General features: G+C 38.1%; 88 protein-coding genes, 1 tRNA gene and 2 pseudogenes (1 of these 91 cut by a window edge). 31 read left to right on the top strand and 60 right to left on the bottom strand.

The genetic code is table 11. The features are described 5' to 3' along the window. Window positions 1-4,180: the 5' portion of an Ig-like domain-containing protein gene (locus tag L0B53_RS11850; RefSeq protein ID WP_235059802.1), read on the bottom strand. Its footprint begins 38 nt before the window's first position; 4,180 of the gene's 4,218 nt are visible here — the first part of the coding sequence; it begins with the start codon at window positions 4,178-4,180; its stop codon lies beyond the left edge, outside the window. A gap of 441 nt (window positions 4,181-4,621) precedes the next feature. On the opposite strand from L0B53_RS11850, the gene L0B53_RS11845 reads away from it, so the two are divergent. Next, entirely contained in the window at window positions 4,622-4,951 is a 330-nt protein-coding gene (locus L0B53_RS11845; protein ID WP_235059797.1) for a hypothetical protein, read from the top strand. Between the two features lie 287 nt (window positions 4,952-5,238). On the opposite strand, the gene L0B53_RS11840 is transcribed toward L0B53_RS11845, so the two are convergent. Further along, window positions 5,239-5,910 carry a type 1 glutamine amidotransferase domain-containing protein gene (locus tag L0B53_RS11840; RefSeq protein ID WP_235059796.1) on the bottom strand — a complete coding sequence of 224 codons (672 nt, stop codon included), beginning with the start codon at window positions 5,908-5,910 and terminating at the stop codon, window positions 5,239-5,241. Window positions 5,911-6,026: 116 nt separating this feature from the next. On the opposite strand from L0B53_RS11840, the gene L0B53_RS11835 reads away from it, so the two are divergent. Then, complete coding sequence (locus L0B53_RS11835; protein ID WP_235059795.1) at window positions 6,027-6,911, top strand: LysR family transcriptional regulator; 885 nt, start codon at window positions 6,027-6,029, stop codon at window positions 6,909-6,911. A 408-nt stretch (window positions 6,912-7,319) separates the two neighbouring features. Here the strand turns inward: L0B53_RS11835 and L0B53_RS11830 are convergent. Next, window positions 7,320-7,410 (bottom strand) — tRNA-Ser (locus L0B53_RS11830). Window positions 7,411-7,816: 406 nt separating this feature from the next. Between L0B53_RS11830 and L0B53_RS11825 the strand changes: the two genes are divergently transcribed. Then, entirely contained in the window at window positions 7,817-8,656 is an 840-nt protein-coding gene (locus L0B53_RS11825; RefSeq protein WP_235059794.1) for an SPOR domain-containing protein, read from the top strand. A gap of 7 nt (window positions 8,657-8,663) precedes the next feature. Here L0B53_RS11825 and L0B53_RS11820 read toward each other — a convergent pair whose 3' ends face one another. After that, window positions 8,664-9,311 (bottom strand): LysE family translocator, encoded by a 648-nt coding sequence (locus L0B53_RS11820; protein ID WP_409202806.1) that lies wholly within the window; start codon window positions 9,309-9,311, stop codon window positions 8,664-8,666. Between the two features lie 218 nt (window positions 9,312-9,529). On the opposite strand from L0B53_RS11820, the gene L0B53_RS11815 reads away from it, so the two are divergent. Continuing rightward, the gene (locus L0B53_RS11815; protein ID WP_235059793.1) at window positions 9,530-10,831 is read left to right on the top strand and encodes a diguanylate cyclase domain-containing protein; all 1,302 of its coding nucleotides are present in this window, start codon (window positions 9,530-9,532) and stop codon (window positions 10,829-10,831) included. Window positions 10,832-11,079: 248 nt separating this feature from the next. Here the strand turns inward: L0B53_RS11815 and L0B53_RS11810 are convergent, their stop codons facing one another. From L0B53_RS11810 to L0B53_RS11785, 6 genes are all read right to left on the bottom strand, one after another. Beyond that, a complete protein-coding gene (locus tag L0B53_RS11810) occupies window positions 11,080-12,336 on the bottom strand; it encodes an EAL domain-containing protein (protein WP_235059791.1) in 1,257 nt (418 codons plus the stop codon). A 134-nt stretch (window positions 12,337-12,470) separates the two neighbouring features. Continuing rightward, window positions 12,471-13,157 (bottom strand): exonuclease domain-containing protein, encoded by a 687-nt coding sequence (locus tag L0B53_RS11805; RefSeq protein WP_235059790.1) that lies wholly within the window; start codon window positions 13,155-13,157, stop codon window positions 12,471-12,473. Between the two features lie 37 nt (window positions 13,158-13,194). Beyond that, on the bottom strand, window positions 13,195-15,063 hold the full coding sequence (locus L0B53_RS11800) for a DUF294 nucleotidyltransferase-like domain-containing protein (protein ID WP_235059789.1): 1,869 nt from the start codon (window positions 15,061-15,063) through the stop codon (window positions 13,195-13,197). 78 nt (window positions 15,064-15,141) lie between these two features. After that, a complete protein-coding gene (locus L0B53_RS11795; protein WP_235059788.1) occupies window positions 15,142-15,447 on the bottom strand; it encodes a DUF202 domain-containing protein in 306 nt (101 codons plus the stop codon). Further along, window positions 15,434-15,805, bottom strand: coding sequence for a YidH family protein (locus L0B53_RS11790; protein WP_235059787.1), 372 nt, complete (start codon window positions 15,803-15,805; stop codon window positions 15,434-15,436). The genes L0B53_RS11795 and L0B53_RS11790 overlap by 14 nt, the downstream gene beginning before the upstream one ends. Before the next feature lie 67 nt (window positions 15,806-15,872). Further along, window positions 15,873-17,456 carry a sulfatase-like hydrolase/transferase gene (locus L0B53_RS11785; RefSeq protein ID WP_235059786.1) on the bottom strand — a complete coding sequence of 528 codons (1,584 nt, stop codon included), beginning with the start codon at window positions 17,454-17,456 and terminating at the stop codon, window positions 15,873-15,875. A 177-nt stretch (window positions 17,457-17,633) separates the two neighbouring features. Between L0B53_RS11785 and L0B53_RS11780 the strand changes: the two genes are divergently transcribed. Further along, complete coding sequence (locus L0B53_RS11780) at window positions 17,634-18,386, top strand: AraC family transcriptional regulator (RefSeq protein WP_235059783.1); 753 nt, start codon at window positions 17,634-17,636, stop codon at window positions 18,384-18,386. 102 nt (window positions 18,387-18,488) lie between these two features. Here L0B53_RS11780 and L0B53_RS11775 read toward each other — a convergent pair whose 3' ends face one another. From L0B53_RS11775 to L0B53_RS11750, 6 genes are all read right to left on the bottom strand, one after another. Beyond that, complete coding sequence (locus L0B53_RS11775; protein ID WP_409202805.1) at window positions 18,489-19,061, bottom strand: DJ-1/PfpI family protein; 573 nt, start codon at window positions 19,059-19,061, stop codon at window positions 18,489-18,491. A 9-nt stretch (window positions 19,062-19,070) separates the two neighbouring features. Beyond that, window positions 19,071-19,706, bottom strand: a complete 636-nt coding sequence (locus L0B53_RS11770) for a bifunctional 4-hydroxy-2-oxoglutarate aldolase/2-dehydro-3-deoxy-phosphogluconate aldolase (protein WP_235059782.1) — start codon at window positions 19,704-19,706, stop codon at window positions 19,071-19,073. 56 nt (window positions 19,707-19,762) lie between these two features. Continuing rightward, entirely contained in the window at window positions 19,763-20,716 is a 954-nt protein-coding gene (locus L0B53_RS11765) for a sugar kinase (protein WP_235059781.1), read from the bottom strand. A 52-nt stretch (window positions 20,717-20,768) separates the two neighbouring features. Continuing rightward, entirely contained in the window at window positions 20,769-21,521 is a 753-nt protein-coding gene (kduD, locus tag L0B53_RS11760; protein ID WP_235059780.1) for a 2-dehydro-3-deoxy-D-gluconate 5-dehydrogenase KduD, read from the bottom strand. An 11-nt stretch (window positions 21,522-21,532) separates the two neighbouring features. Next, a complete protein-coding gene (gene kduI / locus L0B53_RS11755; RefSeq protein WP_235059779.1) occupies window positions 21,533-22,366 on the bottom strand; it encodes a 5-dehydro-4-deoxy-D-glucuronate isomerase in 834 nt (277 codons plus the stop codon). 109 nt (window positions 22,367-22,475) lie between these two features. Next, window positions 22,476-23,639 carry a glycoside hydrolase family 88 protein gene (locus L0B53_RS11750; RefSeq protein ID WP_235059778.1) on the bottom strand — a complete coding sequence of 388 codons (1,164 nt, stop codon included), beginning with the start codon at window positions 23,637-23,639 and terminating at the stop codon, window positions 22,476-22,478. A gap of 308 nt (window positions 23,640-23,947) precedes the next feature. Here L0B53_RS11750 and L0B53_RS11745 point away from each other — a divergent pair, with 308 nt between their 5' ends. Then, window positions 23,948-25,108, top strand: coding sequence for an anaerobic sulfatase maturase (locus L0B53_RS11745; protein ID WP_235059777.1), 1,161 nt, complete (start codon window positions 23,948-23,950; stop codon window positions 25,106-25,108). Window positions 25,109-25,239: 131 nt separating this feature from the next. Here L0B53_RS11745 and L0B53_RS11740 read toward each other — a convergent pair whose 3' ends face one another. The 3 genes from L0B53_RS11740 to L0B53_RS11730 all read right to left on the bottom strand — a co-directional run bounded on the left by L0B53_RS11740 (window position 25,240) and on the right by L0B53_RS11730 (window position 28,387). Further along, complete coding sequence (locus tag L0B53_RS11740; RefSeq protein WP_235059776.1) at window positions 25,240-25,878, bottom strand: RpiB/LacA/LacB family sugar-phosphate isomerase; 639 nt, start codon at window positions 25,876-25,878, stop codon at window positions 25,240-25,242. Window positions 25,879-25,889: 11 nt separating this feature from the next. Further along, the gene (locus L0B53_RS11735; protein ID WP_235059775.1) at window positions 25,890-26,471 is read right to left on the bottom strand and encodes a YgjV family protein; all 582 of its coding nucleotides are present in this window, start codon (window positions 26,469-26,471) and stop codon (window positions 25,890-25,892) included. Between the two features lie 155 nt (window positions 26,472-26,626). Further along, window positions 26,627-28,387 carry a sodium:solute symporter family transporter gene (locus tag L0B53_RS11730; RefSeq protein ID WP_235059774.1) on the bottom strand — a complete coding sequence of 587 codons (1,761 nt, stop codon included), beginning with the start codon at window positions 28,385-28,387 and terminating at the stop codon, window positions 26,627-26,629. A 320-nt stretch (window positions 28,388-28,707) separates the two neighbouring features. Here L0B53_RS11730 and L0B53_RS11725 point away from each other — a divergent pair, with 320 nt between their 5' ends. After that, window positions 28,708-29,994 (top strand): carbohydrate porin, encoded by a 1,287-nt coding sequence (locus L0B53_RS11725; protein WP_235059773.1) that lies wholly within the window; start codon window positions 28,708-28,710, stop codon window positions 29,992-29,994. 315 nt (window positions 29,995-30,309) lie between these two features. After that, a pseudogene (locus L0B53_RS11720) lies at window positions 30,310-32,063 on the top strand (DUF4955 domain-containing protein). 91 nt (window positions 32,064-32,154) lie between these two features. Here L0B53_RS11720 and L0B53_RS11710 read toward each other — a convergent pair. Next, window positions 32,155-32,700 carry a lipocalin family protein gene (locus L0B53_RS11710; protein ID WP_235059771.1) on the bottom strand — a complete coding sequence of 182 codons (546 nt, stop codon included), beginning with the start codon at window positions 32,698-32,700 and terminating at the stop codon, window positions 32,155-32,157. A gap of 407 nt (window positions 32,701-33,107) precedes the next feature. On the opposite strand from L0B53_RS11710, the gene L0B53_RS11705 reads away from it, so the two are divergent. Then, window positions 33,108-34,394: an OFA family MFS transporter gene (locus L0B53_RS11705; RefSeq protein ID WP_235059770.1), complete on the top strand. Its 1,287-nt coding sequence runs from the start codon at window positions 33,108-33,110 to the stop codon at window positions 34,392-34,394. Window positions 34,395-34,626: 232 nt separating this feature from the next. Here the strand turns inward: L0B53_RS11705 and hrpA are convergent, their stop codons facing one another. After that, entirely contained in the window at window positions 34,627-38,526 is a 3,900-nt protein-coding gene (gene hrpA / locus L0B53_RS11700; RefSeq protein ID WP_260115546.1) for an ATP-dependent RNA helicase HrpA, read from the bottom strand. Window positions 38,527-38,968: 442 nt separating this feature from the next. Here hrpA and L0B53_RS11695 point away from each other — a divergent pair, with 442 nt between their 5' ends. Next, entirely contained in the window at window positions 38,969-39,433 is a 465-nt protein-coding gene (locus L0B53_RS11695) for a TerB family tellurite resistance protein (protein WP_235059769.1), read from the top strand. 91 nt (window positions 39,434-39,524) lie between these two features. Here L0B53_RS11695 and L0B53_RS11690 read toward each other — a convergent pair whose 3' ends face one another. Beyond that, window positions 39,525-41,249: a mechanosensitive ion channel family protein gene (locus tag L0B53_RS11690; RefSeq protein ID WP_235059768.1), complete on the bottom strand. Its 1,725-nt coding sequence runs from the start codon at window positions 41,247-41,249 to the stop codon at window positions 39,525-39,527. A gap of 459 nt (window positions 41,250-41,708) precedes the next feature. Between L0B53_RS11690 and yjjG the strand changes: the two genes are divergently transcribed. Next, window positions 41,709-42,386 (top strand): pyrimidine 5'-nucleotidase, encoded by a 678-nt coding sequence (gene yjjG / locus L0B53_RS11685; protein WP_235059767.1) that lies wholly within the window; start codon window positions 41,709-41,711, stop codon window positions 42,384-42,386. Window positions 42,387-43,185: 799 nt separating this feature from the next. On the opposite strand, the gene L0B53_RS11680 is transcribed toward yjjG, so the two are convergent. From L0B53_RS11680 to L0B53_RS11630, 12 genes are all read right to left on the bottom strand, one after another. Continuing rightward, window positions 43,186-44,415, bottom strand: a complete 1,230-nt coding sequence (locus tag L0B53_RS11680; protein WP_235059766.1) for an MFS transporter — start codon at window positions 44,413-44,415, stop codon at window positions 43,186-43,188. 309 nt (window positions 44,416-44,724) lie between these two features. Continuing rightward, on the bottom strand, window positions 44,725-46,083 hold the full coding sequence (locus L0B53_RS11675; protein ID WP_235059765.1) for an NCS2 family permease: 1,359 nt from the start codon (window positions 46,081-46,083) through the stop codon (window positions 44,725-44,727). A gap of 178 nt (window positions 46,084-46,261) precedes the next feature. Then, entirely contained in the window at window positions 46,262-47,578 is a 1,317-nt protein-coding gene (guaD, locus tag L0B53_RS11670; protein WP_235059764.1) for a guanine deaminase, read from the bottom strand. A 308-nt stretch (window positions 47,579-47,886) separates the two neighbouring features. After that, complete coding sequence (locus L0B53_RS11665; RefSeq protein WP_235059763.1) at window positions 47,887-50,763, bottom strand: molybdopterin-dependent oxidoreductase Mo/Fe-S-binding subunit; 2,877 nt, start codon at window positions 50,761-50,763, stop codon at window positions 47,887-47,889. After that, entirely contained in the window at window positions 50,763-51,407 is a 645-nt protein-coding gene (gene ygfM, locus L0B53_RS11660) for a molybdopterin-dependent oxidoreductase FAD-binding subunit (RefSeq protein WP_235059762.1), read from the bottom strand. Before ygfM ends, L0B53_RS11665 begins: the two co-directional genes overlap by 1 nt. Next, window positions 51,407-51,541: a hypothetical protein gene (locus tag L0B53_RS19405; protein WP_260115545.1), complete on the bottom strand. Its 135-nt coding sequence runs from the start codon at window positions 51,539-51,541 to the stop codon at window positions 51,407-51,409. The genes ygfM and L0B53_RS19405 overlap by 1 nt, the downstream gene beginning before the upstream one ends. Window positions 51,542-51,967: 426 nt before the next feature. Continuing rightward, window positions 51,968-53,350, bottom strand: a complete 1,383-nt coding sequence (locus tag L0B53_RS11655; RefSeq protein WP_235059761.1) for an 8-oxoguanine deaminase — start codon at window positions 53,348-53,350, stop codon at window positions 51,968-51,970. A gap of 87 nt (window positions 53,351-53,437) precedes the next feature. Further along, the gene (locus L0B53_RS11650) at window positions 53,438-54,820 is read right to left on the bottom strand and encodes a nucleobase:cation symporter-2 family protein (RefSeq protein WP_235059760.1); all 1,383 of its coding nucleotides are present in this window, start codon (window positions 54,818-54,820) and stop codon (window positions 53,438-53,440) included. A gap of 396 nt (window positions 54,821-55,216) precedes the next feature. After that, the gene (locus L0B53_RS11645) at window positions 55,217-56,590 is read right to left on the bottom strand and encodes a nucleobase:cation symporter-2 family protein (RefSeq protein ID WP_235059759.1); all 1,374 of its coding nucleotides are present in this window, start codon (window positions 56,588-56,590) and stop codon (window positions 55,217-55,219) included. 106 nt (window positions 56,591-56,696) lie between these two features. Then, window positions 56,697-57,155, bottom strand: coding sequence for a (2Fe-2S)-binding protein (locus tag L0B53_RS11640; protein ID WP_235059758.1), 459 nt, complete (start codon window positions 57,153-57,155; stop codon window positions 56,697-56,699). Between the two features lie 13 nt (window positions 57,156-57,168). Continuing rightward, window positions 57,169-60,393 (bottom strand): molybdopterin cofactor-binding domain-containing protein, encoded by a 3,225-nt coding sequence (locus tag L0B53_RS11635; RefSeq protein ID WP_235059757.1) that lies wholly within the window; start codon window positions 60,391-60,393, stop codon window positions 57,169-57,171. Between the two features lie 329 nt (window positions 60,394-60,722). Further along, window positions 60,723-61,394 (bottom strand): outer membrane beta-barrel protein, encoded by a 672-nt coding sequence (locus L0B53_RS11630; RefSeq protein WP_235059756.1) that lies wholly within the window; start codon window positions 61,392-61,394, stop codon window positions 60,723-60,725. 270 nt (window positions 61,395-61,664) lie between these two features. Between L0B53_RS11630 and L0B53_RS11625 the strand changes: the two genes are divergently transcribed. After that, the gene (locus L0B53_RS11625; protein ID WP_235059755.1) at window positions 61,665-62,252 is read left to right on the top strand and encodes a DUF1439 domain-containing protein; all 588 of its coding nucleotides are present in this window, start codon (window positions 61,665-61,667) and stop codon (window positions 62,250-62,252) included. A gap of 712 nt (window positions 62,253-62,964) precedes the next feature. Here the strand turns inward: L0B53_RS11625 and L0B53_RS11620 are convergent. The 4 genes from L0B53_RS11620 to L0B53_RS11605 form a co-directional block, all read right to left on the bottom strand. Then, entirely contained in the window at window positions 62,965-66,090 is a 3,126-nt protein-coding gene (locus L0B53_RS11620; protein ID WP_235059754.1) for an FAD-binding and (Fe-S)-binding domain-containing protein, read from the bottom strand. A gap of 35 nt (window positions 66,091-66,125) precedes the next feature. Next, window positions 66,126-67,760: an NUDIX hydrolase gene (locus L0B53_RS11615; protein WP_235059753.1), complete on the bottom strand. Its 1,635-nt coding sequence runs from the start codon at window positions 67,758-67,760 to the stop codon at window positions 66,126-66,128. Window positions 67,761-67,780: 20 nt separating this feature from the next. Next, complete coding sequence (gene mog / locus L0B53_RS11610) at window positions 67,781-68,314, bottom strand: molybdopterin adenylyltransferase (protein ID WP_235059752.1); 534 nt, start codon at window positions 68,312-68,314, stop codon at window positions 67,781-67,783. A 129-nt stretch (window positions 68,315-68,443) separates the two neighbouring features. Beyond that, window positions 68,444-69,175 (bottom strand): MaoC family dehydratase, encoded by a 732-nt coding sequence (locus L0B53_RS11605; protein WP_235059751.1) that lies wholly within the window; start codon window positions 69,173-69,175, stop codon window positions 68,444-68,446. Window positions 69,176-69,493: 318 nt separating this feature from the next. On the opposite strand from L0B53_RS11605, the gene asnS reads away from it, so the two are divergent. Then, window positions 69,494-70,894: an asparagine--tRNA ligase gene (gene asnS, locus L0B53_RS11600; RefSeq protein ID WP_235059750.1), complete on the top strand. Its 1,401-nt coding sequence runs from the start codon at window positions 69,494-69,496 to the stop codon at window positions 70,892-70,894. A 116-nt stretch (window positions 70,895-71,010) separates the two neighbouring features. Here the strand turns inward: asnS and L0B53_RS11595 are convergent, their stop codons facing one another. Further along, window positions 71,011-71,652 carry a thiopurine S-methyltransferase gene (locus L0B53_RS11595; protein WP_235059749.1) on the bottom strand — a complete coding sequence of 214 codons (642 nt, stop codon included), beginning with the start codon at window positions 71,650-71,652 and terminating at the stop codon, window positions 71,011-71,013. Window positions 71,653-71,839: 187 nt separating this feature from the next. Here L0B53_RS11595 and L0B53_RS11590 point away from each other — a divergent pair, with 187 nt between their 5' ends. The 3 genes from L0B53_RS11590 (at window position 71,840) to L0B53_RS11580 (ending at window position 76,607) form a co-directional block, all read left to right on the top strand. Then, the gene (locus tag L0B53_RS11590) at window positions 71,840-72,208 is read left to right on the top strand and encodes a hypothetical protein (protein WP_235059748.1); all 369 of its coding nucleotides are present in this window, start codon (window positions 71,840-71,842) and stop codon (window positions 72,206-72,208) included. Between the two features lie 404 nt (window positions 72,209-72,612). Beyond that, window positions 72,613-74,013, top strand: a complete 1,401-nt coding sequence (locus tag L0B53_RS11585; protein WP_235059747.1) for a basic amino acid/polyamine antiporter — start codon at window positions 72,613-72,615, stop codon at window positions 74,011-74,013. A 281-nt stretch (window positions 74,014-74,294) separates the two neighbouring features. Further along, window positions 74,295-76,607 carry a YgiQ family radical SAM protein gene (locus L0B53_RS11580; protein WP_235059746.1) on the top strand — a complete coding sequence of 771 codons (2,313 nt, stop codon included), beginning with the start codon at window positions 74,295-74,297 and terminating at the stop codon, window positions 76,605-76,607. Window positions 76,608-76,774: 167 nt separating this feature from the next. On the opposite strand, the gene L0B53_RS11575 is transcribed toward L0B53_RS11580, so the two are convergent. The 6 genes and pseudogenes from L0B53_RS11575 to L0B53_RS11550 all read right to left on the bottom strand — a co-directional run bounded on the left by L0B53_RS11575 (window position 76,775) and on the right by L0B53_RS11550 (window position 82,249). Continuing rightward, complete coding sequence (locus L0B53_RS11575; RefSeq protein WP_235059745.1) at window positions 76,775-76,933, bottom strand: hypothetical protein; 159 nt, start codon at window positions 76,931-76,933, stop codon at window positions 76,775-76,777. A gap of 163 nt (window positions 76,934-77,096) precedes the next feature. Next, complete coding sequence (gene udp / locus L0B53_RS11570) at window positions 77,097-77,864, bottom strand: uridine phosphorylase (RefSeq protein WP_235059744.1); 768 nt, start codon at window positions 77,862-77,864, stop codon at window positions 77,097-77,099. A gap of 198 nt (window positions 77,865-78,062) precedes the next feature. Next, a complete protein-coding gene (locus L0B53_RS11565; protein ID WP_235062240.1) occupies window positions 78,063-78,488 on the bottom strand; it encodes a lipocalin family protein in 426 nt (141 codons plus the stop codon). A 21-nt stretch (window positions 78,489-78,509) separates the two neighbouring features. Further along, window positions 78,510-78,943: pseudogene (locus L0B53_RS11560) on the bottom strand (lipocalin-like domain-containing protein); the annotation flags it as partial. A gap of 197 nt (window positions 78,944-79,140) precedes the next feature. Continuing rightward, window positions 79,141-81,594: an ABC transporter permease gene (locus tag L0B53_RS11555; RefSeq protein ID WP_235062174.1), complete on the bottom strand. Its 2,454-nt coding sequence runs from the start codon at window positions 81,592-81,594 to the stop codon at window positions 79,141-79,143. Beyond that, window positions 81,575-82,249: an ABC transporter ATP-binding protein gene (locus tag L0B53_RS11550; protein ID WP_235062173.1), complete on the bottom strand. Its 675-nt coding sequence runs from the start codon at window positions 82,247-82,249 to the stop codon at window positions 81,575-81,577. The genes L0B53_RS11555 and L0B53_RS11550 overlap by 20 nt, the downstream gene beginning before the upstream one ends. A gap of 259 nt (window positions 82,250-82,508) precedes the next feature. On the opposite strand from L0B53_RS11550, the gene L0B53_RS11545 reads away from it, so the two are divergent. Beyond that, entirely contained in the window at window positions 82,509-83,951 is a 1,443-nt protein-coding gene (locus tag L0B53_RS11545; RefSeq protein WP_235062172.1) for a DUF2867 domain-containing protein, read from the top strand. 89 nt (window positions 83,952-84,040) lie between these two features. On the opposite strand, the gene L0B53_RS11540 is transcribed toward L0B53_RS11545, so the two are convergent. Beyond that, window positions 84,041-85,255, bottom strand: coding sequence for a Bcr/CflA family multidrug efflux MFS transporter (locus tag L0B53_RS11540; protein ID WP_235062171.1), 1,215 nt, complete (start codon window positions 85,253-85,255; stop codon window positions 84,041-84,043). A gap of 195 nt (window positions 85,256-85,450) precedes the next feature. Next, window positions 85,451-86,140, bottom strand: coding sequence for a 16S rRNA pseudouridine(516) synthase RsuA (rsuA, locus tag L0B53_RS11535; RefSeq protein ID WP_235062170.1), 690 nt, complete (start codon window positions 86,138-86,140; stop codon window positions 85,451-85,453). Window positions 86,141-86,315: 175 nt separating this feature from the next. Here rsuA and L0B53_RS11530 point away from each other — a divergent pair, with 175 nt between their 5' ends. The 3 genes from L0B53_RS11530 (at window position 86,316) to rplY (ending at window position 89,050) form a co-directional block, all read left to right on the top strand. After that, entirely contained in the window at window positions 86,316-88,055 is a 1,740-nt protein-coding gene (locus L0B53_RS11530; RefSeq protein WP_235062169.1) for a DEAD/DEAH box helicase, read from the top strand. A gap of 175 nt (window positions 88,056-88,230) precedes the next feature. Then, window positions 88,231-88,530 carry an HdeA/HdeB family chaperone gene (locus L0B53_RS11525; protein WP_235062168.1) on the top strand — a complete coding sequence of 100 codons (300 nt, stop codon included), beginning with the start codon at window positions 88,231-88,233 and terminating at the stop codon, window positions 88,528-88,530. Between the two features lie 241 nt (window positions 88,531-88,771). Then, a complete protein-coding gene (gene rplY / locus L0B53_RS11520) occupies window positions 88,772-89,050 on the top strand; it encodes a 50S ribosomal protein L25 (protein WP_235062239.1) in 279 nt (92 codons plus the stop codon). 142 nt (window positions 89,051-89,192) lie between these two features. On the opposite strand, the gene L0B53_RS11515 is transcribed toward rplY, so the two are convergent. Beyond that, window positions 89,193-89,384 carry a DUF1289 domain-containing protein gene (locus L0B53_RS11515; RefSeq protein ID WP_235062167.1) on the bottom strand — a complete coding sequence of 64 codons (192 nt, stop codon included), beginning with the start codon at window positions 89,382-89,384 and terminating at the stop codon, window positions 89,193-89,195. A 288-nt stretch (window positions 89,385-89,672) separates the two neighbouring features. On the opposite strand from L0B53_RS11515, the gene L0B53_RS11510 reads away from it, so the two are divergent. The 5 genes from L0B53_RS11510 (at window position 89,673) to L0B53_RS11490 (ending at window position 96,261) form a co-directional block, all read left to right on the top strand. Then, window positions 89,673-90,647 (top strand): TAXI family TRAP transporter solute-binding subunit, encoded by a 975-nt coding sequence (locus L0B53_RS11510; RefSeq protein ID WP_409202837.1) that lies wholly within the window; start codon window positions 89,673-89,675, stop codon window positions 90,645-90,647. 165 nt (window positions 90,648-90,812) lie between these two features. After that, window positions 90,813-92,294 (top strand): carboxypeptidase M32, encoded by a 1,482-nt coding sequence (locus L0B53_RS11505; RefSeq protein ID WP_235062166.1) that lies wholly within the window; start codon window positions 90,813-90,815, stop codon window positions 92,292-92,294. 183 nt (window positions 92,295-92,477) lie between these two features. Next, complete coding sequence (locus L0B53_RS11500) at window positions 92,478-95,531, top strand: alkaline phosphatase family protein (RefSeq protein ID WP_235062165.1); 3,054 nt, start codon at window positions 92,478-92,480, stop codon at window positions 95,529-95,531. A 213-nt stretch (window positions 95,532-95,744) separates the two neighbouring features. Beyond that, window positions 95,745-95,999, top strand: a complete 255-nt coding sequence (locus tag L0B53_RS11495; protein ID WP_235062164.1) for a type II toxin-antitoxin system Phd/YefM family antitoxin — start codon at window positions 95,745-95,747, stop codon at window positions 95,997-95,999. Beyond that, complete coding sequence (locus tag L0B53_RS11490; protein ID WP_235062163.1) at window positions 95,992-96,261, top strand: Txe/YoeB family addiction module toxin; 270 nt, start codon at window positions 95,992-95,994, stop codon at window positions 96,259-96,261. The genes L0B53_RS11495 and L0B53_RS11490 overlap by 8 nt, the downstream gene beginning before the upstream one ends. Window positions 96,262-96,334: 73 nt before the next feature. Here the strand turns inward: L0B53_RS11490 and L0B53_RS11485 are convergent, their stop codons facing one another. The 6 genes from L0B53_RS11485 to L0B53_RS11465 all read right to left on the bottom strand — a co-directional run bounded on the left by L0B53_RS11485 (window position 96,335) and on the right by L0B53_RS11465 (window position 101,894). After that, the gene (locus tag L0B53_RS11485; RefSeq protein ID WP_235062162.1) at window positions 96,335-96,604 is read right to left on the bottom strand and encodes a nitrogenase-stabilizing/protective protein NifW; all 270 of its coding nucleotides are present in this window, start codon (window positions 96,602-96,604) and stop codon (window positions 96,335-96,337) included. A gap of 1,060 nt (window positions 96,605-97,664) precedes the next feature. Beyond that, the gene (locus L0B53_RS11480) at window positions 97,665-98,294 is read right to left on the bottom strand and encodes a DNA-3-methyladenine glycosylase (protein ID WP_235062161.1); all 630 of its coding nucleotides are present in this window, start codon (window positions 98,292-98,294) and stop codon (window positions 97,665-97,667) included. A 290-nt stretch (window positions 98,295-98,584) separates the two neighbouring features. After that, window positions 98,585-99,631 (bottom strand): ACR3 family arsenite efflux transporter, encoded by a 1,047-nt coding sequence (gene arsB / locus L0B53_RS11475; protein ID WP_235062160.1) that lies wholly within the window; start codon window positions 99,629-99,631, stop codon window positions 98,585-98,587. A 143-nt stretch (window positions 99,632-99,774) separates the two neighbouring features. Continuing rightward, on the bottom strand, window positions 99,775-100,110 hold the full coding sequence (locus L0B53_RS11470; protein ID WP_235062159.1) for a helix-turn-helix transcriptional regulator: 336 nt from the start codon (window positions 100,108-100,110) through the stop codon (window positions 99,775-99,777). A gap of 82 nt (window positions 100,111-100,192) precedes the next feature. Then, window positions 100,193-100,321: a hypothetical protein gene (locus tag L0B53_RS19400; protein WP_260115581.1), complete on the bottom strand. Its 129-nt coding sequence runs from the start codon at window positions 100,319-100,321 to the stop codon at window positions 100,193-100,195. Between the two features lie 157 nt (window positions 100,322-100,478). Next, window positions 100,479-101,894: a nucleobase:cation symporter-2 family protein gene (locus tag L0B53_RS11465; protein ID WP_235062158.1), complete on the bottom strand. Its 1,416-nt coding sequence runs from the start codon at window positions 101,892-101,894 to the stop codon at window positions 100,479-100,481. A 586-nt stretch (window positions 101,895-102,480) separates the two neighbouring features. On the opposite strand from L0B53_RS11465, the gene L0B53_RS11460 reads away from it, so the two are divergent. From L0B53_RS11460 to L0B53_RS11450, 3 genes are all read left to right on the top strand, one after another. After that, window positions 102,481-103,587 (top strand): M20/M25/M40 family metallo-hydrolase, encoded by a 1,107-nt coding sequence (locus L0B53_RS11460; protein WP_235062157.1) that lies wholly within the window; start codon window positions 102,481-102,483, stop codon window positions 103,585-103,587. Window positions 103,588-103,966: 379 nt separating this feature from the next. Beyond that, window positions 103,967-104,713 carry an AAC(3) family N-acetyltransferase gene (locus tag L0B53_RS11455; RefSeq protein ID WP_235062156.1) on the top strand — a complete coding sequence of 249 codons (747 nt, stop codon included), beginning with the start codon at window positions 103,967-103,969 and terminating at the stop codon, window positions 104,711-104,713. Between the two features lie 110 nt (window positions 104,714-104,823). Continuing rightward, complete coding sequence (locus L0B53_RS11450) at window positions 104,824-106,458, top strand: peptide ABC transporter substrate-binding protein (protein WP_235062155.1); 1,635 nt, start codon at window positions 104,824-104,826, stop codon at window positions 106,456-106,458. Between the two features lie 165 nt (window positions 106,459-106,623). On the opposite strand, the gene tolC is transcribed toward L0B53_RS11450, so the two are convergent. Beyond that, window positions 106,624-107,928 carry an outer membrane channel protein TolC gene (gene tolC, locus L0B53_RS11445; protein ID WP_235062154.1) on the bottom strand — a complete coding sequence of 435 codons (1,305 nt, stop codon included), beginning with the start codon at window positions 107,926-107,928 and terminating at the stop codon, window positions 106,624-106,626. Between the two features lie 488 nt (window positions 107,929-108,416). On the opposite strand from tolC, the gene L0B53_RS11440 reads away from it, so the two are divergent. Continuing rightward, window positions 108,417-109,337 carry a M14 family metallocarboxypeptidase gene (locus L0B53_RS11440; protein ID WP_235062153.1) on the top strand — a complete coding sequence of 307 codons (921 nt, stop codon included), beginning with the start codon at window positions 108,417-108,419 and terminating at the stop codon, window positions 109,335-109,337. Window positions 109,338-109,420: 83 nt separating this feature from the next. Here the strand turns inward: L0B53_RS11440 and L0B53_RS11435 are convergent, their stop codons facing one another. The 3 genes from L0B53_RS11435 to L0B53_RS11425 all read right to left on the bottom strand — a co-directional run bounded on the left by L0B53_RS11435 (window position 109,421) and on the right by L0B53_RS11425 (window position 111,147). Continuing rightward, a complete protein-coding gene (locus L0B53_RS11435) occupies window positions 109,421-109,780 on the bottom strand; it encodes a glutaredoxin domain-containing protein (RefSeq protein ID WP_235062152.1) in 360 nt (119 codons plus the stop codon). Between the two features lie 86 nt (window positions 109,781-109,866). Next, the gene (locus L0B53_RS11430; protein ID WP_235062151.1) at window positions 109,867-110,421 is read right to left on the bottom strand and encodes a UbiX family flavin prenyltransferase; all 555 of its coding nucleotides are present in this window, start codon (window positions 110,419-110,421) and stop codon (window positions 109,867-109,869) included. Between the two features lie 102 nt (window positions 110,422-110,523). Further along, a complete protein-coding gene (locus tag L0B53_RS11425) occupies window positions 110,524-111,147 on the bottom strand; it encodes a MarC family protein (RefSeq protein WP_235062150.1) in 624 nt (207 codons plus the stop codon). A 903-nt stretch (window positions 111,148-112,050) separates the two neighbouring features. On the opposite strand from L0B53_RS11425, the gene L0B53_RS11420 reads away from it, so the two are divergent. Together L0B53_RS11420 and L0B53_RS11415 are read left to right on the top strand one after the other, a co-directional pair. Then, window positions 112,051-113,343, top strand: a complete 1,293-nt coding sequence (locus tag L0B53_RS11420) for an alpha/beta fold hydrolase (RefSeq protein WP_235062149.1) — start codon at window positions 112,051-112,053, stop codon at window positions 113,341-113,343. Between the two features lie 68 nt (window positions 113,344-113,411). Continuing rightward, complete coding sequence (locus L0B53_RS11415) at window positions 113,412-113,915, top strand: YgjV family protein (RefSeq protein ID WP_235062148.1); 504 nt, start codon at window positions 113,412-113,414, stop codon at window positions 113,913-113,915. Window positions 113,916-114,195: 280 nt separating this feature from the next. Here the strand turns inward: L0B53_RS11415 and L0B53_RS11410 are convergent, their stop codons facing one another. Then, window positions 114,196-114,726: a GNAT family N-acetyltransferase gene (locus L0B53_RS11410; protein ID WP_235062147.1), complete on the bottom strand. Its 531-nt coding sequence runs from the start codon at window positions 114,724-114,726 to the stop codon at window positions 114,196-114,198. A 192-nt stretch (window positions 114,727-114,918) separates the two neighbouring features. Beyond that, window positions 114,919-115,149, bottom strand: a complete 231-nt coding sequence (locus L0B53_RS11405) for a hypothetical protein (RefSeq protein WP_235062146.1) — start codon at window positions 115,147-115,149, stop codon at window positions 114,919-114,921. Window positions 115,150-115,343: the final 194 nt, after the last annotated feature.

Genomic DNA, 115,343 nt, shown 5'->3' with positions numbered 1-115,343 from the left:
ATTTTCCGGGCATTAAGTCACCAGTCATACGCCATTGAACTTTTCCTAAATACCCTTGTTGATTTTTCCCTCCAGATGGATCGGGTAATATAACAACACAAGGTAAAAACGCATTATCCCCACACGTGACAGGGCTTTCTAATTGGCTAAAGTCTGGCACGTAATCATAGACGTCAATATCACTCACTTTTTTACTGCTTTGGTTCGAAAAAACGATCTTATACTCTAAAATTTCTCCCGGTTCAGCGGCATTTACCGTGGTGTAATCCTCTCCTTTGGTGATATTTTTCACCCACTGCTTTAAGGTTAAACGTCCTGCGGATGGCCCTAAACGGACAATATCTTGGTTCTTATCGGCGTATTTCCTATCATGACCTGTACCAGGGTCAAAGAAACTATGTTCAGCTTTTAGATCATAGATATATTGGTCATTATCAATGCGGTCAAAACCTCCGGGGATAGTGACTTCAATAAGTAAACAGATCTTTTCTCCAGCTTCGGCATCAATAAAAGATGGGAAAGATATAGTAATATCACTATCATCCAATTGCTGGTTACAGGTTTGATCCTGATAAATTTTGGTTTCCCAATCAAGATTTATCTGTTCAATACTCATTATTGCAGCTGAATGAGTAAAAAACGTCAATTGATGAGAGAAATAGACCTTATCACCACTTTCTCCCTCTTTGGTTTGTGACTCGGTGAGAGTCGGCTCTTTAACTTGACCAAAGAAGTAGTGTCGCCCTTTACTTAAATCGGCTTGTTCAATCTTAGTTTGACTGTCTATCGCATCCCCTACTGTCGCGACCGTTGATGTTCCCTCTTTCTGCCAAGATTCACTGATCGCCAGCCAACTATTCGGTACTGCCACCGTGATGGTAACGTCACTGTCTAACCAACTAGGATCCAAGTTAAACGTAAAGCTGCCATCTCCTTTGGTGGTTGAAAATATCTCTTTACTGCCTTGCCTTAAAGTGACAATACGCCCCGCTAATCCAGTTTCGTTATCATTTTGTATGCCGTTATGAGCCAATTGATTATCATTAAATACCGTGCCTGTAATCTGTGCCTCTAACTTGATGACATCAACGGTCACTAAAGCAATTGCACAATAGTTAGTTAACGCCGCATTATTTTTAATTGCACAGACTTGATAGTAAAAAGTATCCTCGCCGGTATAACCTGCTGGTGGTTGATATTCGATATCAAATGATGCGTTAAGCTGAATCTCACCACTTTGCGCTGATGATACTGCGGTTGTCGCTGTTATTCCTGTAACAATAGTGGACTCTGAACCACCAATACCAACAATTCGTAATGAGTAACTGTCTGTCGAACTCGAGTGAGGAGTGGCTGAATCATTTATTATTAAGTCAGTGAGCGCTTTAAAAATAGAGCCATATTCAACGGTGAGTTGTTCTGGGGAAACCGTATTGGAACTGCCTGAATGGTGGTCATCTTGTGCGGTTACGGCAACCGGGATAATCACATTAACAGTGACTTTAGCTACGCCACAAATTTTATCAGAGATAGTACCATCGTCCTTAGCAGCACATACCTTGTAAAAGAAGCTATCTACGCCTTCGATATTGGCAGGGGTAAACTCAACACCCGCATCAGTTACTTTGACCCTTCCCCCATTCGCTGTCAACGCCATATTAATGGTGGCATCGGGATCATCAAAAGCGGTCGATTCTGTACCCACCCCGGTAATACGTAACATGGTAAAACCATCACTATAACTAGGAACCACACTATCGTTACCGTGTAGATTGGCAAATAGATTATTTATTGAACCATAATCGACAATTAAATCGGACGGAAAGGCAGTGTTATGACTGCCGTCATAATGATCAGCTTGCGGTATCACATCAAATGGGGCTTTGACATTAAGTTTGACTTTGGCGGTATGACAAAAGCTAGGATCATTGACAGCGCACACTTTATAGTAAAAGATATCTTCACCGATAAAGTCGTTTGCAGGTTTATAATCAACCTTTCCATTCATATAAAATCTTACCGTCCCTCCTTGTTGAGTTGAGATATATGATACAGTAGAAATACTTTGTAGGTTATCAAGTTGATCCCCGATTTCCGTCACTTTTAATAATGAGGTCGCACCACTATCGTCATCAGCGACTGCACTGTCATTAATAATTAAATGATTTGGATTTGGATTTGGATTTGAACTTAAATACCCTCCTTGAAGCGCAATATATTTAGAGTTATACGCAATATCAGGCAATGGACTGCTGGCAGGATCATCATATAAATCATCATTGGCGATGACATTATACGGGATAAAATCACTTACTGATTTCTCTGAAACGATAAAGGTAAATTGACCGATACCACAAGAGCCACTTTCAGGTATTTCTACTTGTGCATCATTCAAATAAACACATGCTTTATAATAAAGTACATAAGTGCCTGGTTTCTCATAACCTATAACTACAGCCGTTTTCTCCGAGTCCAAAGTGACGTAGATTTTAGCTGCAGACAAATTAATATCATCTTTATATTCCGTTTCAAAGGCGTCAGGTGCTAATATACTACTAATTCCATTTATCTTATATTCCCCATCATCAGAGGATAGTAATGCTCCCTCTTTATAAACTTGATCATTATCTAATAATGTACTGATTTCTTTCCGATTAAAGTAACCTCCCCCAAAACCAGGTTTAGCTACCATTGGAAGGATAAATGATATAGGGTCTATCGTATTATTACGCCCATCATAATGGTCATTTTGAATAATAGTTTCATAATCATTTTCAAGTACATCGATCGTAACACTAGCAACACCACAAAATGTTTCATTACTATTACATACTTTATAGTAAACAGAAACTCGCCGATCACCGGTGACTGCCGGTGCCGTATATTGAACTGTGCTGTCATCACTATCACCATCGGTGATCGTTATGGTTCCGCCCTCATTGCCTTCAAAATTGAAGTTTAATGTTGGCGAAAAAACCGTTTTATAATTCTCAGAAAAACCGACAATTTTTAAATCTGAATGACTGCCACCTTGTAGATGATCATTGGCTAATAATTTTGTTAGAGAAACAGTTGTTCCTTGAAGAACAGTAAGCTGACTCTCTTCTACCGTATCAAACTTGCCTTGAAAGTGATCTGCCCGAGCGGTAACAAATCCGGGTGGTCGATAATAACAAGCACCATCAGGTTTTAAACTATCATCAATGGCATGCTTTAACTTACCAACATTGGCGTTGTATTTCCCTTCGGCAAAGATGCCGGGGTTGGATGAAATAAAAATACAAGGACCACTGCCTGATTCTTGATGGGCGACCGAATCAGGGAGAAAGGTGTCGTAGCTATTCAACATCACAAAGGCGGTATCATTGCTACTTTCCCCGCTATAAAGTTGATAATTATTTGCAAGTGAACCCTGTAAATGATAACCATTTCGGACAGCTAACGATGAAGCATTGCGCGTGACCGAACCACCAAAGTTATCTGTGTAGGTGAACATTTTCGAAAATGAGGCTTGATAAGGGGAGCTGGTATTTAAATCAATGGTACTTGATGTGTTATAAATATTTGAATGTGTCAGTTTTCCACCATCAGGCAGCGCATCAGTGATACTACTCAAAAATGTATTTTTATAACTCGTCATTTCCGACGCACCAGAATAATCATCCACAAAAAAGAGAAAAGCTTGGGAGTCTTTCTTTTTTATTGCATCACTAATTTTTGATCGTTGTACAAAAGTGAGTTGATCTTTCACTTGTATACCATGAGATGAGATAACCACCAGTTTATTTCCGGTTAAATCATTATCATTAAGTGGGCTAAAGTCTGAATGTTTATTATCTGCTGCAGTCCCAATGCCATAACGAGGGGCTAAGGCACCAAATTCGGTGGCCATATTATCATTTTCAATTTGGATTTCAGAGCTTACCGGTGTTAATCCTGCCTTCGCATCTATCTCTGCTGAAACGATCACCTTATTTCCATTGTAACTTTTAATTTTTGCTTCTGTTGTGGTAGGAAAGCTAGAAAATAGCAACACAAATATTAATAGAAACTGATGTATTTGGTTTTTAATAATATTTAATAATCCACCGCTGTTGGCTGTTGGCTGTTGGCTGTTTTGTCTTTGACCCAAAAGAGGAGTCATTGATTTCTTAACCGTTCCGTATCGTATTGGGTTCATAATCTATTCCTTGATAGGAGGCTTTTCATAACCCCAACCACATACAGCTAACAATCAAATAGGGGTGATAAAAAACGCCATTAGGTACAAAAAACTATCAACCATGTTACTCAACCCATTGATGATAAAGTAGTCATAAAACAGTAATTTAATTTAATATAAGATTGAAGGATTAAAGGAAGGGGCTATCGTGCAATGTTAGATGAGAGACACTTTTCTTTAGTCTTTCAATTGTAAACAGTCACAACAGTTGTGAGCATATTGTCTATTTTTATGAAAGTGAGGATAATAATATACCCTTCTTACTTGAAGCTGTTAGGTTGTTGGCTACACTCGCTTACCGCCTACTCGCAACTCCAATTACTTTAGGTATCACTAACATGTGAAGCTAACTTTACTCTTCAATTCAATTTCAAATTAAATATCAAAGAAACTCAACAGATGAAAAAGACCGATAAAAAGAAAGAAAATGCATTGCGACAATGCTTAACCGGTGCTTGTGACAACTTACAAGAACAATCAGAAGGTTTTATCTGGCTGACACATTCAATCAACTACGATAATTATCCTCAATCCTTATGTGTCTATGGTACAAATGAACAAATGAATAGCATCGATTGTGGATTAGTCTATCAAGTCATTAACAAACACTTGTCTTCGATAGGGATTCAACTTAAAAACAGAGAGAAACATATTCACTTAGACTCTGAAGAAGCCTGTATTAAAGAACATGATGGGAAATGGAGTAAGCGTTTATCGCAGCATAATTGACATAAGCACTTTCATATATACCCTTCTTACTTGAAGTTGCTAGATTGTTGGCGATATTCATTCGTCCCAATCATATAGAAAACCTATACTCATGGGGCTTCATTCACTTGCCGCCGATTAGCAACGCCAATTACTTTGGGTATAGACAAAAAAGAGTTAGCTAGAGAAGTCTAGCTAACTCAAATTGAGACACGTCTGAGTATAAAAGTGCTACCGGTGAAGGTAATATGGAAGTTTTACCGGACTTATTTCTGAAGATGGTAAACGCTTTAAGTCCTAATTATCTCTTAAGATAATAACTCTACGATGGCTTTACCAACAGCATGAGCACTTGTTGGATTCTGTCCTGTGATAAGGCGGTCATCTACAATCACTAGCTCCTGCCAAGGTTGAACTTTTGAGTAACGAGCCGCCCCACGAGCCAATGACTCTTCGAGTAGGAAAGGAATGTCATTAATGGTACCAAAATCGATTTCTTCTTCACGTGTAAAACCTGTCACTGATTTAGACGCAAGCAACTTATTACCATTACTCAGTGTGATAGGTAAAAGAGCGGCGGGGCCATGGCATACCGCTGCCACAATACCACCATCCTCATAATGCTTGGCTGAGATTTTTGCGAATTCTTCGTTGTTTGCTAAGTCAGAAAGAAGACCGAAACCACCAGGATAGAAAATTGCATCATAACTATCGCCATTAATTTGTGATACTGGAATCGTATTATTAATGCGGTTTTGTAAATCATCATCCGCTAAGATTTTCGCATTTACGGCATCACCCTCAATATCAGTGCCATATAATGGTGCCTGACCACCTTTGATCGAAGCAATATCATAATTAAAGCCTGAAGCAAGCAACTCACTAAGAGCATGCGTGAGTTCTGGCGCATAAGTACCGTTTGCTTGGTCTGTTTCACCAAGTGTTGCATGGTTAGTCACAACGATAAGTATTCTCTTCATGGTGGTTCCTTAATGGCTTATGTGTATTTATTGAACACATTAATACTAGTTACTAACCAAACCAATTACAATATGCTAAATTGGCAAAACATTATTGCTATATAGCAAAGGTAGTCATGGATAGTTTTGAAGGCATCAACGAATTCGTTACCGTTGCTGAGAGCTTGGGGTTTTCAGCGGCAGCAAAACAATTAGGTTGCAGTACCAGTCACGTTAGTCGTCAAGTCACGAGGTTAGAAGAGCGATTAGGTATCGCTTTGTTAGCGCGTTCCACAAGAATGGTGAGCTTAACGGAACCTGGCCAAGCGTATTATCAACAATGCAAAGAGTTAGTTATTGGGCTCCAGCAAGCCAATGAGCAGCTTACGACGCAACAAATGCAATTAAGTGGCACGTTACGAGTCAGCATGGCAGGCACATTTTCTGAGAACCAAGTAGCACCAGCTTTGATGGAATTCGCCAAACAACATCCCAATCTCACAGTAGATATTAACTTCAACACCAATATGGTGAATTTTATCGAAGATGGTTTTGATTTTGCCATTCGTTATGGAAAATTAAGTGACTCAGGATTGATTGCGAGAAAGCTAGTAAACCGTCCAATGGCCGCGGTTGCTAGTCAACACTACATTGATAAGCACGGTCTTCCAACTCACCCTGAAGAATTGAAGAATCACAGTTGTATTATAGCCAATAAAGATGTGTGGTTGTTTGAAAAGGATGGCAAGCCTTTAAATAGTGAGAAAATACAAGGTAGATGGAAAAGTAATAATGCCAATACCGTTTTACGAGCTTGTATAGAGGGATTAGGTATCGCATATCTACCAAAGAGCAGCTTTAACGATGCCATTTCGTCAGGGCGTGTAGTGCCAATACTTGAACCTTATTGGGGAAGTGGTAACGGCAGTTGGATTGTATATCAAAACCAACATTTCTTACCATTAAGAGCAAGGCTTGCTATTGATTTTCTGCTTGATCACTTTGCAACATGGTCTGAATAAAACGTCTAATAACACCCAACAGTTAAACATTAACTATCACTAAAATCATTGGCGTTACTAGTCGGTGTCAAACGAGTAAGGCCAATAACCTAGCAGTTTCAAGCATGAAGGGGCTAAATAATCATTAAGTAACCGTATCTGACATCAATGTAACTGTCATAGTAAAATAGCTTGGGACACAGCAAGGTTTTGACGAATAGCTAGGGTGCGATATCGAGTTTGTAGACTGACTTTAGTATCAAAGGGAAAACCGAGAAGCACCAGTTGGCGCGGGGTACAAATGCGTGTGTAGTAGATATGGTTGGGATGTTTATACAGATACATTGACTCACCTCATTGGAAAATAGAGGGTGTCATGCTTAAAAACGAAAAAAGCCCTTGAATTATCAAGGGCTTTTTTACTGTATGTGGCGGAGAGATAGGGATTTGAACCCTAGAAGGGCTACAAACCCTTGCCGGTTTTCAAGACCGGTGCTTTCGACCACTCAGCCATCTCTCCGCGGAACAGGGCGAATAATACGGATTGATCTTAACGCTGTAAACCTTTTTTTATTACTTTTGTTCAACTGATTACTTTGAAAACAAATTGTATAACGGAGCAACAGTCTTTGCCTAAATTTTAATAGATTTCACCAAAGTCATTGATTTTCTAATTGATAGAAAAATGAAAGCGCATGACGCCTCACTCGTTTGCCACCTATTAGCAACTCTAATTACTTTGAGTATATATAGGTTAACGATATGATTAGAGCGAATCTAGCCATGACTTTAATAAACCGACGACAGTCACTTCAAGTAAGACGGAAATAACCTCCTTCAAATGACTATTGATACGATTGTGATTAGCTGAAAAAGAACTAAAAATATTGTAAAATTATGTAAACCGTCGTCATTTGATAAACAGTATGAAAAAAACCAGTACAACTTTGACTCGTTTCTTGTCTGTTATTTTTCTCACGCCTTTACTGCTTGTATTTACTTTGCCAGTAAGCGCCCATAATAACGAACAAGAGCAATTAATCATTGCGCCACTATCTTCTCTCTCTGATCATTGCCAATTACTCTTAACTGATTCAAAAAGTGATGTAGATACTACTTGGAAAATAATTAATTCAAAATGTGATATTGGTGAAGGGCTATGGTCAAGAGAACCTAAAAATCGTGAGCATCTTTTCTGGTTACAATGTGGATTTAGTGCCACACCTCCAGCAAGTCAAAAACAGCAAAAACTAGCCACTCATTTTATGAATAACGTCTACCTTCACCAAGGAGAAAAAGGTTACCGCTGCCTGATTGGTCCATTTAAGAACATTGACCAAGCAATAGATGCTAAAGATCGATTAATTAAACAACTTCATTTAAAAAGCTTCATTCGTGAAATCCCGATTGTGTCAGCTAAACGTGAAGCAAGCATCACTCAACCTACTCTACATTACCTATTTCACATTGATGAGGTTCGTTATTATCAAGTAGGGATAGATCAATTAAATTTAATGCCACTAAACTGGCAGCAAGCCAATAAGATTTGTCGACAATATCGATTTTACTTACCCTCAATTGGCCTATTGAAAAAGATAAATTCCAAATCTCATTTAAAACAACAAAACATCGTTAAAGATAAACGGGCGTTTTGGAGCCGGAAATTTGCTGAAAATAATCAATTTCAAGTCGTTAATCTCTCTAATAATCGGATTTCATCAGTTAATGGTCACCAATTGCACCCTGTTATCTGTAGTGACCAATAGTTTTCAATTATTTAGTAAACGCCAATTGAATACCTAATAAGACCATAACAATCCCTGTCACAGCTTCAAGCATTGCATTTGCTTTTGGTTTAGATAGCCAAACTTTTGCTTTTTCTACTGAGAAAGCGATCGCAGTTTGCCACACCATTGCAATCGCAAAATGACAACCCGCTAGAAACAGAGATTGATTTAAAGCTGAACCTTCAGGGGAAATAAATTGAGGCAAAAAAGCTAAATAAAAGACCGCGGTTTTCGGGTTTAATACATTTGATAAAAAACCTTCTCGCAATGAACGGCTAATAATAACTGGTTGATGATGGAGAGTGACTGGCTGATGCTCTGGTTGAATAGCAGGGAGAGACTTCCTTTGCTTTAATGCCGATTTAACACTATTAAACCCTAACCATATGAGATAGAGTGCACCGATAAATTTCAAGCCTTGGAATAGGATCGCTGAATTCAATAAAATAACAGATATCCCTACCGCAGACAGAGTTGCATGGATAAAAAGCCCAGAACAGATGCCTAAACTAGTAAAAAAACCATCTTTCGTACCACCTCGATGACTATTTCTAATTACTAGCATGGTATCAAGACCAGGAGTCATGGTTAAAAGCGTGATTGCAACTAAAAATGTTAAAAAATCCATACCCATTCAATTTATCCCTTATCATTCAAAATAATGTAGACAATACACTCAAAAATAGAGCTATCTGCATTATATAAAAGTATTATCGATTTGATTTCATCTCACAATCAAATAACATTATCGCAAATTGGTAACAAATACCATGACAAGATTTTATAAAAAAATCGCTAGTTCTATCTTATAATTACAATATATAAAATAAGACATGCAAAGGATGCATAAAAATGTCATTGAAATTTAGGATCACGCTTCTTCTTTCGACCCTGTTTGCTTTTTCGTTTTTCAATATTGGTTTTATCTATTTTCTTGAAACAAAAAGCGATCAAAAAGCAAGCTGGGTTGGCCACACTTACCAAGTTCTTACTACATCAGATAAACTACTGACTTCTCTTCTTAATTTAGAAACCGGTCAACGGGGGTATTTGCTCACCAAAGAAAAGCATTATTTAAAGCCGTATTATAAAGCCGATGAAAAAACTCTCGCTTATGTAAAACAACTAACATTATTGACAAAAGATAACCCAGCTCAGCAAGAGTTAGCATTATCATTAAAAATCGTTGTCGAGAAGAAGTTGATTGATCTACAAAATACGCTAGAGTCAAATATTGATAATCCGCAAGATAATAAAATATCAATTACACAGAATGGCCTTTACTACATGGATGAGATTAGAGGGATCCTCAATAACTTTAATCAAAATGAAAACCAACTATTAAATCTACGGTTATCAGAATACCGAGAATCTAGAGCCTTATTATTTACCATTATTGCTATCGAACTGATTATTATGCTTGGTTTAGCAATCTTTACCTTTGTTCTGATCCATAAAAGTTTATTTAGCCCACTAGAAAAGCTGGTGAGTGCCACCGATCGTTTAGTTAAAGGTCAGAAACAGAGTATTTCTGATTATCTACCAAAAGATGAGATGGGGTACTTAATGTCTCATTTCTATAAGATGAGCCAGGTGGTGATGGAGAAGCAAATTTCATTAACTCAACAGGTTCATACTGATGAACTCACGGGTATTGCAAACCGCGTCGCCCTCTATCCCGATATCAATGATGAGATTAGACGTACTCATCAAAATAACTATCAATCCGCTCTCTGTTTTATCGATCTTAATGATTTTAAAAAGACAAATGATACTTATGGTCACAGTTGTGGGGATTTTATCCTGCAAGAAACCGCAGCTCGATTAAACAACAGTTTACGAGAAAATGATACGATTTACCGTATCGGTGGCGATGAATTTGTACTACTAATCAGAGATATACATGGCAGTGACGACCTAGATATTATCGTAGAACGTCTAACTCGGACTTTCAAATCATCGGTTAGCTACAAAGGTCAAAAGATCTATATTCGTTGTAGTTTAGGTTTTTGCATAATTCCAAATGATACGCAAGACAGTGACATTGCGATTAAATATGCCGATATTGCTATGTATAAAGCGAAACAACAAAAAAATACAGATCAATCAATCTCTTATCGCTATTTTTCAACAGAAATGCTCGATAAAAGTTAATGCTCTTTTACTCGTTTTATTAAAAAAACCGTCATGATGGGAAACTAAAAACTCAGCCAACTATCTCTCATTTATATAGCCAAAGTAATTGGAGTTGCTAGTCGGCGGCAAGTGAATGAAGCCCCATGAGTATAGGTTTCTATCGGATTGGGGCGAATGAATATAGCCAACAACTTAGCAACTTCAAGTAAAAAGAGGATAGATATCTTTACTCATTGATAGATAAGGACTCGCTGAATTAATTACATTTATGCTTTATTCTGTATGAATGTTTGAATAAACGCATTCATTTCCATCGGTTTTGAGGAATAATAACCTTGCCAATAAGTTGTTCCACTTTGTTTTACAATGTTTAGATCCACATCATCTTCAACACCTTCGGTGATCACTTCAGCACCGATTAATTGACAAAGTTCGACCAGATTCATATAAATTTTACAACCAGTCACTGACTCACGAGCAAGTCGCAATAGACTCATATCGATCTTGATATAACCGAGATTAAAATGCAGTAATTGCTTAATCGTGGTATCTCCTGCACCAAAATCATCTAAAGAAACAATAAATCCTGCTTGATTAAGACGCTCAATCGCTTGAAATACTTCGTTAAAGTGATTGGTATTGTTATTTTCAGTCACTTCAATCGTCACATTACTTTTAGTCAGATTTGCTGCATTTAACCAACGAGTCAACTTATCAAGAAAGTCATATCTACACATTTGATAAGGCGAAATATTAATCGAGAAATTCACCTCTAACTGACTTGATAACTTACATGCTTTTTTGAATGCCCCACACTGTAAAACAATTTCAGACATCACATCATCCAGCAATGTCTCAGACTCAATTAAAGGAATAATATCTAATGGTGATACCGAACCAAACTTAGGTGAGTTCCAGCGAAAGAGCGCTTCCACCTTCATAGGAAAACGCGGTGAATCGATATCATTAATACGTTGAAATGCAGCCGTGATTTCTCCATTTTTCAAGGCATTTGGAAGTGCTTGAATTAAACTATATCGATAATGATAAAGTTGATTATCCTTTTCGTTTTCATACTGATAGTGAGATCCTGATTTTAACGCTGAACTCAATGCTGTTTGCGCCTTTTTTATCATTTCTTCACTATGATTTGAGTCAGTTGAAAATGAAACACCAGCCGAGAGGTGAATAAAAATATCACGATTAGCAGATACTATCGGAGAAGAAAAAACATCCATCAATCGTCGAAGAACAAACAGCACTTCATTTTTATCTTCGACTCTTAAAAGCAGAGCAAACTGGCGATGCCCAACATAAGACAATAAAGTATCTCGACGAATACATGAAGTAATTAATCGCTCAACATTGACCAACATATTCTGACAATAATTTGATTGTGTTGGATTTTCTAAAGATTGAGCAGATAAAAAAATAACAGCAAATTGGCCACCTAATTGGCCTCGTCTAACATATTCAAATTCACTACTCACAGCTTTATCAAAATAAATTACTTCTGTACGCATAAGCCACTTTTTTATATAAAATTTATTAATGGTAATTTAAGTATAAAGAGAAATTTAAATTATTTTGTAATAATTGCCAAACTGTAGACAATTTTAAGATGAAATTGATTGGATAAAGCATTAATGACCGAAGATTAATCCAACGGCATTGAAAGTGTGAGCAGATCGAGTAAGGTCTCCGTTTTTCTTAATGCTTGTGCTCGTTTAACTTGGCAAATAAATAGCTCAGCCGTCGAAACTGCGTCGATTAATGCATGATGATTACTATAACTCGGTAAGTCATAACGCTCTCTAACCATGGAGAGCCTTAGGTCTGTGGGATCTTTAGAGCCAATTAATTGCAAAAACGATTTTTCAAATAACAGAGTATCCACCCATATAATTGGCAAAGCAGAATCAAACCCTAACTGTTTAAAATAAGACTCTAAAAACTGCTTTTCAATCACCGAGCCATGAACGATAGCCACTCGCCCATTTAGCATATCCATCAGCCCTGAAACGGCTTGATCGATATTGACTCCCACCTGAGCCACCTCGGGAGTGATATGATTCACTACTGCCGAATGTGCATTGATGGTTGAGGTTTTATTAATGTAGAAATGACCTGAGTCATCCAGTTTTACCCGATTATTGATGACTCGACACCAACCAATACTCAAAATTTCACTATTATTTGACGAAAGTCCTGATGTTTCAAAATCAAATACCAAAAAATCGATCTCTTCTATTTTTTTATAAAGATCAGGGAGAACTTCTATAAAATAGTTAGAGATCAGCTCTTCTGGTTGCTGCTGAAGCAACATCTGCTGTTGATGCATCATGGAGTATAGCTTTTTAACTCTCCGGCGAGTTAAATAGTTACCGAGTCCCATGTCTTACCTTTGCAGCATCTTGCAGATCAGAAATAATTTTAAATGCATCTTTTAAGTGTTTACGTTCAAAACTGCTAAATTCATTAGGATCGATATGATTATCAGGCTGAATTCCTTTATTAAGCTGCTTAACCTGGTGCTTCAATCGAAAGGAGGTGATAAATTGTAATGCACCAATCGTATTTAAGTAGAGATCTTTACTCATTAATCCTTGTTGATAAGCGTAGGTAAATCGACCTTCGGTACTGTTATCAATTTCACTTTCGCTATAATCTGAGCTTAGACTATAAATTCGGGCTAAATCGATCAATAGGTTTAACGCATACTTCTTAATATTTAACGTCGAAGCGTGTTTACCTGACTTCTCTACCACTAATTTATTAAAAATACCCAATGGTGGGCTGGTTGTTATCGTCTCATTGGTCAGAATCAACAGAAATTCACGATTGGCTTGCACCTCTTTGTAAAGGCAGTGTTGTAATTTACTGGCTAACGCTTGAGAACCATAAACCGATCGCAATTCAAGGAAGACCGTAATATTCATTAAAGATTGATATTCTGGATTTGACGCCCACTTTTTGTAATAACTTTTCCAATTTGAAACAGGTTGACACCACTTCTGATTCGCTGCCATAAACTTACCACTACAGAGCGGATAACCACATTGCCCTAAACCATTACAAACATAAGCAGCCAACTGCTGAAAATAGACTCGGTCACTTTCTGTCGCACTGTCGGAGAAAACCAAAGCACTATCTTGGTCGGATAACATATGAATCTCATTTCGAGCATGAGAACCTGCCACCAGCCAACTAAATTCACACGGTGCTTCACCATAAAATTGCAGACCGATTTCAATCAAGCGCTTGGTATAAGCGTCCATCAACATCGCCATCACTCTTGTCACCACAGCCACAGGAACTGCGCCTTCGACTAAGGCTTCGAAAATTGCTTGCCGCTCCAATTGATAACTGGCTAGCTCTTCAACACTCTCTGCATTTTGGATCTTTTTGATCAAGAAGATCGCATGCATTCGATGATTTTGTACCAGATCCGACGTCGTTAATACGGCGATAACCTCACCATTTCTCATCACGGGTAAATGACTTACCGATTGATCAATCATCATCGACATCGCCTGTAGCACCAATTCATCCGCTTGAATCGTATATGGCTGATGAGACATCACGGTCGTAATGGGCAGTTGTAAATCTAAGCCACATGCCACTACTCTCTCGGTCATATCACGATCGGTAATAATCCCCACCATTTTATCTTGCTCTATCACAATGGCAGATGAGCTCTGATGATTGATCCGCATTGCTGCAGCAACCTGCTGAATAGTTTGATCACTCTCAACTTTGACCACATGATTGCATGCAATATCTGCCACTTTTTTAATAAATAGCCCTTTGGATTTTGGCTTCCATGCGATATCTAATGCTTTTTGCATTCGTGTTTGAACTTGTACAGCAAAGTAATTTTTATACTCTGGGTTTTCAGCCAAAAAGATATTCAATTTTTGATGTGAAATTGTATATATCAATGTATTTTGTAAGGCGATAGCTTCATAACACTGATTCTCTGCTAAATCAGGATCCAGAAATGAGAAGCCAAACATATCTTCGGCTTCTAATTTAGAGCGTAACATACCGTTAGACTGACGCTGTTCTATTGCCCCACTACGAATAATAAACAGAGAGCGGTGAGTTTTCATCTGGATTTTATCGCCTTGAGACAGATATTCAATATTAATACAACGAGATAAGCTCTCTAATTGTTGATTCGACATCTTATCAAAAGGGTCAATATTTTTGATAAATTCAACAATATTCGGTAATAATGTCTCAGGCATTTTAACTCCAAAATCAGATAGAAAATTGAACGTACTTTAAATCAAAGCAAGCCTATTCCTTGAGAGTAACAGCTTAAATCAATGAATTAAATATAAATGTAAGATAAAAAAGAGTGCAGCAGTAGCAATAAATATCGAGACTTGCTTTAATTTTTTAGTTTTCGATTTTAAATCATAAATAAGATGTTGATTAATTCGAGAGAGAATAAAGCAGCAATAAGCAGAGGCATAAATAGAGAGAGAGCTAACCAGTAAAATTCTGGCTTGGTTAAAAATTGCTAATTTAAGTAGAACAGTGGCAATAATTAACATAACTAATGCTGTTCGCCCCCAAGAGAGCTTCGTTCTTTCAAGCTGTAAACCAGAGTCTTTAAAACAGGTCAAAATAGAACACACCGAGTAAAATCACCGATAACAACCCCATAAATATAGAGATCACTAATAATAATCGAGAATAAGGTAAGTCTTGATTATGCCGCATGGCGATTTCATTTTTTTTCCAGCGAATATAAGAGTATGAGGAACAGAGAATAGTCATTACTGTTAAAATAATACAGAGCACACTGCGTATACCATCAACAGCAAAATTTACCGCAAGCTGATCTAAGGCAATCGCTGATGCAAGTAGCCCTAATGAAGTTCGAATCCAAGCTAGAAATGTTCTCTCATTGGCAAGAGAAAACCGATAATCAGGTGCGCTGCCCTCTTTTTTCCATGAAGTATCTTTGCGTCTAGATAGCATATTATTATTCTCTTACACTAAAAAAGAGCACTGAAAAATTCAGTACTCTTTCATTCGTAATGTTCAGTTATGCAGGTTTTAGCATCTGCATATCACTACTCGATATTGGTAAATATCTTGCGTTATGTAAACGGAAAGAAGCCCAATAACCATTCCAACGTGGATCTGATTGCAATAACTCAGATGCTTTAGCAACAATTTCAAACTTCAAGCCTTGATACTTTTCAAGTTCAAACAGGTTATCTTGTGCATCAATATTGACGTAATAAAGCTCTTCATAACCGGTCGTCACATTGTAGCCATAGAAAAGTTGTTCGCCATGTAGATCAAACTGGAAAGCAAAGCCATAGTTTGAGCCAACATGAACGCCCGTTTGGTAAACTTGGGTCAACGCTTTACGTTCATGACCATTCATCATCGTCAGGAGATTATCGCCTTCCATATACTCAGGCGCTTTCACACCCGCCATACCAATAATCGTTGGTGCAATATCGATAGTAGAGGCTAATTGATCAACATATTTTGGTACACTTTTCTGTGTTGATGTCGGCTTCACCACCAATGGGACTCGGAAGATATCCGGTTGGAAGTATGATCCCTTATCGGCCATCGCTAAACGACCATTCATATCACCATGATCCGCAGAGAATACAATCGCCGTTTCATCCCACATATTTTCTTCTTTCAAATAACGCAGAAGATGTCCAATCGCATGATCAACCACTTCAACTTGGAGAAGATGACAAGCAATATAATCTTTCACTAGCTCTTCATCGTACATACCCCAATATTGCTTGTAGAGATCATAAGTTGCATTGCGATTCTTCTCTGATTCATCGAAAGGTTTAAAGCTCTCCGGTGCCACAATAACACTACGAATTTCATCATAACGCGCTTCAAGACCTGATGGAATTGAGTACGGCTGATGAGGATCAAAAAAGTCAATTTGGCTAAAGACAGGTTTGCCCGGCGCTTGAATTTTTGCGGCTTTAATTTGATCTAACGCTAACTTAGCTAAGAAAACCGAATAATGTGCTTCTAATGGGAAATCAGAACCATCAGCCTGCTCAATCCAGCCTCCAAACGAGTTTGCCGGAGAGTGTTGATCAATCTGTAATCCACGTAATTCGCGGCGATAGCGAGGAAGTTGAACCCCCATATTGGCAATATAAGAAAGGTAACGATCATCATCTTCAACCGGTGGCCCCCAGCGATCCCAAGCATGAATATTCTCGCCAAAAGCTTGAATAAATTTCTCGATACCCACATGGCACTTACCCGTGTGTTTTAAGGTATAACCCATCTTTTTTAGGTAATCTTGAAAAATAATATCATCAAGCTCTAAGTCAACTTTCATGCCAACTGGAGTGCGTTCGCCATTAGAAAGATACGGAGGATGTGTTCCTGTAAACATCGCCGCACGAGCAGGACCACAAAGCGGACTTGGCGTAAATGCTTGGTTAAATGTCGTCCCTTCTTCTTTTAAAGCGTCGATATTCGGTGTATTGATAACAGAAGAGAGTGGACGATCTTTGTGATAACAGTCAGCTGAAATCATATCAACTGTAATGAATAAGATATTGGGTCTCTTCACATCTGAAACATAGAAACTACCACGTCTTTCCTTGGGGTTTAAAAATTCTAATTGCATAATAATTTTCTTTTTAAATAATGAGTTTCATCACAATAATTCTGTCATTATATTAAATAAAAACGGTATACTCATCCATAGTAAAAAAATAATAGGCATGTATAAAACGAAATTATGATTAACTCACCAATATTAATTAAACGATCGATTGGGACCTCCGGGATCACACTTAGAGCCATGTGGGATATTGAAGCTGATGCTGACTATCATGTGGTTTGGCCTAATGATCGCTTACTGCCAATGGTGCCTAATGCCGTCGTTGCTATCTATACGATTCAAGGTAGTGGTCATATCAAATTAAAAAGTGGTAAAGAGATCACTGTTTCTGCGCCTTCTGTCACATTTTTAGATAGCAGTAAAATTAAGTCTTATAAGACCAATGGTGTCCTTTGGGAGCTTAATTGGTTTGAGTTTGTTGTTCAAGGATTAATCAATATTCCTGTAGAACAACCCATCCTGCTCGCCAATGAAGAGTATCCTGAGATGCTCAATGACGTTAAAAAATTAATCCTATCGAATGAACCCACTAAAATGAGTGCGGCGGTTGCTGGCTTTAGCTATCTGTTCTACAAATGGTTAACATTAAGTGACAATGTAAAAAACATTACTAATAAAGATAAAATCACTGCCGATGTTATTGCCCTGATGAATGAAAATATTGGTAAAAATGTCCAGATAAAATCGTTTGCTGAGCAGGTCGGTTATACCGAACAATATCTTCGAAAAGTGTTTTTAAAGAAAATGGATATCACCCCTAAAAAATACTTTTTGAAATTAAAATTAGAAGCTGGAATGATGATGCTAAAGAAAGAGGGTTACAGTGTAAAAAGTGTCGCTTACAGTTTAGGTTTTAATGACAGTTTTCACTTTAGTCGTGCTTTTAAAAGCTATTTTGATGTCTGCCCGTCGAGTATTAGTAAAGAGCGTTAAACACCATTTATTCTCGGTATATAGATTAAAAAATAGAAAAAAGGTGAATAACATGAGATGTTATTCACCTTTCTTATTGTTATACAGAATACGTCTTAATCATTACTTAGACCAATGGTCAAAATAGATATGGTCTGCTTGCCAAACAACCTCTTCCACTTTATCGGCTAATAAGTGTTTTGCCACTTCAAAGCTGAATTCAAAGACGACGCCTAGACCTTTACCACTGATAAAGTTTTTATCAACCACAACCTTTTGATCTAAACAGACGCCATCATCAAAGTTCTTATCGAAACCACCACCAGACGTATATTTAGCATCTCCCAACAAACCATTAGCCGCTAATACTTTGGCACCTGATGAGCAGAGTGGACAGATCCATTTGTTCTCTGCAATATGGCGACGAAGGAAGTTAATGACCCTCTCATTACTGGTTAAATTCGCTGTCCCTTGTGGACCACCCGGCATCATCACCGCATCATAAGAGTAATCAACTTTCTCTTCAAGGGTATAATCTGCGGTCATTCTGGTTTTAAAATACGAATCTAATGCCACTGTTTTATTACACGATAAGACATCAACCGCAATCTTCATACGGCGCATTAAATCGATAAACACCACCGCTTCTGCTTCTTCGAAACCATCTGCCAGTAAAACTGCAACTCTCTTTTCCATGATTATTTCCTATCCAATTGAAGCAACAGCTTCACGGGTTAAACGACCTATTTCAGCCCAATCTTTATTATCAATTAACGCTTTTGTCACCATCCAAGTTCCACCACAGGCAACCACGTTCGGTAATGCTAAGTAGTCGTTAATATTGTCTTTATTGACACCACCTGTCGGCATGATTTTTAGATCTTGATAAGGACCAGACAATGCTTTTAACATCTTCACGCCACCTGCCGCTTCCGCAGGGAAAAACTTCACCGTATTAATCCCTAAATGTAACGCCAACTCTATCTCTGTTGGGGTACAAACACCCGGAACAAATGGAATTTCCAAATAATCACAAACCGCAACGGTATGTTCATTTAGACCTGGAGCCACGATAAATGACGCACCACACTCTGCAGCTGTTTGTGCTTGCTCTTTGGTCAATACTGTCCCAGCACCAATATACATATCGGGTTGTGCTTGTTTAAGCAGACGAATAGCATCTGCTGCGGCTTCAGTACGGAAAGTAATCTCGATAACGTTTAATCCATTATCTGCCAGCGTTTTTCCTAATTCGATAATATCTTCTGCACGATCAATGGCGACCACTGGAATGATCTTAAATTCAGCCAATCGACTCGCAACACTTTTATCTTGACTCATCGTTTATCCTTTAATTTTTATTCTAAAATTCTGTTTGACGTCATACTAGGGATAATTTAATCCGATAACTTAACCGTATCAGTGACCGATTGAGGGATAATCGCCCCTTTATGCTGAATCACTAAGCCCGCTAATTGATTGCCAAGTTGACAGCCTTTTTCCGGCGAATTTTCACGCAATAGCTGACAAATAAAACCGGCATTGAAAGAGTCGCCAGCAGAGGTGGTATCAACAACGTGACTCACTTTATCCGTTGGAAAATCCATACTCTGTAATCTATTCTGATTACCCTCTTTGATCACAGAAAAATACTGACAACCTCCAGCACCTAATTTTAATACGAACTTATTTAAGCCTAGTTTTTGCAGGCGTTCAGTGGCATCTGTTATCTTTTTATCGCCCCAAAGTTCGATTTCATCATCAAAAGTAATCAATGCATACTCACATAATGGAATAATCTGCTGATAAAAAAATTGAGCTTGTTGAGGCGAGTCCCATAATTTAGCGCGATAGTTACTATCAAAGACAATTTTAACGCCTGCTTGATGAAGCGATTTTAATAATTCAACAAAGAGTAATTTATCTGAGTTTGAGAAAATGGCGACAGAGATCCCAGAAAGGTAGAGGTAATCTAGCTCAAAAAGCGCTTTTTTAACGTTCGAAAAATCAGGATGTTGTAATAACTGAGAAGCTGCAGACTGTTTACGCCAATAAGAGAATGTACGCTCCCCTTCTACATCTAAGCTGATTTGATAAAGCCCAGTTTGGTGATGTTGATCCAGAAGGGTTAAAGAGGTATCAATGCCTTCTTGTTGCCATAGTGAAACTAACTGTTGAGAAAGTTCATCATTACCAACTGCGGTAATATAATAGGGTTTAATCGTCGGATCTAAACGATGTAGATAGACCGCACTATTTAAGGTATCACCACCAAAATGCTGTTTCATTTCACCAAATGCCTGACCGTTTAATTCGATCATGCACTCTCCAATGAAGCCCACTTTTTTCATTTTTCTTCCTTAAAAAATTAAGCCCACCTAAGTGAGCTTAATTCTAGTGTACTTATCGAGCTAACCAACCACCATCAACCGCCAGTGTATATCCATTCACATAGGCCGATGCATCAGAAGCAAGGAACACAACCGGCCCCATTAGATCTTCTGGTAAACCCCAGCGTTCCGCAGGAATACGCTCAAGAATTGCTGCATTACGCGCTTCATCTGCACGAATCGCTGCCGTGTTATCTGTCGCCATATACCCCGGTGCAATGGCATTAACATTAATGCCGTGTTTCGCCCACTCATTTGCCATTAGACGAGTGACCCCCATCACGCCACTCTTCGATGCCGTGTAAGAAGGAACGCGAATACCACCTTGGAAAGAGAGCATTGATGCGATATTGATGATCTTACCGCCATTACCTTGCTCAATATACTGCTTAGCCACGGCTTGAGATAAGAAAAACAGTGATTTAACGTTAATGTCCATCACTTCATCCCAATCTTTCTCACTGAAATCAATCGCATCATTACGACGAATAATGCCGGCGTTATTGACAAGAATATCCACTTTACCGAATGTCTCTACCGCTTTTTCGATGATCATTGGGATATCATCAGTTTTCATTAAATTGGCACGAAGATCTAAGAATCTTGCACCTAATTTGTCCATCTCTGCTTTAGTTTCAATAGGATCACTGATATTGACACCAACGATATCACAACCCGCTTTTGCTAAACCTAACGCCATTCCTTGACCTAAACCAGTGTTACAGCCAGTAACGATAGCTACTTTACCTTTTAATTCAAAATTCATTTGTTGATCTCCTATCGAATAGCGTTAATTAAAATGTGATCCATATCATCAAAGGTCTGGTTTTCTCCCACCATTCCCCAGATAAAACTATAATTCTTTGTTCCTACACCTGAGTGGATTGACCAACTTGGCGAGATAATTGCCTGCTCATTATGAACAAGAAGGTGACGAGTCTCTTGCGGTTCACCCATCATGTGGAAAACGGTTTGATCACTGTCCACATCTAAATAAAGGTACACTTCCATACGACGTTCATGGGTATGGCAAGGCATGGTGTTCCAAAGGCTGCCTTCTTTTAATTGAGTTAAGCCCATCACTAATTGACAAGTTTCTACCGTATCAGGAACAATATATTTATTAATAGTACGGTGATTACAGTTGATATCTTCCCCTAAGGTGACAGAAACGGCTTGATCTTTACCAATTTTCTTCGTTGGGTATTTCATATGAGCAGGGGCGCAGTTAAAATAGAATTTTGCTGGCTCAGAAGCAGATTCACTAACAAAGCTTAACTCTTTGCTCTCTTTACCAATATAAAGCGCTTCTTTGTTTGCAACTTGGTAGCTTTCGCCATCAACGATTACCGAACCTGTGCCACCAATATTAATGATCCCCATCTCACGACGTTCTAGCAGATAACTCACGCCGAACTGCTTACTCACATCACCAAATTGCACTGCGGTTTCTACTGGCATAACACCACCAAATAAGATGCGGTCAATGTGACTGTAAGTCATGGTGTAACTATCAGCTTCAAAGATCTTCTCAACAAGAAACTCATCACGTAGACCTTGAGTATCCAATGTTTTTGCATGTTGGCTATGAATGCCTTGACGAATATCCATTTTTAATCCTAATGTATTGCGTTTTAACTCTATATTTGAATAGATGAACAAATCAAAACGCGAATATTTTTATATAAATAAAGTAAGTAAGTTATTTATCGAAGATGACTTACCAGAAAAAACGTTGGTTACCGGTAATACGGAGTAGTGCTTCAAGATAGTAATAATCCCCATAAGGCAGCATATCTTTACACATATCTCGTTTAACAAAGGAAGCACCTTGATTTAATAGACCAAGCGCTTTTTCATCACCCGTTAAATCACATTGATCCATCAGACCTTTTGTTAAATGCATGCCCCACTGCTCATAAATATGACGTTCGTCATCATCTTCACAAAGCTCAGCAATCAATAAGAAACCGGCCGCAGTTATCGCGCCTGCAGAACTGTCTTTGTATTGAATTTCATCTTGCGGTAAACGGTAATCCCAAATAGGAACTGGATCGGTTTTTAAGTGATCCATTGTAAATTGAGCTAACTTCTTCGCTAACTCTAAGAACTTCACATCACCGGTATATTTATAAGTTTGCGCAAAACCATGAATAGCCCAAGATTGACCACGAGCCCAACAAGAGTCATCTGCATAGCCTTGGAATGTCTCACCCTTAATCGGTTGTTGAGTCAATGGATCAAAGTTAAAAGAGTGGAAGGTTGAATAATCATCGCGAACAATGTGCTTCGCTAATGTCTCGGAGTGTGCAATCGCTGCTTCTTTTAATAAAGGTGACCCCGTTTGCTCCGACGCCCAGAAAAGTAGTGCAGTATTCTGGAGTGAATCAATAATGGTTTTACCTTGGGTTTTTTCTGGCCCAAGAATATGAGTATCATTCCAAGCCACAATATATTTACCAATACGACGGAAGCGTAAATATAAGCTGTGTGCGGCATCGATCGCCATCTGCTTATACTCTTCATCGTTTGTCAACATATAGCCAGCAACACAACTTAAAGAAAACTGGAATCCAAGATCATGGTCATGACAATCAGGATTTGCCAGCATATCTTTGAAATACGCTTTACGAAAATTAGCGCTATTTTTAAACTGCTCAATACCCGTCTGTTGATAACATAGCCATAGCTGACCAACCCAAAATGAAGAAACCCAATCAGATGGACCACAATACTTCCACTCATGATCACTGATGCCAATTTTGGGGTTATTAATGCCAATCTTAGTAATATTTTTCTGGGTAAAACCAATAACAGTCTCTAAATGCGATTGAAAATCTAGCTTATTATATGTTGTAGCTGGTAAAGGGATACTTAAGCTCATCTGACCCATCCTATTTAAGCGTCTTTCAATAAAGTGTTTTTTTCTTATTGCCGATATTCTATAAGTGAACAGGATGAATGCCAATGTCAAAAAAGAGACTAGAATGTAAAAAAAGAAACTAAATTAAAAAATAAAGGGATTAAATAAAGTAAATGTGATTGTTATCATAAATTCGAAAAACAATCTCAAAAATAAAGATTAATAATATACTTTTAGGTTTCTTTTTATTCATCGCCTCGATATGATCAATAAAATTAGGCGGCTTATCTTTAGCATCTCCCTCATCACAATTATCATTTGGCTCTTTTATGCAGAACAATCAAATTCCTTTTCATATCATGTCAAAACCAACCGGTTCTCGTTGCAATATTGATTGCGATTACTGTTACTTTTTATATCGTGATGATCAGCTATACCCTGAAGGACTGACTCCTCAAATATCTGATAAAACTTTAGAAGCTTATATAAAAAACTATATAGATTCCCAGCCAACCCAACATATTGTTTTTAGCTGGCAAGGCGGAGAGCCTACATTACTGGGTATACCTTTTTTTGAAAAAGTGGTGGCTTTACAAAAAAAACACCTTCCTATCAATAAAAAAGTTGCTAATGATTTACAAACTAATGGCATTTTATTAAATGACCAATGGTGTGCTTTTTTAAAGGAACATCATTTTTTTATTGGTATCAGTATTGATGGTCCAGAGGAAATTCATAACCATTACCGAGTTTCGAAGGCTAAAAAAGGAACCTTTAAGAAGGTATTATCAGCGACCGATAAATTGAAAGAATACGGTATTCCATTTGCGACATTAACCTGTATTACCCAATATAGTGCCCCAAAAGCATTAGAAATTTATCGTTTTCTACGCGATACGGTCAATTCACCACAAATACAACTAATTCCCATTGTTTCTCAAGATGATATAAACCCAGATCCCAATATCATTGCCGTGAATAAAACAGCATTTACGGTTCAACCAAAACAGTGGGGAGAAGCATTAATGGCCATTTTTGAAGAGTGGTCAAAATATGATATTGGCAAGGTGTTTATACCCACCTTTGAGAATTATATTGGAACCATTCTTAATTATCCATCAGGTAGTTGTATAAATAGTAAAACGTGTGGTCAAGCTTTAGCGATTATGCCCAATGGTGATATTTTTAGTTGTGATCACTATATTTATGATCAATATAAGTTAGGTAATGTTAATCAGCAGAATTTACAAGATATGATTCAACAGCCTCAGCAAAAAGATTTTGGTGAAAGTAAATACACGACTTTATCAAAAACATGTTTAACTTGTGATTATTTAAAACACTGTTACGGCGGATGCCCTAAAGATCGAATTAAAGATCAAGATGGAAAAACAATTAATTACCTATGTGAAGGGTTAATTTATTTCTATCAAAATAGTAAACAAAAAATTAACGATATAGTAAAATCGATGAATCTTAAATCTATCTAAAAATCCTGACTAATTAAATCAAGAAAAAAATAAGAGAAAATAATTTAACACAAATAAAAAGAGCGATGAACTATAATTCACCGCTCTTTTTTATCGATTATTTCACACTCAAATTTATTGAAGCGTATATATTAAGCTAACATGCTCTCAACATACTGCTTAATTTCATCTGATTGACAGTTTTCAAAGAAACATTGCTTAAATCTTTCACCTGATATCGCCGTTTTAACTAATTCAGGATCGATAGCTTTTAATGTCTCTAAGTAATTTTCTTTTGCAACCGCAGCTTTGATATCATTTAAAATATTGGCATTTCGAACTTGAGCTTCTTTACGTTCAACCGGGTACCCTTCACCACGCGGGCTTGAGAATGCCTTTTCAAACATATACTTAGCATTGAGCTCTGCGGCCCAACCAAAGCCTTTTGCAAATGCTAAAGAGAGTGCATTACCATTATTGATTTGTGAGAATAAGAACGCATCTGCTGGATCAAGACAGTAACCACAGACCACACCAGGGTGAGCATTAAGCGATAACATGGCACCTTGGCCTGTACCACAACCAGTGACCACGAAATCAACGGCTTTAGAATTAATTAAAATACTTGCCATAATACCGAGGTGAATATAAGTTAAATGGTGATCATTTTCATCGCACATACCCACATTATAAACTTCATTGCCCATTGGCTTGACAACATTCTCAAGCTCGTTTAAAACAGCACTGTTTTTACCAGCCTGACTATTTTCCATCATTAATGCAATTTTCATAATAAAATCCTTTATTGTTCTTTTAAAGGTATTGAAGGTCTTTCAATGCCCATTTTTATAATTGTGATAATATTGACAATAATTAAAGTTAACTCTAAGAGAGTTCCTCCAATCGAACCAACATAAATATTATTTATAAGCCAAAAGCATGAACCCATTAATAACCCTACTCTTAATTTAATGCCTGTAAGCTGATAAATTGAGTAAGTTCCAACACATGTCCCTACTGTAGCCATTAACTGAAGTGGTGTTTCATATAAATATAAACTAGATACTACACTAATAAAAATAAACAGTGCAACAATTAACTTTGATTTGAAATAGATAGAACCAAGAGTTCTCAATATGTTAACAATAGAGCTAATGGCTGAAATAATAGCACCCAAGAAAATAAAATGAATCATGTGATTAACGTTAAAAATAATCATCATAATTTTTAATTTTTTATCATCTTTTTGCTTAAACATCAGAATACCTAGGATATAACTTACCCCACTCAGTATTTGTGCTACTAAATATCCATTTTCAATATCTATTTGAACCCCCTTTATCCCCTTCTTACTTAAAGTTGCTAAGTTGTTGACTGTGCTCATTTTCCCCAATCATATAGAGCGCCTATATTCATGGGATCTCATTCACTTGCCGACGACTAGCAACGCCAATTACTTTGGGTATAAGTATATATTCAATACCAATAACCAAGAAAAGCACCTACCAATGTAGATGCTTTAATCGTTATTTTTTTATCTTATGCCTCAGCAAGTTCGGGCTTTACCTTGGTCAAGCTTTTAGAGTAAATCATGCCTCCGACAGCTAAAATAAACACCCCACAAATTAAGAAGTAATGAGCATTATCATTCGGCAGTAGATAGAACCCAGTGATTACTGCACCAAAGATTAAGGTTAAACGCCCTAATACACGACACTGCATCACATCCGACTCATCCATTCCTGGCGCTGAAACTACCGGTGTACGCTGATTTTCAAAGAATTTCTCAACTTCTGCTTTACGCTCACCAACAGGGGCTTTATAGAACAACATGGTTGAGAAGAAGAAACCGACCGTTAAGATAGCATGCATAAACTGGGTAATAACCACACCTAAATCTTTAAGCTCACGTCCGGTCATGCTTGTTCCGATCATCTCAGAAACCCACTGAGCATTGAATACACTGTTACTAATGATACTAACTGTGAAACCAAATAGTACCGTTGCCCAGCCAGCCCAATCAGGAATACGCTTAACGAACATACAGAATGTTTGTGGAATCATCATCGGGATATTCACTAAACCAGCGAACAAAATCATCATCGAGAACAAGCTAATGCCGCGAAGTTCATTTAAGAAAAGCGCACAAACGATAACGATACAGCCCATCACCATCGTTGCAATTTTACTTACGCGAAGCTCATCTTTTTCTGATGCATTCTTATTGATAATTGGCTTATAAACCGATTTAACAAATGATGCAGTTACAAAGTTAATACGAGAATCGAGTGTTGACATTGTTGCAGCAAACATTGCTGATACAACTAAACCAACCATACCTGCTGGTAATAGAGTCTGTACCACAGCTAAATATGCCGCTTGGTTTGCTTTACCACCAAGCTGTGGATACATTGTCGCTAAATCAGGAAGTGCACCTGCCGCCCACATTGGAGGAAGGAACCACATAACACTACCTAGTGCAAATAATGCCGCCGTGAAGTAAGCCGCTTTACGTGCTTGAGCCGAATCTTTAACACATAAGAAACGAACTGATTGACCGATGTTGTTCATATCAATCACACGCTGAATTAAGATAGCACCAACCCAAAGCAAGAAGATCTCTTGGAAGTTAACACCGTGTCCAGTCCAGAAGCTACTATCACCACTCCAATGGTTAGTGATTTCTGAAATATTATCAACGTTATTCAGCACCGCGACAAAGGTCACCACACTAATTGCAACAATCAACATCGCTTGTAGGAAGTCACTAGATACCACCGCCCAAGCACCGCCTGTCACTGTCATTAATACAACAGCCGCACCTGTAATGATGATGGCAAACTGAATGTCCCATCCAAGAATAGCTGAAATAAAGATAGAAACTGCATAAAGAGTGATCGAGCCCCCCATTAAACCGGTAATCATATAAACAACAGTATAGAAGCGCTCTGTTTTAGCACCAAAACGCTGTCTGATTGCTTCCATCGGAGTAATTACACGCATCTGTCTAAAACGGGGAGCAAAAATGCGAGCACAAACGAGGTAACCAACAATATTGAAGATGAAAATCCAAACAACCGTAAAGCCATCAATATATGCTTTACCCGCAGCACCAGTGAAAGTCCATGCACTAAACGTTGTCATAAAAGCACTTGCGCCACCCATCCACCAAATCATTTTACCGCCCCCACGGAAATACTCACTGGTGTTTGAAACTTGTTTACGGAATACAAAGCCCAATGACACCATAAAGATGAAATAGAAGACTATCGCTCCAATATCGTAACTAGATACATTCATATTCATTCCTTTAAAACGTATAAATAATATATTGCCAACTGATAGGGATATATTAAATAGAATCCACCACACTTTATCCATGAAGAAAAAAAACAAAACACCGATAAAAAGAAACAATAGCTGTTTTATGTCATTTGAATTCTAATTTATGTGATCCAAGTAATAAAATAGAAAGATTGATAAGGAATTAATTCAATTGTGACTTGGTTATCACTTCTTTCTTCATGTTCGTTATTTACATGATCGAAATGAAATACTCATGTTCATATATTCATTTTCCATTTAGTTTAAAAATAACAACAACAAATGGACGAATAAAAATGAAAGTAGCAAAGTTAAATAAAGTACTTATTGCATTACCTTTATTAATGAGCATGAATTCAGCAATGGCAATCGATAATATTGATATGTCGGCTTATTATCGTGCTGGTGCTGGTTCATCAAATAACACAGATGAATATAAAAAATGGAACCACCAAAAAGTGGGGCGTTTAGGAAATGAAAATGATCTCTACTTGGGTTTAGGCTTGGGGGCTGATCTTTATAATGATGATAAATACGATGCCTACTTTCAGTCTCGTTTAGTCTACCAATCAAATGGTTCTAATGACTGGGAGTCAATGAATGATGATGATACTGACTTTATGTTTAAAGAACTAAACGTTGCAGTTAAAGGTCTATTCACTGCCCTTCCTGATTCAACCGTTTGGATGGGTAAACGTTATAACCAGCGTCATGATGTCCATATTATTGATACATATTATTGGAATGTGTCTGGCTCTGGTGCCGGTATTGATTATATCCCATTAGGTGACGGGTTATTATCAATGTCTGCGATCCGATCGGATAAAAGTGATCAGGAAACGGATTTAGACTTTGACTGTACTGAAAACTGTGAGAATGATAAACAAGTCGTCAACGTCAATATTTTTGATATTCGATACAAAGGAATTAATCTTTGGAATCATGCACAACTTGAAGTCGGTTTAGATTATGGTGTACCAAATGATAGCCCTGATTTTGTCGAAGGAGAAAAAACCAACACCAATAATGGTCTTTTAGCGACCGCGATTGTTCGCCATAAAGATAAAGCGTGGGGATTTAATGAAACCGTTCTGCAATACGGTACTAATGGCTTTTCAAGTGCGCTATTCAAAGACCATGCGGGTAAAAACTTCTTTATCAATACCCCTGATGATTCATCAGCTTATCGCGTAATGAACCATGGCTTAGTTAACATTAATCAATCTATATCTATCGCTCACTCTATTTACTACACCTCTTCAATTGACGATGTTGAATATGATCAAACGGAAGATAAAACAACCTTTTCTATCGTCGCTCGCCCTGAATATAAGTGGGACAAACATAACAAAACCATTATGGAGTTAGGTTATTTTGACTCTGAAAGTGGCAAAGATGTTAGCGATTCAGGAACTAAAGTAACCTTAGCGCAAGCATGGTCTGTTGGCGAGAGCTTCTGGGCTAGACCTGAACTACGTGCCTATGTCTCTTACTTTAAAGACTTCGATCATGATAACTCTTTTGGTCAGAATAATGATACCGATGTCGTTATCGGCTTCCAAGTTGAAGGGTGGTTCAAATAAAATACCGCTTATAAAAAATTAATAAGTAAAACTTATATCTAGGCCTGCTGTATTACATTTATTAATCCAGCAGGCTTTTTCGCTTAGAAAAGTAACAATGTAACACTGAAACAATAAATTCACATTTACCCAACCTGCATCACAAAATAATTACAATAATTAAGTTGGTTTCCTTTTCTGCATCACATGGCCCTTTTAACCATGTTTAATGATTACCATACAGCCAATAATCCTCTGACAATTTGAAATATATTATTCAATACACGAAATAAATAGACTTAAGTTCACTAAATTAATTATGGGAAATTAATTACTATGAAAAAAACACTCCTTTCTTCGATCATATTACTTACTTTATCTGGCTGTAATGAAACGTCTGTTTATTGGACTAACTTTATTGATTCTCGGGATGAAAAAACAGGATTATATGATTTAAGTTCTAATTTAGATAAAAAAGACGTTATAGCAGATTACTCTTTTGCAGGATACAAATTTGGAGAGAGTAATATTGATGATATTGATACCTCATTAGAATATATTCAGGCTAACCCAGAGCTATTTAAGATATATAATGTGACCGACTTTGGTGCAGTTGCTAACGATAATATCAGTGATAAAACAAGCATCAAAAATACAATTTCGACGATAAAATCCGATAGAGATAATGGTGAAACTAGAACGGCTATTCTACTTTTCTCCGAAGGTAAATTTATCATTAATTCTGAAGCAGACCTTGCTGCTATAGATGAGAATAGTGAAGACTATCTAGAACAAGTCAAAAATGAACAACCTATTTTTATTGATATTGATAATATTGTCATTAAAGGTTCAGGTAAAGGAGTCACAACGTTATTTAATCAAGTTCACCTATTACCAGAGAACCCAAGTAAAAAATGGACAACCCCTCATTTATTACAAGTTGGTGCCAAATCTTCCTCATTAGAAGAAACAGTGACATCAAAAATTATCGATAATAATACTCGATATTCCTCATTCTCTATCACAGTAGAGGATGGTGACCAATTCAACGTGGGTGATAGTGTTCAAATTGAATCACTTGTTGAAAGGGCAGAAGCCATTGAAGATGCCATTGCTCCTTATTTACTAGAGTATAAAAAAGAGAGTCATTTACAAACGGCAGTTTGGGCTAATTTAACAAAAGGTTTAAAGAAGATAGAGAAGCATTTAATCAAATCAATTGATGGCAATACGATTACTTTTCACACGCCTATCGCTCATGATATTGACGCTGAAAAAGACAATTGGGTTTTAAAAACGGTTAATTCTCTATCTAACATCGGTATTGAAGATCTCACCATACAAGGTAATTGGCATCAAGAGTTTGTCCACCACGAGGATTATATTCATGATAGTGGCTACAGTATGCTATCAATGAAAAATTTACATAATTCATGGTTACGAAACATTGAGATTAAAGACTTTAGTCAAGGTGGGGTTTTATATAATACTTTTAATGTGACCGCCAAGAACATTGAAACAACGGGTAATGCTGGTCATTTAGCTTTCACCATTATGTATGGTAACTACAATTTAATTGACGGTATTACCGATACTGCAGGTTCTTGGCACTCTCCTGGTGTATCTAAATACTCGATTGGTAATGTCTATCTTAATAGTACCTATACGGCGACCAGCTCGATTGATTTACACGGTGAGCAATCTATTGATACTCTCTTTGATAATATGAAGGGGGATGGATTTACGGACGCTGGGGCGCATCATCTTCAAATCAACCCAATCATCTTCAAGGATTAACATTCTGGAATCCAGTGAATACTGGAGAACCTATGGAACAATTTATGTTTATGAAGGATGATGGAATCTACGGTAGAGTGATTATGCCTTACATTATTGGGATGACTGGCAATGAAATAACTTTCGCGCCTCAAGCTAATTATGTTGAGAAGATGATTGAAAATGGCACTGCAGCTTATACTTCTGTTCCCTCGCAGGATAAGTTACAGGCTTATGTCGAAAGTAATGGTCAACCTGTCTTTCCTCAATCTTTATATCAAGCACAAGTTGAATTAAGAAATAATCACCAATAACCGGAAACATTTCTAAAAATAGGCATCAAAATATAAGCTACTTTTGATGCCTGCATACTTTGCCAGTTTCAACAATTATAGGCTAAAGCAGTTAATTACTTGACGATTTCTCATCTGGGATAACACTCTCTTGCGATACAATAATTAAATTATCGGTATTAAAACCTAATGCTTTTGCTTCAACAACAAAACGCTCCATTAACTCTCTCTCAATGGTGGGTGTTCTTGATAGCAGCCATAAATAGTCATGGTTATAGCTTGAAACAAAAGCGTATTGATAATTTTCTTTATCTAAATTAAAAATAATATAGCTACCATAAAAAGGGCCAAAGAAAGAAACTTTTAGATAACCCGTCTCTTTATCTTCAACAAAATATGCTTTCCCTTCAGCTTCTTTCCATTTATTTTCATCAAGACTAAAGCCTCGATTGATAACCCGTACCCCACCATCTGGTCGTAGCGAATAACTGGCTGTCACTTGTTCCATTGAACGTTCAAATGAGTGATCTAAACGCGCAATTTCATACCATTTTCCTAGGTATTTATCTAGCTCAAACCCCTTCACAGGCTCAACACTCTCAGGTTTACTAACACAACCCGTCAATAATAATAAACAAAATATAATAAATTTTTTCATCTGGATTCTCTTTATATCTTTATTCTTTTAATCATAGTTCTGATTCTTAAATATGAAATAAAAGGCTTAATTTTGAGCGATAAAAAGTAGCAAATAGTTTAAACCCTCTCACAAAAAATAGATGTAAACATGAAAGACCATGTAATTAATCTGGTTTTTGTTGCAAGAAAAAAAATCCAGTGCCATGCTTCCTAGCGAATTAATTCAACCTTAAAGAGCTTCAAATAAGAAGGAAATATCAATAAAATTTAGATCTGCTTTAACGTGAGTTAATAGCAACCATCCAATAACCTCTGATCTAGTTGTGCCATCGCATGGGGATAAGTGAAATAACCTATTTCATAATTCATAGATTAATAATTATTCAGATTTTAGTCCATATATATGGATTTTTGGAAGGATTTGTTATGCAAAAAAATATTAAAAACCGTTGGTTAATGGCGCTTTCTGCCGTTGCCATTCATGTCTGTATTGGTTCCGTTTATGCTTGGAGTGTGTACAGTCGACCGATTCAGTCCGCAATGGGCTGGAGTTTAACTGAAGTCACGACTACCTTTTCAGTTGCTATCTTCTTTTTAGGGTTATCTGCTGCCATTATGGGGCGTTTTGTTGAACGTCGAGGACCAAAAGCCGCTGCTTGTTTATCCGCAATTCTATTTGGATTAGGGACAATTGGTTCCGGATTTGCCATTTCAATTGAATCAAAAATGATGCTCTATTTCACTTATGGTGTATTGGGGGGTTGTGGTTTAGGTATTGGTTATATTGCCCCAGTTTCTACTTTAGTTAAGTGGTTCCCAGATAAACGTGGTTTAGCAACAGGTCTCGCCATTATGGGATTTGGCTTTGCGTCTGCCATTTCAGGACCCGCTATTGCACTGCTTATTGGCTCTTTTGGTATCGCGTCGACATTCTTTATCTTAGGTTCAATTTACTTTGTAGTGATGATCAGTGCTGCACAATATTTAGCCCCTCCACCAGCTAATTATATGCCTGAACATTTTAAAGCTGCCGTGGCTACGGGGCAAAAAGAGCTTAAAGTCGACTTAGAGAACCTATCCGCCAATGACGCGATAAAAACACCTCGTTTTTATGGGCTTTGGATTATGCTGTTTATTAACGTAACCTGTGGTATTGCGGTCATTGGTGTTGCATCGCCACTATTACAGGAGATCACAGGAATCACAGCAATCGCTGCAGCATCAGCCGTCGGTTTAATGGGGGTCTTTAATGGTGTTGGACGATTTATTTGGGCCAGTGCTTCAGACTATTTAACCCGTCCGGTAGTCTATATTGCATTCTTCACAACCCAAATCATCGCTTTCTACCTATTACCTGGATTAACGAATATTCTACTGTTTCAAGCGATGCTCTATTATATTATGACCTGTTACGGTGGTGGCTTCTCTTGTATTCCAGCTTATATTGGCGATATTTTTGGTACTAAACAGCTTGGTGCAATCCATGGCTACATTCTTACGGCTTGGGCATTTGCAGGATTAGCGGGACCAATTATTATTGCTTATGTTAAAGACAGTACGGGGAGTTATGGCAGTACGTTGTATGTATTCTCGGCTTTCTTTGTGGTGGCATTAATCACCTCTTTAGCAATGAAACTAAATATCAATATGCTACAAAATAGAAAAGCTCAACAACGTCAGGTTGAGAAAGAAAGTTTAGCCATTACCGACTAAATTTTTGAAAAAAATGACACTGAATGGATTACCTTGAAGAACTAAACTAGCCTGTCCTTCTAAATGACCCTTTCAGTGTCATCCATTATACCCTTCATACTTGAAGTCGCTAGGTTGTTGACTGTACTCGCTCGCCCCAATCATATACATATAGTACACCTATACTGATGGGACTTACTCTCTTGCCGCCTACTAACAACTCCAATTATTTTAGGTATAGACCCTTAACCTATTAACACTCGCTGATGGCCATCTTAATCCGCTTATCGGAAATAGGATAAGGTGTACCCAATTGTTGAGCAAAGAAGCTGACACGTAGCTCTTCAATCATCCAACGGATCTCTTTCACCGCATTTGGAATTGGTTGACCTTTAGGTATTTTATTCAATAACTCTTTATAGTCATTGACTGCTGACTCAATTTTGATGATATGCAAGCGATCACGATTGGGATCAATCGGTAACTTCTCCAAACGTCGCTCAATCGCCTTCATATAACGTAAAATATCAGGAAGTCGACGCCACCCACACTCTGTCGCAAAGCCTTTAAATATTAAGCTGTCCATTTGCGCTTTAATATCAGAGAGTGCAAAAGCCATAGTGAAATCTACACGCCCTTTTAACTTCTTATTGATATTAAATGCCATGGTTAAGATCTGCTCAACTTGTTGGGCAATTTCAACCACTGTATCGCCAAGCTCACCACGAATATGCTCTTTCAATGCTAAGAATTTATCCGAATCTTGAACTAACCCGCCCTTCTCTTCGATCAATTTATCAATACCACATGCGATACAATCATCAATCAGGTCCAATACGCGACCATAAGAGTTAAAGTAGAGCCCTAGCTTTGACTTATTCGGCAAATTCGCATGCAAGTACTTAATTGGCGATGGAACATTTAATAAGATCAAACGGCGCTGACCTTGTTGCATGGCATTTTTTTGCTCTTCTTCTGTTTCAAACAGCTTAATCGCCACCGAATCTTTATTATCGACTAACGCAGGGTAAGCTTTCACTTCAAAACCACCACGTTTTTGCTGATAACAGATCGGGAGTTCACCAAAAGACCACGTTTTCAGCCCCGACTGTTCGATATCATCATCCGCAACTTGTGATAATGTCTCTTGTACCTGCTCTTTTAAGCCCTCTTTTAAACTGTAAAGATCTTTACTCTCTTTTAGTTTACGGTTTTTATGATCAACCACGCGATAAGTGACTTTAAGGTGATCTGTTAACTGCTCTGGATGCCAATCTTCACGTAGAATCGTCACTCCAGTCATTCGACGAAGTTCTTTTTCTAACGAATCTAACAACGGTGCTTCCATTGCTTCCACCCGTGCTAAAAAGGCATCCGCATAATTTGGTGCAGGGACAAAGTTACGACGTACCGTTTTTGGTAGCGATTTGATTAATGCAATCACTAATTCTTGACGTAACCCCGGGATCTGCCAATCAAAACCGTCTGTTTCAACTTGGTTTAAAATCGGCAATGGAATATGTACCGTCACACCATCACTGTCTTCACCCGGCTCAAACTGATAACTTAACTTCAGCTTTAAATTGCCTTGATGCCAGAAATTAGGATAATCAAGATCGGTAATGTGAGAGGCATCACCTCTAAACAACATCTCTCGCTCGAAATCTAATAATTCAGGATTTTCCGCTCTCGCCTTTTTCCACCAACTATCAAAATGACGACCAGAAACAATCTCTAAATCTAATCGTTGATCGTAAAACTCAAACAAGGCTTCATCATCAACCAAAATATCACGACGACGAGATTTATGCTCTAACTCTTCAACTTCCGCTAAGAGTTTTCTATTTTGACGGAAGAATTTATGTTTGGTTTCCCAATCCCCTTCCACTAACGCTGAACGAATAAAGATCTCACGACATACCGTCGGATCAATCGCGCTGTAGTTAATTTTACGTTTTGGAATTAGCGCAATGCCGTATAACATCACTTTCTCAAACGCAGAAACTGCCGCAGATTTCTTCTCCCAATGTGGTTCACTGTAGTTACGCTTAACTAGATGTTGCGCAAGATTTTCTACCCATTCAGGCTGAATTTTGGCGGCAACACGTCCCCATAACTTTGAGGTTTCGACCAGTTCAGCCACCATCACCCATTTTGGCTGTTTCTTAAAGATGCCCGATCCAGGAAAGATATTAAAGCGGGCATTTCTCGCCCCTTGATATTCATTCTTCTCTGGATCTCGAAGACCAATATGAGAAAGCATGCCAGCAAGCAATGAAACATGGATAGACTGATAATCTGCCGCTTGATCAGAGATATGATAATCCAACTCACGCATCACTTGGCTAACTTGGAAATAGACATCTTGCCACTCACGAATACGAAGATAGTTTAAATAATCCGTACGACAAAGCTTTCTAAATTGGGAATGAGAAAGCGCTTTTTGCTGCTCTTTGATGTAATTCCAAAGATTAATAAAAGTTATAAAGTCAGACTCTTTATCATAAAATCGACGATGTTTTTCATCAGATTGTTGCTGCTTATCTGATGGACGTTCACGCGGATCTTGAATTGAAAGCGCAGAAGCTACCACCATGATCTCTTGCAATGAGTTCTGCTGTGGGGCTTCAAGCACCATACGAGCCAAACGTGGATCAATCGGTAAACGAGCCAGTTTACGTCCCATTTGAGTCAGACGTTTACGTGGATCTTTGGCTTTACTATTAATGGCTCCGAGCTCTTCAAGCAGACGAACACCATCATTAATGTTCCGGCTATCTGGTGCTTCAACAAAGGGGAACGCTTCAATGTCACCTAAACCTAACGAGGTCATCTGCAAAATTACCGATGCTAAGTTAGTACGTAAAATTTCAGGATCGGTAAACTCAGGACGTGAAACAAAATCCTCTTCAGAGTAAAGACGGATACAGATACCTTCAGCCACACGTCCACAACGACCTTTACGCTGGTTAGCACTGGCCTGAGAAATCGCTTCTATCGGTAAACGTTGAACTTTGGTGCGGAAACTATAACGACTAATGCGGGCAGTTCCCGGGTCGATAACGTACTTGATCCCCGGAACCGTTAATGACGTTTCTGCCACATTGGTTGATAAAATAATTCGACGACCACGGTGGGATTGGAAAATCTTATTCTGCTCCCCTGCAGAAAGACGTGCATAGAGCGGCAGCACTTCAGTATCGCGTAACTTCCGTTTCACTAAAGCATCGGCAGTATCCCGGATCTCTCGCTCGCCATTCATAAAGATCAGGATATCCCCTAGACCTTCATCACACAGTTCATCAACCGCATCAAAGATTGCTTCAAGTTGATCACGATCGCTTTCGCCACCGTCTTCCATAACGGGACGGTAACGGACTTCGACTGGGAACGTACGACCAGAAACTTCAATGATCGGTGCATTTCGGAAATGCTTTGAGAAACGCTCGGGATCAATGGTTGCTGAAGTGATAATTAACTTAAGATCAGGGCGCTTGGGTAAAATCTCACGTAGATAACCCAAAATAAAATCGATATTTAAGCTTCGTTCGTGAGCTTCATCGATAATAATGGTGTCATATTGGTTTAAATAACGGTCATTTTGAATCTCAGCAAGTAAGATACCATCGGTCATCAATTTAACTTGGCTTTGGTCAGAAACTTGATCGTTAAATCGAACTTTATAACCTACATAAGAGCCAAGCTCACACTCTAACTCTTCAGCAATTCGGCTCGCTACCGTTCTCGCAGCCAAACGACGTGGCTGAGTATGACCAATCATTCCAAATTGGCCACGACCTAGTTCCATACAGATTTTAGGGATCTGAGTTGTTTTACCTGATCCTGTTTCACCCGCAATAATCACCACTTGGTTATCGCGAATTGCCTCTGCGATGTCATCTTTTTTCTGACTAACAGGCAATAATTCCGGATAAGTAATCTTTGGCCGATTAGTTGCTCGGCGCTCAGCCGTCGCCATTGAGCGTTCAATATCTTGATTGATCTCAGCAAAAACGGCTTGTTGTGATTCTGGCTTCTTAATTTTAGATGCGCCAAATAACCGTTTATTGAGACGAAAACGGTCGCGGATCATGGTGTTCTGTATCGCTTGCTTTAGCGTAGAGAAATGTAATGGAGATGGAGTATCGGTCAAAATGCGCCCTACAACTTGATAGTAATGAGTGACCCCTTAAATACTCTTCTTATTTAAGTCATAACAACCCGTCCTAAAACGAAATGAATTAAACAAAGAGAAGGGTTATTTTTAATTATACCTAAAATAATTGGAGTTGCTAGTAGGCGGCAAGTGAGTGAGGCCCCATGAGTATAGGTGTACTATATGATTGGGGCGAGAGAGTGCAGCCAACAACCTAGCGACTTCAAGTATGAAAGGTATAATCGTCAATATAATTTTCTGGGCGCTAGTTTAACACAGCAAAACCAAGCTGTCGTATATCCTCAGTAGCCCCCCTTTAATAACGGTCAAATAATCCACAGATGCATGCTAATGGGTTTAAATTAATATGAATCTCAGTTGATATGATCTACACTTTTAGCTATTCGTCGATTGGAATGTTTTTTATATTGAGGTCATCATGTTTGTACAATTAAAATCGCTACTACGTCAGGTTCTTTCTGACAGTAATGGAGATAGTGGCGCAGTCGATAGTCAAAGTTTACGGCAAGCAATGGCAGGGTTACTTTGCCAAGTTTCAGCCGCAGACCATGATATTGCAGATGATGAACGGAACTCTCAAATTCGATTATTAACAGGACTGTTAAATATCGACCAACAAGAAGCTAAAACTCTGGTTGAAAACAGTGAAAAAGATCAACAGCAAGTGGTTTCATTATTTCAATTTACTAATAAATTGCGTGACATTGATATTAGTCTAAAAATCGAATTTATTAATGCAATGTGGCAAGTCGCTTATGCTGATGGCATATTAGACCCTCAAGAAGAGGCAATTATTCGTCAGGTTGCAGAATTAATTTATGTCGATCACCAAGACTTTATTAAAACCAAACTGGCAGCACAAAAGAACATGGCATCACAATAGTTATTTAAATGAAGCGATTAAAAAACCGATATTACACTCTCCATATTATCGCTGATGGAAAGTGTAAACTATCGGTTTTTTATTGACTTAATTAAGGGGTTGCTGGACGATTAGGGCTTATCTGTTGTTGAGCAACGGCTTGTTGATTCATATAAAGATGTACATCTTGTTGTGGAAATGGGATAGAGATGCCCTCTTTATCAAACTCCAGCTTCACCTGTTTAGTAATATCCCAATAAACATCCCAATAATCAGCGGTTTTCACCCAAGGACGAACAATAAAATCAACTGAAGAAGCATTTAGAATATGTAATTTAACAACAGGATCTGGGCTCTTTAATACTTTCTCATGATCGGTAATCATCTTAATCAACATTAGTTCTACTTTCTCAATATCATCGCTGTAACTAACTCCGAAAGTCATATCAACTCGGCGTACTCGTTCATGGGTAACATTCTTAATCGTATCCCCCCAAATTTTATTATTAGGCAAAATAATAATTTGGTTATCGAAAGTACGAATAGTGGTATTAACTAAGCTCATTGAGCTCACTTTCCCCATGACACCACCCGCTTCTATTGAATCACCAACATCAAATGGACGGTAAATTAATAACATCATTCCAGAGGCAAAATTAGATAGTGTATCTTGTAATGCGAAGCCAATAATAACCCCGGCAATACCAAAACCCGTTAATACTGGAGCAAGGTTTAACCCAACTTGAGAAAGAGCAATCAATATTCCAAGCAAGAAGATTGCTTTCCCTGAAATAGACACAAAGAAAGATTGCATCAATTGAGAGAGATTTAACTTTTCAGAAGAGACGCCTTTGGCAACAATTCGTCTTACAATGCCAGAGATAACTTTACCTAAAAAGATAATGCCAAAAAAGACCAAAAATTTAAAACTAAGTTGTATGCTATTGTTAAGCAACCAATCTTTTGATTCATTCGCCCACGTACCAAGAATAGAGAGAAGAACACTCACTTCGAGAATATCTTCCGTTAAGTCACCGGTAGATTCAAATAGTTGCTGCTTATAAGAAGTTGTATCAATATCAAGATTATCCGCAATTCCCACATAGGATTTTAAAATAGTAGTCTCACCATTTAAGCGTCGCTCAAATAAAAGATGAATAAGATCTAGTTTTTCTTTTTCCTTACCTGTCGCTGTTTTTAATTGATCAGCATATTGCTTTTCTTGGCTTTTATCATATTGCAATACAGCAGAAATAAATTCTAATTGTTGAATCACTTCATTTTGTAACTCTTCTTTTTGAACTTCAACATCCACGCCCAAGGTTTCTAACCAAATGTAATTTTGCCAGCTATCACTTAGAATTTGAGCATAATATTGACGCATTTCAATTTGAATTTTAATCTTTAATAGCTTATCTTCAGTTGGAAGTTTTTCATACGTGGCTTTTTGCTCTTTCATATATTGTGAAAGTAAACGCTTAGCTTTAGATACAAATTCTTGCTGTAATTCTATATTCTTAATAATGACGGCAGGTCTCACCTCTTTTGGATCATCAACAATAGAGGCTAATACTTTTCTTCTTTCATCATTTTTCTTAACGACTTGTAATCTAATTGCATCTTTTTCTTGCCCTTTAACCCCTCGATCTTCAGTGTAAAGAGCTTTAACTTCATTAGATAATTTATCTAACTCTTCAATTCTAGGATCTATCTTTTGAACAGGTGCAGATATCTTTTTTTCGACTTGATTTTCTTCTTTAACGATATCCTCTGCAGAGGTGTAAGTCGCAAAAGAGAGCTGATAAAGAGTGAATATTAGTAATAAGCTCCAGCGCATAAATCTTCCTTAATCATCATTTCTAACTCGGAATTAACATTATATATCCTTCATATTTTGAAGTTACTAGCTTGCGATTGTCACCCCTTCAACCAAATCATATATCCCCTTCTTACTTGAAGTTGCTAGGTTGTTGGCGATATTCATTCGCCCAAATCATAAGAAACCTAGACTCATGGGGCCTCATTCACTTGCCGCCTACTAGCAACTCCAATGACTTTGGGTATAACAGACCTATCATCATCGGTTTATTGACTGATCACTTCTAGTTATTCCAATTATCCAGATATAAATAATATTTTTTATTAAGTGTAGACTAAATTGCTATTTTTCTTACTCTTTTAACAAAAAATCACAATGTACTTCTATCCTCTTGCTACTTGGAATTATATTTAATAAACATAAAAAAAGAGTTAAGCTTCATTCCCCAGTAAAAATTGAAAAACAAAGGCCTATAAAATGAAATATCAATGGATACTCTTCGATGCTGATGAGACGCTGTTTAATTTTGATGCTTACCAAGGTCTAAAGTTAATGTTCTCCCGCTATCATACTGAGTTCACACAAGAAGATTATCAAGCCTACCAAGAAATCAATAAACCACTCTGGGTTCAGTATCAGGACGGTGATATCACTGCAACAGAATTACAAAACACTCGTTTTCATGGATGGTCTCAGCGCTTAGACATTCCAGCTCAAACGCTTAATGAACAATTTTTGATTGCCATGGCAGATATTTGCTCATTATTACCGGGAGCCCAAGAGCTATTAGATAAACTCGCCCCAGTAGCTAATATGGGGATTATCACCAATGGCTTTACACGTTTGCAGACTATTCGGTTAGAGAAACTCAAACTACTTGATCTTTTTTCCCCTGTTGTTATATCTGAAGAAGTTGGAATAACCAAACCAGATGTAGGGATATTTAAGCATACATTTGATTTAATAGGGAACCCAGATAAAAATAGAATATTGATGGTTGGAGATAATCCACTATCGGATATTTTAGGTGGAATAAATGCAGGAATTGATACGTGTTGGTTAAATGTAAACGATTGCGTAAAACCAAGTAATATAGATCCAACTTATCAGGTTAAATCTTTATTTGAATTACAAGAAGTCTTATTTAATAAATAAATGCTCAAGTTTAATAAATAAAGGCTAAAGCTTAGAAAGGTTTTTTACCGACCTTAACTCAATTTCTGCAACGAATATCTTTGGGATAAGTATGAGTGAACAGGTCGGTGCTTTTCTTTATTATTGATTTATACTAGTAATTGGATCGAGACTACTAATTTAATATGCAACTAATATTAGTTTTGTAATAAATCAACTTTGTTACTGGTATTATAGAAAGCTAAAGTTCTGATTTTACGTGAAGATACTTTTTGCTTTTTCATTTTTCTCATAATTTTTTTCATAATGTTTTCCTTCTTTTCTACAACAATTATTCTAATAAATTTCATCCCTTCTTTTTGAGATACTTATCGCAATTTTATTGTTATTTAAATTATGTATGTGACTTTAATCGCACTTTAATTATAAAGTGTCTAAGACAACACGACATGGCTAATATTAATCCTGAAATGTTAAAAAAACATCAAATCAGCATTAACAGTCAGTTAACGTACCACACTAAAGTAAGAGATGTAAACCCTTATTTAGTAGTAACCTAAAAGTGAAAGGTTCATTTAGTAAAATTAAGGCTTCATTTTCATTTGAAAATGAGCGATAAATTTTACTAAATATAAGATAGTTGCAACGTTAATGAATTTCTACCCTTAAAATTAATTATATTTGAAAGATCAGATCTCAATACTGAAAGTATTTTCATTGTTCAATGATATTAAATAATGGTCATAATAACTATACCTAAAATAATTGGAGTTGCTAGTAGGCAAACATCAGATAAGAAAAAAATAAAAGTCCTAAAACTTTAATCTGTAGCATCCGGAGCAACAATCATTGTTGATTTAGCGACAAAAAGTGAAGTAAATGACCAAATAATACTGACGGCCAGACAAAGTGATAAAGAATATGACCAATCACCAAAGTGTTGATATAAAGCTCCAACAGCTAATGGTCCTGTTGCCGCAATCAAATAACCAATCAATTGAGACATAGCAGAAACCGCTGCCGCTTGATGAAGATCCGTTGTTCGCAATCCAATAAAAGATAATCCCATAACAAATGTCCCACCAATATTAAAACCAAATACGGCCACCCATAATGGTGAATAACTAGGTGCAAAAAGTAGCCCCGCAATACTGAGCACACCAAATAGAGTCATGCTAAAAGTAAGTGCTCGCTTATTACTGAAGTATGTATTCAATGGAATGAGCAAAATAGCAGGCACAGATGTAAACAGTTGCATTAGTCCTTGAAGGCTTCCAGCTTGTTCTGCAGAATAGCCACTATCCGTTAAAATCGTTGGTAACCAATTGATAAAAATATACATCAAAAATGAGTTCATGGTTAAAAATGCAGTGATCTGCCACGCAATGGGTGAGCGCCAGATATAACCTAACTTGGGTTTTGCAACCGTTGATGTTAAAACTTCTTTATGTTTTTTACTTCTTAATATTTGTGGGATCCAAAGAATAATCGCAGCGACAGCAAAAAATAGAATAGTTAACAGAGAATATGCCCAATTTGGTAAGCCAGTTAACTCTAAATGTTCAATTACAGTCAATGCTGGAACCGCAAATGTGGCACTAAGGCTTGCACCCACTCCCATCACTAACACATATATCGCAGTGACTTTCATTATTTTGTCGGGAAAGTAACGCTTCAATAAAGTAGGTAACAATACATTGGCAATGGCTATACCTGCACCAATAATCACCACACCGAGGTAGAGCATCGCCGTCGTCCCTAAAGAACGGACGATAATCCCAATAAAGGTTAATATCAGAGAGAACATCAATGCAGACTCATAACCACGCTTATGCCCTAAAATAGATGCAACAGGAGAGAAAAAGGCAAAAGCAAGAACAGGAAGTGTGGTCAAAAGGCCAAGTTCTAATGTCGATAAGTGGAGGTGCTGTTGGATCTCACCAATCAAAGGCCCAACTTCAGTGATAGGTGCGCGTAAATTAAATGCAATTCCAATAATACCGATTAAAAGAATTATCGACTCTTTTCTAGAAAGATGAACTCTAGTCATAAATACCTCATACAAAATTTCGCATAGGGTAGTCTTTCATGCTGATTTTGTATACAGGTATAATCTCTTATTTTATGACTATTTTAAAAATATTAACTTAGTCAGAAATTTACATTCGTTACATTATAATTTTTATTAGCTACTTTAAGCTGTAAAATCAAAAAAGCTCTCTATTCACACTCCTAATGATGATTAAGATTAATGTGATATTAGAGAGCTGGTTCCACATAACACCTCGTTAATGCTAAAGGTGCAAAGGTGTTATACCCTTCATTCTTGAAATCGCTAGGTTGTTGGTTACGTTAATAATTAAAGCGCCCAACCACCCACATAAAAAACAACCAATACAATCGCAATAATAACAATCCCTGGATTTAATTTCTTAACTTCACCTGAGAAAATACGACCAATAACTAATGTAGAGAAGCCAAGCATAATACCGGTAACAATATTACTACTTAATACAATAAATACCGCACACATCAAACCTGCGAGTGCATCAACATAATCGTCAAAATCAATTTTCGTTACGTTACTCAGCATCAACAAACCCACATACATTAATGCCGGTGCAGTTGCATACGAAGGAACTAAGTAGCTTAAAGGAGCAAAGAAGATCAGAAGAACAAACAGACCACCAACAACCGTTGCTGTTAACCCTGTTTTACCACCCGCAGCGGTTCCGGCTGCAGATTCAATATATACTGCAGCCGGTGCTCCACCAACAAAGCCAGAGAAAATAGAACTCACTGAATCAGCCGTTAATGCTTTTCCACCATTAATAATTTGACCGTCTTCATCAAGAAGATTGGCTTGTCCAGCAACCGCTCTAATCGTCCCTGTTGCATCAAAGATAGCTGTCATCACCAATGCTAGTACCGCAGGTAGAACCGCTAAACTCAATGCACCTTGAATATCCATTGTTGCAATTAAAGATCCTTCACCACCAAATGTTGGCATTGCAAAGAAACCATGAAATTTAACACTAGGATCGATAATTAGGCCAATAACTGAGATTGCAATGATTACCATCAAAATACCACCCGGCACTTTTCGACGTTCTAAGCCAAAAATAGCCGCTAAACCTGCAACAGACATAATCACAGACAACGAGGTCACATCACCTAATGCAACAGGTAAACCAGCATGAGGGTTTTTAATGATTAAACCAGTACTATCTGCCGCAATCAGCAATAAAAATAGACCAATACCAATCCCTGTTCCATGGGCAATACCAGATGGCAGGTTATTCAAAATCCATTGACGAACACCTGTTACTGTAATTAAGGTAAAAATAAGACCCATTAAAAAGACAGCGCCTAGTGCAACTGGAATACTCACCCCTTGTCCAAGAACTAAACTAAATGCAGTAAATGCAGTTAATGAGATCGCACAACCAATAGCCATCGGCAAATTAACCCATAACCCCATTAATAATGAACCAAATGCTGCGACTAAACAGGTTGCAATAAATACTGCGCCTTGGTTAAACCCTGCGGCTCCTAACATACTTGGAACAACAATCACCGAATAAACCATCGCTAAAAAGGTTGTTAGTCCTGCTAATACTTCCCTTCTAACCGTACTTCCTCGCTGAGAAATTTTAAAAAAATCATCTAACCCTTGATTTCTTTTTGCTTCATTTTTCAGTGCACTTTCTGTAGACATAACTATTTCCTTTGTCGTTGAAATTAGGTTTTATTCTATTTGCAACGTGATCTAATTATACTGATTAAAAAGATTCCTTTAATCGACGAAATTTATTTGCAAACAATAAATACCCTTAACTTTTTCATTGAATAAAAATTTATTAGCTTTATAAATTAATACTGAATACAATAACTATTTAGCCACGCTCATAAACTAAACGTCCATCAACATAAGTACGATAAATACTACGGTCATCACCTAATGTAATTAATACAAACAGTAGGTCTGCAAGATCTTTTGAGTTATCGGCACGTAATTGTTGAATGGGTGTTGCGTGAGGATCTAAAACCACTAAATCCGCTTCTTTACCATGATCAAAATTGCCAATGTAGTGGTCAAGAGATAATGCTTTTGCTCCACCCATTGTCGCCATATAGAACGCTTCATAAGCAGAAAGTCGTTGTTGTTGTAATTGTGCAACTTTATACGCTTCATTTAGCGTTTGTAACATATTAAAGGTTGTACCCGCACCAATATCGGATGCCATACCAACACGAATACGCTTATCTTTTGCATGTTGTAATTTAAATAGACCACTGCCTAAATAGAGATTCGAGGTTGGACAGAATGAGATAACTGATTGCGTTTCAGCCATGCAATCCCATTCTTCCTCTTCTAAATGAATACAGTGCGCAAAAACACTTTTAGGGCCTGTTAAACCATAATGATGATAAACATCTAAATACCCTTTTTGTTCCGGGTAAAGCTCTTTAACCCAAGCAATTTCATTTGGATTTTCACTAAGGTGTGTTTGAACATATGCATCTGGATACTCAGCTTTTAACTTACCCGCCATTTCAAGTTGCTCTGGGCTTGATGTTGGGGCGAAACGTGGCGTGATTGCATACTGTAAACGACCTTTATTGTGCCATTTTTCAATTAATGCTTTGCTTTGATCATAACTGGTTTGTGGCGTATCAAGAAGATAATCAGGTGCATTACGATCCATCATCACTTTGCCCGTGATCAGACGCATATTAATATTTTCTGCAGCAGTAAAAAGTGAATCAACAGACTCAGGGTGAACCGTACTAAAAACCAATGCTGTCGTGGTACCATTTCTTAATAACTGTTTAATAAAGAATGCCGACATTTCTTTTGCATACTCTTTATCACGGTAGCGCTTTTCAGTTGGGAAGGTATAATTATTTAACCACTCTAATAGTTGTTCACCATATGCGCCAACCATCTCAGCTTGAGGATAGTGCAAGTGGGTATCGATAAATCCAGGAACAATTAATTTACCACTATACGTTCTAATGCGTGTTCCTGCTGGAACTTTACCTTTTCCTTCCTCCCATGAACCAAACCACTCTACTTTACCATCACAAATAAGCATTAAGCCATCTTCGGTAAAGCGTAAATTCTCTTCAATTTCGGATGTACAATTGACCGCTTTCTTCATATCTAAGAAGTTACCACGAATCGCCTTTATTGAGTGCTCATGTACCATCTTTTTCTCCTGATTGTAGGCATTCACTATTATTTAAAATACACAACAGTAAATAAATATTAATATGCTTATACCCTAGCTACATTAATATCAATATAATTATTATTAATAACTCTAACTATTTCCGATTAAAATATTAGTTAACATTAAATAAGATAAATACCTAAAGATATATAACTAAATAAATAAAAACTAAAATATTAATTTTTTATTATATTTTATTAAAGTTAGTGGTATGTTATTTTTAATTGAAGTTGCAAGGTAATAAATTGCAACTCCAATTACTTTATATCGAGTATTAATTAGTGCTAAATTTTATTTAGACCACTTAATACTTTTTCTGGTGTAAAGTGCCAATCACGTAACCAAACACCACATGCATCATGAATCGCGGTTGCAATTGCTGGTGCCGCGCCATTAACACCAATTTCTGAAATAGATTTAGCACCAAATGGGCCCACTGGATCGTCACATGGGACTAATGTCGCTTTAAATTCAGCTGGAATATCACCGATTTTAGGTGCACCGTAAGATTTCAAATCAAGTGTGATAGGCACACCGTTATCATCATAAACAAGTTCTTCCGTCATACTGTGACCAATGGCTCGCATACTTGCACCATAAATTTGACCTAATGCCAAATCAGGGTTAATTGGTGTTCCACAATCAAGCAGTGCATGGAATTTATTTAGTTTGATCTCACCAGTACGGGTATTGACGGCCACTTCTACAAAGTTAGCACCGTATGGGAAAGCAAAATCAGACGTAATAAAACTGCCGCTGGTTAATAGCTGTCCCCAACCCTTACCACCTTCTGCTTTATGAGCAATTTCGGTAAAGGTAATAGACTTGCCTTCTTTCCCAACAACCGTTGCAGGGTATTCAATCGTTAAATCACTGACAGGTTGCTCTAATACATCCGCAGCACAGATAAGAATTCTCTCACGCATCGCTTCAACGGCTTTCATTGCTGCATTTCCTGAGAAACAAGTACCTGAAGATGCATATGCCCCTTTATCAAACGGACAGTGATCGGTATCCCCTGAAATCACCGTAATCTCGTCAAGTGGCATTTTCAATACATCCGCTGCAATCTTACTCACAACCAAATCTAAACCTGTACCCAAATCAGCACCACCAGAGTGAACGATTAACGTGCCATCAGAGGCCAGTTTCGCTTTACAGTTTGCTTGGTCAATATCAGGAATACCAGACTTCTGCTGAATAATCGCCGCACCACGTCCCACTTTCCAATCTTTGCCTAGATCAGGTTTAGCACTATCCCAACCAAACTCTTCACGACCAATTCGCATGACATCATCAAGAGCACAAGAGAGGACTTTTGGTGGCTCAGCAGGAAGATCACCTTCACCAACAGCACCTTTGATCTTAAGTGAATCGCCTAAGTGAACGCGGTTCTTCTCAATCATATCAACCAAATCAATATCTAACTCATCGGCTAACTCAGCGAGCATCATCGTTAATGCATAGACACCTTTAGGTGCGCCATAACCTTGATATGCACCAGTCGGACAGATATTTGAGTAGTAAGTTGTTACTTTGAAGTGAACATTATCCAATGGATACAACGGCAATGACAATGCAGGGCCATTTGATGGAACAGTTAAAGAGTGATTTCCGTAAGGGCCTGTATTTGCCAAGAAATCCATATCAATCGCGGTTAAAGTTCCATCTTTCTTACAACCAACCTTCATGTTGACTTTAGCGACGTGGCGAGTCGAACAAGCAATGAACTCTTCTTCACGTGTGTAGTGTAGATAAACAGGGCGTCCTGTTTTAAAGGTGGCATAAGCAGTAAGATCTTCAACTAAGATATCTTGTTTAGAACCAAAACCACCGCCTACACGCTCTTTAATAATGTGTACGCGATTTTGTTTAATACCTAATACTTTCGCAACTTGACGGCGAACATGGAATGGAACTTGAGTCGACGCATGCATTACAACTCGCTCACCATCCATATAGGCATAGCAGATGTGAGTTTCTGTCGGTGCTTGTTGAACCTGTTTTGATTCGTAAGTACGCTCTAATATAAGGTCAGCTTCTGCAAACCCTTTATCTACATCACCAATTTGCCCTTCTACCGACGCTGCAATATTTTTACGAGGCTCACAACCAATTGGGAAGTTGACAATCATTTTGCCTTCACGAGGATCTGCACCTTCATTTTGCTGTGCAAGATCTGCCGGCGCACCAGCAAGGTACTCAATAGGTTCATTATGAACTAACGGTGCATCTTCAGCACGTGCATCATCAATTGAGATAACCGCGGGAAGGACTTCATAGTCAACATCAATTAAGGCTAATGCTTGTTCTGCAATCTCAACATTTTCAGCAACAACGGCAGCAACACGATCACCAACATGACGCATCTTCTGACCAAACAGTTGACGGTCGAGTGGCGATGGCTCCGGTGCACTTTGACCACCCGGTGTATAAGAGACATCTGGGCCATTTTTATAACTAAATACCGCAACAACCCCTTCTAACGCTTCTGCCTTTGTCACATCAAGAGAAGTGATAAATGCATGAGGATGTGGACTGCGTAATACTTTCATCACACAAGAGTCAGCAGCAATACGATCTTCAACAAAACAAGGTTGTGCTTTTACCATTTGGAAAGAATCGCTTTTTGGCTCAACTTTACCAACAGCAAGTAACTCCTCACGAAACTCTGGAGCAAACGTCGCTTTATATTCAGGATCTTTTTGACGTTTTACGACGAGATCAACAACCTCATAAAATTGTTGATAACCTGCATCACGACTAAATAGTCCGGATAAGGCATCATCAATCTCTGTTCGATTTGGCGTTTGGATACGCTCAAAAAGATCCGTTAAAATTAATGCCGCAGCGGGGTCATTATAACCAGACTGAATCACACCAACATCGATCATCGCTTGTTGAACAATATTAAGTTGATTCCACTCACTCAGCGCCTCTGCCGTTTTGATCTCACCGCCTTCAATTTGTGCAGCGATTAATAACGAAGCATTGATAACAGTGCCATTAAACCAAATTGCATCTGAACCTGAAAAACCATAACCATTATCACTATCACGAACAGAGTGTAGCCCTAAACCATGAAGTAACTTCTGAACATTTTCACCGGCTTCACATTGAACGGTTTTAACTCTGCCATTAAGGGTAAATTGAAAGTCCATTATTTTCTCTCCTCTTGTTGTTGAGACTCAACAAGTAAGTCAGCAATAACGACACCAGCAATATATTTTTTATACTCAACACTTCCGCGTAAATCTTCAATTGGGAAAACAGAATCGGCTACCGCACGCTCTAAATCTGCCCCTTCAAGGTTTAATGCTTCAACATCTCTTAAACGTAACGCGTCTACACCCATGCCTGAAATTGCCATGATTGGGTGAGTTTGATCTTTTGGCAGGGATACTGCCGCCGTTAATACAGCCAGACCATCAGCATTACGAGTAATACGGTGTTGTGTACACGTCATTTGTGGTTCAGGTAAAATAATTTTTGTAATCAACTCTTTATTTTCACTCAGAATATAATCTTCAACGGTGATAATCTGTTCATCCGCTAATTTTAATTCTGCTTTTAACGCAACGAGAGTCGGTACTAACCCATTATCAACTTGATTAGCTGCGATTTCACCGCCTAACGTTGCTTGATTTCGAATATGTCGAGAATACGTAAATCCAGCCGCTTGCTGTAATGAGGTTGGTGTTAACTCATGATCACAAATTGCTTGTAATGTCATTGTTGCACCAATGTGTAACTCATCATCATTAATATGCACCTGATTTAGCTTTAGCGCTTGAAGAGCTATCACTACTTTTTTTCTGTTTTTGTTGGGGTTGCATTTAATTTTGATCCACCAGCAAAATAGATTGCATCATTTCCATACTGCTCTTTAAAAGCAACTGCTTCTAAAACAGATTGTGGCTTTAAATATTGTTCAATCATTTTTTCACCATTTTTATAATATTAAATATCAGTTTATCTAGTGAATTAATTGCAACATTTAAGCCAGAAATAAAATATAAATAGGAAGAAAATAGAAAACAGTGAAAAGGATCTTATTTGAAGAAAATTTAATCGGTTTAGATAACAAATATAACATAGATTTCTTGCTTTATAACAAAGATAAGATTAGAGCATTTACTTTCAAATGTTATTATTAAGTAAAATTAATAATATGAGACACATTGACGGATATATCAATGAAAAGAAATAGAGCTATCACAATGATAGCTCTGATAATTATCGTATCATTTTATACCCTTCAAACTTGAAGCGGTTAGGTTATTGACGGTGTTCACTCGACACAATCCTATCGTCGTTCGATACTCATGGAGCTTCGCTCATTTACCCGCTGACTAGCAACGCCAATTATTTTGGATATCGTTGCTGATATTTGTTAGCAATTTTCATTGCAGCCTGATGATGGCGAGCCATTAATTGCTCAATATCTACCCCAATCATCTGACCATCAGATACTTTCCACTGACCTGCAACCATCAATTTATCGGCTTGCTGTGCACCACATAAAATAAGGGCTGCTAATGGATCATGTGAACCGGAGAAACGAATATCGTCTAACTTAAACATCGCTAAATCAGCTTGTTGTCCCACTTCTAATGTTCCAATATCAGTTCGACCAAGACAACGAGCTGAACCTTGAGTCGCCCAGCGTAATGCATCGAAATGGCTAACATTCGCAGAACCATAACGAAGACGTTGCAAATACATCGCTTGACGCACTTCTGCAATCATATTTGAACCATCGTTTGAAGCGCTTCCATCAACACCAATTCCCACTTTAGCACCCGCCGCCTCAAGTTCATTGACGTGACAAATACCCGATGCCAACATCATGTTTGAGGTTGGACAGTGGCTGATCCCGACACCAGCAGCTCCAAGACGTTTGATCTCTTCAGAATTAAAGTGGATACCGTGTGCTAACCATGTTCTATCATGCAACCAATTGACCTCTTGCAGGTAATCCACAGGTCTTAGGCCAAAGCGATCAAGGCAGAACTGTTCTTCATCGATGGTTTCACATAAATGAGTATGTAACATCACTTGATGTTTTTCTGCTAAGTCGGCCGTCGCACGCATTAATTCAGTTGTCACTGAGAAAGGTGAGCAAGGTGCCAGCGCTATTTGAGTCATTGCGCCCGCTTCTCTTTGATGATAAGTGTTAATCAGACGCTCACTATCATCTAAAATCACTTGCTCCGTCTGAACTGTGTGCTGAGGAGGTAGCCCCCCTTGATCGACACCCAAGCTCATTGAACCACGAGTCAGTACCGCACGAACACCTAATTTTTTCACTACTTCAACTTGAACATCAATCGCATTTTCCATACCAGTTGGTACTAAATAATGATGATCTGATGCTGTTGTACAACCCGATAACATCAACTCTACCAAGGCAAGCTCTGTTGATAAAGCATGCATTTCAGGCTCTAGTTCAGCCCACACTGGGTAGAGAGATGTTAACCAGTTAAATAATTCTTTGTCTAAAGCGGTTGGGTACGCTCTGGTTAATGTTTGATAAAAATGATGATGGGCATTAATTAAGCCAGGAAGAACAACATGTTGCTCAGCATTGACGACCTCATCTATCGCAGTTGTTGGTTGGTCACCTAATTTAACCAACTCAACAATGATGTTGCCTTCAATAATAATGCCGCCAGCTGCTGTCTGATTATGTTCTTTTTCTATCCCAGTAAAAATTGCCAAAGGGTTTTTGATCCAAATGCGCTTCATCTTTTCTCCTTGGCTGGCTTAAAAAATAAGCCAGCCGATAGTTTTATTATCTTTGTAATTACAACTATTTCTAACTCATTCAATTTACTATACTTCTGATGGAATATGCACTTGAGGCTTATCCTCTTTTGCTGCCTTTTTCAGCATAGATGTTGCAGTAATTATCTCTTCATTATCTGGCGTAGATTTGCTCTTTGGAAGAATCAAATTCAATACGACTGTTGCCAGTGTGCCAGTTGTAATGCCTGAATGGAAAACCATTTGTAGATCAGGATGGAAGTGTTGTAATAAGTCTGGACGCATGGTTACCGCCATACCCGATGCTAAACCGACACAGATCACAATCGCATTACGACGAGAATCTGCAGACTGCATTAGCATACGAATACCTGCATAAGCTATCATCCCAAACATCACAAAACCAACACCACCCAATACCGGTTTAGGTACGGTCACAGCAAGCGCCGCAAATTTAGGAAAGATTCCCCCCAAAATAAGTAATGCACCTGTTCCTGCAACCACAAAACGACTTGCCACTCCACTAATACCAACAATTCCTACATTTTGACTAAATGTAGCAACGGGCATTGAAGTCATCAAAGCGCCAAATGTGCTACCCAAACCATCAACGAGTAATCCACGTTTCATGTCTTTACCGTCAAGTTTTTTATGACAACCATTTCCTAATGCCATAAAATCACCCATCGCCTCCGCAACAACCACAATATAAACCAAGCTCATACTGATAATTGCTGCTGGGGAAAAGGTTAAACCAAACTTAAGTGGCTCTGGTGCAGAGAACCAAGCTGATGAACCGATCTGAGAGGTATCCACCATTCCCATAGGAATCGCAATTAAATATCCCCCAACCAGACCAATAACAATTGCTGATGCTGCAATCGCACCTTTACAATAGACAGAAACCGCCATGACAATGGCTAAAGAGATAAAAGCTAAAAAGATGTTCTCTAATTGAGCAAATTCTGCGCTTCCCGCGGGTGCATCTCCAATCCAATCCATTGCAACTGGAAGTATGGTTAAACCGATTAAAGTAACCACGACACCACTTACTAAATTAGGGAAAAGCTTTCTAATTTGCGTCATATAAAAACTTGCAATAATCACGACAAAAGAGCCAACTAATGCTGCCCCCATTACGCCTGCAATACCATGTTGTAAGCCTATAGCAATTGATGTGCCTAAAAAGGCAAAGCTACAGCCCATTACAGCAGGAAGACGGATACCAAATTGCTTTCCAAAACCAAGACATTGAATAATGGTCACTACCCCTGAAACAAACAAGGCAGCGGAAATCAAACTAACGATATCTGCAGGAGCTAATCCAATCGCTCCTCCTACAATAAGTGGAACTGCAACAATACCGCCAATCGAGGCCAACATATGTTGTAGTGCTAAAAAAAGGCTCACGCCAAACGGTGGTTTTTCATTTAGAGTATAAAGTAACTTCATGTTTTACTATCCTTGACTTTACGGTATTTACCATTGAGAAAAAATAGTCATTAACCTGTCGATTAATCACGAACAAAATCTATATTTCACTCACTAATTGATGAGTGATCTTTTTATCTTTCATTACCCTGTTATTGAACCTGTTGTTTATTATTTACTCTGCCATAGACCTCCTTAGTCAATTATTTTAGGTATTATTAAAATTAACCTTTCTTTTTTAATCTATTATTTAACAAGAGAAAGAAGTAAATTCATTCAAATATTTATTTTATAATTAATAAAAATAAATATTATTGAAAAAAGAAAGAACCCAATTAAATGATAAGATTGAAATAAATAAAATTGACTAACCTTTATTAACCAATAAGGATTAAATTAATAAAGGTTGCATATTAATTATGCTTCCGTTGGGATTTGGGAAACTTTCTTGTTTTTAACCAGTATTGATTTTGCAGTTAATTCGGCATTATCATTTTCGCTGTCGATCTCTTTATCTTTAGGTAAGATTAAATTCAGAACAACACTCGCTGCAGTGCCTGTTGTGATACCTGAATGAAAGATCATTTTTAGATCATCAGGAAAGTGATTTAAAAGTTCTGGGCGCATAGTCACTGCAAGACCAGAAGCTAAACCAACACAGACAACAATCGCATTTCGACGAGAGTCAGCCGCCTGAACCATCATTCGAATACCAGCATAAGCAATCATGCCAAACATCACAAAACCAACACCACCTAAAACTGGAGGTGGAATAGTAATCGCTAACGCGGCAAATTTAGGGAAAAGACCAGCAACAATCAGTAACCCACCTGTTACGGCAACCACAAATCGACTTGCGACACCACTTAAACCAACAATACCGACATTTTGAGCAAAATTTGCTACTGGCATTGCTGACATTAAGGCACCAAAAGTACTGCCGAGACCATCAACAATCAGTCCACGTTTAAGATCTTTACCATCTAAATTTTTATGACAGTTTGCACCAAGGGCAACAAAATCACCCATCGCTTCTGCCACAACGACAATAAAAACTAAACTCATACTAATAATGGCTGGAATTGAAAAACTCAATCCATACTTTAATGGCTTTGGCGTTGCAAACCATTGAGCTTCTCCAATGCTCGCAACATCAACCATCCCCATCGGAATGGCAATGAGGTATCCACCAACTAAACCGATAACAATGGCAGAAGCCGCTATTGCGCCTTTACAGTAAACAGAAACAGCCATCACAATCGCTAATGACACGAAGGCTAAGAAAATATTCTTTGGCTGTGCAAACTCAGGACTATCAATCGGTGCATTACCGATCCAATCCATTGCAACGGGAAGAATTGTCAAACCAATTAAGGTCACAACGACACCACTGACAAGACTTGGAAATAACTTACGTAACTGAACCATGTAAAAACTTGAAAAAACAACAACTAAAGAACCAACAAGGGATGCACCCATGATGCCACTCATTCCGTGTTCTTGGCCTACAGCAATACAGGTTCCTAAAAAAGCAAAACTACAGCCCATAACAGCAGGTAAACGCACACCGAAAGGACCAATACCAAGACATTGAACAATTGTGACTGCACCAGATACAAACAGGGCAGCAGAGATTAAATTTATAACTTCATTTGGTGGTAATCCGATAGATCCCCCCACAATTAAAGGTACAGCGACAATACCACCAATAGAAGCAAGCATGTGCTGTAAGGCTAAAAGTAAGGTTAAACCATGTGGCGGTTTTTCATCTAGGGTATAAAGTAGCTTCATGTTTGTTTTCCTTAAACATATACATTAAATAGCTAACCACTATCTCAATCAAATCCAATAGGTTATATAATAAAGGCCACAGAACGCGGCCTTTATGGCAAATCAATTAAGCTTCAATAACAGCTCTTATCGATTTGATAATAGGTTGATATCCAGTACAGCGGCATAAATTACCTTCAAGTGCATCCATTAACTGTTCATCTGTTGGCTCTGGTGTTTTATCTAATAACGCTTTTGAGCTCATTAATACACCCGGAGTACAAAAACCACACTGCACACCGCCTGTTTCAACAAAAGAATCTTGTAACGCTTTTGCTAATGGATCTTCAGCCACCCCTTCGATAGTTGTAATTACAGCACCATCACATTGTGCAGCTAACACCATGCATGAACAGACAGAATCACCATTCATTATCACAGTACATGCACCACACTCTCCAACAGCACAACCTTCTTTGGTCCCTGTTAATTGCAGCTTATCGCGAACAAAATCCAATAAACGAACATTACCATCAACATCTACTGTCATCTGTTCATCGTTAATTGTTAATGTAATTTGTGTCATTTTTTATACCTTATTATTCTTGAATGAACTCATTAAGTAGATCGTTAAACATATTAATAAATACTGGCTTCTTATACGGAGCAGACCAACGTCCACCAATTGCCTCTTCTATCATGTCACTTAAACCACTGACAGCTATCGCCATTGTTTGTTGATTTAGTGGCTGATCTAAAAGAATTTCTTCAATAATATGTAGTCGCTGTGGCTTGCTAAATAATGCTCCATCCACAAGACGACAGTAATCAACAATCCCCTGTTTATTCACACCAATCGTAGCGGTTAAGCTTTGACGTGTGATATTCAATGCATTGCGACGACCAAGTTGGCTGTAACGTTGCTGAACATGAGTTGGCATTCCTTTTGAAATCTTAACGGCCGTTAAAATCTCATCTTGTTGTAATAAAGTACGATACCCACCGATAATAAAGTCATCCAGAGCTAACCAGCGACTTTCTATTGCTTGGGTACTCAAATTAAAACGTGTTAATTCAACTTCTGAACCATATATAACTAAAGGTGGAACAGAATCAGCACAAGGTGCCGCATTAACAATATTTCCGCCAACAGTTGCACGGTTACGGATCTGGTTTGAACCGACGGTATGACACGCTGTTGCTAATAGCGGGAAACACTCTTGAATTGATGGATGGTCAGTTAACTTATTAAAGACGACACCAGAACCAATGATAATTGCTTCTGCTGTTTCTGTAATTTGAGTTAACTCTTTCATACCCGCAATATTAATTAAACTTTGTGGTTTATTTTCTAAACGCCCTTGAACAAGCACGTCTGTACCACCAGCAATTAATTTCCCTTTTCCTTCCGCAAGCAATGTTAATGCTTCTGTTAAGCTTGCAGGATTCTGAATAGAGAGTTGATTCAGACGATGAACCTGCTTCTTATCACCTGTTGAAGCTAGAATCTCACTTTGACGAGCAGGCTTCTTCAGGTTATAACCTAAAGTCACTTGCTCTAAGGTTAATGGTAATTGACGATGACGAGTATTGGTTGCAAAGCCCACTGCATTGTTAATTGCAGCAGCCACTAACTCAGTTGCTGGTTCACCAATACTCTTTGCTCCAAATGGGCCACCTGGATCTGGGTTTTCAACCGCAATCACATTAATTGGTGGAACATCTTTAATCGTTGGTAGTAGGTAACTATCGAAGTTTTCTGATTTCACTTCACCATGGGCAATATTGTAATCTTCAAGAATACCCATACCGATACCCTGAGCGATACCACCAGAAACTTGACCTTCAAAGCCAACAGGATTAATCACTTGACCCACATCATGAACGGCGGTGATATCATCAACCGTCACTTTACCGGTACTTGAATCAAGCGTTAAATCAACCACCTGACAACCATAAACCCAAGTAAAATACGGGCTACCATTGCCCTCTTCTTCATTCCAAGAGATCTCTGGTTGATCAAACCAACCATAAGCCGCAAGGTTAACCCCCGCCCACTTGGTTTTATCTGCCGCATCCGCAAAAGAGATTGATTTAGTGCTATCGTTAGCATTAAAAATCATGCCCTCTTTCCACACCGTATCTTCTAACTTATCAGCTGCAACAATAGATGAAATCACAGAAAAAATGCGCTTTTTCACTATTTCAGCAGCATTCTTAACTGCATTACCACCGGTAATCGTTCCGCGAGAAGCAACCGTTGGACCACCGTCAGTAATCATTGATGTCTCGGGTTCAGTAAAGATCACACTAGAAAGATCAACACCTAATGTTTCTGCGGTAATCAATGCCATGGTGGTTTGCAGACCTTGGCCGTTTTCACACACGCCCGTTGAAACATTGATGCTGCCATCTGGGTTTACACAAACAAGTGCCGATGACGTATCCACGCCTTCAGCGCCTAATGAACAACCACGGTAACTCAATGCTAAACCGATGCCTTTCTTAATCGGGTTTTTCTGCTTATTAAACGCTTCATACTCTCTGCGACGCTCAATATAATTTGATGCGTCAATCGCTTTTTGCATCACTTCATCAGCAGAAACGGTATGCTTGTTAAATACTTGACCTGTAATACTGGTGCTATCTTGCTTCAGAACATTACGTTGACGAACGTCGAAAGCAGAAATATTCACATATTCAGCAATTTCATCCATAAGCGATTCATTGGCATAAACAATCTGTGGCGAACCAAAACCGCGCATTGCTGATGTATAACTGTTGTTGGTATAAACACCGGTAATATCGATACGAACATTTTCAATCTCGTAAGGACCCGCAGCCTGTACCGAGCTGCGCCATGTGACAAATGGGGTTGCCGCCGCATAGGCACCACTGTCAGCAATGATATTAATTTTCATTGCTGTAATTGAACCGTCATCATCAAAACCGACTTTATAGTCCATAATATATGGATGACGCTTCGGACTCTCAATAATTGATTGTTCACGAGTATAAGTAAATTTCACTGGTCGTTTCGTCAATGATGCCATTAGCGCAGTACGACAAGCTAAGTGGTCAATGGTGTCATCCTTACCACCAAATGAGCCACCCATCACAGAGCGTTTTACATTAATATTCGCTTGAGGAAGATCTAAATAGCTCGCAATAAACCCACGAACTTTATGAGGATTTTGAATCGAACCTGCGACAATAAGTGCACCCGATGTTGGATCAGGGTACGCAGTGACTGACTCTGGTTCTATATAAGCATGCTCTTGAAATCCGACTTCAAATCGACGTTCAATCACATGTTTTGATTGAGCAAACCCAGCATCAATATCACCTTTTACTGTATGATGTTTTGCGACAATGTTGTTCTCTTTTTCGCTATGGACGCATCGACAAGATGGATCAAGAGCAGCAACAGGATCTGATACAGGTTGTTTTGCTTCATATTCAACGTCAATTAAATCAGCAGCACGACATGCTGCCTCATATGTTTCTGCAGCAACGATGGCTAAAACGTCACCACTAAAAACCACTTCATCGTTAACTAGTGGTAGATAATCTCGGATCATAACCCCGACATTAGGGTCTCCAGGAATATCTTGATAAGTTGCAATTCTCACTACACCGTCAACTGCCTTCGCCGCTTCAGTATCTATGTTTACAACTTTCCCTGCAACAATATCGGTATAACGGCACACACCATAAAGCATACCTGGCATATTGATGTCATTACCGTAGATTGCAGACCCTTTTACTTTCGCTAGACCATCCACTCTGGCGACAGGTTTCGCTAACTGTTCAAATTTATTCACATTAATTCCTTTTTTAATTAATAAAAATTAAATAAATATTATTAATGCTTTCATTCCCTTTACTCACACCAATACTCATTACTTTTTTCATTAACGTAAACATTGCAAGAACTGAACCACTTGTAAAAAACGAAGCAATATTTAAGAGATTTTGTGATTTACAACGACAATAAAAAATTGTCATGATGAAATATATAAATTATCTATTTCACTAATTTTGATCACTATCACAATAACTTAAATAATATAAAAACAAAATTTTTGCTCTATCTATCAATTTGATTGATGACGAAACCAGTATCAATTATCAAAATGATACCGCAAAATTATCACTTCAATAAATAGCCAAAATAATGACCAACCATCATATTTAAACCAATAAACTCACTGTTAAAACTAGAGAGCTCACCACGAAAAAACCAAGATGAACCTTGTGGACGCCATTGAACCCCTCCAGTCCAAACCAACTGGACCTTACGTTTTTGTCGGTAGTTAAATGCATTGTTTTTAACCGAGTTATCGATATAACCAAACCCCGCTTTTATATAAGGGTTAAATGTTAAATCGGGTATAGGCTTGAGAAAAAAGTAGCCCGCATCTAACTGATAAGCATTATACTTAATTGAACTAACCAACTTACCTGCAGAGTGAACGGGCATCTCGCCACCTTGAATATATGCCAACTCAGTAAATAATTTTTCCGTAAAATGATAGCCAGCACTCGCTTGCCAACCTAGAGCCAATTCAGGGGCACTATTCCAATCTCTCGGTAACTCTTTACTATTTAATAATGATAAACGCCCGCCAGCAACAATATAGGGACAAGATGAAAACTCACCATAAAAACTATAATTACAAATCGACTTTACCATTGGATCAGTGATGTAGGGAATAGCATCAAATCCAAGTTCCTGATCAGATAGCCGACTGATTTTTAGATCTTGATTTTCCATTTTGATAGATGAAGAAACGATTGATGAAAAAACAATTGATAAGAACATAATTAATGATAAAAAATATTTAATGATTAATCGGTTTATAATGGCTAAAAAAACTAATACGCTATTCAAAAACTGCGGATAATAGAAATGATTCATAGTTTTACGCTACACTGATAAAAGCAACCAGTATGTAATTCAACTGAAAATATCACTCCTCCTTATTGAGTCATTTGTAATAATGAGGCAGGAAATAAACATTAATAATGATTAGTTAATACACGATCAATCGCCGTTACCATGAATCATTTTTATATGGAGTTTATCAATTAAATGAATATCAAAAATATCTTCGTTTTTCAGTCAGACAGTCACTTTCAATCAATTAAAGTGGTACTCGTAACCCTGGTCCTTTTTTTATCAGGGTGTGCAAACTATTCTGTTTCTGAGTCGGAAGTCCAACAGTACCTCAGTCAAAAAGTAAAGCTTGACCATTCAGTAGGTGTACCTGGTTTAATGAGTGCAAACGCTAAAATAAAAGAGCTCGAAGTCGGGATAGGAAGAATAGATAAAGATAGAGTTAATGTGATTGCGGATATTCACGCAAATGTCCAATTGCTCGGGCAATCAAGTAAGGAAACAGATATCAATATTGGATTTGACGCGATCCCATTTTATAATCAAGACGAAGGTGCTATTTATCTTAAACAGTTAGAGTTAAATTCATTCAGTGTGACGCCAGAGAAATATAGATCAACAGCAAAAGAAATAACTGAGCCTGTTATTTCAATGTTACGACTCTATTTGTCTGAAAAACCAATTTATAAACTTAATGATAAAAAAACAACAGAATCACTAATTAAAGATGCTCAGCCTCAGCTTAAAATAGAAAATAATAGCTTAGTGATATCAGTTGAATAAAAGAATCAAAATAACTAATAGAAAGATATAGATACTGATGATTAATTGTAATCATCAGTATTTACACTCTCAAATAAAACCCCCTAACCCACTGGTTTAGAGACAATAAAAACGACATTATCAGAGTAACCATGCTATTATCAAGGTAATTAAAATGTTACCAGTAAGCTGCCTTAATAATGCTCAATGTTAAAACGGAATTAAAACTTGCTATTTTTACACTTCTTTTATTATTATTAACGTCGAATAGACCTTATCCAATAGAACCTGCTTCAATTATATATTTAACGTTTAGTTTTCTCGTTATTTTATTTGGCATGGCTATATTCATCTTGCTTCATAATAATAAGATCAGTCTCTTTTATGGGGTGGGATTATTTATTAAACTAATTTACGCCACTTATTATGGCTATAATTTTGGCATGGTGCAAAACATCGGGTCGACCATTTTTATATCTCTTTTTTACTTTGGTTTTATGGCTATAATGACTTATTTTAAGTATACAAACAGAAAACAAAAACCACTTTGCTCTCTGTCTGAATCACAATCATAATAAATATTCTATGCCTAAAATAATTGGCGTTGCTAGTAGGCGGCCAATGAGTGAGGCCCCATGAGTATAGGAGTACTCTATGATTGGGGCGAACGAGTGCAGCCAACAACCTAGCAACTTCAAGTATGAAGGGGATAGGCGTTCACTGGAATCTTCCTTCAAATATTACTCAGTAATACTTGTAATGGATGTTGAAAGTTCACACCCTCAAAACGTTTAACTTGACTACGACAAGAGTAGCCTGTCGACATACAACGCGTTTTATCTAACAAATCCATTTGAGGTTTCCAACTTAAATTGTAAATATCTTGAGAGGTTTTTCGGTTTTCTTTCTCATGCCCAAAGGTTCCTGCCATGCCACAACATCCTACTGGAACGGTTTGTAATGTTAAGCCAAAATGGGTAAAGATTGCACCCCACTCTTGTTCAGCATTGGGGAGTTTGGTTTTTTCTGTACAGTGAGCAAAAAGATACCAAGGTTTATTTTCAGTCTCATTACCGTTATTTTTCTCGGTGTTATTACCTGTAGTTGCTGAACTCATCGTTGAATCAACAAGGTTAGGTATATTAGGCAATCTCGGTTGCAGCCATTCATGAACGGTTAAAACAGCAAACTCTCCGCGTAGCACTCCCAAGATTTCTTGGTACTCATCACGATAACAAAGCACCAAAGCAGGATCGACTCCAACCATAGGAATGCCTAAATTGGCAACTTGATTCAAGAATTGAGCCGTGGTTTGAGCCGTTGTTTTAAATTGAGCTAAAAATCCTTTCACATGTTGTGCTTTACCATTAGGTTTGAAGGGTAATAAAACAGGTTTTTTACCTAATTTAACCGCCAATGTCATAAAATCAGCCACGACACCTGCATCATAATAGCTAGTAAACGGATCTTGAACGACCAGTAAATAATTTTCTCGTTCACTTGATGATAACTCTCTTAATTTCGCTAGATCAAAATCGATAATTCCATTGTTATCGCTGATTTGCTGCGTTAACGTTGGAATAGAGAGCTCAGGAGTATCGACATAACCGATACTGTTTTCAGTAACATAACTGACTAATTTATTCTGAGTGACCTTATTTGACCATTTAGCCGCCTTTGCCATTAATGGGAGATAGCTCTCAACATTAGCAACCAAGTAATCTTTAAATGGACGTGGATATTTACTGTAATAGAGATTAAAGAAGCGAGATCGAAAACTTGGTACATCCACACTAATTGGACATTGGCTTGCACACGCTTTACACGCAAGGCAGCTATTCATCACCTCTAATACTTGATGAGAAAAATCAAATTGATCACGCTTTTTATTTGCTTTGAACTTATTAATAATCTGTTTGATCGATGGACGACCTTGGCTAACAGATTGCTCTAAAGCATTAATATCAACCCCTTGCTCTGAAAGTTGACGTAACCACTCCCTCATCATTGTTGCTCGCCCTTTTGGTGATTGACGACGGTCACCACTCACCTTCATTGACGGACACATTGGTGAGTTTTTATCGTAATTAAAACAGAGACCATTACCGTTACACTCCATAACCTGCTTAAAACTATCACGAACAGTTACGGGGATTTGTCGATCATAAAAACCACGTTTAACCGCATTAACTGATGCCAACTTGTCATTTCGATCTAAAGGAGTACAAACTTTACCGGGATTCATCTGATTATGGGGATCAAACGCTGTTTTGATCCGACGTAATTGAGAAAAAAGCGAATCACCAAAAAACTCAGGTCCATATTCAGAGCGGAAACCTTTACCATGCTCTCCCCACATTAATCCCTTATATTTAGAAACCAGTTGTACCACTTGGTCAGAGATTTGATGAAGGAGTTGCTCTTGATGTGGATCACAGAGGTCTAAAGCGGGACGAACATGAAGTACACCAGCATCAACATGACCAAACATCCCATAAGCCAAATTGTGACTATCAAGTAGCTCTCTAAATTCAGCAATAAAGTCAGCAAGATTTTCTGGTGGCACACACGTATCTTCCGTAAAAGCAATCGGCTTTTTACGTCCTTTTGTCGCGCCTAATAACCCCACTGATTTTTTTCGCATGCCATAGATTTTATTGATACTCGCGAGATCATCACAACATTGATAACCAATAATTCCCGCTTGTTGATTCTCCAACATCAGCTCTAGCTTATCCGTTAATTTAGTCACTTTCTGTTGAATATCTGATTCTGAATTACCCGCAAATTCAACAATATTTAACCCTTGCAGATCCGCTCCCGGTACATCGGTAATCAACTCTTTGACCGAATGCCAAACGATGTCTTGTTTTGCGAGATTCAAAACGCGAGAATCAACTGTCTCAACAGACAAAGCATCCGCTTCAACCATCATTGGTGCATTTCGCAATGCAGAATCAAAGCTGTCATATTTAATATTGATCAGCTTTCTGACGGTGGGAATCGGTGTAATATTAAGTTTTGCTTCAGTAATAAAAGCCAAAGACCCTTCTGAACCACAAAGAATTCGACCAATATCAAAATGCGTCATTGCCTCATCATAAGGATGTTGCAGATCATAACCTGTTAAAAATCGGTTAAGCGGCGGGAATTTAGCAACAATTTCAGCACGATTATCACGACAAACATCGGATGAGACTTTCATTGCCGAGCTTGCTCGTGTCTGTTCACTACTCTGTTCTCTGATTTGTAATTCAGTTAAAGGTTGGGTATCAATAATCGAACCATCAATTAAAACCGCTTTTAGTCCTAAAACATGATCTGAGGTTTTCCCATAGTAGAGTGACCCTTGCCCAGATGCATCGGTATTAATCATCCCACCTAACGTTGCACGATTGCTGGTAGAGAGATCGGGAGAGAAAAAATATCCATGTGGACGTAGTACATCATTAAGTTGATCTTTGACGACGCCAGCTTCAACTTTGACCCACTGTTCTTCAAGATTAATCTCAATAATATGTTTCATATGACGAGATAGATCGACAACCACACCTAAGGTTAATGATTGCCCATTAGTCCCCGTTCCGCCGCCTCGTGGAGAGAATGTCACATCAGAGAATTGTTCTTGTTTGGCTATTTCACCAATTAAAGAGACATCTAAGGTTGTTTTTGGTAATAAGATCGCTTGAGGAATTATTTGATAAACACTGTTATCCGTTGCTACCGCTAAACGACTACTAAATGACGTTTCTATGTCGCCACTAAATCCAGTGAGAGCTAATTGTTGTAGATACTCTTGTACAAAAATAGGTAATTGGGGTTGTTCTTTGAGAGTGGGCAGTTGCTCAGCCAGTGCCATAACGATTCCTTGTATTCTTTGCTCAACCTTAAGCGTTATGACACTTTACCTGACGAACGAAAAAGAGACAAATAACTTCTTGTCGCCCAACTGGTTATCCAATTAATGAATATTAATCCAGATAAAATATCGATGGGGATAACGATGGTCGCATCACTGAATGGTGACTGAACTAGACTAAAAAAACTTATTATTATCACAACACCCATTAAGCGCCATAAACCCATAAAGGGTAAATAACGATAATGCTGTTCTAGCCTATTTTGTTTAGATTCAAATTGCATTTTTATTTGAGTTAAGAAAATAAAGATAGCAATAACCATGATGCACAAATGAGAAATCAGATGCGTTTTGATCCCTAAGAAACCAGCGATCAGTGCCAGTATTAGCCAACAATAAGGTAAAAAGTAAGTCGGAAAATAACAACGAAACAACGGATATAACCCAGCCGCTATAGATCCAAACAATAATGATACCGCAATATCAACCACATCATTAACACCTAATAATAGAACAAAAAAAGATTGAAAGATTAAAATGGCAGCCACAACTTTAAGAAACCCCCTCTCTTCCGCTACCTTGTTACAGCGATAGATCAGAATAAAAATAAAACTTAATAATAAGGTGGTGCTATTCGGTAAGGAGTAACCCCAAGCCGAGATCTGTTGGAGTGTATTGTCACTATAGAATGGCCTCAATTTTGCGATAAATTGCTGTAAAACGGGAATGACCACCAATAATGATAAAGTATAAAAGAGCAACAGATTTTGATGCTTTATTGCAGACTCTTGATCTTTTTCAATCACTCTTTTCATCAATAATAAAGTAAAAACCAGCCAAAAAATAAGATTAGCACCAAGAATAGTTTGACTAAAAAAAGCATTTAATCGTAATAAATAAACATGCATTTCGTTAGCAACATAGTCTGGAACATTATCGTCCAACCAACTCAATATGGTTCTTTGTAAATCAATTAAGTAATGGTTTATATATAACGCTTGATCGCCAAATAAAGAGCCAGAAGCATTAATGTGACTCTCACTCACTCTGCTCTCTATTGAATTTTTTAACCAAACATTAAGGTGTTGGTACTGCTCAGGAAAACGATATTGCTGTAATGAAATAGCGTTGGGATTAATAAGCTGACTATTCTTAACCTCAATGCCGTAATGTTGTCCAACTGATGCGACAAGAATACCTTGATAAAGAGACGCTGAAAATAAAGAAGAGGAAGAAAATGAAGGCAGAATCGCTATCGGTTGATCGCTAACACAGTTGTAAATTGCAGCTTGATTATCAACCATTAATAATCTCACCGCATTGACCCGAATACCGATCTCTTCTAAGACTTCTCGCTCTGCACTTTGAGCTGGGGACTCTCCTTTATCTCTGCCACCACCGGGCAGTGCTAATTTACCTGTAATCAGTTCATCAACCATTAACAACGTATTACCGACACGAATAACACAAACCCCGGCTTTGATATCATTATTTGATAGATCACTCGGATTCATGACTGCATAGTTTGATTGAGTCGATAAACCTTGCTGAGTTACGGCTAAAACTAAAGAGGAATGAAATAGAAAAGAAATGGGTATAGTGAAAAAACAGAATAAAAGAAAAGCCCTCAATTTCATCTCTACATGCGAAGATAAAATTAAGGGCTTCATCAAATTAAAATCTAAATGATCTATTTAGCTTTTGGACGGAATGGCTTAATGACTGACTCATCACACTCAAGGAAAGGGCCATCCATCAGATCAATACAGTAAGGAACCGCAGGAAATACCGCATCTAAACATTCACGGATAGATTTTGGTTTACCTGGTAAGTTAATAATTAAGCTATCACCACGAAGTCCTGCTGTTTGACGAGAAAGAATCGCTGTTGGTACAAACTTTAATGACTCTGTACGCATTAGCTCACCAAAACCTGGCATCATACGATCACAAACTGCTTCAGTTGCTTCAGGGGTCACATCACGTTTAGCTGGACCTGTGCCACCGGTTGTGACGATTAAACTGCAGTTATCTTCTTCTGCCATTTTGATTAGAGTGGCTTCAATCACATCTTGCTCATCGGGGATTACCTGATAAACTGGTTCCCATTCGGACGTCAAGTATGCATTCAACGTTTCGATAATTGCGGGGCCAGAAATATCATCATAGATCCCTACACTTGCACGATCACTGACAGTTACAATACCAATTTTAGCTACACTCATTTATTAATCCTTCTTTCTATTGAATAGGTCGTTAATACTATTATTAATTCAGGTTAATTTAATCTTAAACAATAACATTGATAAAATCATTAACTCTCTGTTTTTCACTGCATTTAATATTAAAATAGCTTAAAAGTAGAGCCGAACAACAGACTCAGTCACACAACCAGGTCGACGAACCCCTTCAATTTCAATAAAGATCTCTTTGGTTAACTCTAATCCTCGACGAATCGGTGTTACTCCCGTCAATTTACTACGCGCTCGGATACGATTATCTACTTTGATTGGATATGGGAAGCGAACCTGATTTAACCCATAGTTAACCGTCATTTTAGCCGTCGGATACTGTGGGTTTTTAGGATCAACGGATTCAGTTAACACAGGAAGCAGTGAAAGTGTTAAGAAACCATGAGCAATCGTTGTTTTAAACGGTGACTCTAATGCTGCTCTTTCTGGATCATTATGAATCCATTGTTGATCTTCGGTGACATCAGCAAAAGAATTGATTTTATCTTGTGTGACTACCATCCAATCACCCACATGGATTTCTTCACCAATTAATTCAACTAGCTCTAAATAGACCGCTTCAGCTTTTGGATCAACGGTGACTGTTTTGGGCTTTTCAGTGACTTTTTCAGACTCTTCTTGCTCAGGATGCGTTTGCTTCTCATGATTAGTCACCAGTTTATGATTTTCTTGTACCCAATGCGCTAACTGGCTATGGTGAGCTTTGGTTAAAAAATCGACCCAGTAGTCACGTAAAGTTGGCGATAACCAATCTTTTAATTCATTAAATTCAAATGGCGTCTTCTTTTGCGCAAGCTCTGAGCCTTTTCTTCTAATATATTTGACTACTTTCATTTGCATACAAAACCTTTATTCTCATCGTACCAGTTTAAGGAGGAGTATTTTAACCATGTCTGAAGAGATGGCAAATAATTATCTCCTTAATTTATTATATATTATAAAAAGTTTAGACGAAGTTGATAAAAATAGGGGTATAAAATGCCGTTCGCGTAGTTATTAATCAACAAAATTCCAATTTTCTTATTTTTTTCACTAATATCGGCTTCTATTGACTTCAAGGCTTGCAGGTTACGTTGGGAAAGGTAATATTAACCACTGACAGATTAATTAAAGATGTACTTACATGTACAAAGACGGAGAATAACTCTAATTATGACTTACGCGCCTGTAAAAGACGTACTGCAAGGCCAATGCGCTGTTGATACAGAAGTAACAGTTCAAGGCTGGATCCGTACTCGTCGAGATTCTAAAGCTGGTATCTCATTCCTTGCTATTTATGATGGCTCTTGTTTCGACCCGATTCAGGCCGTGGTTCCTAATGAACTCAATAATTACCAAGATGAAGTATTAAAACTCACCACGGGTTGCTCTGTTGAAGTAACCGGTAAGATTGTTGAGTCTCCTGCGAAAGGTCAAGACTTCGAACTCGCAGCAACTAACGTTAAAGTTGTTGGTTGGGTTGAGGACGCTGATACTTATCCAATGGCTAAGACACGTCACTCTATCGAATACCTTCGTGAAGTTGCTCACCTACGTCCACGTACAAATGTGATTGGCGCAGTAGCACGTGTACGTAACTGTCTATCTCAAGCGATTCACCGTTTCTACCACGAACAAGGCTTCTTCTGGACTTCTGCTCCGCTTATCACGGCATCTGATGCTGAAGGCGCTGGTGAAATGTTCCGTGTATCTACGTTAGACATGGAAAATCTACCTCGCACTGACGAAGGTAACGTTGATTTCAATGAAGATTTCTTCGGTAAAGAAACGTTTCTAACCGTATCTGGTCAACTTAATGCTGAAGCTTACGCTTGTGCCCTAAGCAAGGTTTACACATTTGGCCCAACCTTTCGTGCCGAAAACTCAAACACCAGCCGCCACTTAGCGGAGTTCTGGATGGTTGAACCTGAAGTTGCGTTTGCAGACCTCGACGATGTCGCGAAACTTGCTGAAGACATGCTTAAATACGTTTTCGCCGCGGTTCTTGAAGAGCGTCGCGATGACCTTGAGTTCTTCGCTTCTCGCATCGACAAACAAGCAATTACACGTCTAGAGCAATTCGTTGACGCTGATTTCGCACAAGTTGATTACACTGACGCAATCCAAATTCTACTAGACTCTGGTAAGAAGTTTGAGTTTGACGTTGAGTGGGGTATCGATATGTCATCTGAACATGAACGCTACCTAGCTGAAGAGCACTTTAAAGCGCCGGTTATCGTTAAGAACTATCCGAAAGACATCAAAGCTTTCTATATGCGCTTAAACGACGACGGCAAAACAGTGGCAGCGATGGACGTACTTGCACCAGGTATCGGTGAAATCATCGGCGGTGCACAACGTGAAGAGCGCCTAGACATTCTAGATGAGCGTATGATTGCGATGGGCATCGATCCTGAACACATGAGCTGGTACCGTGATTTACGTCGTTACGGCACAGTTCCTCATGCTGGTTTTGGTCTTGGTTTTGAACGTCTTGTCTCTTATGTGACAGGTATGGGTAACGTACGTGACGTGATTCCATTCCCACGTACTCCTCGTAGCGCATCATTCTAATTGAACTTAGTGCTTAATAACTAGTCCGTTAGTTGTTAATACTTAAGAAAAAACCTCGGTTATTTAAGCTGCTGCTTATTTACCGAGGTTTTTTATTTGTAACATCACACCAATGATTAAAGCTCAATCAACCAAACCACTTCATGAAAATATTCTAATCCTTGTTGAATTCGGCGATGGTCGTCACCTGCCACCTCTCTCTCTAGTTCCGTTACTTTCGCATTAGGAAATAACCGTGAAATCTCTGCTTTATCGACACTAAATGGAGGACCGGCTAACTTCTCTTGTGGATACTCTAATGAAACCAAAAGTATTTTTCCATTCGCTTTTAATTGAGAAAGAAGGTGCGCTGCATACTCCCCTCTTCGCTCTTTAGGCATAGCAACAAGCGCTGCTCGATCATAAATATAATCGACAGTCTCGACTTTAATCGCAAAGAAATCACCACAATACACCGTTAATTCATCAAACTGATATTCTGTGCTGCTATCGGAAAGACGCGTCACTGTTGGCGTTAACAAGTTTTCAGCAAAAAAAGCATCAACAGCAATTTTACTCAGCTCAACACCAACCACACGCTGCTGTCGCTCTGCTAACCAAGTCAGGTCTAACGATTTACCACAAAGAGGGACCAGTACACTCTCTTCTCTCTTCGCGTTTAATTTAGACCAGTACTTAACTAAAAAATTATTCTCTTCATTTTGGTGAAAACCGATACGATTTTCTGCCCAGCGACTATGCCAAAACTCTTGATCCATCTCAAATTTCCATATATTTAAAACAAAATAATACCTAATAATATCACTGAATTTAATGATTTATCGAATAATCAAATAATAAGCATCAACCAAGCGCTCAATTTTTGAGATAAAAGCTTGCATAATGAACAAAAAACAACTACTGTTTAGATATACAGTATGTATAAACAAACAGTCAACGAGGTGAATGATGAACTTTTCAACAATGATGTTTAATAACAGTAATGCACAAACGACGACTTCACAACTGCATCACTTAACACAACATGATTCACCTTCTTTTACTGAACTCAATAGTCAAAATAAATGGATTACCGTTATTGGACAAATTGGAAAAACCGATGCATTAACATTAAATCAGATGGGCATTGAATTAGAGAAAGTGAGAATTGTTCAACCGAATCAGCAATATTCCACCACTGAACTCGCAAATATGGCATTACGTCATAATAATTCAAGTCTCATCATTGTGCTAGATGGTCACTGTTATAGAAATGAGTTAACTAACACTTTTAATATTCCCGTCATCAATTTGTATCAAGATCGGCTACATTAGTTCGAGTTTAATTTCATTTATTATTTACTTCGTCCCTGATCCACTATGAAAAATTAAAATACATTTCATATATAAAGAGCTTGTTATAAACGAGACAAATAGGCTTATTAAACATTTAAAACACTAAAATAAAGCACTGAATAATAACAATATTTTAATTTATCCCTTTAAAATTTATTTATGACTAAAATTATCCAAGTAAGGATTTTTGCAATGTTATATTCTAAAAAAGATAGAATAATACTGTATCAAATTTATAGTTTGTTAAATTTCAATGTATTAGGTCAATATATGAGATCAATCACTGTATTTTAGAAATTTCCATTTCGAAATTAACCCTTTTCAACTCAATGTTAATTGTATAAGTTCCCTCTCTATTAATTTTGTAGATGAGAGTGAAGCTTGTGGATAATAAATTAGGGCTAGGATCAATGACGGCACTCGTTATTGGTTCAATGATTGGTGCAGGTGTATTTAGCTTGCCACAGAATATGGCAGCAGTCGCTAGTCCTGCAGCGGTCATGATCGGCTGGTCAATAACCGGGATCGGAATGATCTTCCTCGCTCTCTCGTTTCAATATTTAACCGCTTTACGCCCAGATATCGACAGCGGTGTATTTGGTTACGCTCAAGCAGGTTTTGGTGACTTTGTTGGATTTTGTTCAGCTTGGGGTTACTGGTTTAGTGCCATGCTATCAAATATCTCTTATCTTGTTATTGTTTTTAGTACTTTAGGCCTCTTCTTTGACACCCCACAACATATTATCTTTGGTGATGGCAATACAATGTATGCCTTGATCGGAGCGTCCATTTTCCTATGGGGTGTTCATGCATTAGTCTCTAAAGGCGTTCAAACAGCCGCACTGATCAACTTAGTGACGACGTTTACTAAATTAATCCCTATGGTGCTATTCATCATTTGTGGTTTTATCGCTTTCAAATGGAATACTTTTGTATTTGACTTTACTGGTCTTCACTTCGGTAATGGCCACGGTCTAATGAGTCAAATTAAATCAATGATGATTATTACTGTTTGGGCATTTATTGGTGTTGAAGGGGCAGTCGTTGTTTCTGGTAAAGCACGTAAACGTAGCGATATTGGTAAAGCAACCATTCTGGGTCTGTTAACGGCATTAGTGATCTATATTCTGGTTACTCTGCTTTCAATGGGGGTTATCAGTACCCAAGAACTCGCAACCTATAAAAACCCATCAATGGCTGAGGTGTTAAAGCACGTATTAGGTCCTTGGGGCGAAATCATCATCGGTATTGGGCTAATCATCTCGGTTAGTGGTGCGTTCTTAAGTTGGACAGTACTGGCGACTGAAGCGCCTTACGTGGGTGCTAAATGTGGAATCTTCCCTAAAAGTTACGAAAAACAAAACAAGGCAGGCACTGCAACTCGTTCTCTTTGGCTAACCAGCATTAGTATTCAAGTCTGCTTATTTATAGTGATGTATGCTGGCAGTACCTATAACTCATTGCTAATTATTGCTTCAGAGATGATCCTTCTGCCTTATCTGTTCGTTGCCGCATTTATGCTAAAAGTGGCAATTCAACGTAAAGACAGAGGTAAGCTATTATTAGTCGGTTTAATGGCGACAATTTATGGTATCTGGTTACTGTATGCTTCAGGTGCTTACTACCTTCTATTATCTGCACTCCTCTACCTTCCTGGCTTGTTCTTTTATGTCAAAGCGAAAAAAGAACAAGGCAAATCCGCTTTTGTCGGTAAAGAGTATATCGGTTTAATCTTCTTAATTATCGTTGCAATTATTGCTGCATATATGTTGATTCAAGGTTAAGTCTTACGCTTATTATCAAGATGTTAACCGTTAAGCTAAGCAGTTTAACGGTTAACAATTCACTAATAATCCCCCCTCAATCTCGTGACATCTTTTCAATTGGCTAGCTATCAACCTTGATACAGGCTACAATCCGCCCTCATTTTATATCGGTTCTCTAACCACGACACCCCAAATCATTGAATTTGCCAGCCAACAGCAAGTCACAAGGGGATACCTCTAATTAATTCGCTCTGCCGTGGGGAAAAAGCCTACGTCAAAGCCTATCAGAATGTTGAAATATGATTAATACAAGCTTAGTAAAAACAAAACTATTTGACTATCCTCCCTACTGGGCATCCTGCTATGGAGCTGCACCTTTCCTGCCAACCAGTCGTAAAGAGATGGATCAACTCGGTTGGGATAGCTGCGATATTATTATCGTTAGTGGTGATGCTTACGTTGATCATCCAAGTTTTGGTATGGCGATTATTGGACGTCTTTTAGAGTCTCAAGGATTCCGCGTTGGTATCATTGCTCAACCTGATTGGCATAGTAAAGATGCCTTTATGTCATTGGGTAAGCCTAACCTATTTTTCGGTATTACTGCCGGGAATATGGACTCCATGATCAACCGCTATACCGCTGATCGTAAATTACGTCATGATGATGCATATACGCCAAATAATGAAGGTGGCAAACGTCCTGATCGTGCGGTGTTGTCATATTCACAGCGTTGTCGCGAAGCTTATAAAGATGTGCCTGTTGTTCTTGGTGGAATTGAAGCAAGTCTTCGCCGTTTAGCACATTATGATTACTGGTCTGATAAAGTTCGTCGCTCCGTTATCTTTGATGCTAAAGCTGACATCCTGTTATTTGGTAATGCAGAGCGTGCATTAGTTGAGGTCGCTCACCGTTTGGCTGCAGGAGAAAGCATTAAAGAGATGCAAGATATCCGTGGTACAGCGGTTATCCGTCCAGAGTTGCCAACAAACTTTAAAGAGATTGATTCGTCTCGCATTGAAAAACCGGGTAAGGCGATGGTAATGCCAAACCCTTATGAAACTGAAACTCAGTGTGCAGAAAATAAAGAGAACAGCTCTGCATCTTCAGAATCAGAAAAAGTGTCAGAAAAAAAGAGTGTTATTACCATTCAACCTTCTCGTCATGATGCTAAAACCTCTTTTATTCGTTTGCCTTCTTATGAAAAGTTAAAGAATGATCGAATTCTGTATGCTCATGCAAGTCGAGTGATGCACCTTGAAACCAACCCGTACTCTTCTCGTGCTTTAGTACAACGACATGGCGAACGTGAACTGTGGGTTAATCAACCGCCAATTCCGTTGACAACAGAAGAGATGGATTTTGTTTTTGCATTGCCTTTTGCTCGCGTTCCTCACCCAATGTATGGCAAAGCTAAAATTCCAGCTTATGAAATGATTAAAAGCTCGATTAACATTATGCGTGGTTGTTTTGGCGGTTGCTCATTCTGTTCGATCACTGAACACGAAGGACGTATTATTCAAAATCGTTCTCAACAGTCGATCATTGATGAGATTGAAGATATTCGTGATAAAGTACCCGGATTTACTGGGACAATCTCTGATCTTGGTGGTCCAACTGCCAATATGTATCGTCTTGGTTGCTCAGATCCGAAAGCCGAAATCAACTGTCGTAAGCCATCTTGTGTTTTCCCAACGATTTGTAAGAAGCTCAACACCGACCACCAGCATACCATCGATCTTTACCGTAAAGCGCGTAATGTTGAAGGTGTGAAAAATATCATGATCGCTTCGGGTGTACGCTATGATTTAGCGATTGAATCACCAGAATATGTGAAAGAGTTAGTCACTCACCATGTGGGCGGTTATCTAAAAATTGCACCTGAACATACTGAAAATGGCCCATTAGATAAGATGATGAAGCCGGGTATGGGAACCTATGATCGTTTTAAACAGATGTTTGAGAAATACAGTAAAGAAGCGGGAAAAAAACAATATCTTATCCCGTACTTTATCTCTGCACATCCTGGTACTACTGATGAAGACATGGTGAATTTAGCACTGTGGCTAAAAACTAACGATTATGAATGTGATCAGGTTCAGAACTTCTATCCGTCACCGATGTGTAACGCGACAGCCATGTATCACTCTGAAACCAATCCACTTAAGCGAGTGAAATATAAACGTCGTGAAGATGTGCCGGTCGCGAAAGGTGAGCGTCAACGTCGTCTCCATAAAGCACTATTGCGTTACCATGATCCAGCGAACTGGCCAATGATTCGTGAAGCCTTGACCAGTATGGGTAAAAAGTACCTGATTGGTGACCGACCAAACTGCTTAGTGCCTGAACAAGATGAAAGCAAGCAGCTAACTCCAGCTCAACGTCGCCGATCTGGTCGTCATGGTGAAAATCGCTTTAATGGCAATAAAGGTCAAAATAAAAGCGGTCAAGGACAAGGACAGAAACAAGAGAGTGGGCAAGGTAAAAAGAAAAAGAACACATTTACCACTAAACACAGCCCAACTCAGCCTGATGCTCGTAAGGAACAATCAGCGAAGAAAGGAAGCGCCAAGCGTAAACCAACCACTAAATCTGGTGGTCGACAGCGTTAGCCTTTAACGATTGATGGTCACTTATTAATCGTTAAAATAAATAATTGATAATAAAAAACCTCTATTTTATTTAATCCATACGAATAAATAAAATAGAGGTTTTTTTACTTCATTACGAAGATAAATGCCGAATATCAGCCGGTTTTAAGCAAAAAGAGTATCTAATCTTATCTCATTAACTCAGACGCCATGACGCCAGCAATCGCTAATATAATTATCCCACCTAAACCTTGTAAAAAACGCTTTTTGGCTTTTTCACTCAGTTCATAACGTGAAAATATCGTAACAAATATAATAAGAGCCAGAATCACACCAATCTTCAACATTTCTGTACTCCTATCTTGTTAGATTAATTTAATATTATACCCAAAGTAATTAGAGTTGCTAGTAGGCGGTAAATAAGTAAGGCCCCATAAGTATAGATACACTCTATGACTGGAGCGAACGAATGCAACCAACAACTTAGCAACTTCAAGTATGAAAAGAATATTAGTCAGCTAATAGACGTCTTGCTGAATCAACAACAACGTTAATTGATGCTGTTTCCGTCGCTTTCATTGTTGATTGATCTGGGATCTCTTTCTGAGTACGGTTAATAATTACACCGGCTACACAACCCGCACGTAAGCCTTGACTCGCACACATAGTAAATAGCGTTGCAGATTCCATCTCAAAATTTAAGACACCCATATCTTGCCACTCTTGCATCGAACCTTGGAAACGACGAGTCACACGACCAGAAAACGTATCATAACGTTCCTGTCCAGGATAGAAAGTGTCACTTGATGCGGTTACACCAGTGTGAACTTTAATTCCTTCAGCATCAACGGCTTGTTTCATTGCAGTCGCCACATCAAAATCAGCAACTGCTGGGAATTCCATTGGAGCAAAATGTGAACTTGCTCCATCTAAACGAACAGACGCTGTTGTGACTATCATATCACCAACATTAATGTCTGATTGAATCGCTCCCGTTGTTCCGACACGTAAGAATGTTCTTACACCTAGTTGTGCTAACTCTTCAACTGCAATCGAAGTTGATGGACCACCAATGCCTGTAGAACAGACAACAACAGGTTTACCTTCTAATTCAGCACTATAAACCGTGTATTCGCGATGGCTTGCTAAAAATTTAGGGTTATCCATCTTCTGAGCAATTTTCTCTACACGCCCAGGATCGCCTGGAATAATAGCTAATTCTGCACCATTTAAGTCATTTTTATTGACACCAAGGTGAAATACGGTTGCTTCTGTCATGATAAACTCCACTAAATTAAAAATAGCTAATATTAAGTTTGTATAAACTTGTTAAGAAAAGTATAGCTACAAGGTAAGATTTACCGCTACGATACAGAAACAAAACACCGATTATAGTGATATAGATCACATAATAACATGTTATACAAAATACGATATTAATAGATTGTGACTATATTCACATAGCAATCGATTACTCTAATATCCTGTTAACTCCATAAATCCTTTTCCAGTATGTGTTCCAGAAAATGAGATAGGTCCCTCCCAATAAGGGATCAAAAATGGAAGCCATTGCTTATCATTTAGCGGTAACGTAACAATATTAATACCGTATTTTTTAACCACAATTTGCCACTCTAGTGGAACATCTTTATTCTCGCCACCATCTCCTTTTCGAATGACGTTAAGTTGAATATCATCAGAAGATAAAGGTTTAGTCGTCCCATCGATATTCATTAAAGACCCAAATTGATAATGACTCTTAGCCGAATTATTATCACGCACTTGAGCAATCATTAACGTTTGTTGATTATCTAGATGAAAAGCAAACCAATCCCAACCATTTTGCGATTTATCTAAAAAGCTACTGCTCCACTCCCGATCAAACCAACCTCGACCACTCACTGCAACTTTTCGATCATCAAGAATTAATTCACCCTTCACCTTCAAATATGGCGCACTGTAATAATAAGAGGCAATCTCTGCATTTGGATTTTTTTACTATAGCCTTGATCACCGTGTGCAATAATCGAACTCATGGTAGTAACATCAATATCAAAAGAGAAATCTTGATCATCAACCTTAATTTTCCCAGGAAAAGGGGTTTTAGTTGGGCTTTTCCATGACCAGTTATCTAACCACATAGTAAATGGGGTAAGCTCTACCCCGGCTTGTCCGATACCACCACGTGCCATTCTCTCTGCATGCCAGGTTTTCTCTTGGCTACTAACAACGACATTGGCTAAATAGACATCTTGGTTATCCCACCCTTGTCGTGCCTCTTTTTTATTGGCATAGCGAAACATCGTCCATTGCACACCAAATAATTCACCCGATTCACTCTGAACATTAGCAGTCATATACCACCATTCCGTACGGTAACCTTGATGAATACCATAATCTTTAGGAAAAGATAACTGATAATCCGGAGTCACAAGATTAAAATCCTCAGTCGAATGTTGAAGTATTGCCATTCCAGATGGAGCATTGACTTTTTCTTCACACCCAGCTAAAGCGATTAAAAAAACAACAATAAAGCATAAAAGGCACTTTTTCATTATAACGACTCCCTTAATGCCGCTGCCGCAGAACGTTTAATTAATCGACGGACAGGCCATGCTCCTGCGACGATTAAAGCGATAATAGAGATTGAAAGTGTCTTAAAGTAAAGCCAAGGAAAGATCACCATCTCCATAGACCAACCAAATGAATATTTAAGAACAACATCAATAAGAAGTTGTGCTAAAACTAAACCCAAAGGCAGTGCAAACATCGCACTTAACACCCCAATCATCACTAATTGACCAATGCCTAACGCACCAAGTTCTCGTCCAGTCACCCCAATACAGCGCATCAGAGCAAACTGACGCAGGCGTGATAATTCACCAGCTACTGTGGCAAAAAATAACCCACATATCGCAATAAATAGTGTTAAATTACCTAAAGCATCAGTCACAACAAAAGTACGATCAAACACCCTCATAACCTGTTGATGTATATCACCATTATTGCGAACTCGCTCTGGCTCAAGGTTAAACGTTGCACCAATTCGGTGATAGAGTCCAACACTCTCCATTCCAGGTTTTATAACAACAGCTACGCCCGTATCTTGAACTCGTGTCCAAAATTTGGAAAAATGATGATTTGAAATAATAATTTGGCTATAGGGATTGCCATAATCATAATAAATACCTGCAATTGTCCATTGACCGACTAACGGTTTAGGTAGGGATATTTGATCACCTGGCTGCCACTCATTTTTTATCGCCATCGATTCACTGATCATCACCATTTTGTCTTTTTGTAAATGTTCCCAATAACGAGGAATCGCGACCTTCGTTGACAATGACGCTTGTTCTTCTTGGCTGCTACCGATACCAATAACTTGCAGAGTTCCCAATTTAGGACTCGAAACCTCTTGCTTATTCTGTAGCCAAACCCCTTTCACTTCTGGTTGTTCTTCTAACCAAGTCGATATATTACTCACCATATTTGAAGGAGGATTAATATAAATATCCGCACTTAATCGTTGCTCTAACCAATTATTGGTTGTGACACGGAAGCTCCCCACCATGGTTTCCATTCCTATATTGGCAGAAAGCGCCAGCATAAATGCCATTGCCGCAACGCCACGATAGCTCAAGCTTGCAGAAGCATCAGAAAAAAACCAACGAATACGCGCATGCTTTGACACATAAGAGAGCTTTTGAAATATTTGCCAAATAACCCAAGGCATCACCAACGCGGTACCCACTAACACCAAAGCAATTAACGCAAAACCATTTAATTGATTATGTGGTAATTGATAAACCCCAATGACGCATATCATTAGAAAAGCAGCAATCCATGCTTGCCAACGAAACTCTCTCCCCGTAAAACGAACTAAGGCCATTCTCCCGGCTAAACGTGAAGGTGTAGAGTTAATTAGACGAGTAAATGGCCAGAAACAGGAAAAAAGCATCCCAATTAACGCCATTAAGAAACTATAAAGTCCCCACTTCCAGTGCCATGAAAGAGATAAGCCGACTTCAGCGCCATAAAGGTCATTTAATGTTTCAGCCATTGAAGGAAGTAGACGTCGAGCTAGCCCCATACCTAAAATATTACCACTTATCCATGCCAACACTAACCACATGGTTAATTCAGCAAGTAAGTTGAATGACAACTGTTTAACGGAGACACCCAATTGATATAACTGTCCCACCAAAGGCTGTCGCTGAGTGAGGGATAAAGAAATCGCTTGATAAAAAATGAACAAACCAACAACAAAAGCTAACATTCCCATTGCAAAAAGATTCAAGTGAAATGCATGAGTCAAAGGGGCTAATTGAGAATTGGTATTTCCGGTCAGTTTTAGATTATGGTTCTTAAGAAAAGCAGCAAGATTTCCTAACTCTTTTTGTGATAAGTTGGTGCAGATAATCGCACTGAAATCTCGTGAACCGGTAATATGCCTAAAGGTAGAAATATCAGTAACAAGGCGTGAACCACCTAAAGACTCATCAGTAACTAAAGCCAATGGGCCTAATTTTTTACCATTTTTAAGCTCTATCACATCGCCACGACTAAAACCTAAATAGTTGGCTAACTGCTCACCAATAAGTGCGCTATTCCCACTGTTTTGTAATAGAACTGTATCAAAGTCTTGCTTTCGCTTTTGCAAGCTAAACAGAGCAACCGCATCGACTCCAATCAATTCAATATCACGTTGGTTAGTCGTCACTATACGATCGCGATCAATCGGTATACAGTGATTAAACCCACTTTTTCGCAATGAGATATAGGTCGATTCTGGAATTTTGTTTTGGCTATTAAGAGATTGAATTCGAAATGGGTATGGATTAAAAAAGATTTTTTCATTCTCTTTATAGCTAGCTTGAGCTTGGTAATTGATCGCCATGACACCAACAAGAAGTGCAATACCTAACGTTAAACCAAGCCAGACTAAAACGACTTGTAGAGGATGCCGTCGATAATGGCCAAAAAGTGTTTTAGCGATGGGGTTTAACATTTAAAGCTCCACCTTGTAAACGAACACATTTCTCCATATAACTAGCCACATTTTCACTATGAGTAACAAGAAGTAAAGTACAATCTAATTGCTTTGTTAGTTGACTCAACAGTCGCATTACAGCGTGAGCATTTTTCTCATCTAAGCTCCCTGTTGGCTCATCTGCGAGTAGTATTGCTGGTTCCATATATAAGGTGCGCGCAATCGCGACTCGCTGCTGTTGTCCACCTGACACCTCTTCAGGGTAACGTCCTAACAGGGCATGAATATCAAGCACAGAGATAATTTGTCGCCATAATGCCATATTTTCAGGCTGGCCATTTAACTGTCTAGAGAATCGAATATTATCAGCAATGGTTAAAGTGGGGAGTAAATTATATTGTTGAAACACCATGCCGATATATTGTCGACGAAATAGTACTCGTTCTCTCGCTGTCATTAAATGAAAAGGGGTATCATCAAACCATATCTCACCTGAATTAATACTGTCTAAACCACTAATTAAGTTAAGTAATGTCGATTTCCCTGAGCCACTCTCCCCCATCAAGGCTAGCTGCTCTCCTCGCTCTAAGGTTAAGTTGGCGCCTTGTAGTACAGAGTGAAATTCTGTGCCATCCAAGTAACCTTTACAAATATTAGTTAAATTAACTTTCATTAGTATTAGCTCTATCCATTAATTTAAATGACTTAATCCGAGATCCGTTCAAGTGCGTAGTATACTATAGAGATCTAAAAAAATTCTATATCTAATTGAATTCAAATATTTATTACGCTTATTTTTGACATTCCATTTATATCATCGTTACAGTAGTCAATAAAAATAAACACAAGTTATATAAATATAGTTGCAAATAATTGAGTTAGCTAAGTTATCCACCTACTATTTATATAATAATATTGAAAAAGGGATAATAATGAGTCGAATTCTGGTTATTGGTGCATCAGGTTATATTGGAAGCCATTTAGTTAAAGAACTTGCTGCAGATGGGCATCAAATCATCGCTACAGGAAGAAATCTCTCGACATTACAGAGCAGAGATTGGACTGAATATGGTGATGTAACGACACTTTATCTCGATCTTTCAGAACCAGAGCAACTTCATACCGTTCTTCCTAACATAGATATTATCTTCTTTCTTGTTCATGGCATGAGTCATGGGCATGATTTTGTTAATTATGAAACAGGTATCGTCAGAGAGTTCAAACAAGTCGTTGAACAATATAAACAGATTGAAAAAATAATCTACCTCAGCGCTTTACAACCAACAGGTGAAGAAGAACAATCATCGCCGCACTTAGTGGCACGAAAATTAACCGGTGATATTCTTCGAAGTACCAACATCCCAGTTATTGAGCTTAGAGCCGGTATCGTTATCGGGTCGGGCTCCGCTGCATTTGAGGTAATGTGTGATTTTGTATACCACCTTCCAGTGATGATTACACCAAAATGGATCAGCTCGGTCTCTCCTCCTATCGCATTAGATAACTTATTATTCTATTTTAAAGAAATCATCAAAGATCCATATCAAGAGCATAAAATTTATGATTTATCTGGTCCTGAGTCGATAAGCTATGCAGATCAAATTCGCCGTTTAGGCCGAGTTCTTAATATTCCAGTTCATCTTTTTCCTTTACCCATAATTCCGATCTCTTTTTCTACTTATTGGATGAAATTTATTACATCCGTGCCTACATCTATCGCCAATGCCTTAATCAGTGGCTTAAAGCACGATCTTTACGCGGATAGCCAGCCAATTAGACAAAAATACCCACAACAACTTCTCACTTATGAAGACGCTGTAAAAAAAGCCCTTAGTTACAGTGATGAGCAGATTAAAAGTGAAATTTGGGGCTTTGATCCTGATGCGCTATCTCGCTGGCACCCAAATTATGGTTATTACCCAAAAGATGCAGGGTTCACCTTAAAAACGGAGATATCTGCTGAGAAACTGTGGCAACAAGTGCTTAAAATTGGCGGTAAAGAAGGGTATTTCTTCGCCAATAGTCTCTGGCGTATTCGAGAGTGGATGGATGCCGTCATCGGTGGTAAAGCCTTGATTAGAACACCACCTAGAGAAGATGATTTAAAGGCTGGCGATTATGTTGATTCATGGAAAGTTATCACCATCAAAGAACAACAATTTCTTTCGCTTCTTTTTGGAATGAAAGCACCAGGACTAGGTCGTTTAGAGTTTTCAATTAAAGATTGTGGCGATTATAGAGAGTTAGATATCCGCGCTTGGTGGCACCCTAAAGGTTTTTCTGGCTTACTCTATTGGTTTGCCATGATGCCTGCCCATTTATTCATCTTTAAAGGGATGACCAAGGCATTAGCCAATCGTGCCAGTAAGCATTGATAATGGAAAGCAACAGTAAAACGGCTCAACTCTTATTTTTAACAAGGAAGAGTACTGAATTGAGTCGTTTTTGTATGCTTACTGAATATTTACTTATCGTGATGAGCAAGCCACCAGTAACTACCAAACGATAATACTGAACAAACGGCCATCATAATGACCATTGGCCAAGCGGTTGTTGAAGGAAACATCGCGATAATCGATCCCGCAACTGCACCTACACCAAATCGTAAGGTTCCTGAAAGCGATGATGCTGTCCCCGCAATATGACCATAGTCACTCAATAAACACCCCATCGCATTACTACCAATCGTCGAAATACTACCAACAAAGAACATCACAGGAATCACGATACTCCAAAGCCCCCAACCTAATAACTGCCCAATCACTAAACAAATCCCTGCAATTAATTGCACTGTCAAACCAAATCGCAGCATATTATGAGAACCAACACGACGAACTAATCGACCATTTAACGTGGTAAAAATAATTAAACAGACGACATTGAGCCCAAATAGGTAACCAACATGCTGTAGAGATACATGATAAATCTCAATGTAAACAAATGACCCTGCCGTTAAAAAAGCAAACATGCCTGCAAAAGAGAAAGCGCCACAAAATACGTAGCCTAAAACAATCGGTGTGGTACTCAACTTAACATAGTTACGTAAAATCGAACGAAAGTGGAAAGGCTGCTTCTTTTCCGAAGCAAGCGTTTCTGGAATCCGAAAAAATACCGCAAAAATCACAATAATAGAGATTAACGATAGCACCCAAAAGATCGATCGCCAGCCAAACCAAATAGCTAAATACCCACCAAACATCGGAGCAACAAGCGGCGCTAATGTCATCACTAAGGTAACAAATGACATCGTGCGAGCAAACTCTTCTTTCTCAAACATATCGCGAACTAATGCCTGAATAACGACCGCCGCTGCCGCCCCCGCAAAACCTTGAAAAGCACGAACGAAGGTTAATTGATTGATATCTAAACTGACGGCACTCAATACTGCACCAATAGTAAAAAGAAAGATCCCAATCAATAGAATAGGACGACGCCCATAACTATCAGCCAATGGGCCATGAAAAAGCTGACCAATAGCAAACCCCCCCGTATAAGCCGTTAACGTAACTTGAACCGCGCCAGAGCTCGTCATTAAATCTTTCGCAATTTCAGGCATTGCAGGTAAATACATGTCGATAGCAAAAGGAGTTAATGCGGCAATGGCGCCTAGAAGTAACACCAACATGAACGTTAATTGATTATTTGATTGACTATGAGGTTGAGATGAAGATCTCTCCATAAAGGGTTGTTTCCTTATTATTTTTATTATTTTTTATCGTTATGATATTTCTCGAATTAAAATTTAGACAGTTAACACGATTAAAATAGGAAATTGCTATTTTAATCAAAAAAATAACAACAGGTACTGACTTCGATTCAATAAAGTAAGTTCCTGCTGTTATCGTCAATCATTTCACTCAAAATCGAAGTGAAATTAAAAGGCAGCGACTTCTTCCGCAGTTAACTCGCGGTATTCACCCACATCTAACTCGTCATCTAATATCACAGAACCAATTGATTCACGGTGCAAACCTTCAACTTTATTTCCTACCGCAGCAAACATACGTTTTACTTGGTGGTATTTTCCTTCATGTATGGTCAATAAACATTGAGTCTCATCAATAATTATTAATTGTGCAGGCTTGGTTAGCTTTTCTTCACTCTTTAATTGAATCCCAGCTGCAAAACGCGCAATATAATCATCAGCGATAGGCTCTGCTAACCAAACTCGATACGTTTTCTCACACTTATGTTTTGGTGATGTAATTCTATGAGACCATTGACCATCATCGGTAATTAATACTAAGCCTGTCGTATCTACATCTAAACGACCCGCAATATGCAATTTCTCTTGACTGATTTCATCCATAAGCATGAAGACAGTAGGATTCGTTGGATCTTCATTTGAACAGACATAACCATCTGGCTTGTTTAACATATAATAACGAGGGCCAAATAAATTAATCTCTCTGTTTTGCCATTCAATCTGTTGTTCAGCCGTTACTTTTGCTGCAGGTTGACGTTGCATCTCTCCATCAACATAAACCTCTCGGCTACGAATAATTTGTCCCGCTTCTTTACGAGTTACGCCAAGTGCATCACAAATATATTTATCTAATCTCATTTTTATTACCTTAATGAAGAGAAATTGGAGCTAAATTTTTGCCTATTATATACGGAAATAGCGCTTAATTGCAGAATTAGATTTTTAACCGGAAAGACAATATGCTTCTCCACTGGCTGTTACTAAAAATGGTGTTATTATCTCAGGTACGTTTCTATATTTGAGAAAGTCCCCCTTGTATACCCTTCGTCCTTATCAACAAGATAGTGTTAATGCTGTTATCCACTATTTTCGTCGTCACTCAACGCCTGCCGTGATTGTACTACCCACAGGTGCAGGAAAAAGTCTGGTTATTGCTGAATTAGCAAGAATTGCGCGAGGACGAGTTTTAGTTTTGGCTCATGTGAAAGAACTCGTTGAACAAAACCATGAGAAATATGAAGGGTATGGTTTAGAAGGCGGAATATTTTCTGCCGGATTAGGGCGTAAAGAAACGGAACAAAAAGTGGTATTTGCTTCAGTTCAATCGGTAGTGCGCAATCTTGATGAATTTAAAAATCAATTCTCTCTATTAGTGATCGATGAATGCCACCGAGTTCCAATGGATGAGGAGAGCAGTTACCGAAAAGTTATCTCTCATCTACAACAGATTAATCCAGGATTAAAGGTTCTCGGTTTAACCGCCACCCCTTATCGATTAGGCATGGGGTGGATTTATCGCTACCACACACGAGGACAAGTGAGATCTGAGCATGATCGTTTCTTCCAAGATTGTGTTTTTGAACTTCCGATTCGTTATCTGCTTGATGAAGGCTTTTTGACCGAAGCTCGACTATTGGACGCCCCTGTTTTAGGTTATGATTTTTCTAAATTAAAGCCCACCGTCAACGGCAACTACCGTGAAGCTGAAATGGATAAAGTAATCGAAGACTCTGCCCGAGCCACGCCACAAATTATCGAACAAGTTCTCGATTACGCCAAAGAGAGTAAAGGAGTGATGATTTTTGCGGCTACAGTGACTCATGCTCAAGAGATTTTGGGCTATCTACCCACAGAGCAATCGGCATTAGTAATTGGCGATACTGCATTAGATCAACGTGCTGATATTATTCATCGCTTTAAACAACAGAAAATTAAATATCTAGTCAATGTTTCAGTTTTAACGACGGGATTTGATGCCCCTCATGTCGATCTTATCGCTATTTTACGTCCAACGGAATCAGTCAGTCTTTACCAACAGATAGTCGGTCGTGGATTACGTCTCGCTCCTGGTAAAGAGGAGTGTTTGATCCTGGATTATGCTGGTAACTGTTTCGATCTTTATCAACCTGATATCGGCGATCCAAAACCCGATAGTGACAGTGAAATTGTTACCATTCCCTGCCCTGCTTGTGGTAATAACAATAATTTTTGGGGCAAACTCAATAGTGATGGTTTATTGTTAGAACATTATGGTCGCCGCTGCCAAGGCTATTTTGAAAATGACGAAGGTGAACGAGAAGATTGTGGCTACCGCTTTAAAGCAAAATATTGTGAGGAGTGTGGTGCGGATAATGATATCGCCGCCCGCCGATGTCATCTTTGTGATGCAGTTATGGTTGATCCTGATAAAAAACTCAAAGAAGCACTAAACCTTAAAGATGCCATGATTCTCTATTGCGAAGAGATGGCGCTAACCGCAGAAAAAAACCAATACGGGAAGCCTCAATTACGAGTGGTCTATTATGGACAAGAAGAGAGTCAATTAACCGAAATTTGGCCTCTTGCCACCAAAAAGCAAAAATCTGAATTTTTAGCTAAGTTTATTAACCCATTACTGATTGATCGCCATCGTCCATTTACCGATACCGCACCGAGTAAAGTGGTTAACGCACAACACCGCTTACATTTTCCCGAAATATTAATTGCCAGAAAACAAGGACGATTTTGGTCAATTAGAAACAAGATTTATCAATTAGAGCAACAAGCTACATAGCTTATGCAATTTAAAAACCATCAATAGAAGAATGATGAAAGTATTGTTTTCAATTTGTTAGCTAGAGTTCTGCATTTTTATAGACTAAATTTAAGATTAAGTCTTATGACCAGTATGCTCTATTTAATTTCACGAGTATAAAAAGGCAATCCTTCGCATTTATTTGAGGTTTATAATGAAAATAGTTAAGTTCGCAATCCCTGCTTTATTGGCCCTTTTTTCGTTTAATGCTGCGGCAAACACAAGTGAGCATGATGTAAGCTGTGAAGTCTTTGTTGCTGCTGAACAGTCAGTTCAGGAAGTGTTATTAGGTTACACTCATGTTTACAATAAAGAGACCGATAAGATAGATTTAGTGCCCGTCAATGCATTAGAGTCTGTCAGTGTTGAAGAAGTGATGCATTTCTGTGAAGAGAACCCAGATAAAGATATTACCGGTTTTGCAAAACATCCGAACGGAAAGCATCATTTATAAATTTATTGAATAATCAATAACATTAAAAAGATAGGGTTAACTCTATCTTTTTTCTTTGACTTCACAACAATAAATATCATGACATTCTCTTTCATTTATATCTTTCATTATAAACTTTCAGAACCACTCTTCTCTCTTGATATCCCCATAAACAAATGGTAGTATCCGCGCTTCTTTATATGGTATCAAGCTTGGTCGCATGTTTGATATTTTGATTAATCGAAATAGAGAGTTATCTATTATGAAATTTGAAGTAACAGTACGTACTGACAAAGGTACAGGTGCGAGCCGCCGCCTACGTCACACTGGTAAGTTCCCTGCTATCGTTTACGGTGGAAGCGAAGCTCCTGTATCAATCACTTTAAACCACGATGAAGTGCTTAACAGCATGGATAAGCCTGGTTTCTATGACGCAATCGTTCTAGTTATCGATGGTCAAGAAGTGAATGTTAAGCCACAAGACGTACAGCGTCACGCATTCAAGCCTAAAGTTGAACACATGGATTTCATCCGCATCTAATTAGTGGCAACCAAACCTAATGCATAGATGAAGAGATGGCCTTACCAACTATCTTTTCGACTCTTTTGAAGAGACGGTCTTACCAACCGTCTTTTCTCTTATCTGGCATATAGGAAATTAACTCCCTGCAATAATATCAATGCTATTTAATGACAATTCCTGCTTGCTCTCTTCTTATATGACACTGTTTTAACACCTCTTCTCTTTGCTGTAGATCTAAATCTTTCCAACGATATCGCTCATTTTCCGTACGAAAACAACCAATACAGATCCCATTCTGATCTTTTTTACAAACGCCAATGCAAGGGGTTTCTAACTGAAAACCATCAAACAAACCAGACTCCATGAATAAAAAAAGTAATTAAATAACAACAAGATAATAATATAAAATCACGCAAACTTATCAACAATCATTAAATTACCATAACTAACCTACTAAACTTTAAAGATTATTTTATCTTGCGTCTATTTATTTCGCTGTCATAATTAACACACTTAGCACATCTGGCTAAATGGATTTACATTTGTAACCTTTACTTTTAACTCGCTTATCCAGATACCCTATTTACATGGAAAAATAGGTCGCTAACGATCAAATCAAATCAAGAAAAGGGAATCAATGATGAAATTTCTTAAGTCTACTTTAACGGCTTTAGGTATGTTTGCCGCAATGGGTGTTGCGACATCAACTCAAGCTGCAGATCAATTTATTACTATCGGTACGGGTGGTGTAACGGGTGTTTACTATCCAACGGGTGGTGCAATCTGTCGTTTAGTCAATAAAGACAAAAAAGATCACGGCATTCGTTGTTCTGTAGAAAGTACCGGCGGTTCTATCTACAACATCAACACCATTCGTGCTGGCGAGCTAGATTTTGGTATTGCTCAGTCTGATTGGCAGTATCATGCATACAACGGGACAAGCAAATTTAAAGACGCAGGTCCATTCACTGGCCTACGTTCAGTATTCGCACTTCACGCAGAACCGTTTACCGTTGTTGCTCGCGCAGATTCTGGTATCAAAACATTTGAAGATCTAAAAGGTAAGCGCGTTAATATCGGTAACCCTGGTTCTGGTCAACGTGGCACAATCGAAGTATTAATGGACGGTTACGGCTGGACAATGGATGACTTCAAACTCGCTTCTGAACTAAAAGCCGCTGAGCAGTCTAAAGCCCTTTGTGATAATAAGATCGATGCAATGGTTTACGTTGTTGGCCATCCAAGCGGTGCAATCAAAGAAGCAACAACATCTTGTGACAGCGTAATCGTTGAAGTTGCAGGTCCAGTTGTTGATAAAATCGTTGCTGATAATAGCTTCTACCGTACTGTTGATATCCCAGGTGGCATGTACCGTGGCAACCCTGATAACATCGCTACATTTGGTGTAGGTGCGACATTAGTTTCTTCTACTTCAGTTTCTGATGAAGCGGTATATAGTGTTGTTAAAGCTGTTTTTGATAACTTTGCTACATTCAAAAAGCTTCATCCAGCATTTGCTCACCTAACAAAAGAGCAGATGATCAAAGATGGTCTATCAGCGCCTCTTCATGACGGTGCAGTGAAGTACTACAAAGAAGCAGGTTTAATGAAGTAGTTCATCTTGAATTAGTCATTTAAATCAACAAAAACGCACAATGTTATTTTATCGCATTGTGCGTTTTTTGTTTTTATCTCAGTCAATTAGCACTATGATTAGTTGATACACGACTTACTTTAACCGAACGAAAATATCAACAACGTCACATCATAAAGGATTAAAATGGACCATTATCAAAAGCTCCTTTCTCATTATCAAAAAATAGCTAACTTTAACCATTTGTCTGCCATTACGGGCTGGGATGCTGCAGCCATGATGCCTTCTGGTGGTAGTGAAGCTCGTGGTGCAGCAATGGCTGAACTTTCACTTCATATCCACCAGCTATCAACGGCTCCTGAATTAGGGGAACTAATCACTAATGCTGAAAGTGAAGGTTTAACTCAAAATGACACGGCCAGTCTACGTGAAATGAAGCGTTCTTGGCAGTTAGCAACCGCACTACCCGATGACCTTGTACAAGCAAAATCCTTAGCAGGCTCTAAATGTGAACATGCGTGGCGGTCTCAACGTCCTGCCAATGACTGGCAAGGTTTCTGTAAGAACTTTGCTGAGGTCGTTAAGCTTTCTCAAGAAGAGGCTCAAATTCGCGCAGATAAAACGGGTTTATCTCCTTATGATGCGATGCTCGACCTCTATGAACCCGGCATTAGCTCAGCCCAAATTGACACGATTTTTGGTGATTTAAAAACGTGGTTGCCACAACTGACTAAGCAAGTGCAAGAGAAGCAAGCCAAAGAATCCTTTATCGTGCCAACAGAAACTTACTCAACCCAAGATCAACAAGCACTGGGTCTAGAGGTAATGAAAGCACTAAAGTTTGATTTTGACCACGGGCGCCTTGATATCAGCTCACACCCTTTCTGTGGTGGTGTTCCTCAAGATACTCGCATTACCACGCGCTACGATGAAAAAGATTTTGTACAGTCATTAATGGGGATTGTTCATGAAACGGGTCATGCGCGTTATGAACAAGGATTACCAACCCAGTTTGCAGGACTACCTGTAGGACAAGCCCGCTCAATGGGAATTCATGAATCACAGTCGCTATTCTTCGAAATGCAATTAGGCCGCAGTGATGAGTTTATTCATTATCTTGCTCCTTTAGCGGCAAAATATTTCCCCAATAACGATCAAAGCGTCTTTGCTGCTGATAATCTACAAAAAATTTATACCCGTGTAAAACCTGACTTTATCCGTGTTGATGCCGATGAGCTAACCTACCCTGCTCATGTGATTCTTCGATATGAGATTGAACGCGACCTTATTAATGGTAAAATTTCATATCAAGATATTCCTGAACTTTGGAATCTAAAGATGAAAGAGTACCTAGATATCGATACAACAGGCAATTACACCAACGGTTGTATGCAAGATATTCACTGGACTGATGGCTCATTTGGTTACTTCCCAAGTTATACCTTAGGTGCAATGTATGCGGCACAATTCAAAGCGGCAATGAACAAAGAGGTTGATGTTACTGGTTGTTTAAAAGAGATGGAATTAGCTCCAATCTTTAACTGGTTAAGTGATAACATCTGGCAAAAAGCGAGCTTATTAGGTACCAATGAGTTAGTGACGAACGCAACCGGTGAAGCTCTGAATCCAGCGATCTTTAGAGCTCATTTAGAAGGGCGATATTTATAATCTTTTTATCTTTATCGTTTTTCTTTTACGGCTCTGTTTGGCGATTTAAATCAAAAAATAGAGCTGTTTTATTTCCATTCTCACTTCTTTAACAGAAACCCTCTTTCCAATCCTTAATAATACTCAAGTGCAATTAATCTCGTTATTCATTGAGACTCATTTGAAAAGTAAGGAAAGAATAAAATGTATCGCAATAGAAAGTTTTCGCTCATTCAATGCACTAGCACCATCCTACTCATTTCACTTTTATTTGGTTGTGAAACACAACAAGCAAACTCTATTCCACTACTAAAAAACATCCATTACTCTAGCACTATTTTTAAAAACCAGCTCAATAATACTTTTCAAACCTCTGCAGTTATTTCTAGAGATTTAACCCTATTTACCGTCGGTGGTTTAACATTAGACGCTTATATTTTGACGTTGCCACTTAAACCTTCAATTAAAGCTCGGGTCATCGCTCAAATATCTAACCCGACTTATGCGATCCCTCTTGGCTATTTTCTTTATAATAACTATCAACAATATAACAGTAATAATTTACCCCCGAGCTTTGAGCACTATTTAACGACTATTTACTCACCACAACAGCTTAATCAATTTCAGCACTCACTCTACGATTCACCGTTTCAGTTACAACAGACAGAACAAAAAGAAAGAGAAGAAAAAGAGCCACGATTAATCGAGCCCATTGAAACTGATGCTCAATTGGCTGCAATTTTTGTTACTCTTTATGACCAGTTATTTGAAATTAATGATTGGCGTAGCCAAGGAAAAGTGCCTGAATTGTATCAATATTTAACCAACTCATCTGAAGATCAAAACACTGTCACCAATATCACACCCACAGTCAAAGCTTTACTTACCGAGGTAGCATCATCGATAAATAATAATAAAATCAAACAAAAACTAACAAATATCGCTGACCATAACCCACAAATGCTTGAAAGTATCACGATAACGCTTATCGACTTCGTGCGCTTAAATACCTTGAAGAGTTACCGACAATTTACCCAACTTCAACAACGAGAAGATAAGTTAGCAATATGGCTAAAAGCACAGTTAGCCGATAACCCTCAACAGATTATTGACTTTTTGGCGACGGAACAAAATAAACCCTTCGCCGTTCAAATTACCGTAGATGGTTTACAACAAGGGTTAATATCCGCCCTCGCCTTGCATGATTCGCAGCAATATACTTCTCTGCAAAATGCGTCTCTACAAAACACAGAGAGACAACATCAAAATAAACAGCGACTTAAACATTTCACGCTTCCAATTACTGATGCAAATAATATGTCGGCTCCCAAAAATAGTGAATCATTAACTAGAAAACATACGATTAGCTTTATTCAACAATTAATCGAACAACGATATCAAGATCCCGCCTACTTGCCTTTTTTTAAACAGCTCTATACAAACCATCATTCAACGATTGCTCAAATAGGCATTGCCTCAACCCCGACAATCAGCGTGAGAAATCTACCTATTATAAAGACGGGAGCTTCGGTCAGTGGGCTATCAGGAACAGGCATTCCCAACTTCCACTTTGTTGATCGTAAAAATCAACGTACATATTACTTTTTTGGCAACGATGCATTACAGCTCGATCGATTAATGGCTAAAAATCATGTCCAAACCATGTTTGATCGTCTTTCTCACCTCAAAACTCTAAATTGTCATGCACAATATGATTGGAATGCCCAGCAAAGCTTCGATGCCCTGCTTAATTTAGGCCTTGGTGAAACTGAACGTGACTTTGGTGAGCGTCGTTGTGTTCGTGAGCTACAAAATAGATCCAAAATAGAACAACAGTTGAAGCAGTTACGCCCCAAGTTGATCTCACAGATCAAAGAGCTTCAAAGTATTAGCCAATGGCGATTTTTACAACGTCAGCTATTAAAGACCAAACTCAAACAGAACCTAGATCATTATGCTCAATTAGATATTCAGGGCATGCCCGATTATACCTTGATCTATAACCCTTGGCCTGACCATTTCGCCCATTTTACAGGCCCATTTAGTAATGAAATCACCATGCCAACGGGAGAATTAAACCGCTTAGATTACTGGTTACAACAGATTGAAGATAGTTATAAACAGGCAGGTATTTACCCTCAAACATTGTGGGGAATGGCGGGGGATCACGGTTTAACACCGGTATTTTATAGCCTAAATCCTGAAAAACAGATCGCCAAAACGTGGCAACAAAAGTATTCATGGCCATTAAAGATTAAAAAGATCTCAGCAGATGAGGGGGAAGGGCCTAAAATCAACCCTCCTTTAGCATCTATCTCATTTAATAAATCGGATATGATTGTTGCTTCAACTGCTGGAGGAAATTTCATGATCGATCTCTTCTCTAGTTCGCGAGGCATTCAACAGCAACCGCTTTATCGTGAATTAACCCAATGGCAACCTAAATTAACCCATCAAGCTGACGATCCATTAGACGCGGTGGATTTAATTGCGCTTATTTATCAATCGCTCTCAGACTCGTTAGAATATATGGTATTGCGAGAACAAGATTGCTCAGTTGACGCTTGTACCGTCAGACTAATCGGTTCAAATGACCAATATCAACGATGGGATGAAGAGATCATTAAACAAGGTGATAAAAGGTTCTATGGCGTTATATCCAAACAAACTCATTTATCTGAGCCAATATTATTAAAATTAACCGAAATAAACCCATATATCATACTAACAGCTCAACAACTCAGCGAACGAAACCAGCTTTTAAATCAATGCCTCTATCAAGCTGATAAATATGATCCAAAAAGTTGGTGTGACAGTGCAACTTGGCAACGATTAACCGCCTATAGTGCCAAACCTGACTCAGTCAATCAGCTCGCAAATCTTTATAATGAGCCTAAAGCAGGAACAATTAATCTCTTTCCAAAAAATGGGATTGGCTATAATACGCAAGTGATTGGCAGACATGCCGGTGAGAGTTATTTTGAAAAAGATGCGTTTATTGGATTTTGGGGGGCTCCAATCATACCTAAAACAACAGTAAGCACTCAAAACATTTCAAAAAGATCGTTACTGTATGCTGAGAATGGCGCATTAGCCCCGACTCTCTATCAATATTTAACCGAAGAAGAAGCAGTTAAAGGTAAAAATGGTTGGGGTTATTCTTCTTTATTACCAGAACTTTCCCCAAACTATGTAAAAATGACTATACCTAAAATAATTGGAGTTGCTAGTAGGCGGCAAATAAGTGAGAACCCATGAGTATAGATGTACTCTATGATTGGGGCGAGCGACGCCAACAACCTAACGACTTCAAGTATTAAGGGAGTAAATCTTAACAATCTTGAGGGAAGAGTATCAATTACGCCGTTACAGAGCGACATTAAGCTCTCACAATCTTATGTACAACTTCCTGTACAAGTGGATTAATGAATATTATACTTGTTCAACAAATTGTACATGTAGGAAAATCTTATGAAAATTGTCTCTTTTACTGAAGCTCGGAATAGTCTTAAGGCGGTTTTGGATGGTGTCGTTAATGATGCTGATACAACAGTAATTACACGCCGTGATTCTGAAGATGCTGTCGTAATGTCACTCGACTATTACAACAGTTTAATGGAAACGGTGTACTTACTACGTTCACCTAAAAATACAGAACATCTAAATCGTTCTATAGCACAATATAAAGCGGATAAAACAACAGAGCGAGAGTTAATTGATGAATAGTAGTCAACGTTTACTATCGTGGACTGATGACGCTTGGGCTGACTACCTGTATTGGCAAACTCAAGATAAAAGAACGCTAAAACGTATTAACAAACTCATCAATGATGTTAAGCGCTCCCCATCTCAGGGTATCGGAAAACCAGAACCATTAAAAGAAAACCTATCTGGTTTTTGGTCACGTCGTATTGATAACACAAACAGACTTGTTTATGCAGTCGATGAGCAAGCGATAACGATAATTTCTTGTCGTTACCACTACTAATCATGTGCAGTGCTCTGGCATCCAACAATCAAGCTAAAAAAGAGATGTCATGAGAAGAATTAACAACAGAAGATTAACGACGTTGACAACTGGTACAGCCTCGACAAGCAGATCGGCTATGTTTATCTAATCGACTACGTTGGATTTTACAATAAGCATTTTTTAGCGCGCGGCGAGCAGAAAACCAATCATCGGGTTTTTCTAAAATCAGATAATCATTAAACCGCTTTATTAGGGGCAAACGAAACTCATCAATAAACTGGCTATCATAGCCAATATCGAAATAATCAAGCGCTTGCTCTATTGAGGTAAATTCACTGATTATTTTTTCAATATCATTCACAATATATTACTCAAGCTAAAGGATGAATTATACCCCTCTGGCTTGAAGTACGCACATAGGTTATAAAATAAGAAAAGCCACGACATAAGAACATGAAGTGGCTTTATATAACAATTACAATAATATTCATTTTTTCACTTACTTTACTAAATTACACTTTCTGTATTACTTGTATTACGGTGTTTCTGTATTGCGATATTTCTATGTTGCGGTGTTACTGTATTACGATATTTCTATGTTGCGGTGTTACTGGTAAAACGGTGTTTCTGTATTACGGTATTTCTGTGTTGCGGTGTTACTGGTAAAACGGTGTTTCTGTGTTGCGATATTTCTGTGTTGCGGTGTTACTGGTAAAACGGTGTTTCTGTATTGCGATATTTCTATGTTGCGGTGTTACTGTATTACGATATTTCTATGTTGCGGTGTTACTGGTAAAACGGTGTTTCTGTATTTCTGTGTTGCGGTGTTGCGGTGTTACTGGTAAAACGGTGTTTCTGTGTTGCGATATTTCTGTGTTGCGGTGTTACTGGTAAAACGGTGTTTCTGTATTGCGATATTTCTATGTTGCGGTGTTACTGGTAAAACGGTGTTTCTATATTGCGATATTTCTGTGTTGCGGTGTTACTGGTAAAACGGTGTTTCTGTATTGCGATATTTCTGTGTTGCGGTGTTACTGGTAAAACGGTGTTTCTGTATTGCGATATTTCTGTGTTGCGGTGTTACTGGTAAAACGGTGTTTCTGTATTGCGATATTTCTGTGTTGCGGTGTTACTGGTAAAACGGTGTTTCTGTATTGCGATATTTCTGTGTTGCGGTGTTACTGGTAAAACGGTGTTTCTGTATTGCGATATTTCTGTGTTGCGGTGTTACTGGTAAAACGGTGTTTCTGTATTGCGATATTTCTGTGTTGCGGTGTTACTGGTTAGTGATGTTCTACTAACTTTTTAAGCATAGAAAGGAGTGCTCACTTCCGCAAGTTTTTTTTTAATTTTATTGTTAACTTCTCGATTATCGCTAGTTAGTAATAACTATTAATTTTCACTAAACATTTGAAATAAAATCATTTAAAAGGAGATAAGTTGAAGCGATGCCAGAGCATAATAGCCAATGCACTACGATAATGTTGGTAGTTTTCCCCTAATCGAATTGTCTCCTCCTCATCCACAACCTCTTCTAACTCATAAAGATTAGAGATAGCTTTTCTAATCACTAAATCACCAGCCGGTAAGATATCTAAACGCCCTAATGAGAAGAGTAAATAAATTTGCGCTGACCAAACACCAAACCCTTTAAGTTGAATGATATAAGATATTGCCTCTTGATCGGAAAGTTGTTCTAGAACCGATAGTTCAAAACTGCCTGTGACCATAGCTTCAGACAACCCTTTGGCATAATCAATTTTTCGTCTCGACCACCCTACCGCTCTTAGTTCATCATCACTAATATTTAAAAATGCATCAGGAGTAAATTCAGGTAATAGCGTTTGTGTCCTCAACCTAATAGTGTGTGCTGCTTTAACGGACAACTGTTGACCCAAAATAACATTCGCGAAAGCCTCAAAGCTATGGTCACGAGCCTTATATTGTGGAAACCCATACTCTTCAATCCATTGTTGAAGTTTGGGATCAATTAAAGCTAACTGTTGAAGATCTGCTTTGATTTTCTGTTGAGTTAGTTGAAAGTTCTTCAAGTCAGTACCTCATCTAATAATCAATGATTAAAAACAATAATTTCATTATCTTAAATATGACAATTTTAGCGTAAATGATCACAATACCAAATATACCCACAAGTTAACATCGAATATCCAACCCAATATTATTGACACCTAAAGTAATTAGGATGGCTAGTCGATGAGAAATAAGAGAGACAAACCCAGCCAACAACCTAACAACTTCGAGTAAAAATCGGATATCACAAACAAAAAAAGGTGACTCAATGAGCCACCTTTTTTATTGCGATATTTCGACAACGACTTTTCTATTGAACTTTTTTCACCGAGTAATGCTTCTTCATTTTGAGAGTCACATTCACTAATGCAATCAAAACAGGTACCTCGACCAAAGGACCAATAACGCCAGCAAACGCTTGGGCTGAATTCAGACCAAATACCGCAATAGCAACGGCAATCGCAAGCTCAAAGTTATTTCCTGTTGCGGTATAAGCGATAGACGCATTCTTATCAAATGGTAAGCCCATTTTTTTGCCCATAAAGAAGCTAATAAAGAACATCAATACAAAATAGATAATTAATGGAATTGCAACATCAACCACTTGCATTGGCAGTTCAACAATCATCTCGCCTTTTAAACTAAACATCAGAACAATTGTTAACAGTAATGCAATTAAGGTAATTGGTGAAATTTTAGGGATAAAGACGTCTGTGTACCACTTCTCACCTTTTTTAGCGACTAGGATTTTACGGCTTAGGAAGCCCATAACAAAAGGTACGCCAAGATAAATCAGGACACTGTGAGCAATATCTAGAATTGAGATCTCAACCGCTTGACCATCAACACCAAAGAATGGTGGTAATACAGTGATAAATAACCAAGCAAAGAAACTGTAAGTAATAATTTGGAAAACACTGTTCAACGCGACTAATGCTGCACCATATTCTTTGTTACCACCACCGATATCATTCCAAACAAGAACCATAGCAATACAACGAGCGAGACCGATTAAGATAACGCCAACCATTAAGTCCGGTTGATCTCTTAAAAAAGTAATCGCTAACAGAAACATTAAAACAGGGCCAACTAACCAGTTTAAAACTAGCGAAAGAGTGATTGCCTGACGATCTTTAAATACTTTACCTAAAAGAGTGTAATTTACTTTAGCCAGTGGTGGATACATCATTAATATCAAACCAATTGCTAATGGGATATTGGTACTGCCAACTGAAAGTGACTCATTCCACTCTGCGATAGCTTTGGGATTGAATAGACCAATAATGACACCCACCGCCATTGCGATAAATATCCATAATGTTAAAAAGCGGTCTAGAAAACCTAATTTTGGTTGCATTTCTCTCTCCATTGTCGTGTCGTCTTAAATAATATAACTTAAAAAGTATTACACAGAACAGCCATCGACAATCGTCGAATAGCGATTCATTAAAGCAAAATAAAACCAATAAGAGATCTCTTATTGGCTTATATAAATTCAATTTATCTATAAATACCAGAAAACAGTGCAGAAAAGTCAGTTAACTTCGCTTTATTGATACGATAACAAACTTTTGGTGGCTTCGGCGTTGCAGTAATCAGTTCTGCTTTCTTAAGTATTCTTAAGTGCTCAGATACCGTAGACTGCGCTAAACCCAATTGAGAAACTAAATCACTGTTCAAGCAATCCCCTGCATTTTCCATTCGATTAAGAATACGTAAAATATGCACTCTTGCTGGATGAGATAACGCTTTTGCTAATAATGCAAATGCCTCTTCTTCAACCAATTCATCAGGATTAGCTTTAAATGTCACTTCTGTTGCTGGGGAACATTTCATGTTTAGTCTCAACTTACACTGTTTACGATTAAGTTCATTCCAACTAATTGAATATTTTGATAAAGCATCTATTGTAAATATGCTATTTGTTCACAATATCGATCATTAGGTGAAGCATAACTTGCGATTGATTAACGCTAACCACCAACCAAATCGTTCTTTGACGATAAAGATACTGTTTGATGACTAAACTGTCAATATTTAGTTTCATCAGTATACCATTTACCATCTAATATATACCTAAAATAATTGGCGATGCTAGTAGGCGGCAAGTGAGTGAGGCCCCATGAGTATAGATGTACTCTATAATTGGGGCGAGCGAGTACAGCCAACAACCTAGCGACTTCAAGTATAAAGGGGATAGTGGTTTAAATTTTTGCTTCTTCTCGAATCTGAGCTTGTTGTTGCTCTTGTTCTAGAAGTGCTTGATTACAAGCTTCACACTCTTTGATCTGCTCAACCAATGCTTCACGCTTATCCTCTGCACTTTCAGCCTCATCCGCACGATCAACACTTAAGGCAATATTCAAAATTAATGCAACTAATGAACCTGTTGTGATCCCTGAGCCTAAAATAACTTTCAGAGAATCTGGAAGATAAGTCAGCACTTCTGGACGAACAGTGACCGCCATACCAGATGCAACACCAACAGCAATAATTAACATATTACGCTTAGTAAAGTTGATTCGAGATAAAATATTTATCCCTGCAGAAATGATCATTGCGAACATCACTAACCCTGCACCACCTAATACCGGTGTAGGAATGGTCACCACTAAGCCACCTAATTTAGGAAATAAACCGGCAAGCAACATCAAAATACCTGTCATCGCAACAACATGGCGACTTGCGACACCCGTAATAGAGACAATACCGACATTTTGACTAAACGAAGAGAAAGGAGTCGTACCAAACATCGAGGCTAATGCACTTCCTACCCCATCACATAAAATACCACGAGAGAGTTTCTTACCCGTCAATTTTGTGTGTGTCGCATCACTAAGTGCTAAGAAGTCTCCGGTAGATTCCATAATAGTGACAAGATAGGCGATAGACATCCCAATGACACCACTCACAGTAAAGGTAATGCCAAACGGTAAAAGTTCAGGTAATGCAAAGAATTTGGCATCTTTCACTGGCGAGAAATCAACAATTCCCATCATCATTGCCACAAAGTAACCCACTCCCATCCCAATGACGATCGCAGCAGCAGAAATAATGCCTTTACCTAACTGAGAAAGCGCAATCACTACAACCAGAACTAATAGCCCAAGCATCAAATTTGAGAGTGAACCATAACCTTCTTGGCCAACAAAACCACCAGCAAACCAGTCAACGGAAACAGGCAAGATGGTTAAACCAATCAACATAACTACTGTCCCTGAAACGACAGGTGGGAACAGTTTACGGATTTGTGGCATAAAACGACTACCAACAATCATCACTAAAGAGCCGATAAGCGCAGCACCAAAGATCCCAGAAACACCGGCATCTAATCCAATGGAAATCGCGATAGCAACAAACGTAAAGCTGGTTCCCATAACAACAGGTAAACGAATCCCTACTGGCCCAACCCCTTTACATTGAATAATCGTCACCACACCTGACACCATCAATGCGGCATTCACTAAAATCACCATTTGATCAGTAGGTAAGCCAATAGCACTACCTACAACCAAAGGAACAGCAATAATCGCCCCCATGGCCGCCAACATATGCTGTAATGCTAATAAAATTGTCGTGCCTAACTGTGGTTTATCTTCAACATTATATAATAACTTCATTTGATACTGTCCTTTGCTAAAAATGGCTCTTCTTTAGCACAATCCCGTTTTCTAATTGGGAACATATCTTTACTTTACAGGTTTGCTTTTTCGCTATAACCAATAAATTTGGGCTAATAAAGAGCAAAAATAAATTTATCAAGTTGATTTTCAAAATGTGTATAACGACAATTGAGCAATTTCTGCACCATGAAATTTCATTTTCTTTGTATCATTTTATTTTGTGATCCAAAAACAGAATATGGTGAATTTAAAAACCGAATACGATCAAAAAATGAGAGCTGAGTTTTATTCATTCAATTTGAACAATAATCACTCAGGTTTCATCATTGAGTTAACGGGTTCACAAATAATAAGAAGTACCGCTATCATATTGAGCATTGTTATCAAATTGAGAACAAAACGACAACAATGATAAAAATCAACCGAAGACTTAACGATCACATCACAAAAAATACAAACTAACTGTTTAATTTCAATTAGTTACTAGAAAAAATAACGAACAGAAAATGACTTTCTTGATGCTCATCTAATCTTTCTATTTTTAGTTAATGTAAAATGACATGATTATTATGGAGAAATTAAAATGACGACAATTAATCAAGATCGCCTAATTGAACACTTTATCGAATTAATCAAAATAGACAGTGAATCACGTAATGAGAAAGAGATTTCTGAAACATTAGCACACCAATTAACTGAAATTGGTTTTAATGTTGAAAAGCTGCCTGTACCTGAAAATATATCTAATGGCTCAAATATCTATGCTCGATTAGAAGGCTCTCTTGAAGGCACCATTCTCCTAAGTTGTCACATGGATACGGTAACACCAGGTAATAACATTGTGCCAATTATCGAAGAGGGTGTGATCCGCTCACAAGGTGACACGATTCTTGGTGGCGATGATAAATCGGGTATTGCTGCGATTATGGAAGCCGTTCGTGTTATCAAAACTGAAAACTTAGCGCATCAAACCATTGAAATTGCCTTCACGGTTTACGAAGAAGGTGGTTTACACGGTTCTCAACACTTCGATCTTGAAAAAGTGAGTGCAACACAAGCGATTGTACTTGATTCAGGTGGCCCTATCGGAACCATTATTACCGTCGCGCCGGGACAGCAAAATATAAAAGTGAACATTACCGGTAAACCTGCTCATGCGGGTCTCGCGCCAGAAGAGGGAATTAATGCCCTAACCGTCGCTGCCGATGCCATTACTAATATGAAACTTTCTCGTATTGACCATGAAACAACAGCAAATATTGGTGTGGTTAATGGTGGCCAGGCAACAAATATCGTCATGCCTGATCTTTATATTGAAGCTGAAGCCCGCTCTTTAAATGATGAGAAGCTACAAGCTCAAGTTGATCACATGATTGTAACTTTTGAGCAAGCGGCAGAAAAACACGGTGCTAAAATCAATATTGCCTCTAAACGCGCTTATAATGCCTACAACATCGATAGCAACGATCAACATGTAGAAAAAATTAAAGCCGCATTTGCCTTAAATGGTATTGATGCTCAAACCAAATCAACGGGTGGTGGCAGTGATGCCAATATCTTTAATGGTCGAGGCATTAAAACCGTTAACCTTTCTACTGGTATGGCGAAAGTCCACACCACTGAAGAGTTCATTACTATCGAAGATATGGTCTCTATTACCGAATTCTTAAAGACATATTTAACCCATTAAATGTTAAATATTCACCATACTTAAAGCTGCTAGATTATTGACTGCGTTCATTCGTCCTTAATCATAGAGTTCTCCTATACTCATCGGCCTCATTCACTTGTCGCCGATTAGCAGCACCCATTATTTTAGGTATGGGTTTATCTGATTGAATCAAGATCAAAAATCTAGGCACTTTTATTTTCTGACTATCCCACTTCACCTGTCTGGAAATAAACGTGCTTTTTTCAACGACAAATAAATAAGTGTCCAGTGGATCACACCTTTATACTCTTCTTTTAAGTTGTTGTGATTACTATCACTATTCCTAAATTCTAGTATTGAAAAAATAAGCTTTTATTTTATGTTTAAATAAAGCCATTTACGATATAGAGTCATAATAATGCATACCAGAACCAGCTTGCTTACTGATTTATCTCGAGCAAACATTGATCCAACCAGAACCTTAGTTGTTCACTCCTCGATGAAGTCATTAGGCGATGTTGAAGGGGGTGCAGACACGGTTTTAGATGCCCTTATTGAATATATGCAAGACGGTTGGTTGATCTTCCCCACTCACTCTTGGCATGAAACCAGTAACCCGAATAATATTTTCAACCCAGAGACTGAGCCTTCATGTGTGGGGATTTTAAGCGAACTATTTCGTCAACGTCCTAATGTTTTACGTTCACTTCACCCCACTCACTCCGTCGCCATTCTTGGCAAAGATACAGAACAATTTATCGCTAATGAAGAAGAGTGTACAACCCCCTGTCCAAGAGAGGGCGTTTGGGGAAAGCTCTATGATATTGATGCCCAAATCCTCTTCATCGGTTGTGACTTAAGTAAAAACACCTTTATTCATAGTATCGAAGAGTGGCACTATGTCCCCCATCGACTAACAAAATTTCCAACGCAATTCTCTTTACTACATCATGGCGAACGTCACCAAGTTTCGATGTTTAGTCATCAAAGTCCAGTCGGTGACATTTCATTAAAATATCGAAAATTAACCGATGAATTTTTAGAGAAAAAAGCCGCAAAGTCGTTCCAGATCGCTGACGCTGACTGTTTACTTGCCAGCGCAAAAAAAATGGCTGAAATTACGGAATCACACTTAAATTATTATCCTAACTTTTTTGCAGAGTGACCATCGTATCCAAATTATTGTTTGTCTGTCGATAAATCCGCTATTGCAAATCCCACCCTTGTCATGTTAAATAAATATTCCAATTTAAAATAGTGCAAGGATGTACTGATATGACAAGGAATTTAGGAAAAAAATTCATTTTAACGTTACTTTCAAGCTCGCTAATGACTGCCAGCTTTTCTACACTAGCAGCAAATGTCCCTGACAACGTGACCCTTGCTAAAGAGCAACACCTTGTGCGAGGTAATGGTGCAGAGCCAACGTCACTCGATCCCTCTTTTGTCGATCCTGGCATGCCCGCTGATATTATTGCAACCGATATGTTTGAAGGCTTTGTGATTGAAGATAGCCAAGGCAATATTGTTCCTGCACAAGCAAAGTCATGGACGATTAGCCCAAATGGAAAGACCATCACCTTTACCCTTCGCGATAACTTAATTTGGTCAAATGATACTCCTTTAACCGCTTCTGACTTTGTATATAGCTGGAAACGAGGTGTCGATCCCAATACAGGCAATAGCACCAGCTACTATTTTACGAGCGCTAATGTGCTTAATGCAGACCAAATCATTGCAGGTAAAATGTCGGCAGATCAATTAGGCATACGAGCAGTTGATAATAAAACGGTTGAAGTAAAACTGAGTAAACCAACGCCTTATTTTATTAGCTTGATGAGTGTTAAAACCTTCGTTCCTTTACCTCAACACCAAATCGAAAAGTTTGGTGATAGTTGGACAAAATCTGGAAATATTGTCACAAACGGCGCATTTATTTTGTCTAAATGGGTGGCGAATGAATATGTTGAAGTCGTCCGTAATCCAAATTATTGGGATAATAAAAATACGGTACTAAATCGTGTCACCTACTTAGGATTAGAATCACAAAATGCGGAACTGACTCGTTATCAAGCGGGTGAAGTAGACATGACGAATCGAGTACAGCTAGAGCAGTATCAACGTCTACTCAAAGATGACCCATCTCAGATCAAATCACTTTCTTTACTGGGATCTTATCTCTACTCTTTTAATACTACCGAGCCACCTTTTGACAATCAAGCGGTACGTCAAGCATTAACAATGAGTGTTGATCGTGACATTTTAGTCCATAAGATCACTGGGCAAGGCGAATTACCAGCCGTCACTGCTGTACCAACAATTATTCCAAGCTATCAAAACCCAACCCCTCACTACACAGAGCTGAGTAAACAACAGCGTTTAGAAAAAGCCAAAGCGTTATTAACACAAGCTGGGTACAGCGATGAGAATCCATTAGAGTTCACCTTAAATTACAACACCAGTGAAAATCATAAAAAAATTGCCATTGTACTCGCTGCGATGTGGAAACCACTGGGGGTTAAAGTTCATTTAGAAAATATGGAGTGGAACGCTTATGTCTCTGCTAAGTCTTTAGGTAACTTCCAAATGGCGCGTTCATGGGCATTTGGTGACTACTCAGAGCCTTCTTCAATTTTAAGTTCATTCACTTGTGAACATGTACAAAATGAGAGTGGTTATTGTAACAAAAAGTTTGACCAATTAATGGATCAAGCCAGTACGACAACTGACCAAAGTCAACGCTATCAATTATTTACTCAAGCAGAAGCGCTGTTAGTTGAGGATACGCCGATTATCCCACTCTACCACTACACGCATACTCGTATTGTACGTAACACGCTTGGAGGCTTCCCTGAGAACAATCCAAAAGGCAATATCTACGCAAAAGATCTCTATTTTATAGAGAAGTAGTTGTTCGATTACCAATAAAAAAGCCGCAATATGTCTCAACTATTTTTAGTTAATTCATATTGCGGCTTATTGATCTTCACTTTGTTTAAAATGATGAATTGAAAAATCTAAATTAAAAGAGAAAATTTATTCAATCCATTGATACTCATCATTCTATCAACTTGATTATTTAGCCTCTTTTAGACCTTTATTAACATCTAGAATATCTTGTTCGCTCAATGTCCCCATCGCTTGCTTTAAGTTTAGGATATTGATGATGTAACTATAACGTGCATCGGCTAACTTGCTGTTTGCATCATAAAGACTACGTGTTGAATCAAGTACATCAACAATGGTACGAGTACCCACTTCAAACCCAGCTTCTGTCGCTTCTAACGCACTGTTTGCTGAGATCACAGACTGTTGATAAGCTCGAATAGAACCGATACTTGCATTGATGTTGTTATATGACGCACGAACATTTTTAATCACTGCGCGTTGAGTGGCTTCTAGATCTTCACTAGCGGAAACAAAGTTATGTTGTGCTTGTTTCACTTGCGAAGTAATTGCACCACCCGTATACAGAGGAACGGCTAAATTAACGCCTGCCGTTAAACTGTTAGTATCGTCAGTGTCTGATGGATTGTTGTAGCCATAGTCGGCATTAAAACTTAAAGTCGGAAGGTGTCCAGACTGCGCCAAGGTGATTTGTGTTTTTGCTGAATCTTGGCTGATACGGCTAGCAAGTAAAGAGAGGTTTTTCTCTTCTGCTGTTTTGGTCAGTTGAGCAACACTCTGCTTTTCTGGTTGCACCGAGAAACGCTCAGTATCAAGAATATCCAATTTCTTATACTCGATACCCGTGATCTCACGTAGCTCTTCATAGCTGTTAATTAGGTTATTTTCTGCAATGATCTCATCGGCTAAAACGCTATCGTAATCAGCTTGAGCATCATGAACATCAGTGATGGCAGAAAGCCCCACTTCAAAACGCTGTTTTGTTTGCTCTAATTGACGACCAACCGCTTTTTTCTCAGCACGCGTAAAACGTAAATTATCCGTCGCATTTAATACGTCAAAATATGCCGTTGCAGAATCCAAAATCAGCTGCTGCTGTTCAACCGCATAATTAGTGTCACTCTCTCGAGCATTTAGCTCAGCGAGATCTAAATTAATCCAATTTGCGCGATTATAGATACTTTGGTTTAAACCTACTCCAGCAGATAATGCTCCTGTAGTACTGGTTCCAGAAATAGGTGCATTATCTGTTTCTGTATAACTCGTATTATAACCTGCTGTTAGATCAATTTGTGGTAATAGTGAAGCACGAGATTCATTTATCGCTTCAAAAGCAGACTCTTTCACTGCTTCCGCTTTTAATAGGTTTGGATTTGTCTCTTTTGCCTGCTGATAGATCTCAGCTAGATCTTGAGCCAATACCGAACCACTCATCAAAGATGCGGCAATAGCTAGTGATAGTACTTTTTTCATAAACAATCATTCCTAATATCTATCAAATTTATCTTTTGATTATAATTTTCTTTTTTAAATCTAGTACAGATTTAACGCAAGAGTAGATAAAATAATTATTTATTATTGTAATGAAGTTATAGGTATATGAAAACCTTTACTTTGGCTTTTAATGTAAAGTTCTGCAAAGCAAAGAGATCTCAATAAGCCTTTACTTACATTCATTAACAACGAATTGCAGTTTAATCGAAATAATTAGATCTAGAACACCAACATTATAATTCTCATTAATACCCAGACATAGGAACCAATAATAACTTCCTATTTAATCATCTCCATCTAAAAGAATTGAGGAGAATGGAAACAACCAAGAATATAAAGGCGGTAAATACAAAATAATCATTCCTTCATTCAAACAAAAGCTAAGTTTATCAATAGCTCTCAGAATTGCCTTCGAATTATGGTAACCTAGTCTCATTCTCACCATAATGAAATTAAAAGGCAGTGTCATGACTCAAACGACTTACCTAATTGGTACACCCGGTCAAGTTTGGCAAGATAAAGAAAAGCAACAATGGTTAGCTCAAACAACGATTAAACGCTCATATCTACAAGAAGTTGTCACTAAAATTACGGCATTGGCAGATAAATTAGATGTTCAACAACATGGGGCTCTTAGCTATTCACCAGAGAAATACCCATTATTTGTTATTAAGTCAAAAAACTGGGATAACAATAAACCTACAGTTTTAATCACAGGTGGTGTCCACGGTTACGAAACTAGCGGTGTTCATGGTGCTCTGCTTTTCTTAAACGATGAAATCAACAATTATTTAGCCGATTTTAATTTTATCGCGATCCCTTGTGTGAGCCCATGGGGTTATGAAGTGATTAATCGCTGGAATCCACAAGCTATCGATCCTAATCGTTCGTTTTATGACAACACGCCTTCAGAAGAGTCAGCGGCAGTGATGGAATTGGTTAAGCAACACCAAAATGCTAATTTTATTGCCCATATTGATCTTCACGAAACAACAGACACTGATGAGAGCGAGTTTCGTCCAGCATTAGCGGCTCGTGATGGTATTGAGTATGTTGCAGGCTCTATTCCAGATGGTTTTTATGGTGTCGGTGATACAGAAAACCCTCAGCATGATTTCCAAACTGCGATTATCGATGAAGTTCGCCAAGTCACACATATTGCACCGGCGGATGCAGAAGGTGAAATTATTGGTTCAGCGATCACTCAAGAAGGTGTTATTAACTACCCACTGAAAGCGCTTTCTCTTTGTGCCAGCGTTACCGATGCAACGTATACCTGCACGACAGAGGTCTACCCAGACAGCCCGAAAGTAACCGATGATGAGTGTAATCAAGCTCAAGTCGCTGCCCTACGTGGTGCATTGAATTATATTTTACAGAATAAATAATCTCTGATAAAAATAATTAAAGATCAAAAAAGGCACGATAATTGAAAAGTCCAAATTACCGTGCCTTATTTTTTTAATGATTTTTAAGCAAACTCTTGCTGCAAATAAGCAATGATATCACTGGATTCATACATCCAAGTAACTTCACCTGCGTTTTCGATTCGAAGACAGGGTACCTTAACTCGACCACCACCCTGCTCTAATTCTTGACGAGCTTGCGGATCATTTTTGGCGTCACGTAATTCAATATTAATTGATTGACGTTTAATTTCACGTCTAACTTTGACACAAAAAGGGCATGCTTCAAATTGATATAAGACTAATGACTTAGCTTTTTCATCTGCTTGTTGTTGCGCTTCTGCTGAACGTTTCACACCGCTTGGTGAAAAGACAAAATTAAGAATCAAAATAATCTTGCCTAAAATAAACCTAATAATCGCCATTAAATTTCCTGTCCATTTAAAAATAATTAATAAATCAAATTAACTTATAACATAAAAGCAACATCAGACCTAGCGCTAAGAAGGTGTTAACTCTTCCAACGTTTTGCATCTGGGTGATCAAGGTTCAATTGATCTAAAATTCTTACTGCATTGTGGGTCAAAAGATCATCAATAGTTTTCGGGTTATTATAGAAAGCGGGCATAGGTGGGCAAATTCGTACCCCCATATTAGAGAGGAATAACATATTTTCTAAATGAATCGAATTTAATGGTGTTTCACGTACCGCCAATATAAGCTCTCGTCTCTCTTTTAACATCACATCAGCAGTACGAGTAATTAAATTATCAGCCAGACCACAACGAATAGCAGCTAAGGTTTTCATGCTGCAAGGGACAATAATCATCGCATCAGCTTTAAAAGAACCACTAGAAACTGCAGCCGCCTGATCATTATAAGAGTAGGTTGTCGCCGCTAACTGCTTAAAGTCATCAACAGTATAATCAGTCTCAAGTGCGATGGTTGCTTTCGCCCATTTAGAGATAATAATATGAGTTTCTACATTTAATTCATTGAGTTGTTGTAAAATTTTATACGCTAATGGTGCGCCTGTCGCACCAGTTATTCCAACGACTATTCTCATAAGTTATCTCTTATTCTTCTTATCGGAAGTGAATTATACCCATTTATGCTATTCATCTTTAAAATAATAAAAGAGGTAGCTATAAACATATATGAAATTTAATTATATGTAAAAATTCTTGATTCCAAGTAATAAATTATTGACCGCTATCGCTGCCAGTATTAACCCCATCACTCGGCTAATGATGGCTGCACCCACATTACCAATAACACGTTGAATCAAGGGTGCTCCCAACAATAAAAGTAATGTAATAAGTAAAACGGCCATCATTATCCCTGCTGTTATCGCTTGCTCGGCAAAGGAATGACGATGATTATCCGTCAACATGACAATCGCCATCATTGCACCTGGTGATGCAATAGAAGGAATAGCAAGAGGATACACAGCAATATTGGCTAATTCTTTGCGTGTCATATTCTGAGTCAGTTTTTGCTCTTGCTCTGGTTTACTCTCACCAAAAATCATCGTTAAGGCAAAAAGTAATAAAACCAAACCACCTGCGGCTTGGAATGCAGGAAGAGGAATCTGCATCGCATCCAACATCAATTGACCAGCGATGAGAAAGAACAACAAAACACCAGAAGAGATAGCAATCGCTTTGAAAGCAACAATTTTCTTTTGCTTTTCAGGAATATGTTGTGTTTGAGATAAATAAATTGGGACGGAGCCAATGGGGTCGATAACTGCCCATAAAAAAATAAACTGGGTAAGAAAAATATCCAACACTCTTTCCTCCTTAATCGAAATCAATTTCCTACAAAAACATCTTAAAATAGAGCTTAGACAATGATTTTTAATCCAAACCTAAAAAAAAGATAAATCTAATAAGAAAATAATAACAATTACGACGAGAGATTGATAGAAAAAATAACGAGAAGTGACAATTATCCTTTGTCTACAATGAAATCCAACGACCGGAAAATAGCCAATAATAAGTCATAAAAAATTTATAGGTAATGGAACATGACATAAATAATACTAACTGAGATGACTATATTACTAAACATGATTAACCCAGAAATAATCTTTGTCTTTTTTATTTGCTGATCTAACTGTTGCAGTCTATTTTGAGTACACTTCATCTTCACATCCTAAATGAATAGATTTCCCATAAATATTAGCCAGCTAGTGAAAAAACGACAATACCAATCAAGTGGTAGTACATTCTATTAATTAATAAATAGGCTCTATTTTTATAGTTAAAATGCGTGATGTTCGACACTTACCAGTTATAAAGTATATTTATTTTTGACTTGGATCATGGTGAGATATTTATCCAACGAAAATACGACAGAAAAGCCACTATATTGAAATATAATATTTCAATATTCACACCTATTTCAGCTAAAAGGATCTATTCGCCCCAATCATATAGCACATCTATATTCATAGGGCCTTATTCACTTGCCGCCTACTAGCAACTCCAATTACGTTGGGTATATGAAAGGAATGCGTCAGGTTTATTATCTTATCCAATAGTGATAAAAAATCGCATCTATTTTAATCATCCAGCTATTTTTTGAAGGCTCCGACATTTTAGTGTCATGATATATAAAAACACTTTAAATCATGTAGATATCCTTATAATATGCAATTTAATAAATAATAATGCTCATAAGGATAATGAGAATGCAAATACAAAGCTTCAATGACGATGGATTAAATTTCACTCCTCACACTTTTACCGTCCCTTTAGATTATACCAGCCCTGAAGTCACTATTTCCGTTTTTGCTAGAGAGATAACACTTTGTGATGAACAGGATAATCAAAAGCCTTGGTTAGTGTTTTTTCAAGGAGGGCCTGGCTTCCCATCCCCTCGTCAGAATGGGCACTCGGGTTGGATTAAGCGCGCCTTACAAACATATCGTGTTTTATTACTGGATCAACGAGGAACAGGAAATAGCTCGGTCATATCCCATCAAACCTTATCGCATTTATCGCCAACACAACAAGCTGAATACCTGACTCACTTTCGTGCTGATAATATCGTTCGTGATGCTGAGTTTATCCGTAAAGCATTTAACATCGATAAGTGGGCTATTTTAGGTCAGAGTTTTGGTGGGTTCTGCTCATTGACTTATCTATCTCTCTTCCCCGAAAGTCTATTACAAAGCTATATTACCGGTGGCGTACCTTCTATTTATCGTCACCCTGATGACGTTTATCATGCAACATTTAAACGGACTTTAGAGAAAAATCAGCAATTTTTTCAACAATTCCCTCAAGCCCAACAGATGTGTCAAGAAATTGCTAACCACCTTATAGAGCAAGAAGAGTTTTTACCTAATGGTCAGCGCTTTACCGTGGAACAGTTTCAACAGATTGGTATCAATTTTGGTATGAGTGACACGTTTCTTCCTACCTACTACTTATTAGAAAATGCATTTATCACTATTGAAGGGAAGCACCAACTTCGTTATGAATTTTTAAATAGTATGCTGATGGAACAAGGGTTTCAGACACACCCTATTTATGCACTGCTTCATGAATCAATCTACTGCCAAGGGATTGCCTCTAACTGGAGTGCTCATCGAGTTAGAAAACAAGTTAATATTTTTGATTACCAACCCAATCAACCTTTCTATTTTACCGGTGAAATGGTTTTCCCTTGGATGTTTGAACAATATAAAAACTTAAAGCCTCTCCAACAAGCGGCAGAAATACTGGCTAACAAAGCAGATTGGGGGGATTTATATGATCCTGAACAGTTGCAAAATAATCAGGTTCCTGTTAGTTGTGCTGTTTATGCTGAAGATATGTTTGTGGAAATGGATATCAGCCGCGAGACATTGACAAAGATCCCGAATTCAAAAGCTTGGATCACCAATGAGTATGAACATAATGGACTACGTGCCGATGGTGAAAGGATCTTAGATAAATTGATTTTTATGGGTAAACAAACTCAACGAAATATTCGGTAATAACAATATTATTGCTGTTGACTAGCAACATTAATCCATTAGTTAGAGAGTTATATTGAAGGAATAATATGTCAGAAACAATGATCCAAGCTATAGGCTTTTTAGCCCTTATCGTGAACCTTATTGGCTCATCTTGTATTAGTGACAAACGAATGCGGATCTTCCTCTTTTGTTCATGCACACTATTTTCAATTCACTTTACGTTACTTGGTGGTTTTGTCGCAGGAATTAATCTATTTATCAATGCTGTACGATCTTTAGTATCCATTAAATTTACAGGAACAAAGATGTTTGTGTTATTTCTAATTATTCAAACATCATTAAGTTACTTTTTTTATCAATCACCTACTGATTTAATCCCCTTAATGGCTTCAACAGTGAGCTGTTACGCCCTATTTATGTGTAAAGGGATTGCAATGAGATTCGCCTTTTTAATTTGTACTTTATTATGGTTAATCAATGCTGTTGTTTTAGGATCTTATGGCGGTGCGATTAACGATATGATCAATGCGACAATATTAGCGACAACGATTTATCGTTTAAGTCGTAGAGAAAAAGTAGAAGTGGTTTAACTAAAATTAAAACTATCCTGATTTTATTCTTTTGCTTCGAAATGAGCGTTTTTTGAGCAAAGCTTGTAGTCTAACGCTTCTATGATTATTGAAGCGTTATCTTAAAGCTGGCAGTTATAGATGAATACACCTAAAGTCATTAGCGTTGTTCGTCGGCAGTAAAGAAATGAACATCCTAAGAGTAGTATCTATATGCTATATGATTGGAGTGAACTAGCTAAGCCATAGGTATACAGGCTTAGCATCTTCAAGTATGAAGAGGATAGAGGTAGGTAACGTTTTATTTTCGGTAAAGACCATAAATAGCGTGATTAAGGATAATACCATTAACACAGGTATGATTAGTTAATATCCCTTCTAATGTGAAGCCTAGTCGTTCGCACACGGCTCGACTCGCTTGGTTATTTTCAGCCACCGATATTTCAACCTTTTCCATATCAAGGACAGTAAAGGCGTAATCAATTAAAAACTGACAACAACGTGAAATAATCCCTTTTCCTTGATCTTTCTCGGCTAGCCAATAACCAATTTCAACCTTCTTTAATTGATGATCGATTAAGTTAAAGCTAATCATGCCAACTATTTCACCGTCATAACGAATCGCACAAGTTAAACTTTTACCGTCAGCGTATTGATATAGGGATTCAGAAATGAACGTTTGATAGCTCTCTTCTGTTTGGCAAAATGGTGGCCAAGCTAACCATTCAACAAGGTGATCATAGTTTTCAATCACTAATTGGCTTAAAGGTTTTGCACACTGATGATCAATCAGTGATAGTACAATCTGATCATCCACGCTTGTTTGAAACATTGATTTTACTCCTTGTCTAATTCTTAAATCACTACAAATGACGATTTACTCAATAAGCATAAGCATAAGCATAAGCATAAGCATTGATTGAGTATTGCTTATTAAACGAATATCTATAGAGCAGCCACAATAACTAAAATCAATATTTTCTACAAAGGAAGTCGAGATTAATAATAAATACCGTTAACAAACTTATTTTTTCTTTTTGATTTTATCCCAAATAAAATTACCAACCCCAACAAGAACAATAGTAATCACTGCAATCCCAATCGTGGTTGCCTTTGGATTTGCCACAGTAAATGATGCACCTTCTGTGACTCTAGAAAGAACAAATGCCACTAGCAAAATTTGAACTAAAATAAATGGACGTTGAATCATAATAAGACCTTCTCTTCTCGCTTTATTAATACTTATAGAACTCATCTCAAAATAAATCCTCTTCTATCTTCATAGTCTATGCTCAAATGGAACACAATTCCATAATTATCGAAATATTTTTTGTTTTATTAAAGGTAAAGAAAGATAATCATCAAAATTTTTGAACTAAAGATACAAATTTGATCGTTATTTTTTATTGTCAGCGTGGAATAAACTTCTCTTATCAAAAAAGCAAACAT

It is taken from the genome of Vibrio sp. SS-MA-C1-2, assembly GCF_021513135.1.
Taxonomy (GTDB): Bacteria; Pseudomonadota; Gammaproteobacteria; order Enterobacterales; family Vibrionaceae.
Note: the sequence above shows the minus strand (reverse complement) of the source record. Positions and strands in the feature narration are given on the sequence as shown.

Bases quoted from the DNA above. Each gene is read 5' to 3' on its own strand.
- L0B53_RS11765 (WP_235059781.1), bottom strand. From the start codon at position 20,716: ATGAAAAAAGTGGGCTTCATTGGAGAGTGCATGATCGAATTAAACGGT.
- L0B53_RS11490 (WP_235062163.1), top strand. From the start codon at position 95,992: ATGAATAGTAGTCAACGTTTACTATCGTGGACTGATGACGCTTGGGCT.
- L0B53_RS11545 (WP_235062172.1), top strand. From the start codon at position 82,509: ATGAGTCGAATTCTGGTTATTGGTGCATCAGGTTATATTGGAAGCCAT.
- L0B53_RS11410 (WP_235062147.1), bottom strand. From the start codon at position 114,726: ATGTTTCAAACAAGCGTGGATGATCAGATTGTACTATCACTGATTGAT.
- L0B53_RS11455 (WP_235062156.1), top strand. From the start codon at position 103,967: ATGCATACCAGAACCAGCTTGCTTACTGATTTATCTCGAGCAAACATT.
- L0B53_RS11775 (WP_409202805.1), bottom strand. From the start codon at position 19,061: ATGGAAAAGAGAGTTGCAGTTTTACTGGCAGATGGTTTCGAAGAAGCA.
- L0B53_RS11845 (WP_235059797.1), top strand. From the start codon at position 4,622: ATGAAAAAGACCGATAAAAAGAAAGAAAATGCATTGCGACAATGCTTA.
- L0B53_RS11800 (WP_235059789.1), bottom strand. From the start codon at position 15,063: ATGCCTGAGACATTATTACCGAATATTGTTGAATTTATCAAAAATATT.
- L0B53_RS11420 (WP_235062149.1), top strand. From the start codon at position 112,051: ATGCAAATACAAAGCTTCAATGACGATGGATTAAATTTCACTCCTCAC.
- L0B53_RS11640 (WP_235059758.1), bottom strand. From the start codon at position 57,155: ATGACACAAATTACATTAACAATTAACGATGAACAGATGACAGTAGAT.
- L0B53_RS11435 (WP_235062152.1), bottom strand. From the start codon at position 109,780: ATGGCGATTATTAGGTTTATTTTAGGCAAGATTATTTTGATTCTTAAT.
- kduD (WP_235059780.1), bottom strand. From the start codon at position 21,521: ATGAATTTTGAATTAAAAGGTAAAGTAGCTATCGTTACTGGCTGTAAC.
- L0B53_RS11835 (WP_235059795.1), top strand. From the start codon at position 6,027: ATGGATAGTTTTGAAGGCATCAACGAATTCGTTACCGTTGCTGAGAGC.
- L0B53_RS11645 (WP_235059759.1), bottom strand. From the start codon at position 56,590: ATGAAGCTACTTTATACCCTAGATGAAAAACCGCCACATGGTTTAACC.
- rsuA (WP_235062170.1), bottom strand. From the start codon at position 86,140: ATGAGATTAGATAAATATATTTGTGATGCACTTGGCGTAACTCGTAAA.
- L0B53_RS11495 (WP_235062164.1), top strand. From the start codon at position 95,745: ATGAAAATTGTCTCTTTTACTGAAGCTCGGAATAGTCTTAAGGCGGTT.
- L0B53_RS11695 (WP_235059769.1), top strand. From the start codon at position 38,969: ATGTTTGTACAATTAAAATCGCTACTACGTCAGGTTCTTTCTGACAGT.
- L0B53_RS19405 (WP_260115545.1), bottom strand. From the start codon at position 51,541: ATGATTGAACAATATTTAAAGCCACAATCTGTTTTAGAAGCAGTTGCT.
- L0B53_RS11630 (WP_235059756.1), bottom strand. From the start codon at position 61,394: ATGTTCTTATCAATTGTTTTTTCATCAATCGTTTCTTCATCTATCAAA.
- L0B53_RS11460 (WP_235062157.1), top strand. From the start codon at position 102,481: ATGACGACAATTAATCAAGATCGCCTAATTGAACACTTTATCGAATTA.
- L0B53_RS11470 (WP_235062159.1), bottom strand. From the start codon at position 100,110: ATGAAATGTTCCCCAGCAACAGAAGTGACATTTAAAGCTAATCCTGAT.
- L0B53_RS11815 (WP_235059793.1), top strand. From the start codon at position 9,530: ATGTCATTGAAATTTAGGATCACGCTTCTTCTTTCGACCCTGTTTGCT.
- guaD (WP_235059764.1), bottom strand. From the start codon at position 47,578: ATGGTACATGAGCACTCAATAAAGGCGATTCGTGGTAACTTCTTAGAT.
- L0B53_RS11510 (WP_409202837.1), top strand. From the start codon at position 89,673: ATGAAATTTCTTAAGTCTACTTTAACGGCTTTAGGTATGTTTGCCGCA.
- L0B53_RS11415 (WP_235062148.1), top strand. From the start codon at position 113,412: ATGTCAGAAACAATGATCCAAGCTATAGGCTTTTTAGCCCTTATCGTG.
- L0B53_RS11505 (WP_235062166.1), top strand. From the start codon at position 90,813: ATGGACCATTATCAAAAGCTCCTTTCTCATTATCAAAAAATAGCTAAC.
- L0B53_RS11500 (WP_235062165.1), top strand. From the start codon at position 92,478: ATGTATCGCAATAGAAAGTTTTCGCTCATTCAATGCACTAGCACCATC.
- L0B53_RS11555 (WP_235062174.1), bottom strand. From the start codon at position 81,594: ATGTTAAACCCCATCGCTAAAACACTTTTTGGCCATTATCGACGGCAT.
- L0B53_RS11750 (WP_235059778.1), bottom strand. From the start codon at position 23,639: ATGAGCTTAAGTATCCCTTTACCAGCTACAACATATAATAAGCTAGAT.
- L0B53_RS11740 (WP_235059776.1), bottom strand. From the start codon at position 25,878: ATGAAAATTGCATTAATGATGGAAAATAGTCAGGCTGGTAAAAACAGT.
- L0B53_RS11690 (WP_235059768.1), bottom strand. From the start codon at position 41,249: ATGCGCTGGAGCTTATTACTAATATTCACTCTTTATCAGCTCTCTTTT.
- L0B53_RS11615 (WP_235059753.1), bottom strand. From the start codon at position 67,760: ATGAAGCCCTTAATTTTATCTTCGCATGTAGAGATGAAATTGAGGGCT.
- L0B53_RS11605 (WP_235059751.1), bottom strand. From the start codon at position 69,175: ATGAAAGTAGTCAAATATATTAGAAGAAAAGGCTCAGAGCTTGCGCAA.
- L0B53_RS11650 (WP_235059760.1), bottom strand. From the start codon at position 54,820: ATGAAGTTACTTTATACTCTAAATGAAAAACCACCGTTTGGCGTGAGC.
- udp (WP_235059744.1), bottom strand. From the start codon at position 77,864: ATGACAGAAGCAACCGTATTTCACCTTGGTGTCAATAAAAATGACTTA.
- asnS (WP_235059750.1), top strand. From the start codon at position 69,494: ATGACTTACGCGCCTGTAAAAGACGTACTGCAAGGCCAATGCGCTGTT.
- L0B53_RS11680 (WP_235059766.1), bottom strand. From the start codon at position 44,415: ATGACTAGAGTTCATCTTTCTAGAAAAGAGTCGATAATTCTTTTAATC.
- L0B53_RS11810 (WP_235059791.1), bottom strand. From the start codon at position 12,336: ATGCGTACAGAAGTAATTTATTTTGATAAAGCTGTGAGTAGTGAATTT.
- L0B53_RS11770 (WP_235059782.1), bottom strand. From the start codon at position 19,706: ATGAGTCAAGATAAAAGTGTTGCGAGTCGATTGGCTGAATTTAAGATC.
- L0B53_RS11710 (WP_235059771.1), bottom strand. From the start codon at position 32,700: ATGAAAAAATTTATTATATTTTGTTTATTATTATTGACGGGTTGTGTT.
- L0B53_RS19400 (WP_260115581.1), bottom strand. From the start codon at position 100,321: ATGAAACTAAATATTGACAGTTTAGTCATCAAACAGTATCTTTATCGT.
- arsB (WP_235062160.1), bottom strand. From the start codon at position 99,631: ATGCAACCAAAATTAGGTTTTCTAGACCGCTTTTTAACATTATGGATA.
- L0B53_RS11735 (WP_235059775.1), bottom strand. From the start codon at position 26,471: ATGAGCACAGTCAACAACTTAGCAACTTTAAGTAAGAAGGGGATAAAG.
- kduI (WP_235059779.1), bottom strand. From the start codon at position 22,366: ATGGATATTCGTCAAGGCATTCATAGCCAACATGCAAAAACATTGGAT.
- L0B53_RS11725 (WP_235059773.1), top strand. From the start codon at position 28,708: ATGAAAGTAGCAAAGTTAAATAAAGTACTTATTGCATTACCTTTATTA.
- L0B53_RS11805 (WP_235059790.1), bottom strand. From the start codon at position 13,157: ATGATGCATCAACAGCAGATGTTGCTTCAGCAGCAACCAGAAGAGCTG.
- L0B53_RS11440 (WP_235062153.1), top strand. From the start codon at position 108,417: ATGACTCAAACGACTTACCTAATTGGTACACCCGGTCAAGTTTGGCAA.
- L0B53_RS11525 (WP_235062168.1), top strand. From the start codon at position 88,231: ATGAAAATAGTTAAGTTCGCAATCCCTGCTTTATTGGCCCTTTTTTCG.
- L0B53_RS11840 (WP_235059796.1), bottom strand. From the start codon at position 5,910: ATGAAGAGAATACTTATCGTTGTGACTAACCATGCAACACTTGGTGAA.
- L0B53_RS11665 (WP_235059763.1), bottom strand. From the start codon at position 50,763: ATGGACTTTCAATTTACCCTTAATGGCAGAGTTAAAACCGTTCAATGT.
- L0B53_RS11580 (WP_235059746.1), top strand. From the start codon at position 74,295: ATGATTAATACAAGCTTAGTAAAAACAAAACTATTTGACTATCCTCCC.
- yjjG (WP_235059767.1), top strand. From the start codon at position 41,709: ATGAAATATCAATGGATACTCTTCGATGCTGATGAGACGCTGTTTAAT.
- L0B53_RS11450 (WP_235062155.1), top strand. From the start codon at position 104,824: ATGACAAGGAATTTAGGAAAAAAATTCATTTTAACGTTACTTTCAAGC.
- L0B53_RS11405 (WP_235062146.1), bottom strand. From the start codon at position 115,149: ATGAGTTCTATAAGTATTAATAAAGCGAGAAGAGAAGGTCTTATTATG.
- L0B53_RS11745 (WP_235059777.1), top strand. From the start codon at position 23,948: ATGCAGAACAATCAAATTCCTTTTCATATCATGTCAAAACCAACCGGT.
- L0B53_RS11595 (WP_235059749.1), bottom strand. From the start codon at position 71,652: ATGGATCAAGAGTTTTGGCATAGTCGCTGGGCAGAAAATCGTATCGGT.
- mog (WP_235059752.1), bottom strand. From the start codon at position 68,314: ATGAGTGTAGCTAAAATTGGTATTGTAACTGTCAGTGATCGTGCAAGT.
- L0B53_RS11785 (WP_235059786.1), bottom strand. From the start codon at position 17,456: ATGCAATTAGAATTTTTAAACCCCAAGGAAAGACGTGGTAGTTTCTAT.
- L0B53_RS11620 (WP_235059754.1), bottom strand. From the start codon at position 66,090: ATGGCACTGGCTGAGCAACTGCCCACTCTCAAAGAACAACCCCAATTA.
- L0B53_RS11575 (WP_235059745.1), bottom strand. From the start codon at position 76,933: ATGTTGAAGATTGGTGTGATTCTGGCTCTTATTATATTTGTTACGATA.
- L0B53_RS11430 (WP_235062151.1), bottom strand. From the start codon at position 110,421: ATGAGAATAGTCGTTGGAATAACTGGTGCGACAGGCGCACCATTAGCG.
- L0B53_RS11465 (WP_235062158.1), bottom strand. From the start codon at position 101,894: ATGAAGTTATTATATAATGTTGAAGATAAACCACAGTTAGGCACGACA.
- L0B53_RS11790 (WP_235059787.1), bottom strand. From the start codon at position 15,805: ATGCTATCTAGACGCAAAGATACTTCATGGAAAAAAGAGGGCAGCGCA.
- L0B53_RS11625 (WP_235059755.1), top strand. From the start codon at position 61,665: ATGAATATCAAAAATATCTTCGTTTTTCAGTCAGACAGTCACTTTCAA.
- L0B53_RS11820 (WP_409202806.1), bottom strand. From the start codon at position 9,311: ATGGGTATGGATTTTTTAACATTTTTAGTTGCAATCACGCTTTTAACC.
- L0B53_RS11550 (WP_235062173.1), bottom strand. From the start codon at position 82,249: ATGAAAGTTAATTTAACTAATATTTGTAAAGGTTACTTGGATGGCACA.
- L0B53_RS11730 (WP_235059774.1), bottom strand. From the start codon at position 28,387: ATGAATGTATCTAGTTACGATATTGGAGCGATAGTCTTCTATTTCATC.
- L0B53_RS11590 (WP_235059748.1), top strand. From the start codon at position 71,840: ATGATGAACTTTTCAACAATGATGTTTAATAACAGTAATGCACAAACG.
- L0B53_RS11655 (WP_235059761.1), bottom strand. From the start codon at position 53,350: ATGAAGCGCATTTGGATCAAAAACCCTTTGGCAATTTTTACTGGGATA.
- L0B53_RS11705 (WP_235059770.1), top strand. From the start codon at position 33,108: ATGCAAAAAAATATTAAAAACCGTTGGTTAATGGCGCTTTCTGCCGTT.
- L0B53_RS11540 (WP_235062171.1), bottom strand. From the start codon at position 85,255: ATGGAGAGATCTTCATCTCAACCTCATAGTCAATCAAATAATCAATTA.
- L0B53_RS11780 (WP_235059783.1), top strand. From the start codon at position 17,634: ATGTGGGATATTGAAGCTGATGCTGACTATCATGTGGTTTGGCCTAAT.
- L0B53_RS11675 (WP_235059765.1), bottom strand. From the start codon at position 46,083: ATGTCTACAGAAAGTGCACTGAAAAATGAAGCAAAAAGAAATCAAGGG.
- L0B53_RS11825 (WP_235059794.1), top strand. From the start codon at position 7,817: ATGAAAAAAACCAGTACAACTTTGACTCGTTTCTTGTCTGTTATTTTT.
- tolC (WP_235062154.1), bottom strand. From the start codon at position 107,928: ATGAAAAAAGTACTATCACTAGCTATTGCCGCATCTTTGATGAGTGGT.
- rplY (WP_235062239.1), top strand. From the start codon at position 88,772: ATGAAATTTGAAGTAACAGTACGTACTGACAAAGGTACAGGTGCGAGC.